The organism is Rhodoferax sp. EU05-FHT12H12, from assembly GCF_058791215.1.
This window is the reverse complement of sequence record NZ_JBYTDI010000007.1, coordinates 1-92156: the sequence shown is the minus strand read 5'-3', so window position 1 is coordinate 92156 and position 92156 is coordinate 1. Positions and strand designations below refer to the sequence as shown.

102 protein-coding genes and 1 tRNA gene are annotated in these 92156 nt (G+C 62.6%); 36 read left to right on the top strand and 67 right to left on the bottom strand.

Annotation, left to right across the window (positions count from 1 at the left end; genetic code table 11):
* The 7 genes from AC3WS7_RS17330 to AC3WS7_RS17300 form a co-directional block, all read right to left on the bottom strand.
* A partial coding sequence (locus tag AC3WS7_RS17330; protein WP_492657219.1) for a HAMP domain-containing protein occupies window positions 1-878 on the bottom strand: 878 nt, incomplete at its 3' end.
* 239 nt (window positions 879-1117) lie between these two features.
* On the bottom strand, window positions 1118-2932 hold the full coding sequence (locus tag AC3WS7_RS17325) for a methyl-accepting chemotaxis protein (protein ID WP_492657218.1): 1815 nt from the start codon (window positions 2930-2932) through the stop codon (window positions 1118-1120).
* A 52-nt stretch (window positions 2933-2984) separates the two neighbouring features.
* Entirely contained in the window at window positions 2985-4259 is a 1275-nt protein-coding gene (locus AC3WS7_RS17320; protein WP_296468308.1) for an FIST signal transduction protein, read from the bottom strand.
* 30 nt (window positions 4260-4289) lie between these two features.
* On the bottom strand, window positions 4290-4967 hold the full coding sequence (locus AC3WS7_RS17315; protein WP_296468306.1) for a PhaM family polyhydroxyalkanoate granule multifunctional regulatory protein: 678 nt from the start codon (window positions 4965-4967) through the stop codon (window positions 4290-4292).
* A 159-nt stretch (window positions 4968-5126) separates the two neighbouring features.
* Complete coding sequence (locus AC3WS7_RS17310) at window positions 5127-5612, bottom strand: copper chaperone PCu(A)C (RefSeq protein WP_296468304.1); 486 nt, start codon at window positions 5610-5612, stop codon at window positions 5127-5129.
* A gap of 19 nt (window positions 5613-5631) precedes the next feature.
* Window positions 5632-6177, bottom strand: a complete 546-nt coding sequence (locus AC3WS7_RS17305) for a YcnI family copper-binding membrane protein (RefSeq protein WP_492657217.1) — start codon at window positions 6175-6177, stop codon at window positions 5632-5634.
* A 143-nt stretch (window positions 6178-6320) separates the two neighbouring features.
* Window positions 6321-6689, bottom strand: coding sequence for a DUF2946 domain-containing protein (locus AC3WS7_RS17300; protein WP_492657216.1), 369 nt, complete (start codon window positions 6687-6689; stop codon window positions 6321-6323).
* Window positions 6690-6818: 129 nt separating this feature from the next.
* Between AC3WS7_RS17300 and AC3WS7_RS17295 the strand changes: the two genes are divergently transcribed.
* Together AC3WS7_RS17295 and AC3WS7_RS17290 are read left to right on the top strand one after the other, a co-directional pair.
* Window positions 6819-7178 (top strand): TraR/DksA family transcriptional regulator, encoded by a 360-nt coding sequence (locus AC3WS7_RS17295; RefSeq protein WP_296468298.1) that lies wholly within the window; start codon window positions 6819-6821, stop codon window positions 7176-7178.
* 59 nt (window positions 7179-7237) lie between these two features.
* Window positions 7238-7843 carry a MarC family protein gene (locus AC3WS7_RS17290; RefSeq protein WP_296468323.1) on the top strand — a complete coding sequence of 202 codons (606 nt, stop codon included), beginning with the start codon at window positions 7238-7240 and terminating at the stop codon, window positions 7841-7843.
* On the opposite strand, the gene fghA is transcribed toward AC3WS7_RS17290, so the two are convergent.
* From fghA to AC3WS7_RS17275, 3 genes are all read right to left on the bottom strand, one after another.
* Window positions 7840-8706: an S-formylglutathione hydrolase gene (gene fghA, locus AC3WS7_RS17285; RefSeq protein ID WP_296468296.1), complete on the bottom strand. Its 867-nt coding sequence runs from the start codon at window positions 8704-8706 to the stop codon at window positions 7840-7842. The two genes, AC3WS7_RS17290 and fghA, sit on opposite strands and share 4 nt — an antisense overlap.
* A gap of 62 nt (window positions 8707-8768) precedes the next feature.
* Complete coding sequence (locus AC3WS7_RS17280) at window positions 8769-9887, bottom strand: S-(hydroxymethyl)glutathione dehydrogenase/class III alcohol dehydrogenase (protein ID WP_310342238.1); 1119 nt, start codon at window positions 9885-9887, stop codon at window positions 8769-8771.
* On the bottom strand, window positions 9884-11023 hold the full coding sequence (locus tag AC3WS7_RS17275; protein WP_492657215.1) for a fumarylacetoacetate hydrolase family protein: 1140 nt from the start codon (window positions 11021-11023) through the stop codon (window positions 9884-9886). Before AC3WS7_RS17275 ends, AC3WS7_RS17280 begins: the two co-directional genes overlap by 4 nt.
* Before the next feature lie 76 nt (window positions 11024-11099).
* On the opposite strand from AC3WS7_RS17275, the gene AC3WS7_RS17270 reads away from it, so the two are divergent.
* The 4 genes from AC3WS7_RS17270 to purU all read left to right on the top strand — a co-directional run bounded on the left by AC3WS7_RS17270 (window position 11100) and on the right by purU (window position 14269).
* Complete coding sequence (locus tag AC3WS7_RS17270; RefSeq protein ID WP_492657214.1) at window positions 11100-12206, top strand: DUF3108 domain-containing protein; 1107 nt, start codon at window positions 11100-11102, stop codon at window positions 12204-12206.
* Between the two features lie 9 nt (window positions 12207-12215).
* Window positions 12216-12947: a DUF3108 domain-containing protein gene (locus AC3WS7_RS17265; protein ID WP_492657213.1), complete on the top strand. Its 732-nt coding sequence runs from the start codon at window positions 12216-12218 to the stop codon at window positions 12945-12947.
* Between the two features lie 87 nt (window positions 12948-13034).
* Window positions 13035-13337 (top strand): BTH_I0359 family protein, encoded by a 303-nt coding sequence (locus tag AC3WS7_RS17260; RefSeq protein WP_492657212.1) that lies wholly within the window; start codon window positions 13035-13037, stop codon window positions 13335-13337.
* 83 nt (window positions 13338-13420) lie between these two features.
* Window positions 13421-14269, top strand: coding sequence for a formyltetrahydrofolate deformylase (gene purU, locus AC3WS7_RS17255; protein WP_296468285.1), 849 nt, complete (start codon window positions 13421-13423; stop codon window positions 14267-14269).
* A gap of 71 nt (window positions 14270-14340) precedes the next feature.
* Here purU and AC3WS7_RS17250 read toward each other — a convergent pair whose 3' ends face one another.
* From AC3WS7_RS17250 to AC3WS7_RS17240, 3 genes are all read right to left on the bottom strand, one after another.
* The gene (locus AC3WS7_RS17250) at window positions 14341-16038 is read right to left on the bottom strand and encodes a methyl-accepting chemotaxis protein (protein WP_296468283.1); all 1698 of its coding nucleotides are present in this window, start codon (window positions 16036-16038) and stop codon (window positions 14341-14343) included.
* A 52-nt stretch (window positions 16039-16090) separates the two neighbouring features.
* A complete protein-coding gene (asd, locus tag AC3WS7_RS17245) occupies window positions 16091-16936 on the bottom strand; it encodes an archaetidylserine decarboxylase (RefSeq protein ID WP_492657211.1) in 846 nt (281 codons plus the stop codon).
* Window positions 16937-17104: 168 nt separating this feature from the next.
* Window positions 17105-17680: a bactofilin family protein gene (locus AC3WS7_RS17240; protein ID WP_492657210.1), complete on the bottom strand. Its 576-nt coding sequence runs from the start codon at window positions 17678-17680 to the stop codon at window positions 17105-17107.
* Between the two features lie 139 nt (window positions 17681-17819).
* On the opposite strand from AC3WS7_RS17240, the gene AC3WS7_RS17235 reads away from it, so the two are divergent.
* The 3 genes from AC3WS7_RS17235 (at window position 17820) to AC3WS7_RS17225 (ending at window position 20728) form a co-directional block, all read left to right on the top strand.
* Window positions 17820-18692, top strand: a complete 873-nt coding sequence (locus AC3WS7_RS17235) for a LysR substrate-binding domain-containing protein (protein ID WP_296468254.1) — start codon at window positions 17820-17822, stop codon at window positions 18690-18692.
* 71 nt (window positions 18693-18763) lie between these two features.
* The gene (locus tag AC3WS7_RS17230) at window positions 18764-20266 is read left to right on the top strand and encodes an FAD-linked oxidase C-terminal domain-containing protein (RefSeq protein ID WP_492657209.1); all 1503 of its coding nucleotides are present in this window, start codon (window positions 18764-18766) and stop codon (window positions 20264-20266) included.
* Between the two features lie 165 nt (window positions 20267-20431).
* A complete protein-coding gene (locus AC3WS7_RS17225; protein ID WP_296468251.1) occupies window positions 20432-20728 on the top strand; it encodes a Bor family protein in 297 nt (98 codons plus the stop codon).
* Between the two features lie 143 nt (window positions 20729-20871).
* On the opposite strand, the gene AC3WS7_RS17220 is transcribed toward AC3WS7_RS17225, so the two are convergent.
* Together AC3WS7_RS17220 and AC3WS7_RS17215 are read right to left on the bottom strand one after the other, a co-directional pair.
* Window positions 20872-21531 (bottom strand): ProQ/FINO family protein, encoded by a 660-nt coding sequence (locus AC3WS7_RS17220; protein WP_492657208.1) that lies wholly within the window; start codon window positions 21529-21531, stop codon window positions 20872-20874.
* A gap of 81 nt (window positions 21532-21612) precedes the next feature.
* Window positions 21613-22470: a phytanoyl-CoA dioxygenase family protein gene (locus AC3WS7_RS17215; RefSeq protein WP_492657207.1), complete on the bottom strand. Its 858-nt coding sequence runs from the start codon at window positions 22468-22470 to the stop codon at window positions 21613-21615.
* A gap of 103 nt (window positions 22471-22573) precedes the next feature.
* On the opposite strand from AC3WS7_RS17215, the gene AC3WS7_RS17210 reads away from it, so the two are divergent.
* The gene (locus tag AC3WS7_RS17210) at window positions 22574-23581 is read left to right on the top strand and encodes an asparaginase (protein WP_492657206.1); all 1008 of its coding nucleotides are present in this window, start codon (window positions 22574-22576) and stop codon (window positions 23579-23581) included.
* Window positions 23578-24492 carry an arginase gene (gene rocF / locus AC3WS7_RS17205; RefSeq protein WP_492657205.1) on the top strand — a complete coding sequence of 305 codons (915 nt, stop codon included), beginning with the start codon at window positions 23578-23580 and terminating at the stop codon, window positions 24490-24492. The genes AC3WS7_RS17210 and rocF overlap by 4 nt, the downstream gene beginning before the upstream one ends.
* 12 nt (window positions 24493-24504) lie before the next feature.
* Here the strand turns inward: rocF and AC3WS7_RS17200 are convergent, their stop codons facing one another.
* Window positions 24505-26361, bottom strand: a complete 1857-nt coding sequence (locus AC3WS7_RS17200) for a methyl-accepting chemotaxis protein (protein ID WP_492657204.1) — start codon at window positions 26359-26361, stop codon at window positions 24505-24507.
* A 236-nt stretch (window positions 26362-26597) separates the two neighbouring features.
* Here AC3WS7_RS17200 and AC3WS7_RS17195 point away from each other — a divergent pair, with 236 nt between their 5' ends.
* On the top strand, window positions 26598-28790 hold the full coding sequence (locus AC3WS7_RS17195) for a putative bifunctional diguanylate cyclase/phosphodiesterase (protein ID WP_296468240.1): 2193 nt from the start codon (window positions 26598-26600) through the stop codon (window positions 28788-28790).
* Window positions 28791-28848: 58 nt separating this feature from the next.
* On the opposite strand, the gene AC3WS7_RS17190 is transcribed toward AC3WS7_RS17195, so the two are convergent.
* The gene (locus AC3WS7_RS17190) at window positions 28849-31884 is read right to left on the bottom strand and encodes an L-glutamate gamma-semialdehyde dehydrogenase (RefSeq protein WP_492657203.1); all 3036 of its coding nucleotides are present in this window, start codon (window positions 31882-31884) and stop codon (window positions 28849-28851) included.
* Window positions 31885-32080: 196 nt separating this feature from the next.
* On the opposite strand from AC3WS7_RS17190, the gene AC3WS7_RS17185 reads away from it, so the two are divergent.
* From AC3WS7_RS17185 to AC3WS7_RS17175, 3 genes are all read left to right on the top strand, one after another.
* Window positions 32081-34645, top strand: a complete 2565-nt coding sequence (locus AC3WS7_RS17185) for an EAL domain-containing protein (RefSeq protein ID WP_492657202.1) — start codon at window positions 32081-32083, stop codon at window positions 34643-34645.
* A 134-nt stretch (window positions 34646-34779) separates the two neighbouring features.
* Window positions 34780-36747, top strand: a complete 1968-nt coding sequence (locus AC3WS7_RS17180) for a methyl-accepting chemotaxis protein (protein WP_492657201.1) — start codon at window positions 34780-34782, stop codon at window positions 36745-36747.
* Window positions 36748-36758: 11 nt separating this feature from the next.
* Window positions 36759-37232, top strand: coding sequence for an Lrp/AsnC ligand binding domain-containing protein (locus tag AC3WS7_RS17175; RefSeq protein WP_296468232.1), 474 nt, complete (start codon window positions 36759-36761; stop codon window positions 37230-37232).
* A 60-nt stretch (window positions 37233-37292) separates the two neighbouring features.
* Here AC3WS7_RS17175 and AC3WS7_RS17170 read toward each other — a convergent pair whose 3' ends face one another.
* Window positions 37293-37991: a YggS family pyridoxal phosphate-dependent enzyme gene (locus tag AC3WS7_RS17170; protein WP_492657200.1), complete on the bottom strand. Its 699-nt coding sequence runs from the start codon at window positions 37989-37991 to the stop codon at window positions 37293-37295.
* A gap of 54 nt (window positions 37992-38045) precedes the next feature.
* Here AC3WS7_RS17170 and AC3WS7_RS17165 point away from each other — a divergent pair, with 54 nt between their 5' ends.
* The 3 genes from AC3WS7_RS17165 to AC3WS7_RS17155 all read left to right on the top strand — a co-directional run bounded on the left by AC3WS7_RS17165 (window position 38046) and on the right by AC3WS7_RS17155 (window position 41423).
* Window positions 38046-39089 (top strand): type IV pilus twitching motility protein PilT, encoded by a 1044-nt coding sequence (locus tag AC3WS7_RS17165; protein ID WP_296468228.1) that lies wholly within the window; start codon window positions 38046-38048, stop codon window positions 39087-39089.
* 155 nt (window positions 39090-39244) lie between these two features.
* The gene (locus AC3WS7_RS17160) at window positions 39245-40381 is read left to right on the top strand and encodes a PilT/PilU family type 4a pilus ATPase (protein WP_296468227.1); all 1137 of its coding nucleotides are present in this window, start codon (window positions 39245-39247) and stop codon (window positions 40379-40381) included.
* A gap of 115 nt (window positions 40382-40496) precedes the next feature.
* Window positions 40497-41423 carry an NAD(P)-dependent oxidoreductase gene (locus AC3WS7_RS17155; protein WP_296468225.1) on the top strand — a complete coding sequence of 309 codons (927 nt, stop codon included), beginning with the start codon at window positions 40497-40499 and terminating at the stop codon, window positions 41421-41423.
* Between the two features lie 51 nt (window positions 41424-41474).
* Here AC3WS7_RS17155 and AC3WS7_RS17150 read toward each other — a convergent pair whose 3' ends face one another.
* Genes AC3WS7_RS17150 through AC3WS7_RS17140 form a run of 3 tightly spaced genes read right to left on the bottom strand, consistent with a single transcriptional unit; the run spans window position 41475 to window position 43156 of the window.
* A complete protein-coding gene (locus AC3WS7_RS17150) occupies window positions 41475-42113 on the bottom strand; it encodes a BON domain-containing protein (protein WP_492657199.1) in 639 nt (212 codons plus the stop codon).
* Window positions 42110-42709, bottom strand: a complete 600-nt coding sequence (locus AC3WS7_RS17145; RefSeq protein WP_322580323.1) for a phosphoheptose isomerase — start codon at window positions 42707-42709, stop codon at window positions 42110-42112. The genes AC3WS7_RS17150 and AC3WS7_RS17145 overlap by 4 nt, the downstream gene beginning before the upstream one ends.
* Before the next feature lie 57 nt (window positions 42710-42766).
* On the bottom strand, window positions 42767-43156 hold the full coding sequence (locus AC3WS7_RS17140) for a YraN family protein (RefSeq protein ID WP_492657198.1): 390 nt from the start codon (window positions 43154-43156) through the stop codon (window positions 42767-42769).
* Between the two features lie 2 nt (window positions 43157-43158).
* On the opposite strand from AC3WS7_RS17140, the gene rsmI reads away from it, so the two are divergent.
* Window positions 43159-44070 (top strand): 16S rRNA (cytidine(1402)-2'-O)-methyltransferase, encoded by a 912-nt coding sequence (gene rsmI, locus AC3WS7_RS17135; RefSeq protein ID WP_492657197.1) that lies wholly within the window; start codon window positions 43159-43161, stop codon window positions 44068-44070.
* Window positions 44071-44081: 11 nt separating this feature from the next.
* On the opposite strand, the gene AC3WS7_RS17130 is transcribed toward rsmI, so the two are convergent.
* Both AC3WS7_RS17130 and AC3WS7_RS17125 read right to left on the bottom strand, forming a co-directional pair.
* Entirely contained in the window at window positions 44082-44714 is a 633-nt protein-coding gene (locus tag AC3WS7_RS17130) for a 2-dehydro-3-deoxy-6-phosphogalactonate aldolase (protein ID WP_492657196.1), read from the bottom strand.
* Window positions 44711-45652, bottom strand: a complete 942-nt coding sequence (locus tag AC3WS7_RS17125) for a 2-dehydro-3-deoxygalactonokinase (RefSeq protein ID WP_296468212.1) — start codon at window positions 45650-45652, stop codon at window positions 44711-44713. Before AC3WS7_RS17125 ends, AC3WS7_RS17130 begins: the two co-directional genes overlap by 4 nt.
* Before the next feature lie 74 nt (window positions 45653-45726).
* Here AC3WS7_RS17125 and AC3WS7_RS17120 point away from each other — a divergent pair, with 74 nt between their 5' ends.
* From AC3WS7_RS17120 to AC3WS7_RS17110, 3 genes are all read left to right on the top strand, one after another.
* The gene (locus tag AC3WS7_RS17120; RefSeq protein ID WP_296468211.1) at window positions 45727-46461 is read left to right on the top strand and encodes a FadR/GntR family transcriptional regulator; all 735 of its coding nucleotides are present in this window, start codon (window positions 45727-45729) and stop codon (window positions 46459-46461) included.
* Window positions 46462-46532: 71 nt separating this feature from the next.
* Complete coding sequence (locus AC3WS7_RS17115; protein ID WP_296468210.1) at window positions 46533-47312, top strand: SDR family NAD(P)-dependent oxidoreductase; 780 nt, start codon at window positions 46533-46535, stop codon at window positions 47310-47312.
* Between the two features lie 2 nt (window positions 47313-47314).
* Window positions 47315-48190 (top strand): SMP-30/gluconolactonase/LRE family protein, encoded by an 876-nt coding sequence (locus AC3WS7_RS17110; RefSeq protein ID WP_492657195.1) that lies wholly within the window; start codon window positions 47315-47317, stop codon window positions 48188-48190.
* A gap of 6 nt (window positions 48191-48196) precedes the next feature.
* Here the strand turns inward: AC3WS7_RS17110 and AC3WS7_RS17105 are convergent, their stop codons facing one another.
* From AC3WS7_RS17105 to AC3WS7_RS17065, 9 genes are all read right to left on the bottom strand, one after another.
* Window positions 48197-49549 (bottom strand): MATE family efflux transporter, encoded by a 1353-nt coding sequence (locus AC3WS7_RS17105; RefSeq protein ID WP_296468208.1) that lies wholly within the window; start codon window positions 49547-49549, stop codon window positions 48197-48199.
* Window positions 49550-49609: 60 nt separating this feature from the next.
* The gene (locus tag AC3WS7_RS17100) at window positions 49610-51262 is read right to left on the bottom strand and encodes an alpha-glucosidase (protein WP_492657194.1); all 1653 of its coding nucleotides are present in this window, start codon (window positions 51260-51262) and stop codon (window positions 49610-49612) included.
* A gap of 28 nt (window positions 51263-51290) precedes the next feature.
* Window positions 51291-52463, bottom strand: a complete 1173-nt coding sequence (locus AC3WS7_RS17095) for a carbohydrate ABC transporter permease (RefSeq protein WP_296468205.1) — start codon at window positions 52461-52463, stop codon at window positions 51291-51293.
* Window positions 52460-53464 carry a carbohydrate ABC transporter permease gene (locus AC3WS7_RS17090; protein ID WP_492657193.1) on the bottom strand — a complete coding sequence of 335 codons (1005 nt, stop codon included), beginning with the start codon at window positions 53462-53464 and terminating at the stop codon, window positions 52460-52462. Before AC3WS7_RS17090 ends, AC3WS7_RS17095 begins: the two co-directional genes overlap by 4 nt.
* A 114-nt stretch (window positions 53465-53578) precedes the next feature.
* Window positions 53579-54880, bottom strand: coding sequence for an ABC transporter substrate-binding protein (locus tag AC3WS7_RS17085; protein ID WP_492657192.1), 1302 nt, complete (start codon window positions 54878-54880; stop codon window positions 53579-53581).
* A gap of 65 nt (window positions 54881-54945) precedes the next feature.
* Window positions 54946-55950, bottom strand: coding sequence for an ABC transporter ATP-binding protein (locus AC3WS7_RS17080; protein ID WP_492657191.1), 1005 nt, complete (start codon window positions 55948-55950; stop codon window positions 54946-54948).
* Window positions 55951-56135: 185 nt separating this feature from the next.
* Entirely contained in the window at window positions 56136-56453 is a 318-nt protein-coding gene (locus AC3WS7_RS17075; protein WP_296468197.1) for an ATPase with chaperone activity, read from the bottom strand.
* A 123-nt stretch (window positions 56454-56576) separates the two neighbouring features.
* Window positions 56577-57815, bottom strand: coding sequence for a DEAD/DEAH box helicase (locus AC3WS7_RS17070; protein ID WP_492657190.1), 1239 nt, complete (start codon window positions 57813-57815; stop codon window positions 56577-56579).
* Between the two features lie 140 nt (window positions 57816-57955).
* On the bottom strand, window positions 57956-58762 hold the full coding sequence (locus AC3WS7_RS17065) for an IclR family transcriptional regulator domain-containing protein (RefSeq protein ID WP_296468193.1): 807 nt from the start codon (window positions 58760-58762) through the stop codon (window positions 57956-57958).
* A gap of 134 nt (window positions 58763-58896) precedes the next feature.
* On the opposite strand from AC3WS7_RS17065, the gene pobA reads away from it, so the two are divergent.
* Window positions 58897-60069, top strand: a complete 1173-nt coding sequence (pobA, locus tag AC3WS7_RS17060) for a 4-hydroxybenzoate 3-monooxygenase (RefSeq protein ID WP_492657189.1) — start codon at window positions 58897-58899, stop codon at window positions 60067-60069.
* Between the two features lie 6 nt (window positions 60070-60075).
* On the opposite strand, the gene AC3WS7_RS17055 is transcribed toward pobA, so the two are convergent.
* Window positions 60076-60151: transfer RNA gene (locus AC3WS7_RS17055), tRNA-Arg, on the bottom strand.
* A 93-nt stretch (window positions 60152-60244) separates the two neighbouring features.
* Here AC3WS7_RS17055 and AC3WS7_RS17050 point away from each other — a divergent pair.
* A complete protein-coding gene (locus AC3WS7_RS17050) occupies window positions 60245-60775 on the top strand; it encodes a c-type cytochrome (RefSeq protein ID WP_296468190.1) in 531 nt (176 codons plus the stop codon).
* 118 nt (window positions 60776-60893) lie between these two features.
* Here AC3WS7_RS17050 and AC3WS7_RS17045 read toward each other — a convergent pair whose 3' ends face one another.
* The 4 genes from AC3WS7_RS17045 to AC3WS7_RS17030 are packed head-to-tail and all read right to left on the bottom strand — an operon-like array spanning window position 60894 to window position 63809.
* Window positions 60894-61490 (bottom strand): DUF2946 family protein, encoded by a 597-nt coding sequence (locus AC3WS7_RS17045; RefSeq protein ID WP_492657188.1) that lies wholly within the window; start codon window positions 61488-61490, stop codon window positions 60894-60896.
* 9 nt (window positions 61491-61499) lie between these two features.
* Window positions 61500-62555, bottom strand: a complete 1056-nt coding sequence (locus tag AC3WS7_RS17040; RefSeq protein ID WP_492657221.1) for a YheT family hydrolase — start codon at window positions 62553-62555, stop codon at window positions 61500-61502.
* 38 nt (window positions 62556-62593) lie between these two features.
* Window positions 62594-63049, bottom strand: a complete 456-nt coding sequence (locus AC3WS7_RS17035) for a YybH family protein (protein ID WP_492657187.1) — start codon at window positions 63047-63049, stop codon at window positions 62594-62596.
* A 19-nt stretch (window positions 63050-63068) separates the two neighbouring features.
* The gene (locus AC3WS7_RS17030; protein WP_492657186.1) at window positions 63069-63809 is read right to left on the bottom strand and encodes a hypothetical protein; all 741 of its coding nucleotides are present in this window, start codon (window positions 63807-63809) and stop codon (window positions 63069-63071) included.
* A gap of 58 nt (window positions 63810-63867) precedes the next feature.
* On the opposite strand from AC3WS7_RS17030, the gene AC3WS7_RS17025 reads away from it, so the two are divergent.
* From AC3WS7_RS17025 to AC3WS7_RS17015, 3 genes are read left to right on the top strand one after another with little or no spacing between them, the layout of a single operon-like run.
* Window positions 63868-64476, top strand: a complete 609-nt coding sequence (locus tag AC3WS7_RS17025; RefSeq protein WP_296468181.1) for a LemA family protein — start codon at window positions 63868-63870, stop codon at window positions 64474-64476.
* Window positions 64477-64482: 6 nt separating this feature from the next.
* Window positions 64483-65385, top strand: a complete 903-nt coding sequence (locus AC3WS7_RS17020; RefSeq protein ID WP_492657185.1) for a TPM domain-containing protein — start codon at window positions 64483-64485, stop codon at window positions 65383-65385.
* A 38-nt stretch (window positions 65386-65423) separates the two neighbouring features.
* Window positions 65424-65900 carry a TPM domain-containing protein gene (locus AC3WS7_RS17015; protein WP_492657184.1) on the top strand — a complete coding sequence of 159 codons (477 nt, stop codon included), beginning with the start codon at window positions 65424-65426 and terminating at the stop codon, window positions 65898-65900.
* 55 nt (window positions 65901-65955) lie between these two features.
* Here the strand turns inward: AC3WS7_RS17015 and AC3WS7_RS17010 are convergent, their stop codons facing one another.
* Genes AC3WS7_RS17010 through AC3WS7_RS16970 form a run of 9 tightly spaced genes read right to left on the bottom strand, consistent with a single transcriptional unit; the run spans window position 65956 to window position 73070 of the window.
* On the bottom strand, window positions 65956-66372 hold the full coding sequence (locus AC3WS7_RS17010; RefSeq protein WP_296468176.1) for a F0F1 ATP synthase subunit epsilon: 417 nt from the start codon (window positions 66370-66372) through the stop codon (window positions 65956-65958).
* Between the two features lie 3 nt (window positions 66373-66375).
* A complete protein-coding gene (atpD, locus tag AC3WS7_RS17005) occupies window positions 66376-67776 on the bottom strand; it encodes a F0F1 ATP synthase subunit beta (protein ID WP_296468174.1) in 1401 nt (466 codons plus the stop codon).
* 29 nt (window positions 67777-67805) lie between these two features.
* A complete protein-coding gene (gene atpG / locus AC3WS7_RS17000; protein WP_296468172.1) occupies window positions 67806-68690 on the bottom strand; it encodes a F0F1 ATP synthase subunit gamma in 885 nt (294 codons plus the stop codon).
* Between the two features lie 27 nt (window positions 68691-68717).
* Window positions 68718-70271 (bottom strand): F0F1 ATP synthase subunit alpha, encoded by a 1554-nt coding sequence (gene atpA / locus AC3WS7_RS16995; RefSeq protein WP_296468170.1) that lies wholly within the window; start codon window positions 70269-70271, stop codon window positions 68718-68720.
* Between the two features lie 50 nt (window positions 70272-70321).
* Complete coding sequence (locus AC3WS7_RS16990) at window positions 70322-70852, bottom strand: F0F1 ATP synthase subunit delta (RefSeq protein ID WP_492657183.1); 531 nt, start codon at window positions 70850-70852, stop codon at window positions 70322-70324.
* A gap of 9 nt (window positions 70853-70861) precedes the next feature.
* A complete protein-coding gene (locus AC3WS7_RS16985; RefSeq protein WP_296468166.1) occupies window positions 70862-71332 on the bottom strand; it encodes a F0F1 ATP synthase subunit B in 471 nt (156 codons plus the stop codon).
* Window positions 71333-71367: 35 nt separating this feature from the next.
* Window positions 71368-71616 carry a F0F1 ATP synthase subunit C gene (atpE, locus tag AC3WS7_RS16980; protein WP_105261674.1) on the bottom strand — a complete coding sequence of 83 codons (249 nt, stop codon included), beginning with the start codon at window positions 71614-71616 and terminating at the stop codon, window positions 71368-71370.
* A 60-nt stretch (window positions 71617-71676) separates the two neighbouring features.
* Window positions 71677-72555: a F0F1 ATP synthase subunit A gene (gene atpB / locus AC3WS7_RS16975; protein WP_492657182.1), complete on the bottom strand. Its 879-nt coding sequence runs from the start codon at window positions 72553-72555 to the stop codon at window positions 71677-71679.
* Between the two features lie 14 nt (window positions 72556-72569).
* Window positions 72570-73070 carry an ATP synthase subunit I gene (locus AC3WS7_RS16970; RefSeq protein ID WP_492657181.1) on the bottom strand — a complete coding sequence of 167 codons (501 nt, stop codon included), beginning with the start codon at window positions 73068-73070 and terminating at the stop codon, window positions 72570-72572.
* A gap of 160 nt (window positions 73071-73230) precedes the next feature.
* Between AC3WS7_RS16970 and AC3WS7_RS16965 the strand changes: the two genes are divergently transcribed.
* Genes AC3WS7_RS16965 through lipA form a run of 3 tightly spaced genes read left to right on the top strand, consistent with a single transcriptional unit; the run spans window position 73231 to window position 75212 of the window.
* Window positions 73231-73512 (top strand): YbeD family protein, encoded by a 282-nt coding sequence (locus tag AC3WS7_RS16965; RefSeq protein WP_296468159.1) that lies wholly within the window; start codon window positions 73231-73233, stop codon window positions 73510-73512.
* A gap of 3 nt (window positions 73513-73515) precedes the next feature.
* Window positions 73516-74220: a lipoyl(octanoyl) transferase LipB gene (gene lipB / locus AC3WS7_RS16960; RefSeq protein WP_296468156.1), complete on the top strand. Its 705-nt coding sequence runs from the start codon at window positions 73516-73518 to the stop codon at window positions 74218-74220.
* The gene (gene lipA / locus AC3WS7_RS16955) at window positions 74217-75212 is read left to right on the top strand and encodes a lipoyl synthase (RefSeq protein ID WP_492657180.1); all 996 of its coding nucleotides are present in this window, start codon (window positions 74217-74219) and stop codon (window positions 75210-75212) included. Before lipB ends, lipA begins: the two co-directional genes overlap by 4 nt.
* Window positions 75213-75284: 72 nt before the next feature.
* Here lipA and AC3WS7_RS16950 read toward each other — a convergent pair whose 3' ends face one another.
* Complete coding sequence (locus tag AC3WS7_RS16950; RefSeq protein ID WP_492657179.1) at window positions 75285-75758, bottom strand: hypothetical protein; 474 nt, start codon at window positions 75756-75758, stop codon at window positions 75285-75287.
* A 71-nt stretch (window positions 75759-75829) separates the two neighbouring features.
* On the opposite strand from AC3WS7_RS16950, the gene mgrA reads away from it, so the two are divergent.
* The 3 genes from mgrA to AC3WS7_RS16935 all read left to right on the top strand — a co-directional run bounded on the left by mgrA (window position 75830) and on the right by AC3WS7_RS16935 (window position 78495).
* Entirely contained in the window at window positions 75830-76879 is a 1050-nt protein-coding gene (mgrA, locus tag AC3WS7_RS16945; protein WP_492657178.1) for an L-glyceraldehyde 3-phosphate reductase, read from the top strand.
* 16 nt (window positions 76880-76895) lie between these two features.
* Complete coding sequence (locus tag AC3WS7_RS16940) at window positions 76896-77585, top strand: helix-turn-helix domain-containing protein (protein ID WP_492657177.1); 690 nt, start codon at window positions 76896-76898, stop codon at window positions 77583-77585.
* Window positions 77586-77658: 73 nt separating this feature from the next.
* Window positions 77659-78495, top strand: a complete 837-nt coding sequence (locus AC3WS7_RS16935; RefSeq protein WP_492657176.1) for a DMT family transporter — start codon at window positions 77659-77661, stop codon at window positions 78493-78495.
* A 68-nt stretch (window positions 78496-78563) separates the two neighbouring features.
* Here AC3WS7_RS16935 and ptsP read toward each other — a convergent pair whose 3' ends face one another.
* The 6 genes from ptsP to AC3WS7_RS16905 form a co-directional block, all read right to left on the bottom strand.
* On the bottom strand, window positions 78564-80351 hold the full coding sequence (gene ptsP / locus AC3WS7_RS16930; protein WP_296468117.1) for a phosphoenolpyruvate--protein phosphotransferase: 1788 nt from the start codon (window positions 80349-80351) through the stop codon (window positions 78564-78566).
* 129 nt (window positions 80352-80480) lie between these two features.
* A complete protein-coding gene (locus AC3WS7_RS16925; protein WP_296468115.1) occupies window positions 80481-80750 on the bottom strand; it encodes an HPr family phosphocarrier protein in 270 nt (89 codons plus the stop codon).
* The gene (locus AC3WS7_RS16920) at window positions 80719-81165 is read right to left on the bottom strand and encodes a PTS sugar transporter subunit IIA (RefSeq protein ID WP_296468113.1); all 447 of its coding nucleotides are present in this window, start codon (window positions 81163-81165) and stop codon (window positions 80719-80721) included. The genes AC3WS7_RS16925 and AC3WS7_RS16920 overlap by 32 nt, the downstream gene beginning before the upstream one ends.
* A 26-nt stretch (window positions 81166-81191) precedes the next feature.
* Window positions 81192-82415, bottom strand: a complete 1224-nt coding sequence (locus AC3WS7_RS16915; protein ID WP_492657175.1) for an MFS transporter — start codon at window positions 82413-82415, stop codon at window positions 81192-81194.
* A complete protein-coding gene (locus AC3WS7_RS16910; RefSeq protein ID WP_492657174.1) occupies window positions 82412-82942 on the bottom strand; it encodes a hypothetical protein in 531 nt (176 codons plus the stop codon). Before AC3WS7_RS16910 ends, AC3WS7_RS16915 begins: the two co-directional genes overlap by 4 nt.
* Window positions 82939-83643, bottom strand: coding sequence for a DUF4197 domain-containing protein (locus tag AC3WS7_RS16905; protein WP_296468107.1), 705 nt, complete (start codon window positions 83641-83643; stop codon window positions 82939-82941). Before AC3WS7_RS16905 ends, AC3WS7_RS16910 begins: the two co-directional genes overlap by 4 nt.
* 15 nt (window positions 83644-83658) lie before the next feature.
* On the opposite strand from AC3WS7_RS16905, the gene AC3WS7_RS16900 reads away from it, so the two are divergent.
* Window positions 83659-84156: a TlpA disulfide reductase family protein gene (locus tag AC3WS7_RS16900; RefSeq protein ID WP_492657173.1), complete on the top strand. Its 498-nt coding sequence runs from the start codon at window positions 83659-83661 to the stop codon at window positions 84154-84156.
* Window positions 84157-84174: 18 nt separating this feature from the next.
* Here the strand turns inward: AC3WS7_RS16900 and AC3WS7_RS16895 are convergent, their stop codons facing one another.
* Window positions 84175-84627 (bottom strand): c-type cytochrome, encoded by a 453-nt coding sequence (locus AC3WS7_RS16895; RefSeq protein WP_492657172.1) that lies wholly within the window; start codon window positions 84625-84627, stop codon window positions 84175-84177.
* A gap of 183 nt (window positions 84628-84810) precedes the next feature.
* On the opposite strand from AC3WS7_RS16895, the gene AC3WS7_RS16890 reads away from it, so the two are divergent.
* A complete protein-coding gene (locus tag AC3WS7_RS16890) occupies window positions 84811-85473 on the top strand; it encodes a cytochrome b/b6 domain-containing protein (RefSeq protein ID WP_492657171.1) in 663 nt (220 codons plus the stop codon).
* A gap of 78 nt (window positions 85474-85551) precedes the next feature.
* Window positions 85552-85977 carry a GNAT family N-acetyltransferase gene (locus AC3WS7_RS16885; protein ID WP_492657220.1) on the top strand — a complete coding sequence of 142 codons (426 nt, stop codon included), beginning with the start codon at window positions 85552-85554 and terminating at the stop codon, window positions 85975-85977.
* 21 nt (window positions 85978-85998) lie between these two features.
* Here the strand turns inward: AC3WS7_RS16885 and AC3WS7_RS16880 are convergent, their stop codons facing one another.
* From AC3WS7_RS16880 to AC3WS7_RS16820, 13 genes are all read right to left on the bottom strand, one after another.
* Complete coding sequence (locus AC3WS7_RS16880; protein WP_492657170.1) at window positions 85999-86505, bottom strand: peroxiredoxin; 507 nt, start codon at window positions 86503-86505, stop codon at window positions 85999-86001.
* Window positions 86506-86617: 112 nt separating this feature from the next.
* Entirely contained in the window at window positions 86618-86887 is a 270-nt protein-coding gene (gene rpsQ / locus AC3WS7_RS16875) for a 30S ribosomal protein S17 (RefSeq protein ID WP_087495485.1), read from the bottom strand.
* A 10-nt stretch (window positions 86888-86897) separates the two neighbouring features.
* Window positions 86898-87107 (bottom strand): 50S ribosomal protein L29, encoded by a 210-nt coding sequence (gene rpmC, locus AC3WS7_RS16870; protein ID WP_296468094.1) that lies wholly within the window; start codon window positions 87105-87107, stop codon window positions 86898-86900.
* A gap of 16 nt (window positions 87108-87123) precedes the next feature.
* On the bottom strand, window positions 87124-87540 hold the full coding sequence (gene rplP / locus AC3WS7_RS16865) for a 50S ribosomal protein L16 (protein WP_029708121.1): 417 nt from the start codon (window positions 87538-87540) through the stop codon (window positions 87124-87126).
* A 2-nt stretch (window positions 87541-87542) separates the two neighbouring features.
* On the bottom strand, window positions 87543-88439 hold the full coding sequence (gene rpsC, locus AC3WS7_RS16860; RefSeq protein ID WP_296468088.1) for a 30S ribosomal protein S3: 897 nt from the start codon (window positions 88437-88439) through the stop codon (window positions 87543-87545).
* A 16-nt stretch (window positions 88440-88455) separates the two neighbouring features.
* Complete coding sequence (gene rplV, locus AC3WS7_RS16855) at window positions 88456-88785, bottom strand: 50S ribosomal protein L22 (protein ID WP_075585605.1); 330 nt, start codon at window positions 88783-88785, stop codon at window positions 88456-88458.
* A 10-nt stretch (window positions 88786-88795) separates the two neighbouring features.
* Window positions 88796-89074 carry a 30S ribosomal protein S19 gene (gene rpsS, locus AC3WS7_RS16850; protein ID WP_094476242.1) on the bottom strand — a complete coding sequence of 93 codons (279 nt, stop codon included), beginning with the start codon at window positions 89072-89074 and terminating at the stop codon, window positions 88796-88798.
* Window positions 89075-89085: 11 nt separating this feature from the next.
* Window positions 89086-89910, bottom strand: coding sequence for a 50S ribosomal protein L2 (gene rplB / locus AC3WS7_RS16845; RefSeq protein WP_087495490.1), 825 nt, complete (start codon window positions 89908-89910; stop codon window positions 89086-89088).
* A gap of 2 nt (window positions 89911-89912) precedes the next feature.
* Window positions 89913-90236: a 50S ribosomal protein L23 gene (rplW, locus tag AC3WS7_RS16840; protein WP_094476423.1), complete on the bottom strand. Its 324-nt coding sequence runs from the start codon at window positions 90234-90236 to the stop codon at window positions 89913-89915.
* An 8-nt stretch (window positions 90237-90244) separates the two neighbouring features.
* Entirely contained in the window at window positions 90245-90865 is a 621-nt protein-coding gene (rplD, locus tag AC3WS7_RS16835; protein WP_296468085.1) for a 50S ribosomal protein L4, read from the bottom strand.
* Window positions 90865-91539 (bottom strand): 50S ribosomal protein L3, encoded by a 675-nt coding sequence (gene rplC / locus AC3WS7_RS16830; protein ID WP_492657169.1) that lies wholly within the window; start codon window positions 91537-91539, stop codon window positions 90865-90867. The genes rplD and rplC overlap by 1 nt, the downstream gene beginning before the upstream one ends.
* Window positions 91540-91741: 202 nt before the next feature.
* Window positions 91742-92056 carry a 30S ribosomal protein S10 gene (rpsJ, locus tag AC3WS7_RS16825; RefSeq protein ID WP_068674876.1) on the bottom strand — a complete coding sequence of 105 codons (315 nt, stop codon included), beginning with the start codon at window positions 92054-92056 and terminating at the stop codon, window positions 91742-91744.
* A 23-nt stretch (window positions 92057-92079) separates the two neighbouring features.
* Window positions 92080-92156: EF-Tu C-terminal domain-related protein (locus tag AC3WS7_RS16820; protein WP_198556962.1), on the bottom strand; the 77-nt coding region annotated here is incomplete at its 5' end.

Below are 92156 nucleotides of genomic sequence, written 5' to 3'. Positions count from 1 at the left end.
TCGGCGCTGGCGGTGGCGACGGATTCGCTGCCGCTGCGTACGTTGGCGACGACTTGTACCAGCTGGGTTTGCATGCGGTCCAGGCTGCCCAGGAGCTCGCCCATTTCGTCTTTGCCCTGCACCTGCACACGACGGGTGAGGTCCCCTTCGGCAATACTTTGGGCCAAGGCCACGGCCTGTTTCACCGGTTCAATCACACTGCGGGGAATCAACCAAATCAAGGCGCCCCCCACCACCAGGCTCACCACCAATGCCACCAGCATGGTGTTTTCTGCAGCGTTCACCTTGTCGGCCACCGCAGTGGCGGCTTCGGCGGTGCCCTTCAGGTTGAACTGGAGAATGGCTTCCATGGCCGCGTGGGCTTGCCGAAAGGTATTGGGCCCCTTGTTGGCATACTCCTGCCGCACCGACAGCAACACATTGTCATCCCCCATGGCGTCTTCCACCGCCTGGGTACTGGCCTTGGCCACGGCAAAGTAAGCGTCGCGCTTGGCCTGGTAATCGGCGTACAACGCCTTCTCGGCATTGCCCTGCGCGGAGCTTGCGTCCGAATAGGTCAGCAGCGTGGCCGCGTAGATCTCGGTGGCCTTGGCCAAGCTGGACTCCAACTCCTCGGTTTTCTTTTGAAAACTCACGGCATCCAGACTGCCCTGCACCGCCAAGCGGTCATTGGTCACCAGCGAATGCTCGGACAAGAAACTCTTCATGTGGCCCAGGTTCTCGATGGCGGGAATCCAGGAGGTCGCCACCTCGCCAGCTTCGTATTTGACCGAGATGTTTTGGTACAGGGAATTGGCCGCGCTCAGCACGGCAAGCAAAAGAATGGCCGCGAGTCCAACAGTGATGCGCGCGCGGATGCCGAATTGATGAAGGCTCATAGCGTCTTTGGGGTAGTGGGGGTGGAGGGAAGCGAATTACCGGGTGACGGGAGAACGGATGGCGTGGTGCTTGTATCGGCATCCGGCACCGTTTCTGGAATGCCCCACGTCCCGCAACATACGTGCCAAACGAAGAAACGCCCTGGTCCGCCAAGGACGAGAGCGTTTTTGGGAATGGAAATGCTATGAATTCAGTAGCTGCTTGCGCAATATCCACGGGCGCAAAAGCACTATTTGGCTTAAAAAGTTTCCCAATCGTCGTCTCCACCGGCGGGGGTCACCTTGGTACTGGTCTTGGGGGCCATGGCGGTCAACACCGGTGCAGTCTTGGCGGCACTGGGCGTCGGCTTGGGTGCCACGGGTTTGGACATAGCCGCCCTGGCCGGACTCGCTGCGGGCTTGCCATCGGTACGGCGCTCTGGACCTTTGAAGCCCAAGGCCGGTGTGCCACTGCGCACAGCGGCTTTGGCGGGCACTGGCGCCGGGGTGGCTCGCGTGGCATGGCCTTGGTCTGCCGCCGACAACTTGAACACCGCCACCGTCTGCACCAGGTCGCTGGCCTGGCTCTTGAGGCTGCTGGCCGCCGCTGCCATCTCTTCCACCAACGCGGCGTTCTGCTGCGTGACCTGGTCCATCTGGGTGATGGCTTCACCCACCTGGCCCACGCCCGCGCTTTGTTCGCTGCTGGCCGCGCTGATCTCGCCCATGATGTCGGTCACGCGGCGGATGCTGCTCACCACTTCGGTCATGGTGCTGCCGGCCTTGTCCACCAGCGCCGTGCCTTGTTCGACCCGCTCCACACTGGAGTTGATGAGGGTTTTGATTTCTTTGGCGGCTTCGGCGCTGCGGCCTGCGAGGGATCGCACTTCACTGGCCACCACCGCAAACCCCCGGCCCTGTTCTCCGGCCCGGGCGGCTTCCACGGCAGCATTGAGGGCCAGGATGTTGGTCTGGAAGGCGATGCCGTCGATGACGCTGATGATGTCGCTGATCTTGCGGCTGGCCTCGTTGATGCCCTTCATGGTTTCCACCACTTCGTGGACCACCTCACCACCCTGCACCGCTACCGTGGAGGCGCTCATGGCCAGTTGATTGGCTTGCCGGGCGTTGTCGGCGTTTTGTTTGACGGCTGAGTTGAGCTCTTCCATGCTGGCGGCGGTTTCTTCCAGCGCGCTGGCTTGTTGTTCGGTGCGCGCACTCAGGTCGTGGTTGCCCTGCGCAATCTCGGCGCTGGCGGTGGACACCGACTCGGAGCCGCTGCGCACCCTGGACACCACGGACACCAGACTGTCCTGCATGGCCTTCATGGCCTGCAAGAGTTGACCAATTTCGTCGCGGCTGCTGCTCTGTACTTGTACGGTCAGATTGCCTTCGGCCACATGGCCGGCCACGTGCAAGGCCTCAGCCAATGGTTTGGTGATGGACCGCGTGATGTAAGCCGCGGCGCCAATGGCCAGGAGCACCGCCACCACCATCGCCACCAGCATCACGTTGCGGCCCGTCAGATACGCCTCGGCCGACGTTTTCGCTGCGGCCACGGAACCTTCATGGTTCAACAGCACCAGTTTGTTCAAAATTTCAGAGGAACGCTCAAAGTTCTTTTTGGACTCACCTTCGAGCAACTGGCGGGCGCCTTCCGCGTCGTTGCGGCGGGAATACTCTTTGACCTCTTGGTGAATCTTCAAATAGGCTTCGCGTGACGCTAAAAACGCGTCGTAAAGCGCGCGTTCTTCTTTGCTGCTGATCAGTGTTTCGTACTTGGTGCGGCTGGTCTTGATACGCGCCTGGATGCTCTCCAGGTCCTTCTCGATGTTGGTTTTGGCCGCGTCATCCGTGTTCAGGATGTGCTGCATTTCCGTCGCCCGGTAGTCGGAGATGGCGGTGTTGAGCAGGTTGACTTCTTCGACGCTGGGCAGCCACATGCTGTCCACTTCCGAGGCACTGGCCCGCATGGTGGCCATTTGCACCAGCGCGGCAGACACCACCAGCACCAGGATGGCCACCAACAGCCCAAATCCGGCATACAGCCGGGTCGCGATCTTCAAATTACCCATACGAAGCTCCTCATCTATTGCCGCACCCGACGATATCCGAAACCCGCGGGACTTAAGGGCTGGTAAACACGGTCAGTACCCCGGTATATCCAAATAGTTGGTTGCGTGCAATCTCGCCCCCGGCAAAAAAGCCCACCAGTGGCACGTCGCCCAGCGCCCGGCGCACGATGTGCAGCTCGGCACTGGGCCCGCCAAAATGCGGCCCACCGCGGCCCGAGCAGCTCACGTACACCGCGCCCGCAATACGGCGCGCTGGGTGCGGCGCGGCTTCGGCCTCGCTTTGTTGCAGGGCGAAGGCGGTTTCCATCGGCAGCTCCTGCGGCTCCAGCTCCTCGCGCACTTCGGCGCAGATGCGCACCAGATCGGCCTGGGCGGCCTCGCGGTTGCGCTGGCAAAAGGCCAGGTGCGCGCCGGTCTGCACTTGGGCCGCGAGGGCAATGCCATGGCGCCCCGGGTCCAGGCCAATGATGTGGCGCACCGTCACGTCACTGCCCAGGTTGCCGGTCTGGCGCACCAGCGCGCTGTCGCCCGCCACGCCCGATGCCGGGGTTTGCACCAGGCCCACCAGCGTGGCGCGCACCACCTCCAGCGCCTCCTGCGGGCGCTCCAGACTGATCCCCAGGTCACGCAGCATCACGTCCAGCGCCGGCTCGCCGTCCAGGGTGATGACCACGTTGTGGCTCGCCTCGGTGACCACGCGTGCCTTGGACACCGGCTTGCAACCCTGGGTGACGCGCGACACCAGGCCCACGCCCGCACCAAAGGCCACGCCGCTCAGGCCACCGTGCAGCACCCCACTGGCCGCACCAAACCCGCTCAGGTTGCCATCGGCCGCCACCGCAAACTGCACACTCTGGGTCCGACTGCTGGAGAGGCCGCCAAACAGGTACCCGGTGTCGGTGCGGGCCGCCATCTCGTCTATCAGCTCCACCAGGTCGGGGGTCTCGCCATCGGCGTGTACCAGCGCAGTGTGGGCCTCAAAGCCCAGGCCCAGCGGTGCAATGCCCGAGAACACACGGTACTCGTCGCTGGGCAGCTCCAGCAGCATCACCGCCAGGGCCGGCTCGTCAAAGTACTCCACGTTGTTGGCCGCAATGCCCACGCCCACGGTCCCCGACCAATCGGTCACCAGCGGCAGCTCGCCGCTGAGCATCTCCAGAATGTCTTTGGCGTAGGGTGCGTAGTGGTCGGTGATGTAGAGCAGCGCCAGCGTGGGTGCAGACGCATAACCGTGCAAGGCCATCTGGGCGCGCAGCTGCGCCAGCACCAGACCCGCCGCCATGGGCCACTGCGGGTGTGTGGCGTGCGCGTACGGAAACAGCTTCATGCGCCCATCCCTGGTGAATGTGCCGGGCGCCTAGCGGCCGGTGGATTTTTTGGCGGGCGTCTTGCGCACAGCGGGCCGTTTGGCCACGGCCTTCTTGCCTGCGGCCGTGGCCGACTTGAGGGCTTCTTTGGCCAAACCGGTGGCCATGTTTTTGGTCATGTCCACCGCAGTTTTGGTGGTGGCCTCTTTCATGGCGCTGGCGGCAATGTTCTGGAACTGCTGGGTGAGCGAACCCCACAGCTGCAGCGGATCCACCAGCCCCGGCACACCGGCGGCCTTGGCCGCGCCTTTGGCATCGCCCTTGCTGGCGCTGCTGGCCACATCCGACAGGGTTTTGGCCGTGCTGGCGGCTTTTTCGGTCACGCTGTGCACACCGGATGCAATCGAATCCGCCGCCTTGAGCTTGAGCGCATTGGTCACATCGCCCAGGTTGAAGTTCATGCCCTTGAGGGTCGCCAGGGTCATCTTCTGCACCTCCAGTGCCTGGATGGTGGCGCCCAAAGCACGCGAGTTTTGCTCCAGCCAGAAGTGCACGTTCTTGAGCTCCTCGATGCGCTTGTCCAGCTCTTCCACATTGAGGGTGGGGGCCACCCAGTTGGCCAGGTTGGGCATCTGCGGGATGTTCTGGCTGGCACCTTTGGCCAGGTTTTGCAGGAAATCAAAACCCGGCACGAACTTGCCAAAACCCGAGGTGTCTGAATCGCTCATGTGTGCTCCAAAGCCTGGTGGTCAGGCGCTGGCGCACAGCTTACTCCAACGCACGCGGGCTGACGAGGGGAGGCTTCGGACCATGCAGTCTTCAGCACCGGTCATCGACAAGCGCCGCATTGGGGGGCAGCGCACATGGTGCAGCGCGGATACCGGGCCTTATTTGTGCGCGCCGTGTCCGTCTTTGGGCGCCATGGCCGCACCGGCAGGCGCGGTTTGCAACACCGGGACCCGGATCTCCGATTTGCGCTCCACCCCCTTGGCGTCCTTGAACACCAGGGTCAGGGGGATGGTGGTGTCTTTCTGCAGGGGCAGCTTCAGGTCCAGCAGCATCACGTGGTAACCGCCGGGTTTGAGCTCCACGGCTTGGCCCGCAGGCAAGTCCAAAGCGGGCACCGCGCGCATTTTCATGATGTCACCGTCCATCTTCATCTCATGCACTTCGGCCACTCCGGCCACCGGGGACGAGGCCGACACCAGTTTGGCGTCGTCTTTGGCCGTCAATGTCATGAAGGCGCCGCTGGCCTTTTGGCCTTGCACGGTGGCGCGGGCCCAGGCGTTTTTGACCTCGACGGTTTGGGCCCACAGGCTGGTGGACAGGCAGGCAGCCACGAGGGCAGCGGTACTCAGGCGAACACGGTTCATACAAAGCTCCTTGGAAAAATCAGTGGGCGTGGCCGCCAGCGGCTTGCACGTCCAGTACATCGAGACGGGCCGCAGGCGACTTCATGCTGTGGGCGTCCTGGCCCGCGGCGGGGACTTCCACCCAGGCGTTGACACCCTTGGTGCAGCGCTGTACCACCTTGAACCACAGGGTTCCCGGCTTTTGGGGGGTGGTGCCACGCAACACAAATTCGTCGTAGTGCGCGTCCGGCAAGGCGTCAGCCACCTGGTTGACGGTCCAGATGATTTCCTGCACGCCCTCCGTGAACTTTTTGCCGTGGGCCTCGTACGGTGTGGCCAGCTTGCCGACCTGGGTGCTCACGGTCCAGCCGGGCTTGACCATGGGCTGGGCGCCGTTAAAACCGTCGGGCAGGCTGACCTGGATAGCCGTCGTGGCCGCGCCATCACAGCCGTGCCCCACCCGCAGTACGGCCTTGTAGCCAGCGCCGGCCGCAGCCGCCGGGTCTTCCAGGGTTACATGGCCAAATGCAGCTGCAGCGCCCATGAATACTGCGCAGACAGCTATAGATTGAATAGCACTTTTCATTCTCAACTCCGAAACTGGCACGCCACAGCAGCGCTGAAGCAGCCTGGGAACACACCAAAAATTTACGAGAAAAAACAAGACAGGCCCACAAGGGGCCAGGAGACGCCGCATACGCGTCGGCCTGGAGAGGCCGACCGTGCGACTTAGACGCGCGCGGGAGGGGCGCGGGCGGAAGCCGGGTCCGCCGTGCGCCAAGTGATGTGGCGAGGGGGGCCGGTGCGCAACACATCGGTCACAGCCACCGACAGCACCAAGGCGTCAGCGCTGGCAGGTGGTACACCGACCGGCAAACACATCACACAGTCCAGGGTGTGCGCCATGGCAGCGGGCGCGCCGCTGTCCGCAGCATCGGCCGCCACCAGCTTGACGCTGCCACCGGCACTGCACACCAGCGAAAGCGCCTGGGGATTGACCACCGGCGCCGCCACCGCGACCCCGACGGCCAAGACAAAACACGCCAACATCCAACGGATGAGGGCGCGTGATTGGCGCAGGGATTGCAGGCTGAACATGGCGGGAATTATGGCCCAAGACACACCGCGCGACGAACAGCAGGCTTGATTCGCATCAAAGACGCACGCCGCCGGCAGGCGGACCATGGAGGCTGAAAACACCCCTTCGGGCGTTTCACGAAAGATGCCATGACCACCCTCGACACCCAGTCTCTTGAAGCCACACTGACCCACAAACGCAGCGGTTTGCTGGCCCAACTCGCGGCCCTGCGCGGCGGCGCCCCCAGCCGCGCCGAAGCGTCCGAGGCCCACTTTGCGCACCGCGAGGACTCCCAGGCCCAGACGGCCACCGAGCGGGACCTGGAATTTGCACTGGACGACCACGAAAGCACCGAACTGCGCCGCGTGAACGCAGCCCTGCAGCGCCTGGCCAATGGCAGCTACGGCCTGTGCGCCGACTGCGGCGTGGCCATTGCCCCGGCACGCCTGCAAGCGGCACCGGAAGCCGAGCGCTGCGTCCCCTGCCAGGAGGCGCTGGAACGCACCTGAACTGCTATTCTCCGGGGCACTGAGAACCTTGCTGCCCACAAGGCAGCCCTGCCCCCATGATGAACTACACCTTTGTCTCCGCCACCATCCTGCTGATCCTGATCACCGATCCGATTGGCAACATCCCGATCTTTGCGAATGCGCTCAAACACGTGGCGCCCGAGCGGCGGGCCAAGGTCATCCTGCGCGAGATCCTGATTGCGTTTGCGCTGCTCTTGACCTTCATGTTTGTGGGCGAGAGCTTCTTGCGTGTGATGAACCTCAGCGAGCTGTCGCTGCAAATCGGCGGCGGCGTGATCCTGTTTTTGATCGCCCTGCGCATGGTGTTTCCGCCGGCGGCCGCCACCGAGGGCGAAATCATGACCGAACCGCTGATCGTGCCGCTGGCGATTCCGGCCGTGGCCGGCCCGTCGGCACTGGCCACGGTGCTGCTGCTGGTGTCGCAGCAGCCGGACCGGCGCATGGAATGGATTGGTGCGCTGTGTGTGACCATGCTGGTCAGCGCCGTGGTGCTGGTATCGGCCGAGCGCATCCAGCGCATCATCGGCGACCGCCTGGTGGTGGCCGCCGAGCGCCTGATGGGCCTGGTGCTGGTGTCGGTGGCGATCGAGATGATGCTGCGCGGGGTGAAGACCTTTGCCGTGCAGCTCTCAGCCGCCACTTAAGGTAACAGGCCCAGCCCCTGCGCATGGTGGCGCAGGTGGTCTTCCATGAAGGTGCTGATGAAGTAGTAGCCGTGGTCGTAACCCGCGTGGCGGCGCAGCGTGAGCGGCTGGCCGGCGGTGGCGCAGGCGGCTTCAAACAGATGCGGGTGCAACTGCACTTCGAGAAACTTGTCCGCCAAGCCCTGGTCCACCAAGATGCCCTGCACCAACAGCGGCGTGCTGCGCCGGCCCATCAGGGCCGAGGCATCGTGCGCAACCCAGGCCTCACGGTCCTCGCCCAGGTAGCCCGCAAACGCCTTGTGCCCCCAGGGGCACTGGCTGGGGGCACAGATAGGCGCAAAGGCGGAGAGGCTCTTGAAACGCAAGGGGTGGCGCAGCGCCAGCGTGAGCGCGCCGTGGCCGCCCATGGAGTGGCCAAACAGGCCCAGGCGGTGCACGTCGACCGGCAGGTGCTCGCCCACCAGTGGCAGCAATTCCTCCAGCAGATAACTTTCCATGCGGAAGTGCGGCGCCCAGGCGGTCTGGGTCGCGTCCAGGTAAAAGCCTGCCCCCACGCCAAAGTCCCACGACTCCGTTTCGCCCGGCACACCGGCGCCGCGCGGGCTGGTGTCGGGGGCTATCAGCGCCAGCCCCAAGGCCGCGGCCACACGCTGTGCGCCGCCCTTGGCCATGAAGGTTTCCTCAGTGCAGGTCAGGCCGGCCAGGTACATGACGGCGGGCACCGCGCCCTGTTGGGCCTGTGGCGGCAGGAACACCGAGAAGCGCATGGGCAGGCCAATGACGCGGGAGGCATGCTGGTAATAACGCTGCACGCCGCCAAAGCAGGCGTGTTCGCTGACGAGTTCAAGGGCAGAGGATGGCATCAATTGCTATCAAAAAAGAAGCTGCTTGCGCAATAACCACGCGGGCTAGAGGCCTGTTTCAATCAATAAATGACAACACCGCGAATCGACTCACCGCGCTTCATCAGGTCAAAGCCCTTGTTGATGTCTTCCAGCGGCATGGTGTGGGTGATCAGGCTGTCGATGTTGATCTTGCCTTCCATGTACCAGTCCACGATCTTGGGCACATCGGTGCGGCCACGTGCGCCGCCAAAGGCTGAGCCTTCCCACTTGCGGCCAGTGACCAACTGGAAGGGGCGCGTGGAGATTTCGGCACCGGCCTCTGCCACGCCAATGATGATGCTGCGGCCCCAACCCTTGTGCGTGCACTCCAGCGCCTGGCGCATGACCTTGGTGTTGCCGATGCACTCGAAGCTGTAGTCGGCACCGCCGTCGGTGAGTTGAACAATCGCGTCCACGATGTTGCCGCCCGCGGCCTCGATGTCCTTGGGGTTCAAAAAGTGCGTCATGCCGAACTGGCGGGCCATGGCTTCGCGCGCGGGGTTCAGGTCCACGCCGATGATCTTGTCGGCGCCCACCATCTTCAGGCCCTGGATCACGTTGAGGCCAATGCCGCCCAAACCAAACACCACGGCGTTGGCACCGGCCTCCACCTTGGCGGTGAAGATCACCGCACCGATGCCGGTAGTCACACCGCAGCCGATGTAGCAGACCTTGTCAAACGGTGCGTCTTCGCGGATCTTGGCCAGCGAGATTTCGGGCGCCACGGTGTAGTTGCTGAAAGTGGAGGTGCCCATGTAGTGGAAGATGGGATCGCCATTCAGGCTGAAGCGGCTGGTCGCGTCGGGCATCAGGCCCTTGCCCTGCGTGCCACGGATCAGCTGGCACAGGTTGGTCTTGCGCGAAAGGCAAAACTTGCAGGTGCGGCACTCGGGTGTGTAGAGCGGAATGACGTGGTCGCCCTTTTTGAGCGTGGTCACGCCGGGGCCTACGTCCACCACAATGCCCGCGCCTTCGTGGCCCAGGATGGCGGGGAAGATGCCTTCGGGGTCCGCACCGCTGAGCGTGTAGTAATCGGTGTGGCAAATGCCGGTGGCTTTGATTTCCACCAACACTTCACCGAATTTGGGGCCTTGCAGGTCCACGGTTTCGATGGTCAGGGGTTGGCCTGCTTTCCAGGCAACGGCGGCGCGTGTTTTCATTCGGAGGTCTCGGTAGAAGAATCGGGGGCGCTCTCGGTGGAGGGCGCGGGCGTGGGGTCGGCAGACACCGGCGCGGCAGTATCGCCAGAAACGGATGCCGCAGCAGCGCCTGGGGCTGTTCGGCCCCGGCTCTCGGGTGGCACCACTTCCTGCAAGATGGCGCCAAACACGCTCTGCCCGTCGCGGCCTTTCACCTCGATGCGGATGGTGTCGCCGTACTGCATGTACTCGGTGCTGGGCTGGCCGTCCTGGAGGGTTTCCATCGCACGCTTCTCGGCAATGCAGCTGTAGCCGTTGGGCCAGTCGGTGCGGTTTTTGCGCGCCACGCCCTTGTTGCTGATGGTGCCCGAGCCAATGATGGAGCCGGCGCGCACGCGGCGGGTCTTGGCCAGGTGGGCAATCAGCTGGCCGAAGTGGAATGTCATGTCGGTACCGGCCTCGCACATGCCAACCTTGCGTCCGTTCCAGGTGCATTGCACAGGCAAGTGCACGCGACCACGCGCCCAGGCATCGCCCAGTTCGTCGGGCGTGATGGCCACCGGGCCAAAAGCGGTGGCGGGTTTGCTCTGCACAAAACCAAAGCCCTTGGCCAGTTCGTCGGGCACCAGGTTGCGCAGTGTCACATCGTTGGCCAGCACCACGAGGCGCACCGCGTCGATGGCGCGGTCGCTGGGGCAACCCAGGGGCACATCACCGGTGATCACCGCCAGCTCCGCCTCAAAGTCCACGCCCCAGGCCAGGTTGGCGCAGACGATGTCGGCCTGCGGGCCGGCCAAGTCGTCGCTGCCGCCCTGGTACATCAGCGGGTCGGTGGCAAAACTCTCGGGCACCTCGGCGCCACGCGCCTGGCGCACCAGCTCCACATGGTTCAGGTAGGCCGAGCCATCGGCCCACTGGTAGGCGCGCGGCAGCGGTGCCAAACACTGGGCCGGGTCAAACGGGAAGGCATGGCGCGCGCGGCCCTGGTTCAACAGGACATAGAGGTCTTCGAGCTGGGGAGCGAGGTAATTCCAGTCGTCCAGCACCTGCTGCAGGCGGTTGGCGATGTGGGTCGCGTAGTGCGCCTGGCTCAGGTCGCGGGATACGACCACCAGCTGCCCGTCGCGGGAGCCGTCTTGGTAGGTAGCGAGTTTCATGCGGGCATTTTCGCCGGGTTTGGCGTAGGGCCTGCCAGCTGTCTACCGTACACTGGACTTTTGCGTTGTACCCAGCATGTCTTTGGCGTTACGTCCGATCGCGCACTCCGCCACCCCGCGCCCCACCTGGCCCCTCAAAGGACTGGCGCTGGTGCTGGCTGCGGTGCTGGGCTTGCACGCGTGGTTGCTGGTTGGCATGCCGCTGCCCGCGCCCTGGACCACGTACGAGGCACCACAAGAAACAGGCGCCATCGCCATGCAAACCCGGGTGCTGCCGCCTGCAGCAGCCACACCCGTAGTAGTGCCCCCCACGCCCCCGGCCCCACAGCCCCCAGCGCCCGCGCCGGTACGTCCTGCGGCAGCGCAGACCAGTCCCACGACCACTGCCGCGACCGAAAATTTACAGCCTTTTATGGCTACAGCCTCCGCAGAATCTGCGCCAACAGCTCCTGAATTCATAGCAAAGTCGCCGCGCACCCGGATGGCAGAGCCCTCTGCCATGGCCACCCCGGAACCAGAGGAAGAGGAACGCCCGCAGCGCTACGCCTTTCCGCCCCCGGTGCGCCTGAACTATGACGTCTGGGCGCTCACCAGCGGCAACCGCAACACCGGGGGCGCCCAGCTCAGCTGGCAGCACGACGGCAGCAGCTACCAGGCCAGTCTGCTTGCCACCAAGTTCCGGTTCCAGCTGCGGCAGTGGGCCAGCAAGGGCGCACTGACCGAGGCCGGCCTGGCCCCCCTGCGTTTTGGCGACAAGGGCCGCAGCAGTGAGGTTGCTGCGCACTTTGTGCGCGAGGAAGGCAAAGTCATCTTCAGCGCCAACACGCCCGAGGTGCCCTTGCTGCCCGGTGCGCAAGACCACCTCAGCGTGTTCGTCCAACTGGCCAGCCTGTGGGCCGGTGAGCCGCAGCGCTATGCGGCGGGTGACAGCATCAGCTTCCAGTCCATCGGCCCGCGGCACAGCGAAACATGGACCTTTGTGGTCTCGTCAGAAGAACCCATCACCGTGCCAGGGGGCACCTTTCCCGCCGTCAAGCTCACGCGCGAGCCCAGCGGCGACTACAGCACCAAAGCCGAACTCTGGCTGGCCCCCAAGCTGGACTACCTGCCCGCCCACATCCGCCTGTCCGAGAGCAACGGCAACGTGCTGGACATGCTGTGGACCGACAGCCAATCCCCCTGAACACTGCCCATGCCCCCTACCGCACTCCGCCACCGTCTGATCGCGCCCCTGCTGGCGTGTGCCCTGGCCGTGCTGCCAGCCTTCTCTGGCGCACAAAGCGTGGCCGTGCCCGCCCCGGTGCGCCTGAGTTATGACTTTGAGGGCGTGATCTCCTCGCCCTATACCGGCAGCGCCGAGCTGCTCTGGCAGCACGAGGGTGGCAACTACACCTCGCAACTCGTGGTGCGCAAATTTGGCCTGAGCCTGCAAACCTGGACCAGCAAAGGCGCACTCACTGCCCAAGGGCTGGAGCCGCTGCGCTTTGTCAGCAAGCGCCTGGGCAAGGAAGAAGTCAGTGCGCATTTCCTGCGGCCTCTGGGCAAAATCGCCTTCAGCGCCAACACGCCCGAGGCCCCGCTGGAGGACGGCGCGCAGGACCAGCTCAGTGTCTTTATGCAGTTGGCCAGCCTGCTGGCCGGCAAGCCCCCACAGTGGACACCGGGCAAAACTGTGACCTTCCAGGCCGTGGGCGACCGCTATGCCGAGAGCTGGACGTTCAAGACCGATGCGCTGGAACCCATCCGGGTACCGGGCGGCACCTTCCCCGCCATCAAGCTGACCCACAAACCCACGGCCGAGCGCAGCCAGAAGCTGGAGCTCTGGTACGTGCCCAGCGTGGGGTATTTGCCACTGCGCATCCGCATTACGGAATCCAACGGCGACTTTCTCGATTTGTTGTGGGCCAGCAGCCAAAAACCCTGAGTTTTTCGCTGCGGTGCGGTTTTCCTGCTACTCTTGAAACCGCAAAGATGACACCCATTTGGCATGTATCTCTCGCTGGAAAATACTATGCACACCCTGTACGACTCTGAATCCTTCTCCGTCACCCACATGCTGGCCAACGGCGAGCAAGAAGGTGTGCACGCCGAAAAAACCGAGCGCCACCCCCAGGGAGTGCCCATGCTGGCGCGCCATGGTTTTGAGATTGTGGACAAGCGCTCCAACAAAGAGGTCTACCTCGATGGCTCCTGGGCGGAGTTGTTCCAGCAACACATCCAGGCTTGGCAGGTGAACACGCCCACCCAGGAAGAGGTGGAAGACACGCTGGACCAGTACGCCGTGCTGGCGCAAAACCCGGTGGTGGTGCACTAACCCTGTCCCGCGCTTCCCGACCAGGGGCTCTTCGGAGCCCCTTTTGCATAAGGGTGGGCGGGGAACTGCGACAATCTCGCCCCATGAGCCAGACTTACATCCTCACGTTTTCCTGCCCCGACCGCCTCGGTCTGGTGCACGCCGTTTCGGGCTTTTTGCTGGAGCGCGGCGGCAATATCGAAGAAGCCGCCCAGTACAACGACCCCGATACCGGACTGTTTTTCATGCGGGTGCAGTTCAGCTGCAGCCAGCTCAGCCACGCCGAGCTGCGCGCCCAACTGGGCAGCTTTGCCGAGCCGCTGCAGCTGCAGTGGAGCCTGCACGCCACAGCCCAGGCCATGCGCACCGTCCTCATGGTCAGCAAGGAAGGCCATTGCCTGAACGACCTGCTGTTCCGCTGGAAGAGTGGCCTGCTGCCGTTGGACATCCGCGCCATCGTCTCCAACCACCGCGAGTTCTACCAATTGGCGGCCAGCTACAACGTGCCGTTTCACCACATTCCGGTGACGGCCGCTACCAAGGCCCAGGCAGAAGCCAAGGCCTACGAGGTGATCGAGTCCGAAGGGGCCGAGCTGGTGGTGCTGGCGCGTTACATGCAGATCCTGAGCGACGACCTGTGCCGCAAGTTGTCCGGCCGCGCCATCAACATCCACCACAGCTTTTTGCCCAGTTTCAAGGGCGCCAAGCCCTACTACCAGGCGCATGACCGCGGCGTGAAGTTGATTGGTGCGACCGCCCATTACGTGACGGCGGACCTGGACGAGGGCCCCATCATCGAGCAGGACGTGGCCCGCGCCGACCACAGCAAGACAGTGGAAGACCTGACCGCCATGGGCCGTGATACCGAGAGCCAGGTACTGGCGCGCGCAGTCAAGTGGCACAGCGAGCACCGCGTGCTGCTGAACGGCCACAAGACCGTGATCTTCAAGTAGCCCGGATTCGCCACCGGGGAAATGCTGCCACTTGCCCGGTGGGCATCGCCCCGCGCGGCGGGGCGCTGGGGCTACAAGTGGAAGCGGCCGACCAACTGATCCAGCGACTGGGCCTGCTCGTCCAGTGACTGGGCGGCAGCGGCGGCCTCTTCCACCAAGGCCGCGTTTTGTTGGGTACTGTCGTCCAGTTGGGCCACGGCACGGTTAATCTCTTCAATGCCGGAGCTCTGCTGTACCGAGGCGCCAGACAACTCCTCCATCACCGTGCTGACCTGCTGCACACTCTGCGACATCTCGGCGATGGTTTGACCCGCCTTGTGCGCCAGCTGCGCGCCGTCCTTGACTTGGGTGGTCGAGGCTTCAATCAGTGCGTTGATTTCCCGTGCCGCCTTGGCGCTGCGCTCTGCCAGCGAACGCACCTCGGATGCCACCACCGCAAAACCCCGCCCCTGCTCGCCCGCGTGTGCGGCTTCTACGGCAGCATTCAGCGCCAGGATGTTGGTCTGGAAGGCGATGCCTTCAATCACCCCAATATTGGCGTGGATGGCCTCGGTGCTCTTGCTGATCTTGTCCATGGTGGAAACCACACTGGCCACCACTTCGCCACCTTGCTGGGCCGAGCGTGTGGCCAAACCGGACAACTGGGCGGCCTGCGCGGCGCTGTCGGCATACCGTTTGGCAATTGCGGCCATTTGCTCCACGTTCGTGGTGGTTTTCTCCAGTGATGCCGATTGCAGCTCGGTGCGCTGTGACAAGTCCAGGTTGCCCATGGAGATTTCGCGTGACGCATTGGCCACCTGCTTGGAGCTGCTGGCAATTTCGCGCATGGTGTCAGCCAGCTTGCCCTGCATGTCCCGCAGCGAATACAGCAGGCTCTCCGTGTCTTTGGGATCCAGGCGAATTTGCATGGACAGGTCGCCCTGGGCAATACGGCTGGCAATGGACTTGGCATAGGCCGGCTCGCCGCCCAGTTGGCGAACCAAACGCCGGGTCACCCAGCCACTGATGACCAGCGACAAAACCAGCAGCAAGCCCATGATGCCCACCACCCACATTTGGGACGACTGGTAAATCTGGCCTGCCTGCACGATGGTGGCTTCAGCGGACTTGGAGCGCTGCTCCACCAGCAAATCCACAATTTTTTCCAATTTGCGCGTGTCATTGAGCAAGCGCGCATCTTCGGTCGGCACGTCGGTACTCATTTGCATCAGATCCAACGGCTGCTCTTTGACAAGCGCGATGTAGGCGCGCTGGCGCTTGGTCCAGTTGGCCATTGCATCGATCAATTGCTGGCTGGAGGCCGTGCTTTCTTCGGAATTCGACAGCCCTTTGATGACCTCCAGACGCTGGCCAATTTGGGTGAGGCTGGCCTCAATATCGCCCCCCAGTGTGTTGCGCTCCGCCGCGGTGGTGGCCGTCAACAACTGGGTCTGGGCCCGACTGGCCCGCAGAATCAGTCCCCGCGCCTGCTCAGCCGCTTGGCCGGCCGCAAATTCCTGCTCGTAAATGGCCTTGGTGGACGCATTGAGGCGCCCCATCTGGAACAGCGAAAACACACCAATCACCACCGCACCGGCCAGCACGCAGGCAAAAGCCAGCCACAGACTGGCCCGCACCGACAGGGACTCAAGCGCTGCGACACGCGGCAAAACCGCTCTGCGGTAATCACGCTCCGTATCGTCGGCCTGGTTGGCGTTGCCCACAAGGGCAGGTGCCGACACCAGGCCAGCGGCCAAGGTCAGCGCGGTCTCAGAGGACGAAACTTGCATACCTAACACTCCAACAGTTGTGCAGTATCCCTGCGAGTCAGGATACTGGTTTTTACAGGGCTTCGCCCATTTTTTCGCCCAGGCACACCGGCTTGCCTGCGGCCCAGGGGCCATCAAATGCAAGGCGGTCGCGCCCAAAAAGCATCACGACGGTGGAACCTAGCAAGAAACGGCCCATCTCTTCGCCTTGCTTCAGAACCACCGCATTGGCGTCATAGTGCCACTCGGTAATCTGGGGCAAGCGCGGCGGATTGACCACACCATGCCACACCGTAGCCATGCTGCCCACCACCGTGGCACCCACCAGCGTCAGCACAAATGGGCCATGCGCAGAGTCGAATACGCAGACCACGCGCTCGTTGCGTGCGAACAGACCGGGCACGCCGCGCGCGGTGGTCGGGTTCACCGAGAACAGGTCGCCCGGCACATAGATCATGCGGCGCAACACGCCGTCGCAAGGCATATGGATGCGGTGGTAGTCGCGCGGACTGAGGTAAATCGTGGCAAAGGTGCCGTTGTCGAACTGCGCCGCCAGCTTGGCATCCCCTCCTACCAGCGCCGTGGTGCTGTAGTGGTGGCCCTTGGCCTGGAAGATCTGGTCCTTGTGGATGGCGCCAAACTGGCTGATGGCCCCATCGACCGGACACACAAAGGGCGCAGCAGCAAGTGGGCGCACACCGTCTTTCAGGGCCCGGGTGAAGAACTCGTTGAAGGTGGGGTAGACCGCAGGGTCGGGATTGGCCGCCTCAGCCATGTTGACGTTGTAACGCTTGATGAACCAGCGGATCAGCGCCGTAGTGGCTTTGCCGCCACGGGCCCCGGCGATCACACCGGCAAACGCAGTCAGGGCTTTTTTGGGGAGCAGGTACTGCGGCAGTACGGCAAGGGTGTCGGACACAGGGCAACTCCCGAGAGGAAAAAGAGGGCCATTCTACTGACGGGCCTCAGGCGCAAATAGGCTTTGCTCTCGGGGAAAACACGGGACATCGACCGCCTGACGCGCCAAAGCGCGCAGTTCAGCGGGGGCATTAGTTTTGCTGATGCCAGGCGAACGCCCCCCTCCGCCTCAAGCGGCGTTGAGCAGCCCCATTTTTGCCGGGGGCAGGACCTCGCCGCGGTGGGCCGCGCCAAACTGGATATCGCCCATCAGCTGACCGCCTTCCTGGATCACAACCTTGCCGTAGCGGATCTTGCCGCTAACCCGCCCGGTGGAGTAGATCACCAACTTCTCGCGCACCGTCAAATTGCCGTTGAACTCGCCGTGGATCTCGGCATAGTCAATCTCGGCCGAGCCCTTGAACGCACCGATCTCGGTAATCTGCATCACGCGGGAGTCCATCGTCGCCTCCACCATGCCCTCGACCACCAGGGTGTCGCAGTCGGTGATCTCCACCCCCTTGAGTTTGATATTGGGACCCACGGTCAGCTTGCTGCCACCCTCCTGAACAGGCGCCCCCGAAACCGGGACCACTACCGCGCTGTCAGCGGGCTTTGCAGATGCAGGCGCTGGGGCCGGGGCTGCCGATGTATGCCCCCCACCGCTGGTGCCAGAGCCCGACAATCCGCTGGACTGGGTGGGCCCAGGACGGGTATGGACGGGATCGGCAGGACGTTTGCCAAAAAAAGGGGCTTGCATAGTCATCAGAATGCTTTCGAGTTGAAGAGAATTCATACTAGACCGGGCACCGTGTAGCAATCTTTGGTCAATTGCAACATCCCTGGTGCAAATGCCCCGAAATGTTGCAAGTGTCAAAACGCCCAATGGTGGCATCATCCCCACCATGAGCGCCTCCCGCATCCCCCCCATCCAGTGCCTGCTGACCTTTGAGGCCCTGGCACGGCTGCGATCGGTCACGCTGGCGGCAGAAGAGCTCTTTGTCACACCCAGCGCAGTGAGCCACCGGGTGCGGCAGTTGGAGCAGATCATTGGCACCAAGCTGTTTGGCCGCGCCGACTTTTCACTGACCACCGAGGGCAGCGAGTACCTGGCCCATGTGCGTGAGGGCCTGGCGATCCTGCAGAAATTTCCCAGCGCATCCGCCGCGCCGGGCAAGCGCAAGCTGCGCCTGGCGGTCACGCCCACGTTTTCGCGCTCCATCCTCATCCCGCGGCTGCGCCAGTTCACCGACGCTTACCCCGAGATCGACCTGACCTTGCAGGTGTCCATCCCCCTGCTGGACGTGGTGGCCGAGGACGCTGACCTGATGGTGCGCTTTGGCCCCGGCCGTTACGCCGACATGGAGCATGTGTGCCTGATGAAGGACGAGGTGACGCCGCTGGCCTCGCCCGCCTTTGTGCGCGAGCATGGCCCGTTTGAGACACCGCAAGACTTGGCCAACCTGCCCTTCCTGCGCAGCCCGCTGGAACCCTGGCGCACCTGGTTCGCCGCCAACGGGCTGGACTGGCCCGAGCCGGTGGACGGCTCCCAGTTCAACGACATTGGCCTGATGTGCGACGCCGCGGCCGCGGGGATGGGGGTGGGCCTGGTGCGTCTGAAGCTGGGCGCCCCCTGGCTGGAAAACGGCTCGCTGGTGCGGCTCTACGACAACAACGTACCCAGCCCCCACGCCCACTACCTGTGCTGGCGCACCGGCGCCATGGACCGCTGGGAAGTGGCGGCTTTTGCCGACTGGTTGAAAAAAGCGGTGGGCTAGGCGCCAGTTTCTTCACGCCACAGCGCCCGGCTTTCCACTAGAGTGCAGACCACGCTACCTGAAAGCCTGCCATGAACGCTCCCGCTCCCGCCAACCTTCAGAATTCGCTATCAAAAACAGAGCTGCTCGCGCAAATTTTGCGAGGGCTGGAGCCCTATTTACCCAAGCACGCGCTGCTCTACCAGACCGAAGACACCACGCCCTACGAATGCGACGGGCTGACCGCCTACCGCCAGCGCCCGCTGCTGGTGGCGCTGCCCGAGACCGAGGAGCAGGTGGCGGCCGCGCTCAAGGTCTGCCACAGCCTGAACGTGCCGGTGGTGGCGCGCGGCGCGGGCACCGGCCTGTCCGGCGGGGCCATGCCGCATGCACTGGGCGTGACGCTGTCACTGGCCAAGTTCAACAAAATCCTCAAACTGGACAAGCGCAGCCGCACGGCAGTCGTGCAGTGTGGTGTGCGCAACCTGGCCATCAGCGAGGCGGCCTCACCGCTGGGCCTGTACTACGCACCCGACCCATCCAGCCAGATCGCCTGCACCATAGGCGGCAACGTGGCCGAGAACTCGGGCGGCGTGCACTGCCTGAAATACGGCTTGACGCTGCACAACGTGCTGAAGGTGCGCGGCTTCACCATGGAGGGCGAACCGATTGAATTTGGCGGCGACGCACTGGACGCCCCCGGCTACGACCTGATGAGTGTGGTGGTAGGCAGCGAGGGCATGCTGGCCGTCATCACCGAAGTGACCGTGAAGCTGGTGCCCAAGCCGCAACTGGCACGCTGCATCATGGCCAGCTTTGACGACCTGCGCAAAGCCGGTGACGCGGTGGCCGCCGTCATTGCGGCCGGCATCATCCCCGCCGGGCTGGAGATGATGGACAAGCCCATGACCGCGGCCGTAGAAGATTTTGTGCACGCGGGTTACGACCTGAGTGCCGAGGCGATTTTGCTGTGCGAAAGCGACGGCACACCCGAAGAGGTGGAAGAAGAGATTGGCCGCATGACCGAGGTGCTGCGCAGTGCGGGTGCCACCGGCATTGCGGTCAGCAACAGCGAGGCCGAACGCCTGCGCTTCTGGAGCGGACGCAAAAACGCCTTCCCTGCCAGCGGCCGCATCAGCCCCGACTACATGTGCATGGACAGCACCATCCCCCGTGCACGGCTGGCCGACATCCTGCTGGCGATTGCCGAGATGGAGAAGAAGTACCAGCTGCGCTGCGCCAATGTGTTCCACGCGGGCGACGGCAATCTGCACCCGCTGATCCTGTTCGATGCCAACGACGCCGACCAGTTGCGCCGCTGCGAACTGTTTGGCGCCGAGATTCTGGAAACCAGTGTGGCCATGGGCGGCACGGTGACCGGCGAGCACGGCGTGGGCGTGGAAAAACTCAACAGCATGTGTGTGCAATTCAGCGCCGAAGAAAACGCGCAGATGTTCGCCCTCAAGGCCGCGTTTGACCCCAAGGGCCTGCTCAATCCCGGCAAGGTGATTCCGACGCTGCAGCGCTGCGCCGAATACGGCCGCGAGCTGGTGCGCGGCGGCAAGATCAAGCACCCGGACTTGCCCCGGTTCTAGGCCCGACAAGAGCCCCCCAGGGTTTGCTGAAACACCGTGCAGAGATGCACACCCCGCCAGCCTCGTATTTCTCATCTTGACGCCTGGGCCCAAGCGGGTTTCAATGGCCTGCAGCCTGTGAGACACAGGCTGTCTGTCTGCAAACTCACTTAGGGAGATTCTTGAATGATGAAATCAGCTTTCACCGTCATCACCGCCGTCGCGCTGCTGAGCGGTTGCGCCAACCAACGCTTCAACGTCGCGGGTGAACTCTCGGCCACGCCGACCGCCAAAGCCGAAGACAGCCAGACCTTCTTTGTCAGCGGCATTGGGCAAATGAAGTCGGTGGACGCTGGCAAGGTGTGTGGCGGTGCCGACAAAGTCACCGGCGTTGCCGTAGAGCAGTCGGCCACCGATGTGCTGCTTGGCATGGTCACCCTGGGCATCTACACACCCCGCACCGCCCGCGTGTACTGCAAATAAACCAGCCCCCGACGCAAATCCAAGCCCCTCGCCGAGGGGCTTTTTTACGGGCCTTTACGCATCGTTTTTAAGTCAAATAGACCTATAGCCCGCATGGAATATGCGCGACCAGCTCCTTATTTAGGAGCGCCGCATCCGCAACATCAGGCGACCGTGGCCCGCGCCAACATGCGGCTCACCGCGCGCGGGTCCAGCCCGTACATGTCGGCAAAGGCATCCAGCGATTTGCCACTGGCTTTGAAAGCCTGCAGCAGCGCCTCGGTCTTGGCAGCGCGGGCATTGGCTTGCGCCATGGCCTCGTCGAGCACGGCATTGGCGGCTTCGTCGCGGCTGCGCACCAGTTCGCTGTAGGCTTGGGGTGTCAGGCCCGAGGCCTCACAAGCCACCACGATGCGCTGCACGAGCTTGGGGCGCAGGTCTTCCTTGCTGCGGGTCTGGCGGCGGCGAAACACTTCCAGCAGCGCGTGGTGCACATGCTCGGGGGCCATTGCCTCCACCGCCTGGCCTTGCAGGTCGTAGCGGTCAACCCCCGAGGCCACCGCCGTCAGGTAGCGGGTCGACCGGGTGTGGTGGGCCAACGCTGCCTTGAGGCTGTCGCGCTCGAAGGCGTCGGGATGGGCCTCCAGCAGGTCCTGAAAGATGCCGCGCTTCATGGGCTGGAACGTGGCGCCAAACATCTGGGGGTACAAGGCCGCCATGTGCTCCAACACCGGCAAAACATCGGGCCTGGAAGCCCGCTTGGACGGGGCCACAGGGGCATCGGCAGCCAGTGTTTCGGGTGGGATTGGCAAGGTGTCTGTCATGTCAAAAATTCAGAATGGCTGGAGAAAAGCCCTCAATCATGCCAGCGACGGACACCGCCCTCCCGCCGTCCATCCAGTTGACTAGGAAAGTACAAAGCCCCGCACCGGGTCCGCCGCACTGCGCTGCAGCCAATTGGTCGCCGCATAGTCCGTGCTGGCGTCCGTCGCATGCAAGGTATAGGCATGCCGCGACACGGCCGAACGGTTGGGCGCGCTGTAGTGTGGCAGCAGGCCATGGAAGACCACCAGCGCGCCCGCCTTCACCTCCAGCGGAACCGCATTCACATTGCTGGCCGGCCAGGGCGTGGCGTCCAGCTTCTTCATCGTGATCGTGTCGCCATGGCGCTCAAAGCGCTCGCGCAGCACGCCGCGCGGGCCACGGTGGCCGCCGGGTTCGGTCCACAGGCAGCCGTTGTCCAGCGTGGCGTCTTCCAGCGCAAACCAGAAGGTGGTGACGCTGATGGGCGTGGTGTCAAAAAACGTGGCGTCCTGGTGCCAGCCGACCTCGCCGCCAATACCGGGCTGCTTGAAGATGTACATGGACTGCCAGACCTGTGGCCGGGTCAGCCCCACATCGGCCGCTACCTCTGCCAGCGCCGCGCCGTGGCTGAAGGCTTCGAACACTGGGTCGTTGTCGTGCAAGGCGTGGCCAATCTTGTTGATGGACAAGGCCTTGGCCTGGCGCAACTCGCCGTCCGGGCCAAACGCCTCTTCTTCAAAAAAGCAGCTGATGCGGTCGGCCGAATCGAGGAAGTAGCGATCCACCTGGCGCACCTGGTCGTTGGTGGTGAAGATGGTCTTGCTCTCGTTGGGATCAAAGGCCTCGACGATGGCCTCGGCCCGTGCGCGCACGGCGGCAATGTCGGCGGCGGATTTGAAATTCGGCAGGATGAGGAAGCCGTCTTCCTGGTAGCGGGTTTTCTGTTCGGGTGTCAGCATGGGGCTATGCAAAGTTGGGCTGTGGCCATAGCGTTTCAGTATAGACAGGCCGGGCACGGCCCCGGCCAAATCGGATACGCTTGTTGGCAGGAGAACCCGACCCGTGAACCTTGCCCCCCTGATCCAGCTCGCCCGTGGCGGTACGCCCGAATGCCTGCACTTTGGTGCCATTGCCGTGGTCAACCGCACCGGCCAGCTCAAGGCCTTTGCGGGTGATCCGCACCTGGTCACCTTCACCCGCTCCACGCTGAAGGCGCTGCAGGCCCTGCCCTTTGTGGAGGCCGGTGGCCCTGCGCAGTTTGGTTTTACGCAAGCCGAGAACGCGCTCTTGTGCGCCAGCCACAACGGCGAAGCCATGCACGTGGATGGCGCCAACAGCATGCTGGCCAAGGCCGGCCACACCTACAAAACCTTGCGCTGCGGCTGCCATGTGCCGCTGCTGTTCAGCTACTTTGACAAGGGTGCCCCCGAAGGCGCCACCTACACCGAGGCCCACAATAACTGCAGCGGCAAACACGCGGGCTTTGTGGCCTATTGCGTGCAGCACGGCCTGCCGCTGGACGACTACACCGCCCCCGACCACCCGCTGCAACAAGCCATTGCCCGCGATGTGGCGCGCGCCGTGGGCATGGAGGTGCAGGACATGCCCATGGGCATTGACGGCTGCTCGGCCCCCAACTTCGCCATGCCGATTTCCAACCTGGCCCGCGGCTACGCGCGCCTAGCCAGCGGCGCGCAGGACGCTGAGTTCGGTGCCAGCTTTGCATTGCTGAGCGAAGCCATGACCGCCCACCCCGAGATGGTCAGCGGCACCGGCCGCAACGACCTGGACTTCATGCGCGTGGGCCGGGGCGACTGGGTCAGCAAGGTGGGCGCGGATGGCGTGCAGGTGGTGGGTAGCAAAAGCCGGGGCGAGGCTTTTGCCCTCAAGATCATTGACGGCAACAAGCCTGCGCTGTTTGCGGCCAGCGTGGAAGTGCTGGACCAGCTGGGCTGGCTGGACGACGCCCAGCGCGCCGCGCTGCAGCCCTGGCGCGCGGCCGAGATTCGCAATGCACGCGGCCTGCTGGTGGGCGAGCGCCTCCCTGTCTTCCAACTGGAAACCCCATGAACCACAAGATCAGCTTGATTGGCGCACCCACCGACATTGGCGCTGGCAGCCGCGGCGCCAGCATGGGGCCCGAAGCCCTGCGCGTGGCCAACATCACCAGCGTGCTGCAAAGCCACGGGCTGGAGGTGCTGGACAAGGGCAACCTCAGTGGCCCCAGCAACCCCTGGCTGCCGCCGGTCAACGGCTACCGCCACCTGGCCGAGGTGACGGCCTGGAACCGCAGCCTGCACGACGCGGTGTACGCCGAGCTGCAGGACGGCCGCCTGCCCATCGTGCTGGGCGGGGACCACTGCTTGGGCATAGGCTCCATCAGCGCCGTGGCGCGCCACTGCCGCGAGGCGGGCAAGAAGCTGCGCGTGCTGTGGCTGGACGCGCATGCCGACTTCAACACCAACACGCTCACACCCAGCGGCAACATCCACGGCATGCCGGTGGCCTGCCTGTGCGGCTTTGGGCCGCAAGAGCTGATCGAGATTGGCGGCCACGTGCCCGCCATTTCACCCAAGTGGGTGCGGCAAATCGGCATCCGCAGTGTGGACGAGGGCGAGAAACGTTTTGTGCACGAGCAGGACCTGGAGGTCTTTGACATGCGCTACATCGACGAGATGGGCATGCGCGCGGCCATGGAACTGGCGTTGGCCCTGACCGACGCCAACACCCACTTGCATGTGAGTTTTGACGTGGACTTTCTGGACCCCGACATCGCGCCCGGCGTGGGCACCACGGTGCGCGGTGGCCCCACCTACCGCGAGGCGCAGCTCTGCATGGAAATGATTGCCGACACCGGCCGTATGGCCAGCCTGGATGTGTTCGAGCTCAACCCCGCGCTGGACGAGCGCAACCGCACGGCCGAGGTGGCGGTAGACCTGATCGCATCGCTGTTTGGCAAAAGCACCTTGATGCGAAAGTAAGCCCGGCGCCGCTCAGCCGAGCTTGCACTCTTTCTTCAGCTGCACGATCAATCGGGTGACGGTGGACGAGGCCTCCGAGAACGGCGTACCGTTGCCCAGCATGTCTTGCGCGCGCGCGGCCTGGCCTTGGTTGATCGTCTGCGCCACTTGACCGGCAGCCACATGGAATTTCTGGTGCGCCTGAATCAGCGCACTGAAACTGGGCACGCCGGCGCATTTGCCGTTGGCACCCGCCCCGTGCAACCACTTGCCCAATTCACAGCAGTCATCGCGGCTGACCGTCTCCGCATCCAGGGTTTCATGGCGCTGCGCCGCCAGGCGCAGTTTGGAACGCCAATCCGCGTGGGCCTTGATGGCGTTGTCCAGGTTGATGCCCGCCCCGCCAGCCGGCAGGCGCGGCGCAGCTGAATGGGCAGCCACCAGTGCAGGCACCACGCCAGTTGCACTGGCGGTGTTGCCGCGAAACACCGCCACGGTGTGCACCAGGTCCTGCGCCTGGCTGCGCAAGCTGCCCGCTGCGGCGGCCATTTCCTCCACCAGCGCGGCGTTTTGCTGGGTGGCCTGGTCCATTTGGGCCACGGCGTCGCGCACCTCTGCCACTCCGGTGGCCTGGGCGGCACTGGCCGCGCTGATTTCACCCACGATCTCGGTCACCCGGCGGATGCTCCCCACCACCTCGGTCATGGTCTCGCCTGCGTGATTGACCAAGGCGCTGCCCTGCTCCACACGCTCCACGCTGTCGCTGATGAGCGTTTTGATCTCTTTGGCGGCTTCGGCGCTGCGGCCAGCCAGGCTACGCACCTCACTGGCCACCACCGCAAAGCCGCGGCCTTGCTCTCCGGCACGGGCAGCTTCTACCGCTGCGTTCAGCGCCAGGATATTGGTCTGGAAGGCAATGCCGTCGATGACGCTGATGATGTCGCTGATCTTGCGCGAGCTGTCATTGATGCCCTGCATGGTCTGCACCACCTGGGCCACCACCTCACCGCCTTTGGCGGCGGTTTGGCTGGCGGCCAGGGCCAGGGTGTTGGCCTCGCGGGCGTTGTCGGCCGACAGGCTGACGGCACCGGTGAGCTGCTCCATGCTGCTGGCAGTGCGCTGCAGATTCGCGGCGGTCTGCTCGGTGCGGTTGCTCAGGTCCTGGTTGCCGCTGGCAATTTCGGAGCAGGCCACCTCAATGCTGGCCGAGCTGCTGCGCACGGCGGCCACGGCGACCTCCATACGGCCCAGGGTGGCCTTGAGCGAGTCGCCGCCGCGGGTGCTGGTGAGCGTGCCCCGCACATCGAGGGAGATGCTGTCCTCCCGGTTCACATGGGCCACCAGAATACGCAGCTCGTCGCCTTCGCGGGCGGCCCGGGCCATGTTGATGGCCATGACCGCTTCCACGCCCGACTGGATCACCACATACAGCGCGTGGATGACGATGCGGCCAAAGTCCGCTTCGGTGGTGCAATACAGGCCAAAACCCGCCGCCTGCAAGCGGTCAAATGCCACATGGTGCACCGCAAACAGGGCGGCACCAAAGACGATGACACGCCAGTCACGGTAGACCAGGAACAAGGCCAGCGCCACAAACACGCCGAAGTGCATCTCCGACATGCCGCGGGCCAACTGGATATGCAGGGCCACAAAAGACACCAGGACAAAGGTCAGCACAAAACGGCTGGCCACGGTGTAGCGGGCCAGCCCAAACACACCAAAGGCCAGGGCCAGCAAGACCAGTGTGGCGGTGAGGGCCAGGCCCGAGTCGACAAAGTTCACGCCCAGGGCGATGCTGACCACCGCGGCCAGGCAGATATAGCTGAGCAGGACGCGGTCGCCCAGCATGGCCAGGGCCTCCATGCTGGAGATGGTTTTTTTGGATGTCATAGGTGTTCCAACAGAGTGCAAAGAGGTGCCGAAAGGGATCTCCCCCACCACGGATTCAGTTTATGGGGGTGGGGCGTAGGAAAGCAGCGCAAAAACAGCATTTCACACGTCCATTTCAGTGCGCTCCCACGCCATTGCACAGAGGACAAGCCACCATGGCGGTGGCCCGCAGTTTGCGTTAGAGTCTCAAAGATTGATGGGCGCACGCCTATTGCGACTGTGTACAGGCCGGTGCCGTGATTCCAGACCCTGACCCTCTCCCCCCCACCGCTGCGCCGATCTCTTCCGCACTGGACGAGTTGCACCTGCCCCACCGCTTTCGGGCCTGGAGCGGCTCCCAGTTCGAAGACGACAGTGACAACCTCTGGAAATTGGCCCTGGAGGGCTCTGGCGCTGGGGCCTGGGACTGGAACCTGATCACCGGCGAGCAAATCCACTCCCAACGCTGGCAGCAAATGCTGGGCTACGAGGTCGGCGAAATTGCCGACGCCAACCACGAGTTTGTGAGCCGCGTCCACCCGGACGACCTGCCCCACGTGAGCGCGGCATTCACCGACTACCTGCAGGGCCGCATCCCCAGCTACGCCGCGGATTTGCGCCTGCGCTGCAAGGACGGCCACTGGAAGTGGATCCACACGCGTGGCACGGTGGTGAGCCGCAACGCCCAGGGCCAACCACTGCGCATGATTGGCACCCACACCGACATCACCGATCGCAAGGCCGCCGAGATCGCCCTGCGCGACAGCGAAGAACGCTGGAAACTGGCACTGGAGAGCACCGGCGACGGCGTGTGGGACTGGCACATTGCCAGCGGGCGCGAATACTTCAGCAAACGCCTGGTGGAGATGTACGGCTTTACCGAAGACGAACTGGCCGACCGGCCCGAAGAGCTCGACCAACGCACCCACCCGGACGATGTAGAGGCCATGCAGCGAGACCGCCAGGCCCACTTCGACGGCATGACCCCCACCTACTCCAACGAACACCGCGTGCGGTGCAAAGACGGCAGCTGGAAATGGGTGCACACCCGCGGCATGGTGATCAGCCGCGACGCCAACGGCACGCCTGCCCGCATGATTGGCACGCACACCGACATCACCGACCGCAAGAACGCCGAAGCCCAGGTGCGCCAGCATGCCTATTTCGACCCCCTGACCGGCCTGCCCAACCGGCGCATGCTGCGCGACCGGCTGGAGCAGGAAATCAAACGCAGCCGCCGCGACGGCCTGCAACTGGCCATCCTGTTCATCGACCTGGACCACTTCAAGGAAGTTAACGACACCCTGGGCCATGACAACGGCGACCTGCTGCTGGTAGAGGCGGCGCGCCGCCTGCGCCAGTGCGTGCGCGAATGCGACACCGTAGCCCGCATGGGCGGCGACGAGTTCACCGTGCTGCTCACCGAGCTGGCGCCCGACACCCACCTGGAGCAGCTGCTGCACAAGCTGCTACAGACCATGGCCCAGGTATTCCAGCTCGGGCAGGAGCAGGTGTTTGTGTCGGCCAGCGTGGGCGTCACGCTCTACCCGGCCGACGGCACCGAGCTGGAGGCGCTGTACAAAAACGCCGACCAGGCGCTGTATGTGGCCAAGGGCGCAGGGCGCAACCGCTTCAGCTTCTTCACCCCGGCGCTCCAGGAAGCTGCGCTCACGCGTGCCCGGCTGACCAACGACTTGCGCCACGCAGTGGGCCAGCAGCAGTTGCAGCTGCTCTACCAGCCCATCGTGGCGCTGGCCAGTGGCGCCGTGCACAAGGCCGAGGCCCTGCTGCGCTGGCGCCACCCCGAGCGCGGGCTGATCAGCCCGGCCGCATTCATCCCCATGGCCGAGACCAGTGGCCTGATCGTGCCCATGGGTGACTGGGTGTTTGAGCAGGCTGCGCTGCAGGTGCAGGCCTGGCGCCGCAGCCTGGCACCGACCTTTCAAATAAGCATCAATACCTCGCCCGTGCAGTTCCAGCACACCCAGCTGCCCGACGCCAACTGGGTGCGGCGCCTGGCGGCCATGGGTCTGCCCGGCGACAGCCTGTCCATCGAAATCACCGAAGGCGTGTTGCTGGACAGCAATGACGGTGTGACCGCCAAGCTGCTGGAGTGGCGCGACGCGGGACTGCAGGTGGCGCTGGACGACTTCGGCACCGGCTATTCCTCCCTGTCCTACCTGTTGAAGTTCGACATCGACTTCATCAAGATCGACCAGTCCTTTGTGCGCGACCTGCAGCCGGGGTCCACCAACTTCACGCTGTGCAAAGCGATGGTGGCCATGGCCCATGCGCTAGGCCTGCAGGTGGTGGCCGAGGGGGTGGAAACCGCCCAGCAGCGCGACCTGTTGATCGACGCGGGGTGCGACTACGCGCAGGGCTACTTCTTTGCCCGGCCCATGACCGCCCCGGCCCTGGCGGAGTGGGTGACGCAGCAAGCCCCGGCATGAGGCAGCCTGGGGCGCACCGCTCCGTCCGGGCTGTGCCTGGCAACGCCCGTCTTTTGCGTCAATGCAGGCTGGCCAGCAGCGCAGCGTTGCCACCCGCGGCGGTCGTATTCACGGTCACCGTCTGCTCCGCGCAGAAGCGGAACAGGTAGTGCGGGCCGCCGGCTTTGGGGCCGGTGCCTGACAGGCCTTCGCCACCGAAAGGCTGCACCCCCACCACGGCGCCAATCATGTTGCGGTTGATGTAGATGTTGCCCACATGCGCCGCATTGGCCAGCGCCTGGGCGCGGCTGTCGATGCGGGTCTGGATGCCCAGCGTGAGGCCGTAGCCCAGCGCGTTGATATGTGCGATCACGTCCTCGGGGTTGCTGGTATCCCCCGTGCCCCAGCGCACCACCTGCAGCACCGGGCCGAAGATTTCGGCCTTCACCTGGGCAATGCTGGCCACCTCGAAAGCATGTGGTGCAATCAGATTCGCTATTAAATCAGTAGCTGCTTGCGCATTATTTGCGGGCGCCACAAGCACTTTTGACTCATTTTTCAGACGGTCGATGTGGCGCTGGATGTTGTCATAGGCCTCCCGGTCGATCACCGGCCCCAGGTCCGTGGCCAAGTCGGCCGGCGTGCCCACCTGCAATTCCTGGGCCGCCCCTTGCAGCATCTCGATCACACCGTCGGCAATGGCATGGTGCACCACCAACAGGCGCAGTGCGGAGCAGCGCTGGCCGGCCGAGCGGAAGGCGCTTTGCACCACCGCGTCCACCACCTGTTCGGGCAGCGCGCTGCTGTCCACCAGCATGGCGTTGATGCCACCGGTCTCGGCAATCAGCGGCACGATGGGGCCGTCTTTGGCGGCCAGCGCGCGCTGGATGATCTTGGCCACCTGGGTGGAGCCTGTGAACACCACACCGGCCACGCCGGGCTGGGCCACCAGGGCGGCGCCTACGGTTTCGCCCGCACCATGCAGCAGTTGCAAGGCATCGGCGGGTACGCCAGCGGCCACCATCAGGTCCACTGCGGCTTTGGCCACGCCTGGGGTTTGCTCGGCCGGCTTGGCCAGCACCGTGTTGCCCGTGGCCAGGGCGGCGGCCACCTGGCCCATGAAGATGGCCAGCGGGAAGTTCCAGGGGCTGATGCAGACCCAGACGCCACGCGCGGTGAGGCGCAGGGTGTTGGTCTCGCCGGTCACGCCGTACTGGTAGCCGGCTTGTGCGTTGGCGACCACGGGACACTGAATGGGCTGCATGATGCGCTGCGCCTCGTCGGCGTAGTAGCGCAGGAAGTCCACGGCCTCGCGCACCTCGCTCACCGCGTCACCCCAGGTCTTGAAGGCTTCTTTGACCAGCAGTGCGCAGAACTGCGGCATGGCGGCCTGCAGCGCATCGGCAGCGCGACGCAGCACCACGGCGCGCTCTTCGACGGGCACTTTGCTCCATTTTTGATAGCTGCTTGCGCAGGCGGCATAAGCATCAGGCACCCGTTTGATATCAAACTCGGGCACCACCGGCACCGGGGTGGCCGGCAGGGCAGCCAACAGCGGATCGCGCATGGTGGCCACGGTCAGGTCCAGGCCGGTGCTGTTGGCGCGGCTGCCCGGGTGCGTGCCAAACAGGTCGGCCGGCAATGGCAGGCTGGGGTGGGGCTCCAGTCGCAGGGGCGAGATCAGCAGCTCCTCCATGCCCACCGACTCGTCGGCCAACTGGTGCACAAAGCTGGAGTTGGCGCCGTTTTCCAGCAGGCGGCGCACCAGGTAGGCCAACAAATCTTTGTGCGCGCCCACAGGGGCGTAGACGCGGCAGGCGACCAGGGGGTTCTTCAACACCTCGCGGTACACCCCTTCACCCATGCCGTGCAGGCGCTGCAGCTCAAACGGTGCGCCACTTTTGGCGCCCATTTGCAAAATGGCAGCGATGGTCGCCGCGTTGTGGGTGGCGAACTGGGGGTAGATGGCATCCGGCGCCGCCAGCAGGGCACGGGCGCAGGCCAGGTAGGACACATCGGTGTGGTGCTTGTGGGTGAACACCGGGTAGTGCGGCAGGCCCAACTCCTGGGCGCGCTTGATTTCGGCGTCCCAGTAGGCGCCTTTGACCAGGCGACACATCAGCTTGATCTGGTACTTGCGGGCCAGCACGGTGACGTGCTCGATGAGCTCCAGCGCACGGGTCTGGTAGGCCTGCATGGCCAGGCCCAGGCCGGTCCACTGCGGGCAGTGGCGGGCCACCAGTACCAACAGAGCTTCCAGCACTTCGAGCGACAGCTCCAGGCGGTCCACCTCTTCCGCGTCAATGGTCAGGTTGATATGGGCCGCCGCAGCCGCTTCGCACAGCGTCCAGACGCGGGGCACCAGCGCGTCCAGCACCGCCTGGCGGTGCGCGTCTTCGTAGCGCGGGTAGAGCGCGCTCAGTTTGATGGAAATACCATCGTTTTCGGCCAGTGCGCCCGTCTTGCTTGTGCGAGCAGCTATGAAATCAATAGCGTCACCATAACTCTTCAAATAGCGCAACGCGTCCTTGTCGGTGCGGGCGCCCTCGCCCAGCATGTCGTAGCTGAAGCGCACATTGGCTTTTTTGCGTGCGGCATCGGCCTCCTTCATCGCCTCGGGCATGGTCTGGCCCAGCACGAACTGGCGGCCCAAGAGCTGCACGGCACGCAGGGTGGCCGCCACCACCGTGCGCGCACCCAACTTGGCCATGAGACCGGGCTCGTTCTGCGCATCGGGCAAAAAGTGTTTGGACAGCGCAATGGCCGTACTGGACAGGCGCGCGAGCACCTTGTCGCCGCTGGCCTCGAAGTCAGCGCGGCCCAGTTGGTCGGTGGTCAGCGCGATGGCGGTCTCGGCATCCGGCACCCGCAGCAGGGCTTCGGCCAGGCGCATCAGGGCCAGACCTTCGGCGCTGGAGATGGGGTATTCCTTGAGCAGGCTTTCCATGGCCCAGAAGGGCGGCGGGTTCTCGCGCACGGCCTGCACCCAAGGTTCGGCGGTGCGGGCGGCATGGGCCCAGTACAAGGTGCCGTCCAATTGCTGCAGACGCTGCGCAACGATTTCGCTCTCCGGGCGGTAGGGGGTGGGCAAACGGGGGGGGACGGCTTGGAACATACGCACTCCATGAAATGTGAAACTTGTGCGTATTTTTAAAAGTTTTTACACGAATAAATATCTATATTTATCGAGATATTTAGTTTTAAATGCGGTATCGCCACCTGCAACATCCTGGTACGCACGGCGCCATCTATTGATGGAGGTCAAGTTTGCGCCAAGAATGCACCGCAGAATGCGCTACAGGAGTTCGTGCATGCCCCAAACCCGTTTGTCAACTGTGGGAAGGCGCCCTTGGGTGCTGGTACTGGCCCTGCTGGCCGTCCTGCAGGGCCTGGCCGGCGCCGCCCGAGCCGACCACCCGCGCGAGGTGCGCATGGGGGTCTACCAAAACGAGCCCAAGATCTTCCTGAACGGGCAGCAGCAGCCCTCTGGCATTTTTGGCGAGTTGGCGCTGCAGATCGCCCGGCACCACAACTGGACCCTGGTGCCCGTGCCCTGCGAGTGGAAAGCCTGCCTGGAGGGCCTGCAGAACGGCAGCATCGACCTGATGCCGGACGTGGCCTTCACGCCCGAGCGGGCTGCGCTGTTTGACTTCCACACCACCCCGGCGCTGTTGAGCTGGTCGCAGATCTACGCCCGTCCGGAGGTGCCGATCCGCTCGGCCCTGGACCTCAAGGACCGGCGCGTTGCGGTACTGCAGGGTTCGGTGCAGCAGGAGTACCTGCGCAACCTGATGGCGGGTTTTGGGGTGCACGCCGAGCTGGTGCCGGTCGAAACCCTGGAGGAGGCGTTTCAACTGGCGGCCCGCGGCGGGGCGGATGCCGCCGTTGCCAACCGCTTCTATGGCGACTTGCAGGCGCCGCGCTTCAAGATGCAATCCACGCCCGTGCTGTTCCAACCCTCGCAGCTGTTTTTTGCCACCGGCAAAAACAAGAACCCAGACCTGCTTACCGCTGTCGAGACGGAGCTGCGGGCATGGCAGGCCGAGCCCACTTCGCACTACTTTGAGGTACTCAAGCGCTGGATGGAAACGCCGCCCCCAGCGCGGGTGCCCACCGTGGTGTGGTGGGCGCTGGGCGGCTTGGGCGGAGTCTTGGCACTGGCGGTGGGCGCCTGGGGCTTGTTGCGGCGCGAGGTGGCCGACAAAACCCGCAGCCTGCGCGCCAGCGAGGACCGGCTCAACACCATTCTGGACAGCGTGGATGCATTCATCTACATCAAAGACACCGAGCTGCGCTACCAGTATGCCAACCGCAAGGTGTGCGAGCTGTTTGGCGCCCGCCCCGACGAGGTGGTGGGGCAAACCGACGACCACTACTTCGATGCCCCCACGGCGGCCAAGCTGCGGATCAACGACCTGCGGGTGGTGCAACACGGGGAGCGTGTGGAAGAGATGGAGACCAACCGCCGACAGGACGGGCACAAAGAGCACACCTACCTGTCCATCAAGCTCCCCCTGCACCGACCCGACGGCTCCATCTACGCGCTGTGCGGCATTTCTACCGACATTTCCAAACAAAAGCAGGCCGAGCACGCCATCCACCAACTCGCGTTCTACGACCCGCTGACCCACCTGCCCAACCGGCGCCTGCTGATGGAACGCCTGCAGCAGGCCCTCGCCGTCCAGCAACGCAGCCACACATGTAGCGCCCTGCTGTTCATTGATGTGGACAACTTCAAAGACCTCAACGACACCCTGGGCCACAGCATCGGGGATTTGCTGCTGTGCGAAATTGCGTCCCGCTTGTCGGCTTGCACCCGGGCCCAGGACACGCTGGCACGTCAAGGCGGCGACGAGTTTGTGGCCATGGTGCAAGACCTGGGCCAATCGATAAGCGAGGCCGTGCTGCACGCCCAGCACCTGGCTGAAAAAATTCTGCACCGGCTGAGTGAACCCTACTTGCTGGACGGCCACTACTACCAAACCTCGGTCAGCATTGGCGTGACCATGTTTGGCGGCCCCGACTCCGACCAGGAGGAACTGCTCAAGCAAGCCGATCTGGCCATGTACCAGGCCAAAGCCGATGGGCGCAATATGGTGCGCTTTTTCAACCCCCAAATGCAGGCGCAGGTCAGCGCCCGCACCGCCCTGGAGACGGACCTGCACCGCGCCCTGGAGGCCCGGCAGTTCTTGCTGTACTACCAGCCCCAGGTGGACACACAGGGGCAAGTGGTGGGCGTGGAGGCTTTGGTGCGCTGGCAGCACCCGGTGCGCGGCCTGGTGTCCCCGGCGGAATTTATCCCGGTGGCCGAAAGCTCCGGGCTGATTCTTCCCCTGGGCGAGTGGATACTGGAAACCGCCTGCAGGCAACTGGTGCAATGGGCCGCGCAAGCGCACACCGCGGCACTGTCGATTGCTGTCAACCTCAGCGCACGCCAGTTTCGCCAGGCAGACTTTGTGGACCAGGTCCGGTCCGTTCTGCAAGCCACCGGCGCCAATCCGCAACGCCTGGAGTTGGAGTTGACCGAAAGCCAGCTGATTGACGACTTGGGCGGGGTGATCCAAAAAATGGATGCACTCAAGGCATTGGGCGTGCGCATCTCGCTGGACGACTTTGGCACAGGCTATTCCTCGCTCAACGTGCTCAAGCGCCTGCCACTGGACCAGCTCAAGATCGACCAGTCGTTTGTGCACGACCTGCTGCTGGACCACTCCAGCGCCAGCATCGTGCGTGCCATCGTCACGCTGGGCGATAGCCTGCACCTGCAGGTGATCGCCGAGGGCGTGGAAACCACGGAACAGCGCGACGCCCTGGTGGCCTTGGGCTGCACCCACTTTCAGGGCTACCTCTTTGGCAGACCAACACCCACACCATGACACGACACAGCGCGACTGGCCCGCAGTGGCGACAAGGCCAAGGCCCCGATTTGCGGACGACCCGGCGTGTCGTTGACACACGCCCCCCATCCGACCATGATGGACTAAATTAGATTTATTTACTAAGGAACGACATGAGCAACGTGATCGCCGGCGATGCCGGATTTGGGTCTTTTTTCCGGTATCACGGTTGGCTGTCGCCGGGAGTCCGCCTGTTTCGACGGCTGAACTTCCCTGCCAAGGCGGGCTGGATTGCGGTGATGTTTCTGATACCGCTGACCATCATGCTGGGGGACCTGTGGAAAGCCAGCAACGACCAGGTGGAGTTCGCCCGCTCGGAATTGCTGGGTGTGGCCTATGTCCAACCCTTGCATGACCTGATCCAGGTCGCGCAGGGACGGCGTCTAGCGGCCATGGATGGGGCCTCAGACCTCGACACCTGGAAGACCAAGGTAAGCGATGCTTTTGCCAAACTGGCAGAACAAAACAAGGCCAACGGCCAAACACTGGGAACGGGTCGCGCGTACGCTGCCGTCGAGACAGCCCATCAGGCCCTGCTGAACGCGCCTGTTGGCGCTGACCCCACGGCAACCTTCAATGCCCATAGCGCCTACATCGCGCTCTTGCTGGAACTGGGGCGAGAGGTGGCAGATACCTCACAACTGGCGCTGGATCCGGAGCTGGACACTTTTCATTTGATGAACTACGCCGTGCTGTTTGGCCCGCAACAAACAGACAATGTGTCCAAACTTACCGCCTTGGGCAAACTGGTGCTGAAAACCGGAAGCAAAACAGCCGACCAAAACGAAGACCTGGTCATGTTTGCAGGTGTTTTGGCCTTTGTCGACGGGATTGTTGAAAACAGTTATCTCAAGGCGGTGGCAGCAGAGGGCCTCAAAGACCCGGATGCCAAATACGGCATGGCCCAGAACGACCAGCTGTATGACGACTTCGGCAAGGCCCTGAAAACCATGGTGCTTGGCGAAAAGGTAGAAGGTAACCCGAACCAACTGGAGCAGATGGGCACGGCCTCCGCGCGCGCAGAGCACGCCCTGAACACCAAACTGATGGAGCGTCTGCGGTCCCGCCTGGAAGAACGCGTGGGGCAGATGCAAGCCCAGTTCCTGCAGCAACTGGGGATTGCGGTGTTGTTTGTGGCCTTGGCGTTTTACATGCTGCTGGCGTTTTACAAAGTGATGATGGGGGGCCTGCGCGAGGTAACCGGGCACCTGGAGCAAATCAGCCAGGGCAACCTGATTACGGCCCCCACCCCGTGGGGCAAGGACGAGGCGGCCCACCTGATGATTACCCTGCGGGACATGGAGGCCAGCTTGCGCGTGATCGTGCGTGACACCTTGGACGGTGCGGCCAATGTCAATACGGCCAGCGAAGAGATTGCCTCCGCGTCACAAGACCTGTCGCGCCGCACCGAGGCCAGCGCGGCCGCTCTGGAGGAAACCGCGGCCACCATGACGCAGATTGCAGAAACCGTGCAGCGCACCTCCGACACGGTATCGGGTGCCGCCGACATTGTTCGCGCCAACGCCCGTTCGGCCCAACACGGCGGGGAGGTGATCTCACAGGTCGAGCAGACCATGCAAGGCATCAATGCCTCGTCCAGCAAGATTTCCGAAATCATCAGCGTCATCGACGGCATCGCCTTCCAAACCAACATCCTGGCCCTGAATGCGGCGGTAGAAGCAGCGCGTGCCGGTGAGCAGGGTCGCGGTTTTGCGGTCGTGGCCAGCGAGGTGCGCTCACTCGCCGGGCGCAGTGCCGAGGCAGCCAAGGAAATCAAGACCCTCATCAACGCCAGCATTGAGCAAGTTGAAAAAGGCACCCAGGTGGTGGGCGAGGCGGGCACCGCCATTGCGGACATTGTGGGGAACGCCGGGCGCATTGACAGCTTGATGACCGAAATCGCCAACGCCACCAAGGAGCAATCGGCAGGTGTCGGTCAGGTGGGCGCCGCGGTGCACGACCTGGACCAAAACACCCAACAAAATGCCGCCTTGGTGGAAGAAACCGCCGCTGCGGCCACCGCGCTGTCGGACCAGGCCGAGCGCCTGGCGCAGGTGGTGTCATTTTTCAAACTCAAATAAGAAGGCCCCGCGTGAGCGACTTGGCTGAACTGGACCGGATTGACCTGCGCATCCTGACCTGCCTGCAAGAGGATGGACGACTGTCCAATCTGAAACTGGCCGAGACCGTGGGGCTATCCCCCACGGCGGTACTGGCCCGCGTACAGCGGCTCACCAAAGACGCGTACATCCTGGGCTATGAAGCCCGTTTGAACCCGCTCAAGTTGGGCGCGGGCATGATGGTCTTTATTGAGGTACTGCTGGACAAGACCACGCCCAATGTGTTTGACGCCTTCAAGGCTGCGGTGCAGGTGCGCCCCGAAATCATGGAGTGCCACATGGTGGCCGGCGGCTTTGACTACCTGCTCAAAACCCGCATGGCGGACATGGTGGCCTACCGGCAGTTTGCAGGAACCGTGCTGTGGCAGCTGCCCGGCGTACGCGAGACGCGCACCTATGCGGTGATGGAAGAAATCAAGAACACCACCCATCTGAAGCTGCAATAACAAGCTGGCGCCCAAGCTTGTGGAGTGACCCATGCCCACCGCCGACGGGCGCGGGCACACTCAAGTCGCGGCAGGGTAGCTGCGGGCGCCAAAGATCGCACTGCCCACCCGCACCTGGGTGCTACCGCTGGCCACGGCAGCATCCAGGTCAGCACTCATGCCCATGGAGAGGGTGTCCAGCCCCAGCCCCTCTGCATTTAATGCATCAAATACGCCTCTAGCCCGCTTGAATACTGCGCAAGCAGCTACAAAATCAGTAGCAGGCTCGGGAATACACATCAGACCTCGCAACTGCAGGCGCGGCAACTGCGCTACGGCGCGAGCCAGCGCCAGCGCCTCGTCGGGCAACACGCCCGACTTGGTGGGACCGCCATCCACATTCACCTGCACACACACCTGCAAGGGCGGCAAATGCGCCGGACGCTGCTCGCTCAGGCGCTGGGCGATCTTCAACCGGTCCACCGTGTGTGCCCATTGGAAGTGCTCCGCCACCAGCCGCGTCTTGTTGCTCTGGATCGGGCCGATGCAGTGCCATTCAATCGGCAGCGCGGTCAGTGCGGCGATTTTTTCCACCGCTTCCTGGATGTAGTTTTCGCCAAACGCACGCTGGCCCGCGTCAAAGGCCTGCTGCACCGCATCGGGGCCAAAAGTCTTGGAAACTGCCAGCAGTTGCACCGCGTCCACCGGCCGTCCGGCCTGTGTGCACGCCTGGGTGATGCGGGCGCGTACCGCGTGGAGATTGTCTGCAATCATCGTCATAATCTGCCAAGCGTACCAAACCCTTCCCAGCCCATCTCAGCGAAAGAGGATTCCGTGGACATTACCCAGCTGTTGGCGTTCAGCGTCAAAAACAAGGCTTCCGACTTGCACCTCTCTGCCGGTCTCCCTCCCATGATCCGGGTGCATGGCGATGTGCGACGCATCAACGTGGAGCCGCTGGACCACAAGCAGGTGCACGCCATGGTGTACGACATCATGAACGACACGCAGCGCAAGATGTACGAGGAGTTCCTGGAAATCGACTTCTCTTTCGAGATTGACGGCCTGGCGCGCTTCCGGGTCAACGCCTTCAACCACAACCGCGGCGCGGGTGCGGTGTTCCGGACGATTCCGAGCAAAATCCTCTCGCTGGAGCAGCTCAACGCACCCAAGATTTTTGCCGACCTGGCCTTGAAGCCACGCGGCCTGGTACTGGTCACCGGCCCCACGGGATCGGGCAAGTCCACTACGCTGGCGGCCATGGTCAACTTCTTGAACGAAACCGAGTTCGGCCACATCCTGACGGTGGAAGACCCGATCGAGTTTGTGCATGAGTCCAAGAAATGTCTGGTCAACCAGCGTGAAGTGGGGCCGCACACGCTGAGTTTTGCCGCCGCGCTGAAGTCCGCGCTGCGCGAAGATCCGGACGCGATTCTGGTGGGCGAAATGCGCGACCTGGAAACCATCCGCCTGGCCATGACGGCCGCAGAAACAGGCCACTTGGTGTTTGGTACCCTGCACACATCGAGTGCGGCCAAGACCATCGACCGGATCATTGACGTGTTCCCGTCCGAAGAAAAGGAAATGGTGCGGGCCATGTTGTCCGAGTCGCTGCAGGCCGTGATCTCGCAAACCCTGTGCAAAACCAAAGACGGCCAGGGCCGTGTGGCAGCGCACGAAATCATGTTGGGCACCAGCGCCATCCGCAACCTGATCCGCGAGGCCAAGGTGGCACAGATGTACTCCTCCATCCAGACCGGCAACAGCGTGGGCATGCAGACGCTGGACCAGAACCTGACCGACCTGGTGAAGCGCAACATCATCAGCCCCTCAGAAGCCCGTGGCAAAGCCAAAATCCCTGAGAACTTCCCGGGGTAGCTGTGGAACACCCCCCGGCTTGCCCACTGCGTGTGGCCGCTTCCCCCCTTGCAGGGGGCAACACCAGCGGTCCGGCAAAGCCGGTCCCGCGGTGTTCCTGGGTTTTGGGGGCACTTCGCTCCACCGTGTCGATTTAGCGAAAAGGAGGTGTTCTTATGGAACGCGATCAGGCAACCAAATTTATCAACGACCTGCTCAAGCTGATGGTCAGCCGCAATGGCAGCGACTTGTTCATCACCGCCGAGTTTCCGCCCGCCATCAAGGTGGACGGCAAGATCACCAAGGTCTCGCCCCAGCCGCTCAACGCGGCGCACACCATGGCACTGGCGCGTTCCATCATGAACGACAAGCAGGTGGCGGAGTTCGAGCGCACCAAGGAGAGCAACTTCGCCATCGCGCCGGCCGGCATAGGCCGCTTCCGCGCCAACGCTTTCATCCAGCAGGGCAAGGTCGGCCTGGTATTGCGGGTGATTCCGCAGGTGCTGCCCACCATCGACGGGCTGGGCGTGCCCCAGGTGCTCAAGGAGGTGGTGATGGCCAAGCGCGGCCTGTGCATCATGGTGGGCGCCACGGGTTCAGGCAAATCCACCACGCTGGCGGCCATGGTGGATTGGCGCAATGACAAGTCCTTTGGCCACATCATCACCATCGAAGACCCGGTGGAGTTTGTGCATGCGCACAAGAACTGTGTGGTCACGCAGCGCGAAGTGGGCCTGGACACCGACAGCTGGGAAGCGGCGCTGAAGAACACGCTGCGCCAGGCGCCAGATGTGATTCTGATGGGCGAGATCCGTGACCGCGAAACCATGGAACACGCGGTGGCCTTTGCCGAAACCGGCCACCTGTGCCTGGCCACCCTGCACGCCAACAGCGCCAACCAGGCGCTGGACCGCATCATCAACTTCTTCCCCGAAGAGCGCCGCAGCCAGCTGCTGATGGACCTGTCACTGAACCTGAAAGCCCTGGTCTCGCAGCGCCTGATCCCCAAGCAGGATGGCAAGGGCCGTGTCGCTGCGGTAGAGATCATGATCAACTCGCCGCTGATTTCCGACCTGATCTTCAAGGGCGAAGTGTCCGAGGTGAAGGAAATCATGAAGAAGAGCCGCCAGGCCGGCATGCAAACCTTCGACCAAGCGCTGTTCGACCTCTACGAAGGCAATGCGATCACCTACGAAGACGCGCTGCGCAACGCCGATTCGCTCAACGACCTGCGCCTGCAGATCAAACTCAACAGCCAGCGCGGCAAGTCCAACGACCTGTCCGCCGGTACCGAAAATTTCGCAATTATGTAAAACGTGGCCCCCACGCTCCGCCGCTGCGCGGGTCGCTGCCCCCCAAGGGGGCTAATTTTCCTTGGGGCGGCCCGGCGGAAAATTGCCTTTCCACCCGATTGAATCCTTTATTGTCATGCCCAACATCAACGACAAAACCTACGAACCCTCCCCCGCTTACTCCGTCGCCTTTCTGGGCCTGGGCGTCATGGGCTACCCCATGGCCGGGCACCTGGCCCGCGCTGGCCACCAGGTCACGGTGTACAACCGGACCGCTACAAAATCGATAGCTTGGTGCGCAGAATTCGCGGGGGCTAGCAGCCAATTGGGCGCCCACTCCCACGCCCCCACACCGCGCCAGGCGGTACAGCAGGCGGACATCGTGTTTTGCTGCGTGGGCAATGACGACGACCTGCGCAGCGTGACCCTGGGGGCCGATGGTGCCTTTGCGGGCATGAAGCCCGGCGCCATTTTTGTGGACCACACCACCGCGTCTGCCGATATCGCACGCGAGCTCAGTGTCGCAGCACACGCCCGGAGCCTGCAGTTCATCGATGCCCCCGTGTCCGGCGGCCAAGCCGGTGCGCAAAACGGTCTGCTGACCGTGATGTGTGGGGGTGATGCGAACGCGTTTGAAACGGTCAAACCCGTCGCCATGGCCTTCTCCCGTGCCTTCACGCTGCTCGGTGAGAGCGGTGCCGGTCAACTCGCCAAGATGGTGAACCAGATTTGTATTGCCGGGCTGGTGCAGGGCCTCTCGGAGGCGATTGCTTTTGGCCAGAAAGCCGGGCTGGACATGAACCAGGTGCTGGACGTGATCGGCAAGGGCGCAGCCCAAAGCTGGCAGCTGGACAACCGTGGCAAGACCATGGTGGCCGACAAGTTTGATTTCGGGTTTGCGGTGGACTGGATGCGCAAGGACCTGGGTCTGGTGCTGGATGAAGCCAAACGCAACGGTGCACGCCTGCCAGTGACCGCCTTGGTAGACCAGTTCTACGCCGATGTGCAGCAGATGGGCGGCAAGCGCTGGGACACCAGCAGCCTGATCAAGCGGTTGAAGTGAATGTAGTCCCCGTGCCCCACCATGAAAAACGGCCCTGACGGGCCGTTTTTTTTATTGCTTGGGGGTTTCTGCGGGAGGGGGCGCTGGCTGCAGGCGGGCCAACTCGTCTTCCGAAATGACTTCCAAAATACGCACCACGCGCTGCACCCCAGAGGTGCTGCTGATCACTTCCGTGGCGCGTTTGGCTTCCCGCTCGGTCACACGGCCCATCACATAGGTGGTGCCCCGTTCCGTCACGATTTTGAAGGCATTGGCAAACAGGTCTTTGGCGTCCACCAGCGCCGCCTTGACGCGACCAGTCACCAGGGAGTCGGACGAGCGCTGGGTCAGGCTGGCATTGCCCATGACGCCCAACTCGTTGACGATGTTGCGCACGTTGTCCACCCGCGACACGATCTGCTCCACCAACTGCTTGTCTTGGGCCGTGGGCACCTCGCCTGTCAACAACACCTGGCGGTTGTAGCTGGTGACGTTGACATGCACACGGTCACCCAGGTTTTCACGGATGCGGCTGGCGGAGCGCTGCTCGATGCCTTCATCCTCCACCACCGAACCGGAGGTGCGACGGTCGGTAGCAACCAACATACCTCCCACGGCACCGCCGACAAGCAATGGGAAACACGCGCTAAGACTTACCAGAGATCCGGCCAGAGCCGCAACCAGGGTTAAACGTTTCAATCGGGAGTTCATGGGTTGGTTTCCTGTTCGCCCAGCAGTTGGGCATCGACGGCATCACAAATGCAATGCAGCGCCAAAATATGGACCTCTTGAATGCGGGCCGTACGTTCGTGTGGCACACAGATATGCACATCGGTGTCGCGCAAGACCTGCGCCATTTTGCCGCCGCCGCGCCCTGTTAATCCCACCACCACCATTTCGCGGGCATGGGCCGCCTCGATGGCAGCCAGCACATTGGCGGAGTTGCCGCTGGTGGAAATTGCCAACAGCACGTCCCCTGGCGCACCGAGGGCGCGCACCTGGCGCGAGAAGATCACGTTGTAGTCGTAATCGTTGGCAATGGCGGTGATGATGGAGGTATCGGTGGTCAGCGCAATGGCGCCCAGTTCGGGGCGTTCACGCTCAAAGCGTCCCACAAACTCGGCGGCGAAATGTTGTGCGTCGGCGGCGGAGCCACCGTTGCCACAGGCCAGCACTTTGCCACCACTGGTGACACAGGCCAACATGGCTTGCACCGCGTCTGCAATCGGCTTGCTCAAGCCTTGTGCGGACTGGTACTTCAGGTCTGCACTGTCAATAAAGTGTTGTTGAATACGTTGCTCAAGCATGGGCCGGATGATACCGCGGCACCCAAATCCCCAAGGGATCAGGCGTCTTGAGATGTATCAGGATGCATCAAATGCGGCCTGCAGCCATTCGATCTGGTCGCCGTCCAGGACCACCACATCGAAACGGCAGGGAGGCAAGCGCGACAGGCGCAGCAGGTAATGCTGTGCAGCAAACACAATGCGGCGCTGTTTGACCGCCCCCACACTGGCGGCACCCCCGCCGTGGCTGTTGGAGGCCCGTTTGCGCACCTCCACAAACACCAGGGTGCCATCGGGCGAGCGCATGATCAGATCGATTTCTCCGCCGCCCCGTCCGGGGGTTCGATAATTGCGGGTGACCAGCATCAGCCCCTGCCCTTGCAAATAGCGCAGAGCGGCGTCTTCTCCCGCGTCCCCCAGCTGTTTGGTGGTTGCGCTTCGTGCAGGTCGTTTCGGAAAGAATTCCATCTATGAGTGCGTCGTTTATCTCTGCCCTGTCCGCTGCCAAAGAGGCTGCCGGTGCGCAGCATTATCCGCAGGGCGCGCTGTACCTGATAGCCACCCCGATTGGCAACCTCGCCGACATCAGCTTGCGCGCACTGCACGTGCTGGCGCTGGCCGACACGATTGCCTGCGAGGACACCCGCCATACCCAGCAATTGCTGCGCGCCTACGGCATCGACAAATCGTCCGCACAGCTGCTGGCAGTGCACCAGCACAATGAGACCCAGGCGGCGGAAGGTGTTGTAAACCGCCTGCGCCAGGACCAGCGTGTGGCCTATGTGAGCGATGCGGGGACACCCGGCATCAGTGACCCTGGTGCGCGGCTGGTGACCCAGGTACGGGCTGCGGGCCTGCGCAGCATCCCCCTGCCCGGGGCCAGCAGCGTGACCACGGCCCTGTGTGCGGCCGGCTTGGCAGAAGGTGGTGATGGCCACAGTGGTTTTGTGTTCCGGGGATTTTTACCCTCCAAGGCGACCGAACGCGGCCATGAGGTGCAGCTGCTGGCCGAAGAACGCCGCGCCGTGGTGCTGCTGGAAGCCCCCCACCGCATTGAAGCGCTGGCGCTGGCGCTGGCACCGCTGGGCGAACGCCTGGTCACCGTGGGACGTGAACTGACCAAGCAGTTTGAAGAGATAGCCACCGTGGCAGCGGCGGAGTTGGCGGCCTGGCTGGCCGCCGATGCAAACCGCTTGCGCGGCGAGTTTGCGTTGGTGATTCACCCCGCCGCAGGCAACGCCACGCAAGCGCCGGACGACCGGGTGCTCAAGCTGTTGCTGGCAGAGCTACCACTTAAAACCGCGGTGAAGCTGGCGGCCGACATCACCGGTGAGGCCCGCAACGCGCTGTACGACCGCGCCCTGGCCCTGAAGCAGGGCTAAGGGCCAAGGCGTCAGGCCTGTTGCCAGGCCTGCACGTAAGCGCGCCCGCGCTGCAACACATCGGCCGCAGAAGTACCCGGCGCAAACAGCTGGCTGCCAATGCCGAAACCGGTCGCGCCAGCCTTCTTCCAGGGGCCCATGCTCTCAGGGGTGATGCCCCCCACAGGCCACAGGTCGGTCCCGGCGGGCAGCACTGACTTCAGCGCCTTGATACCACCATGGCCCACCATCTCTGCGGGGAACAGCTTGAGCGCGTGGGCACCCGCCTGCAAAGCGGCAAAGGCTTCGGTGGGCGTAGCCACACCAGGCGCGCACAGCATGCCCAGTTCCACCGCACGGCGGATCACCGCCACATCGCAATTGGGCGAGACCATGAGGCGGCCGCCGGCAGCGTGTACAGCCTCCACATCGGCCACGGTCAGCATGGTGCCGCCGCCCACAATGGCGTCAGCAGGCAGGGTGCGCGCCAGCGTGGCAATACATTCCAGCGCACCTGGGCGGTTCAGTGGCACTTCCAGCGTGCGAAAGCCGCTCTCGACCAGTGCCTCCCCCACAGCTTGCGCCTCGGCAGGCAGCAGCCCGCGCAAGATGGCCACCAAGGGGGTGCGGCGCGCACGCGCCAACAGTTCCAGGGAATCGCTCATAGGGGTTTCCAGTTCAGGTGAATGTGGTGGACGGCCGCCACAAAGGCAGCCTTGGCGTCGAGGATGTCGAACGACAGGCCCAGGTGCTGGGCCGCAGTCTGGTAGTGGGCCGCCAGTTGCGGCGAGCCCAGCAGTTTGAACGTGCCCTGCGGGCCTGTGCCTGCGCTGCCCTGCAACACGTCTTTGAGTTCGGTGCCAATCAACAAACCGCTCAAATAGGCGGTAGTGCTGGAGGCCGCCATGTCTTTGCAGACCACGCGCGCCCGGACACTGAAAATCTGGTGACTCAGCGCATGGTGGCCTGCGGCCTTCACGCCTTCTGCAAAGGCCGTCTCGTCCCACACCGGAGCCACACCACCGGCTGCCGCGGCCACCGTGCCATGTTTGCTGAGCAGGTCGAACAATTCACCGGTCATGTAGGTGCGTAGCTGGACTACGCGGCCTTCGTGCAACTCCACCCACTTGCTGTGCGTGCCGGGCAGCACAAACCAGCCACTGCGGTGGCCCAGAGCCCAGGCGCCCAACAGCTGGGTTTCTTCGCCGCGCATCACATCGGGCACCCCCTGCGCATTGCGTACGCGGTAGCCCGGAATAATGATGGCCGACACGCCCGGCGCCGCATCGGGCACCCGCATGGCATGGGCGGCCAGGTCTTGCACGGGCACGCTGCTATCGACATACGGCACCTCGTGCCAGCCCAGTGCGCTGCCCACCATGCCTGCCAGCACCACGCCCGTGCCGTGCACATCCAACGCTTGCAGCGCGACGTCCAGGGCGGCGGGAAAGCGGCCTTTGCAGGCCAGCGCGCCGTCCGAATCAGAGATTTCACGTGCACACGCGCCGTCGCCCGTGATCGCATACGCCCGACGGTGGGTGGTACCCCAGTCCACACCGACAATCGAAACAAGAGGGTTGGCAGCCATATTTTGGGAGTTCACAGTGGATGTTCAGGCGAATTTAAACATATGATGATTAGACCCGATTTTTCCGCAAAACACCCCCGCCTTGCCCCATGAAGTCTTCCGTACCCCCTCCCCACGCCACCTATGCCGGGCGCAACCTGCATGGCCAGGTGGTGAACGAGTTGGGCCGCCGGGTGGTTGGCGGCGTCTATGCCGCGGGGGCCTTGCTGCCCAATGAAGACCAGCTCTGCGCCGAGCTGGCAGTCAGCCGCACCGCGCTGCGTGAAGCCATCAAGGTGCTGGCGGCCAAAGGCCTGCTGGAGCCGCGGCCGCGCATCGGCACACGCGTGCGCCCCACCGAACAGTGGAACCTGCTGGACCCCGACATCCTGGCTTGGCGCTGCGCCACGGGCGCCGATGCCGAGTTTTTGCAGCACCTGACCGAGTTGCGCGAAATCATCGAACCCTCCGCCGCTGCGCTGGCCGCTACCAGCCACAAACCCGAGCAACTGGCCGATATTGCCCGCGCGCTGGATGCCATGCAAAAGGCCAGCCATATCAGTGAATGGGTGCAAGCCGACCTGGCCTTCCATACCGCCGTGCTCAAAGCCACCAACAACCCGCTGCTGATGCCGTTAGCCGCCATCATTGGCAGTGCGCTGGAGTCTCTCTTGGCGGTAAGCGCACGCACGTCCGAAAACTTCAAGCAAGCCCTGCCCGACCACCAGAAGGTGTTTGAAGCCATTGAGGCACGCGATGCCCAGAGTGCCTTGCATCGCATGGCGGGCCTGCTGTCAGACACCCGCTCACTGATGAAGCGGGCGGTCATTCCCCCCGTGTTGTGAATGCCCATTTATTTGTATGATGATTTAGACACTTTCGCTACAATTCCCGCATCCTTTTTTGAGTCCTTTCCATGTCCTCCCCCTCTCTTTCTGAATTTGCCAGGTACCCCAGCCTGGCTGGGCGCACGGTTTTTGTGACCGGTGGCAGCTCCGGCATTGGTGCCGACATCGTGATCGCCTATGCGCGCCAGGGCGCCAAAGTGGGCTTTACCGGCCGCAATGCCGAAGCGGCCGCCAAGGTGGTTGAAGCGGCCTCGGCTTTGGGCCCCACCCCCCTGTTTTTGCAGAGTGACGCCGCCGATGTGAACGCCTTGCGTGAAGCCATTGCGACCACAGCCCAGCGCTTTGGTGACATCAGCGTCCTGGTCAACAACGTGGCCAACGACCAGCGCCACAACCTGGCCGATGTGACCCCGGACGACTTTGACTGGCGTGTGGCCATCAACCTGCGTCCGGCCTTCTTTGCGGCGCAGGCCGTGGTGGACGGCATGACACGGCTGGGCGGCGGTGCCATCGTCAACCTGGGCTCCATCAGCTGGATGATCAAAGGCGCGGGCTACCCGGTGTATGCCACCTGCAAATCGGCCACCGTGGGTCTGTCGCGCAGCCTGGCGCGTGACTTGGGCAAACTCAATATCCGCGTGAACACCCTGTCACCCGGCTGGATCATGACCGAGAAACAACTCACCATGTGGGTGGATGAAGCCGGTGAAAAAGCCATGGACGAAAACCAGTGCCTCCCCGGTCGCATTGTGGGCAGCGACGTGGCCAATATGGCCCTGTTCCTCTCCGCTGACGACAGCCGCATGGTGACGGCACAAGACTTTGTGGTGGACGCAGGATGGACCTGAACATGCCCCCCACTCGTACCGTCTGGCCCGCCGACCTGCAACTGGGTGAAGGCCCGCTGTGGCACGCTGCCAGCGAACGCTTCTTCTTTGTAGACATTCATGGCCGTGCCTTGCATGCCTGGGCCCCCGCGACGGACGCGCGGCAAACCTGGGCCATGCCTGAGCGCATAGGCTGGTTGATTCCCCGCACCGACGGGGATGGCTTCATCGCCGGCCTGCAATCGGGCTTTGTGCGCCTGTGGCTGGAGCCCGTCCTGCGCATTGAGCCCATCGGCACGCCGCACCCCGGTGAACCGCTGGTACGCCTGAACGATGCCAAGGCGGATTGCCATGGCCGCATCTGGGCAGGATCCATGCGCAACGACGAACCTGGTTTGCGCCAGGGCCGCCTGGCCCAGCTTGCGCCCTCGGGTGAGATCAGTGTGGTCGAAAGTGGCATCTACATCGCCAACGGCCCTGCCATCGCACACGACGGCAGCTGGATGTTGCACACCGATTCGTTTCTGGACACGGTCTACCGCTACAACCTCTCGCCCCAAGGCGTGCTCTCGGGCAAGACGGAGTGGAACAAGTTTGGTGGTGATGACGGCACGCCGGACGGCATGACGCTGGACCGCGATGGCAACGTATGGGTGGCGTTTTGGGGTGGCAGTTGCATTCGGCAGTTCACCCCCCAAGGTGCCTTGCTACGCACCATCGCCCTGCCCGCACCGCAGATCACCAGCATGGCCTTTGGTGGCGCCAACTTGGATCTGCTGCTGGTGACAAGCGCCCGTGCAGGGCTGGACGAGGCCACGCTGGAACGTTACCCGCTGGCCGGCAGCATTTTTGTCGTGGAGCCAGGCGTACAGGGCGTCTTGCCCTGCACTTTTGGCTAGAGACGGCTACTCGCCGGCACGCAGGCGCCTGCGGCTGTCGCGCGCGTTGGGCAACCAACCGCGCCACAACCAGCGGGCCAGGAGCAACAGGCCACGGATCCATTCGTCAATGGCGTAAGCCATCCAGATGCCGGGCAGACCGAACAAGCGCCCCAGCCAGAACGACCCCACGCCCAGCACCAACACCAGCGAAGCCACGCTGGAAGCCGCGGGGTAAATCGCGTCGCCGGTTGCCCGCAAGGCTCCGTTCAGGATCAGGTTGAACACGCGCCCGGTTTCCAGAACCAGCGAAATCCACAACAGCGTCTGGGCGGCCTGAATCACTGCCGGGTCTTTGGTGAACATGCGCATCAGCCAAGGCGCGCCCAGCGCAGCCAGCAGTGCCAGCGACCCCGAGGCCAGCAGCCCATTGCGCACCGCCTTGCGCACCAGGCCATTGGCCACGCGCAAATCCCCGGCACCGACCAGACGCCCCACCATGATTTCGCAGGCCCACCCAATGGCCATGCTGGTCAGCAGCACGTACTTGAGCAACTGCAGGGTGTAAGAGTGAGTGGCCAGTGCCGTCACGCCCAGCCGGGCCGTGGCCGCCACCGACACCATGAAGGCGCCACGGTACGCCACCTCGACCCCAGCGCCGGGCAAGCCCACGCGCAGCACCGGCCCCAGATCTTTCCAGCTCGCAGCCCACCAGTCGCGCGCTTGCGGCACCAGATGCATGCGGATGCGCCAGAACCACAGGTGCATCACCAACCCCAGCGCGCGGCTGACCAGCATGGCAATCGCGTAGCCCTCCAGCCCCATGCCGTCCCACTCGCCCCAGCCGCGCATCAACACGGCGGCCAACAGCAAGTGGCTGCTGTGCATGACGATCATGACCTTGAGGGAGTCGCGTGAGAACAGATGGGCACGCAGCACAGAAGCCATGCTGAGGTTGTACGCCTCCAGCATCAAGGCAGGCGCGAACCACTGCAAAAACGGTGCGGCCAGTGCCACGATCGCGTCGGGCGCATTGAGCCAGTCCAGTACCAGATCGTTACCGGCCACCACCGTACAGACCACCAGAACACCCGCCCAGGTGCTGGCCCCCAGGGCCAGCAAGGCAGCACGTCGCGAGGCGGCATGCTGCCCGCCGCCCAGGTACTGGGTCACCACCACGCCCAGGCCAATCGCCAGCACACGGAACACCACAAACAGGGTTTCCAGAATCTGGTTCACCAGTCCGAACGCACCGGCGGCCGCATCCGAAGTATGTGAAGCCAGCCACAGACCGCCCATGGCCACACTCATGCCCAGCAAAAACTCACCCAGCAAGGGGCCAGCAATGGTATTGAGACGCGGGCGGGAGATGGGTGGCATCAAACAACTCTCTGACCTGGCAACACCACCGCGGCGCTGCCAAACCCTGAAGCGTACAAGCTAAACCAGCCGGAGATACGCGCCCCCCCACGCAGGCATCTGCAATACATGGCTGGCGCGTGGCACCTCGGCCAAGCCACTGCCCGGCAGGACCATGGCTGCGGCGTAGGCAGCGGGAATCTCCCAAGCGGCAACGGCATCACTGAAATTGAACACACACAGAATCTGTACACCGTCCAGAGCCCGGACAAAGGCCAGCACCTGCGGATGCGCCGGCAGCACGTGCAGCGTGCCGCTCACCAACGCTGGCTGCGTCTTGCGCCAGCGCAGCAAGCCGCGGTAGAAGTTGAGCAAGGAACCCGCATCTCGCTCCTGCACATCCACCGCCAGTGCACGGTGCGGTTCGATGACCGGCAACCAGGGGGCAACCGGCTGGGCTGCGCTGGAGAAGCCCAGATCGTCCGAGTCTCTGGCCCAAGGGTGGGCGGTACGGCAACCGTCACGGCCCTTGAACTCGGGCCACATGGTGATGCCGTAGGGGTCCTGCAGGTCTTCAAAGGCAATGTCGGCTTCGGGCAGGCCCAGCTCGTCGCCCTGGTAAATGCAAGGCGAGCCGCGCAGGCTCATCTGCAACGCAGCGCCCAGACGCAAGAGGTCGGGGTGGGCGGGCTTGTCAGCGCTGCCCCAGCGGCTGGCGACGCGCACCACGTCGTGGTTGGAGAGAGCCCAGCACGGCCAGCCCCCAGGCGCCACGTCTTCAAAGCGCTGCACAAAGCCGCGGAAGTGGGCGGCACTGTGGGCCGTGCCCAGCAGGTCAAAGCAGTAGGCCATGTGCAGTTTGTCGCCGCCACTGGTGTACTCGGCCACGCGGGCCAAGCCATCGTCGTCACCAATTTCGCCCACCATGGTGGTGTTCGGGTACTGGTCCAGCAACGCGCGCAGGCGGCGCAGAAAAGCCAGGTTCTCGGGTTGGCTCTTGTCGTGCTTGTGCCATTGCCAACCGTAGGGGTTCACGGCGTTCACGGCAGGGTCCTCGCCGTCAGGGCGGCCACGGGGCGGGTTGCTGCGCAACTGCGCATCGTGGAAGTAGAAGTTGGCGGTGTCCAGGCGGTAGCCGTCCACGCCCAGGTCCAGCCAAAACTTCACCGTGTCCAGCAAGGCGTTCTGCACCTCGGCGTTGTGGAAGTTCAGATCGGGCTGGCTGGTCAGGAAGTTGTGCATGTAGTACTGGCAACGGCGGGTGTCCCACTGCCAGGCACTACCACCAAAAATCGACAACCAGTTGTTTGGCGGCGTGCCATCACTCTGGGCGTCCGCCCACACGTACCAGTCGGCCTTGGGGTTCGTGAGGTTGGAGCGGCTCTCGACAAACCAGGGGTGCTGGTCCGAGCTGTGCGACAACACCTGGTCAATCATGACCTTGAGACCCAGCGCATGGGCGCGGTCCACCAGTTTGCGGAAGTCGGCCACGGTGCCGAACATGGGATCTACATCGCAGTAGTCGCTGACGTCGTAGCCGAAGTCTTTCATCGGGCTCTTGAAAAACGGTGAGAGCCAGATGCCATCGGCCCCCAAGGCCGCCACATAGTCCAGTTTGGCGGTGATGCCGTTCAGGTCACCAATGCCGTCACCATTGCTGTCGGCGAAGCTGCGGGGGTAGATTTGGTAGATGACGCCACCGCGCCACCAGTTGTCATTCGATGCTTTGGTCATACAGAAACGAAGGAAAGGGAAGAAAAAGTTACTTGACGGAACCCGACAGCAGGCCGCGCACAAAGAAGCGCTGCAACGAGAAGAACACCGCGACCGGCACCGCGATCGACACAAAGGCGCTGGCGGTCAGGATTTCCCAGCTCTCGCCGCGCGAACCCAGCAAATCATTGAGCTTGATGGTCAGCACGATCTGGTCCGGGGCCTTGCCCAGGAACACCAGCGCGATGAGGAAGTCGTTCCAGACCCAGAGGAACTGGAAGATGGCAAAGCTGGCCAACGCGGGAATCGACAGCGGCAGCACAATGCCCGTGAAAATCTGGAAGTGCGAGGCGCCATCCATGCGCGCACTCTCGATGATGTCGCGCGGCAGCGAAGCGATGTAGTTGCGCAACAGGTAAATGGCCAATGGCAGGCCAAAGGCCGAGTGGGCCAGCCACACCCCCAGGTAAGACTTGGACTCCATGCCCAAGGTCTCGCCCAACTGGTTGTACAGGCGCAGCAACGGAATCAGGGACATCTGCAGCGGCACCACCAACAGGCCGACCACCACCACAAACAACCACTTGCGCCCCGGGAACTCCATCCAGCTGAAGGCATAGGCCGCAAAGGCGGCAATCAGGATGGGGATAAAGGTGGCCGGAATAGTGACCTTGAAGGTGTTGAGAAAGGCCTGGCCGACACCTTCGGAAGCCACCACCTTCTCGTAGTTCTGTGTCAGGAACACGGGCGGCGACTCGGCCACATAAAACACCCGAATGCCGCGGTCCTTGTCGTAAGGTGCATTGAGCTCCAGCCGATAGGCCCCGTCGGCTGCCACTGTCAGGGTGCCATCGGGTTTGCCGTCCTCCTCGTCAAACACCTGGCCATCTGCCACCTCGGCCACGGTGCCTACCGCAAACTCCTTGGGGTTGGCCGACTTGAGCGAAAACTGCTTGATGCGCACGGCCGACTGCTCGCCAAACAGCAAGCCCTTGATGACCGTCTTGTCACCCTCCTGCACCGCACTCTGGCCCCCCCCGGTGCGGCGCATGTCAGCACGCGTTTGGGTCGACAGGGCCGTCCACCAGCCACTGGAGACCAGTTGCTGCTTGTCGCGGAAGCTGGACACAAACAGACCGAAGGTAGGTAGCACCCAAACCAACACAATGGCCAGCAGCAAAGCCTGGGCGGCCAGCGATGGCAGGCTGAAATATTTTTTCATCGTTGCGCCTCCTCGGTGCGGAACCGGCGGATATTGAAGGCCATGACGGGAATCACCGCGAACATGAGCACCATGGCCAGCGTGGAGCTGCGCCCGTAGTCACCGCCACCGCGGAACATCCAGTCATACATCAGGTTGGCCAGCACGCTGGTGTCCCACTGGCCACCGGTCATGGCCATCACGATGTCGAACACCTTGAGCACGGTGATGGTGATGGTGGTCCAGACCACCAGTACCGTGGACATGACCTGCGGCACCATGATCTCGAAAAAGATTTGAAGCTCACTGGCACCATCGATGCGCGCCGCCTCGATGGTTTCGTGCGGCACGCCACGCAGCGCGGCGGACAGGATCACCATGGCAAAACCCGTCTGGATCCAGATCAGGATGGCCATGAGGAAAAAGTTGTTCCAGAACGGCACGGTGACCCAGGCCTGGGGCTCAAACCCCATGCCCATGACGATGGCGTTCAGGATGCCAATTTGCTCGGCATCGGGGCCGCGGAAGTCGTAGACAAACTTCCAGATCACGCTGGCTCCCACAAAGCTGATGGCCATGGGCATGAACACCATGGACTTGGCAAAACCGCCCCACCACACGCGATCGGCCAGCACGGCCACCACCAGCCCCAGGGCCGTCGCGGCTGCCGGCACCACCAGCAACCATATGAAGTTGTTGCGGATGGTGATCAGAAAGTTCTGGTCGACCAACACCCACTGGTAATTGGCAAGCCCGACAAATTGCTCGCCCGTCGCGTCAAAAAAACTGAGGCGGAAGGTTTCGAACAGGGGATACAGCAAATAGGTGCCCAGCAACAGGAGGGCGGGCGCCAGGAACAACCAGGGCCGCACGCTCGCGCGCAACACCTCTCGACCACTCTTGCTGCCCAGGGGCAGGTGAACAATCTTGTCGAGCAGGAAATTGGAGCCGGCAAAGTACAGCAGGCAAAACGCAATGCTGACCACCACCGCAGTCAGGGTCTGGAGGATTTGATCGGTCATGGGACCCACTCTGGTACGTTGCGTGAGGAAGAGTTCGACAGGGATTCAAAAAGGCCGGCAGCCCGCAAGCCGCCGGCCGGAAGACGCGCCCCACGGCGCTGTCAGAGGAGAGGCTTACTTGATGGCGTCCCAGCTCTTCTGGATTTCGTCAGCCACCGCTTGGGCGGACTGGCCACCGGAGTAGTTGACCATGCCCTTCCAGAAGCTGCCTGCACCCACGGCGCCAGGCATCAGGTCCGAACCGTCAAAGCGGAAGGTGGTGGCGTTCTGCAAGATCTCGCCCTGCTTTTTCAGCGAGGCCGTCTTGTACTTGGCCAGGTCCACACCCTTGTGCGGTGTCAGGAAACCACCTTCGGCCATCCAGATTTCATGCGACTGGGGATGCTGCAGGTACTCCATGAAGGCACGGGCGCCCTTGCTGTCCTTGGTGATGGTGAGGATGGTGCCACCGCCCAGGACCGGGTTGCCCAGCTTCTTGCTGGCGTAGGACGGGAAGTAGAAGAAGTCGGCTTCATCGGCCTTGCCTTCGGGGAAGAAGGCGGGAATGAAGGACGCTTGGCGGTGCATATAGCACTTGGGTGGCGAGCCGAACAGGCCTTTGGGGCTGTCCTTGAAGCTCACCGTGGCCACGGCTTTGGCGCCGCCGTCCACATAGGCGTCGTTCTTGGCAAACCAGCCATAGGCCTCGATGGCGTCAACTACGCGCTTGTCGTTGAACTTGACCTTGTTGCTGACCCAGCCGTCGTACACCTCGGGGGACTGGGTGCGCAGCATCATGTCTTCCACCCAGTCGGTCGCGGGCCAGCCGGTGGCGGCGTCCGAACCCAGGCCGATACACCAGGGCTTGCCACCGTCGGCGGCAATTTTCTTGGTCAGGGCTTGCAGGTCTTCCATGGACTTGGGCACTTTGTAGCCCTTTTCCTTGAAGTTCTCAGGCAGGTACCAGACCAGGCTCTTCACGTTCACGTTGTAGAACATGCCGTAGAACTCTTTCTTGCCGGCCTTGTTGGCGTAGGTGCCCAGGTCGGCCCAGGAGCTGCCCGCGGCGTAGTTCTTCTTCACCCACTCTTGTGCCTTGGAGCCCAGGGGCTTCAGGCCATCGATGGCGGCCATGTTGGCGGCCAGGCCGGGCTGGGGAAACACCGAGATGTTGGACGGCGAACCGGCCTTGATGTCGATCACGATCTGCTGCTCGGAGCTCTGCGAGCAGGAATGCTTCACGGTCGCGCCAGTGGCTTTCTCAAAGTTGGCAACCACCTTCTTGAACATGCCTTCTTCGGCACCGGTCCAGGGGCAGGTAATGGTGATGACTTCACCCTTCAGGTCCGGGCCTTTGTAGTCCGCCGCCATTGCGGGGCTGACCAGGGACCCCAATGCCAAAGCCGAAGCCCCGGCGATCATGGATTTCTTGAACATCGTCTCTCTCCTCTTGTTGTGCCGCGGCCCATCCGCAGCACGTTAAAAATGGATGCCTCGGTGCGTCAGTCGACGCGCTTGCCTTCGGCGTTGAAGCGGTACAGGTGCTCGGGCGCAAAACCCAGCGCAATGGTGCTGCCGGGCTCCAGGGCCAGCGTACCGTCCATGCGGGCGGTCACCTCACCGTGCGCGTGGCTGCTCACATAGGCAAAGGTCTCGTTGCCCAGCTGCTCGGAATGTTTGAGCGTGCCCTGGATGGGGCCATCGGCCAATACCTTGAGATGCTCGGGGCGCAGGCCCACGTGGGCCACGTTGTGGCGGGCCGCCAATTCGCCGCCCAGAATGTTCATCTGCGGCGAACCAATGAAACCGGCCACAAACAGGCTGGCGGGCTTGTTGTAGAGCTCCAGCGGGCGGCCGACCTGCTCCACCCGGCCCTTGTTCAACACCACAATTTTGTCGGCCAGTGTCATGGCCTCCACCTGGTCGTGCGTCACATACACCATGGTGGCGCCCAGGCGGCGGTGCAGGGTGGCCAGCTCCACCCGCATCTTGGTGCGCAGGGCAGCATCCAGGTTGGAGAGCGGCTCGTCAAACAAAAACACCTTGGGGTCACGCACGATGGCGCGACCAATGGCCACGCGCTGGCGCTGGCCGCCCGACAGGGCTTTGGGCAGGCGGTCCAGGTACTCGGTGAGTTGCAGGATGTCGGAGGCTTCACGCACGCGGCGCTCGATTTCGGCCTTGGGCGTCTTGGCAATCTTCAGCGCGAAGGCCATGTTGTCGTACACGGTCTTGTGCGGGTAGAGCGCGTAACTCTGGAACACCATGGCCACACCCCGCTCGGACGGGCCCAGCTCATTCACCCGCACACCACCAATGTTGAGGTCACCGCCCGAGATGTCCTCCAGGCCCGCAATCATGCGCAGCAGGGTGGTTTTGCCGCAGCCAGACGGCCCCACAAACACAGTGAACTCACCCGGCTCGATATCCAGGTCGATGCCATGGATGACATCGGCCTTGCCGTAGTTTTTGACGATTCCGCGCAAGCGGACATCCGACTGACTCATATGCATGCTCCTGACGGTGGGACAGCGGCGTGCCGCTACGCCTCAAAATGTAATCAGATTACATTCACACACGATGAGGGAAAACCCTTGAAAATCGGTACGAAAGTCAATTTTCAAAACCGATTTTGTCCAATGAAGATGCAGAACACGAAAAAGAACGGTTTTGCGTTCAAAAAGTAATACGGTTACACATCAGTTACCGACGGCAAGGCCCAGCCCAGCAGCTCGGCCAGGCGGCACACCACCCACTGCGCCTCGGGCGGCGTGACCACCGCCGCCTCGCCATGCAGCCCCTGGCGAACGCGCGACAACACATCCGACTCGGCCAAGCCCAGGCTGAACTCCATGTCTTTGGCCGTGGTGGTGAGCAGATTGGCCAGGTCTTCACACAGCTCGTAGCGCTGCGCCACCTCCGGCCAGGGCGTACTCAGGCGCTGGCGCCGGGTGTCGGTGTACAGCAGCAAAAAGCTCTGGGGAATCTCGATCTGGTAGTCGTCAGACATGGGGCCGTCCCTGCAGGTCGGTGCGGGCCTGCGCCGCAAGACAGGCCATGCACCTCATTTATAAGCAAAATAGGGCTCTAGCCCTCGTGGAATATGTGCGGATAGCTACTAATTTAATAGCAATCACGCAAGTGGCGGCAACAAACCAGCCGCGCGCAGCTTGTCTTTTTTGCTGGGGCGGTGGCCCTTGATGCCGCCACCCAACGTAGCCACCGGCACGGTGGCCGTGGGCGCAAAGCCGGCCACCTGCTCGCGCGCAATGGTGGTGCGATGGCGTTTCTCGATCAGGCGGAAATGCGACTCCATGTCCGCCGTGACAAAACTCACCGCCAGGCCACTGGCACCGGCGCGCGCGGTGCGGCCAATGCGGTGGGTGTAGTCGGTGGCCGAGCGCGGCAGGTCAAAGTTGACCACCACCGGCAGGTCGCTGATGTCGATGCCGCGGGCCGCAACATCGGTGGCCACCACCACCTGGATGGCGGAAGCCTTGAAATCCATCAGCACCTGGGTGCGTTTGCCCTGGCTCAGCTGGGCATGGAAAGGCTCGGCCAACAGGCCGGCCCGGCGCAACTTGTCGGCCACCATCTCGGCCGCGTATTTGGTCGCCACAAACACCAGCACCCGGCTCCAGCCGTGTTCGGCAATCAGGTGGCGCAGCAGCTGGGTGCGCTGGCTGGCGTCCACCTGGATGGCGCGCTGGGCGATGTCGGGCTGCTCGCCCTCCTCGGCCACCACATTCACTTCCACCGGGTTGTGCAGGCTGGCCTGCGCCATGGTGCGCACGCCAGCAGAAAAGGTTGCCGAATACAGCAGGCTCTGGTGGCGTGCCGGCAGCAGGCCGCGGATGCGGTCAAGCTCCTGTGCAAAGCCCAGGTCCAGCAAGCGGTCGGCCTCGTCCAGCACCAGGGTCTGCACGCCGCCCAGGCTCAGCGCACGGTGGTCCACCACATCGAGCAAACGGCCCGGCGTGGCCACCACGATGTCGGTGCCGCCACGCAGGCCCATGAGCTGCGGATTGATGGAGACCCCACCAAACAACACGGTTACCCGGGCCGCCTGGCCTGCGTGCTGGGCCAGGGTGCGCAGCGTGTCGCCGACCTGGGTGGCCAGCTCGCGCGTGGGCACGACCACCAGTGCGGCAGCGTGGCGAGATTTGGGCCCCGTGCGGCTGGCCAGTTGCGCCAGCAACACCATGGCATAGGCCGCGGTTTTGCCCGAGCCCGTTTGCGCACAGGCCAGCACATCCTGCCCACCCAGGGCCACGGGCACGGTCTGGGCTTGCACGGGCGTGGGCAACACAAAGCCCTGCAGCACCATGGCGTGGGCCAGTGCGGGGGAAATACCGAGGTCGGAAAAGGGCATGGAGTGGGGAAGGTAAAGAGGAAAACCGGCAAGGCGGGCCCTGCAGCGAACCGGGCTGGCGACCCGGATCGGTCCGCTGCGTGCGGGTGTGTGGTGCATTTTAGGTCGCCGGCCTCCTGCGCGCGCAAAAACACCGTGCCTTAGAGCAGGGGCCGCAGTTCCCGCGCAGCATCTTGCAACACCGGCAGCAGCTCCCGCTGCAGGGCCTGCACCGTCCAGCGATGCGGTGCAGCCACCACATTGAGCGCAGCCACGGTGTCGCCCTGCACATTGCGCAAGGGCACCGCCAAGGCTTGCACACCCAGCTCATGCTCTTCGCTCGCCAGATAGAAGTCTTGCCGCCGCGCCGCGTCAATGCTCTGGCGCAGGGCCTGGGGGTCGGTAACGGTGTGTGCAGTCAGGCGCCGCAGGGGTTGCGCCTTGATCCAGGCTGCCACCTGCGGCTTGGGCAGTGCGGCCAGCAGCAGGCGGCCGGTTGACGTGGCGTGGGCAGGCAAGCGCGCGCCCAGGTGCAGACCGTAGGCCAGCACCTGGGCCTTGCCCGAGGGCGAGCTGCGCCAGTCATTGCCGCTGCGGGCCACGATGACCACCTCGTGCCCGTCCAACACCACCGCCGAGAACGACTCCTGCGTCTGCGCCGCCAGCCGGTTCAGCGTGGGCTGCAGCACCCGCGGCATACGCGCCGACGCCAGGTAGCTGCCTGAAAAACGCAGCACCTTGCTGGAGAGCCAGTAGTAACTGCCATCGGTCTCCAGATACCCCAGGTAGGCCAGTGTGAGCAGGTGGCGGCGCGCCGCGGCCCGCGTAATGCCGGCGCGCTGGGCCGCCAGCGTGGCATTGAGCCGCTGGCGCTCGGTGTCAAAACTCTCCAGCACCGCCATGCCCTTGGCCATGCCGGCAATCAGGTCAGCCTTGGCAATGCCGGGAGGGGAATCGGTCGAAGTCATCGTGTGCATTCAGGTGATGTTGCGCGATTATCGCGCAATCACTCCAATCATCGCGCAAATGGCGCACACGTGCATGGCGCACAACGGGAGCCAGACCTAAGCTTGTCCATCTCTTTTTTAACTGCGAACACCCCATGCGTACCCAAGTAGCCATCATTGGTGCCGGCCCCTCAGGATTGCTGCTGGGCCAGCTCTTGCACAAGGCCGGCATCGACGCCGTCATCCTGGAGCGCCAAAGCGGCGACTACGTGCTCTCGCGCATCCGCGCCGGGGTGCTGGAACAGGTCACCACCGACCTGCTGGATGAAGCCGGTGTCGGCGCTCGCATGCACGCCGAAGGGCTGGTACATGCCGGCTTTGACATGTTGTTCCAGGAGACTCGCCACCGCATCGACCTGCAGGCGCTCACCGGCGGCAAGCAGGTCATGGTGTACGGCCAGACCGAAGTCACCCGCGACCTGATGGCCGCACGCCAAGCGGCCGGTCTGCCCACCCTCTACGAGGCCAGCAATGTCACGGTACACGATTTTGACGGCGCGCAGCCCTATGTCTTGTACGAGAAAGATGGCGCACAGCACCGCCTGGACTGCGACTTCATCGCCGGCTGCGACGGCTTCCACGGCGTGTGCCGCGCCAGCGTGCCTGCCGGCGCCATCACCGAGTTTGAAAAGGTCTACCCCTTTGGCTGGCTGGGCCTGCTGGCCGACACGCCACCGGTGCACCACGAACTGGTCTACGCCAACAGCAGTCGCGGTTTCGCGCTGTGCTCACAGCGCAGCGCCACCCGCAGCCGCTACTACCTGCAGGTGCCGCTGACCGACAAGGCGGAGGCCTGGTCCGATGAGGCTTTCTGGCAGGAGCTGCGCCTGCGCCTGGACCCCGAGGCGCGCGAGACGCTGGTGACCGGCCCCTCACTGGAGAAAAGTATTGCCCCGCTGCGCAGTTTTGTGACCGAACCCATGCGCTTTGGCCGCATGTTCCTGGCCGGCGACGCCGCCCACATCGTGCCCCCCACCGGGGCCAAGGGCCTGAACCTGGCCGCCACCGACGTGAAATACCTGTCCATGGCGTTTATCGAGTACTACCTGGAGCGCTCCAGCGCCGGGGTGGACCACTACTCGCAGCGTTGCCTGCAGCGCATCTGGAAGGGGGAGCGGTTTTCGTGGTGGTTCACCAGCCTGATGCACCGCTTTCCCAACGAAGGTGCGATTGGGCAAAAACTGCAGGAAGCGGAGCTGGCCTACCTGGTGCAATCGCAGGCGGCATCGACCGTGCTGGCCGAAAACTATGTGGGCTTGCCACTGTGAGGGATTTGGTGCGGCTGGCGGGGATCGAACCCACGACCCTTGGCTTCGGAGGCCAATACTCTATCCACTGAGCTACAGCCGCGTCCAGAAGAGTGGGCATTGTAGGTGTTTTCGCAGAGGGCCCCCGTTATAATCCGCAGCTGTTTCGAAGCCCCCGACTTTTTTGAGGACACCCATGAGCGACTCCAGCCACGCGACCGCGCACGATGAGGCCCACACCGGCCCCATCAAGACTCCCAAGCAATTGTTGCTGGCGGCTTTTTTCTCATTCGTGATCCCCATCTTCGTGATCATCGGCTTGGTGTACTACGTCACCGCCGACAACAAGCCCGCCGCGGGCACAGTGAATGCAGAAAAAGCCCTGGCCGAGCGCATCCAAAAGGTGGGCATGGTCGAGATCCGCGATGCCAACCGCGAAATGAAAACCGGCGAGCAGGTGTTCACCGCCCAGTGCTCGGCCTGCCACGCGGCTGGTTTGGCCGGCTCGCCCAAGTTTGGCGATGCGGGTGCGTGGGGTCCCCGCATCAAGACTGGCTTTGACGCCTTGTTGAACTCCGCCCTCAAGGGCAAGGGCGCCATGGGTGCCCAGGGCGGTGGTGATCTGGACGATTTCGAGATTGCCCGCGCGGTGGTCTACATGGTGAACGGCAGCGGTGGCAAGTTTGACGAGCCCAAGAAGGCCGCAGCCCCCGAAGCCGCGAAGTAAGCCGCCTGCAGCGGCAGACGCTGCGCCCCCGAGAAAGCCGACAACCCTGTCGGCTTTTTTGTGGCCATTTTCAAGCCAAATTGGCCTCTAGCCCCCGCAGATATTGCGCGAACAGCTACTATATTGATAGCAAACTGGCCTGGAGCGCCTGGAGCGCCTGGAGCGCCTGGAGCGCCTGGAGCGCCTGGAGCGCCTGGGGGCTTGGGGCGTAGGCGAAGCGCTGCGGCAGGTCTGCCCGGCGCACCTCATGCAAAGCCCACAGCCCTTGCTCCAGCGCCTGCGCGGCGCGGCCCGTGTCTTGGGTGTGGACCAGGCCAAAGCCCAGATCGGTATGGAGGTAGAGCCAACCTTCTTCGTCCAGCAGGGCTTGTTGCACCTGTGCGGGAGCGCCTGTGTGGGCCACCACCGCACCATCGTCGGCTACACGCCAGACCCAAGGCGTGGCCTCCAGCTCCACAAACACACGCTGCGGACCGTTCTGGAAGAACCAGCGCCCGCTGGCATCGGCCGCATAGTTGCGCTGGATAAAGTCAATCAGCTTTTCGTGTTGCAGGCGGCTCCCCTTGGCGCCGGCTTGGCCGCTGGCAAACGCGCCCTGCGCCTGGGCCGCGTCGTCGCGCATAAACCATTGGCCACGTGCGTCCAGACCCAGCCAGCCGTAGCAGTCCGGCACATTGGGCCACTTGGCCATGGCTTGTTTGACGATGTCGTCCATGGACCGCCTTCAGGTCAGGTGGCGGTTTAGCCAGCCGCCCACGGCGTCGGGCATGGTGCGCACATGGCCGGGCACCGGCCCTTGCGGAAAACCCACATGGCCACCGTGCGCAGGCTGCCACAGCGTGACGTGTGTGCCCACCTCGCCCTGCGAGGGCAGGCACCAGGCCGGGACAAAGGGGTCGTTGCGCGCATTGACCACCAGCGCCGGCACGCGAATGGCGGCCAGATGGGGCTTGGCCGAGGCGCGGGCCCAGTAGTCCTCGGTGCTTTGGAAGCCGTGCAGGGGCGCGGTAAAGATGTTGTCGAACTCGTAGAGGTCGCGTGCGGCCTTGAGCGCGGCACCATCGAACAGGCCCGGGTGCTGCTGCAGCTTGCGCAGGGCCTTGGGCACCATGGTATTGAGGAACATGCGGGTGTAGACCAGTCGGTTGAAGCCACGCCCAATGGCATAGCCGCCCGCAGCGAGATCGATGGGCGAGCACACGGCTGCCACGCCCCGCACCACCCGGGCAGCGCTGGCGCCCATCTCTTCGGCCCAGCGCAGCAGCGCGTTGCCGCCCAAAGAGACACCCACCGCGAGGATGGGGCCGCGATGCTTGGCACGGAATTGCTCCAGCATCCATCCGACCTCGGCAAAGTCACCCGAGTGGTAGGCGCGGGGTGCGTGGTTCAGCTCGCCACCACAGCCCCGGAAATGTGGCACGGCGTAGGCCATGCCGTGGGTGCGGGCGAAGTCGGCAAAAGCCTCGGCGTAGTGGCTGCGCGAGCTGCCCTCCAGGCCGTGGAACAGCACCAGCAAGGGGCGCTCCTCCTCGCGCGACGTCGATGGCTGCAGCGCAGGGCCGCCCCAAGCAAGGCCAGCCCCCTCGGGGGGCAGCGACCCGTGCAGCGGCGGAGCGTGGGGGCTAGTCAGCCAGTCCACGTCCACAAAGTCAGCGTCCGGCGTAGCCCAGCGTTCACGCCGGTACTGCGGGTGCGGGCCGAACACGCGGCGCGAGTACAGCGCGGGCCAGATGGTCTGCAGGTTGCCGCCGGGCAACCAGCGGGGCGCTACATAATTCATAGCTGCTTGCGCATATTCCACGTGCTCTGGAGGCATATTTAATGCAAAACCTGGGCACCGACGGGCACATGGGCCGCGTCTTCCGGCGTGCCCGGGCTGGCGTGGTGAACCACCAGACGCCAGCCTTGCGGGGTCTTGTGGTAGACGTTGGTGGCCAGCACATGGGCCTTGGCCGGGCCTTCGGGGGTCATCACCTCCACGCGCTCCAGCACATGGTGCACCGCGCTGGCCAGCGAGTCGACGCGGCGAATCTGCTCGGCCTGCACGTGCACCGCGCCGCCGTGTGCAAACAGGGCGTCAAATGCCGCACGGATGGCGCCCACACCCACCACGCGCGGGCCACCAGGATGGATGCAGGCGATCTCGTCCTCGTCGGCCCAGCAGGCCATGAGCTTTTCGATGTCGCCGGTCTGCAGCGCCTCGTAAAACGCGGCTTCGACTTCGTCGGGGGTTCCGCCCAAGGCGGCGTGCAAGGTGGCTTTGTGTCGGGGCATGGGGCAATTCTCGCGCAACTCAGGAGGCCAACCAGGCACGTACGGTCTCTTGCACCGTGGCCTCTGTGGTGCGGCGTGCCAGTTCGGGCGGCGCAATGTGCACGCCGGGCGGCATCTCGCGCAGGGCCACGTCCACCAGCGCGGCGACGTCAGCCGCACGCGGCGGCATTTCGTTGCTGGGCACCATGTAGGCAAAGATGGACAGCATGCGGTGCGCCAGCCATTCCAAGACGTTGGCATGCGGTGGCGCCTGGGGCGCGGCGGCGGGCCGCACCAGCAGCAGGCGCGTAAAACCCATGCTGGCCACGGCCTGCTCGTCCAGGTTGGCCAGGCCGGCTTTCAGCGCTTGCGGCAGGCGGCCTTGGTCATGCGGCACGACCACGGCCAGGGTGTGCACGCCGCAGCGCAGCATCCAGGCAGCCAGTGCGGGCAGTTGCGTGGGTTGTGGTGTCCACAACGCACGTTCGCGGTCGTTGTAGAGGTTGGGCGCGTCAAACACGATGACGCCCACCGTGGCAGGCTGCAACGGCCAGTTGGCGGGATTGTCCGAAGGCACACCCACGATCTGTACCCGGTCCAATGCCGGGGTCATGTCCTCCTGCACCAGCACCCGCAACGTGCGGTAGTGGTGGCCGCCGGCCAGGCGCTGCAGCACCTCGGCCCCCAGCGTACCTGCGGCACCTGCAATCAAGGCCTCGGGGAGCAGCGCCGGGGGCGCAGGGCCACGTTGGGCGGCTTGTAGGGCGTGGAGTAGGGTCATGGCGGGGCGATCGGGTAGCGCTCTATAGTACGGGCTGTTGCATTAGCAGGAGCTTCCCATGCGTTTGTCTACTTTTCGGGCCCGGGTTTGGCTGGCTGCGGTGGCGATGGCCACCCTGCTGAGTGGGTGTGGCTACAACGACTTCCAGCGTCTGGACGAACAGACCAAGGCCGCGTGGAGCGAGGTGCTGAACCAGTACCAGCGCCGCGCAGACTTGGTCCCCAATATCGTGGCCACCGTCAAAGGCGAAGCGGCTTTTGAACAAGAGACACTGACCAAAGTGGTGGAGGCGCGTGCCAAGGCCACATCGATCCAGGTGACGCCCGAGACGCTGAATAACCCCGAGGCCTTCTCCAAATTCCAGGCCGCACAGGGCGAACTGGGGGGCGCATTGAGCCGCCTGATGGTGGTGAGCGAGCAGTACCCCAACCTGAAGGCGAACCAGGGCTTTAGCGACCTGCGGGTACAACTCGAAGGCACCGAGAACCGCATCACCGTGGCGCGCAACCGCTACATCCAGGCGGTGCAGGCGTACAACGTGCTGGCGCGCAGCTTCCCCAGCAACCTGACGGCCATGGTGTTCAGCTACGCCCCCAAGCCCGTCTTTGCGGTGCAAAACGAAGCGGCCATCAGCGCCCCGCCGGTGGTCGACTTCAACAAGAAGTAAGCCCGCATGCACGTGTTGCTTCGTTGGCACCGAGCTCTGGTGCTGGGCTTTGCCGGGTTGGCCTTGGCGGTCTGCGTGCCTCTGCTGCACGCGCAAGACCTTCAGCCCGTACCCGCGCTGAGTAGCCATGTCATCGACACCACGGCGACGTTGAGCACAGCACAGCAGCAGGCACTGGACGCCAAGCTGGTGGCATTTGAAGCCGCTAGTGGCGCCCAGGTGGTGGTGTTGATGGTGCCAACTACAGCGCCTGAGGACATTGCCAGCTACGCCAACCGGGTGGGCAACACCTGGAAGATTGGGCGCAAAGACATTGGCGATGGCCTGATCCTTTTGGTGGCCAAGAATGACCGCAAGCTGCGCATTGAAGTAGCCAAGACACTGGAAGGTGCGATTCCCGATCTGATGGCCAAACGCGTGATTGACCAGGCCATTGCGCCCCGCCTGAAAGAGGGCGACTTTGCCGGCGGCATGGATGCGGGGCTGGAACAGATCATGGGGCTGATTCGCGGCGAGGCCTTGCCAGCACCCGCGCCAATGCGCAGCAACACAAACGCAGGGTTTCAGTGGATGGACCTGGCGGTGTTTCTCTTCTTTGCCGTGGCGGTCGGGGGCAGCATGGCGCGGCGCGTGCTGGGCAACAAGCTGGGCTCATTGCTCATCGGTGGTGTGGCGGGAGGCTTGGTGTGGTTTGTGAGCAGCAGCATCCTGCTGGCGGGCCTGGCAGCAGTCGTCGCGCTGATTTTTACCTTGTTGAGCAGCCTCAACAAAACCGGCTCAAGCCGACACAGCACCGCTTGGGGTGGCTCGGGTTCCGGTAGTGGCTGGAGCTCCGGCTCCGGCGGCGGCGGGTTCAGTTCAGGCGGTGGTGGCAATTTTGGAGGCGGTGGCGCCTCGGGGGGATGGTGATGTTGTCGCGTTTGCAGCGCCTTTTTAAACACCGCTGGATGGAGAACGCCGATCGTGTGCTCACTGCCGAGGCCCTTCTGCGCCTGCAAACCCGGGTCACCGCCAGCGAGGCCCAGCACAGTGGAGAGATCCGCATTTGCGTGGAAGCCGGTTTGCCCAATAGCTATCTGCTGCGGCCCGACACCACAGCAGCCCTGTTGCGCCAACGCGCACTTGCGCAATTCGGCCGCTTGCGGGTGTGGGACACCGAGCGGAACAACGGCGTGCTGATTTACCTGTGCCTGGCCGAGCGCGCCATCGAACTGGTGGCAGACCGCGGCGTGGACCGTGTGGTGCCTGCGGACCAGTGGCACGGTGTCGTGCAGCAGTTGGCCATGGCGCTGCGGGCAGGCCAGTACGAACAGGGCCTGACCCAGTCCATCGACGCCGTGTGTGCCGTGCTGACGCGACATTTTCCGTTGCAGCCCGGACAGCACAACCCCAATGAATTGCCGGACGCACCGGCCCTGTCTTAGCCCCTGAAACGACAAAACCGCCCGAAGGCGGTTTTGTAAGGGCAAGCGCGCACGCTTATTTTTTGCGCAAGAACTTGCGTGCAGCGGTAATCTCCGCCGCCATGATGGCGATCTCCGACTGGATCTTCGCAATATCGATCTCGCTCTTGGCGTTCTTCAACGCTTCTTCAGCAGCAGCCTTGGCGGCGTTGGCCTTCTCTTCGTCCAGGTCCTTGCCGCGAATGGCTGTGTCAGACAACACAGTCACGCAGTGGGGCTGCACTTCGAGAATGCCACCGGCCACGAACACAAACTCTTCGCTGCCGTCCGCCTTTTCGATGCGCACCGAGCCAGGCTTGATGCGCGTGATCAGGGGCGTGTGGCGGGGCTTGATGCCCAGCTCGCCAGCCTCACCGGGAAGCGCCACGAAGACGGCTTCACCGGAGAAGATGGACTCTTCTGCACTGACCACATCAACGTGGATGGTGTTCATGTCTTAGACCTTCTTGGCTTTTTCGAAGGCTTCGTCGATGGTGCCGACCATGTAGAACGCTTGCTCTGGCAGGTGATCGCACTCACCGCCCACAATCATCTTGAAACCACGAATGGTTTCAGACAAGGGGACGTACTTGCCAGGGGAACCGGTGAACACTTCAGCCACGTGGAATGGCTGACTCAGGAAACGCTGGATCTTGCGGGCACGTGCCACAGCCAGTTTGTCTTCTGGGGCCAAGTCGTCCATACCCATGATCGCAATGATGTCGCGCAGTTCGCGGTAGCGCTGCAGCGTGCCTTGCACCGCACGGGCGGTGTTGTAGTGGTCATCACCCACCACCAGCGGATCCAGCTGGCGGCTGGTGGAGTCCAGTGGATCCACCGCAGGGTAGATACCCAGCGAAGCGATGTCACGGGACAGCACCACGGTGGAATCCAAGTGGGCAAAGGTCGTGGCAGGCGAAGGATCGGTCAAGTCATCGGCAGGCACGTACACGGCCTGGATGGACGTGATGGAACCGACTTTGGTCGACGTAATACGCTCTTGCAAGCGGCCCATTTCTTCAGCCAGGGTAGGCTGGTAGCCCACGGCGGAAGGCATACGGCCCAAGAGCGCGGACACTTCGGTACCGGCCAAGGTGTAGCGGTAGATGTTGTCCACGAAGAACAGCACGTCCTTGCCTTCGTCGCGGAAGGACTCGGCAATGGTCAGACCGGTCAGGGCCACGCGCAGACGGTTGCCTGGGGGTTCGTTCATCTGACCGTACACCATCGCCACTTTGGACTCGGGCAGGTCTTCGAGGTTCACCACGCCGGAATCGGCCATCTCGTGGTAGAAGTCGTTTCCTTCACGGGTACGCTCACCCACACCAGCGAACACGGACAAGCCGCTGTGCGCCTTGGCGATGTTGTTGATGAGTTCCATCATGTTCACGGTCTTGCCCACACCGGCACCACCGAACAGGCCCACCTTGCCGCCCTTGGCGAACGGGCAGACCAAGTCAATCACCTTGATACCGGTTTCCAGCAGCTCTTGAGAAGGGCTCAGTTCGTCGTACGAAGGGGCCTTGCGGTGGATGGAAGCGGTGTGCTCTTGGCTCACGGGACCGCGCTCGTCGATAGGCGAACCCAGTACGTCCATGATGCGGCCCAGGGTGGCCTTGCCCACGGGCACAGTGATTTGTGCGCCCGTGTTGTACACCACCAGACCGCGACGCAGGCCGTCAGACGAACCCAGCGCAATGGTACGCACCACGCCATCGCCAAGCTGCTGCTGCACTTCGAGAGTCAGCGGAGAGCCTTCCATCTTGAGCGCGTCATACACACGGGGCATGCGGTCACGGGGAAACTCCACGTCCACCACGGCGCCGATACATTGAACAATTTTTCCTTGGGCTTGCATTTTTTCGCTCCAATAATTTCTGAATTCGCTTAGCCGCTGATGGCAGCTGCACCGGACACGATTTCAGACAGCTCTTTGGTAATCGCGGCCTGACGGGTCTTGTTGTAAACGAGCTTGAGCTCGGCAATGACGTTACCGGCATTGTCTGTGGCGGCCTTCATGGCCACCATGCGTGCAGCATGCTCAGACGCCATGTTTTCGGCCAGCGCCTGGAACACCAGAGCCTCTACGTAACGCACGAGCAACTCGTCGATAACGGTTTGCGCGTCCGGCTCGTAGATGTAATCCCAAGCGTGGTGGCTGCCTTCGGCCTTGCTGTCCGCTGCCATTTTTTCAGCAGACAGTGGCAGCAACTGCTCAACCACGGGGTCCTGCTTCATGGTGCTGACAAACTTGTTGTAGCAAACGTGCACCGCGCTGATCTCACCCGCCACATACGCATCGATCAGCACCTTGACAGGCCCAATGAGCTTGTCCAGGTGAGGGCGATCGCCCAAGTGGGTGACGTGAGACACAACCTGCGCGCCCACACGGTTCAAGAAGCCAAGACCTTTGCTGCCGATGGCAACCGCCTGCGCCGTCTTGCCGGCAGCCTGCGTATCACGCAGTTTGCCGGTGACCTGGCGCAGCAGGTTGGTATTGAGACCACCGCACAAACCTTTGTCCGTGGTCACCACAATCAGACCCACCGCTTTCGCGTCGTTGGTCTTCATGAAACTGTGCACGTACTCGGGGTTGGCTTGCCCCAGATTCGTCGCAATGTCCCGGATCTTCGTGCTGTAAGGGCGGGCAGCGCGCATACGCTCCTGCGCCTTGCGCATTTTGGAGACCGAGATCATTTCCATGGCCTTGGTGATCTTCTTGGTGTTTTCCACCGATTTGATCTTGGTGCGTAGTTCCTTGCCTGCTGCCATCAATGGCTCCTTGTGATCAGGTGGAAATCAAGCAAAAGTTTTCTTGAACGCGGCCACAGCAGCAGTCAATTCAGCCTCGGCATCCTTGTCCAGTGCCTTGGTGTCTTCCACCTTGGCCAACAGGGCTGCGTGCTTGTCCTTGAGGTAGGCATGAAGGCCGTGCTCGAAAGCCAGGATCTTCTTGACTTCCACGTCATCCATGAAGCCCTTGTTCACTGCGAACAGCGAAGCGCTCATGATGCTGATGGACTGAGGGCTGTATTGCTTTTGCTTCAGCAGTTCGGTCACGCGGGCACCGCGGTCCAGCTGCTTGCGGGTGGCTTCGTCCAGATCGGAAGCGAACTGCGCGAACGCAGCCAGTTCACGGTACTGGGCCAAGTCGTTACGGATACCGCCGGACTGGCCCTTGACCACTTTGGTCTGCGCAGCAGAACCCACGCGGGACACCGAAATACCGGCGTTGATCGCGGGACGCACACCGGCGTTGAACAACGAGGTTTCCAGGAAGATCTGGCCGTCGGTGATCGAGATCACGTTGGTAGGCACGAAAGCAGACACGTCACCGGCTTGGGTTTCGATGATAGGCAGAGCGGTCAAAGAACCGGTCTTGCCTTTCACAGCGCCCTTGGTGAAGGCTTCCACGTACTCTGCGTTCACGCGGGCTGCGCGCTCCAGCAAACGGCTGTGGAGATAGAACACGTCGCCAGGGTAGGCTTCGCGGCCCGGTGGACGGCGCAACAGCAAGGAAACCTGGCGGTAGGCCACGGCTTGCTTGGACAAATCGTCATACACGATCAGTGCGTCTTCGCCGCGGTCGCGGAAGTACTCACCCATGGTGCAGCCGGAGTACGCAGACACGTACTGCATGGCGGCAGATTCAGAGGCGGAAGCTGCCACCACGATGGTGTATTCCATGGCGCCAGCTTGTTCCAGAGCGCGCACCACGTTCTTGATCGAGGAAGCCTTTTGGCCGATCGCAACGTAGACGCAGGTCATGTTCTGACCCTTCTGGTTGATGATGGCGTCGATGGCCACGGCAGTCTTGCCGGTCTGGCGGTCGCCAATGATCAATTCGCGCTGGCCGCGGCCGACGGGAACCATGGAGTCGATGGACTTCAGGCCGGTCTGCATGGGCTGATCCACGGATTTACGGGCGATCACACCAGGTGCCACCTTTTCGATCACGTCGGTCATCTTGGCGTTGATGGGGCCTTTGCCGTCAATGGGCTGACCCAGGGCGTTAACCACGCGGCCTTTGAGCTCGGGGCCCACGGGCACTTCCAGAATGCGGCCGGTGCACTTGACCGTGTCGCCTTCGGAGATGTGCTCGTACTCACCCAAGATCACGGAACCCACCGAGTCACGCTCAAGGTTCAGTGCCAGACCATAGGTGGGCAGGCCGTCGGAGCCAGCGGGGAATTCCAGCATTTCGCCTTGCATCACGTCAGACAGACCGTGGATGCGGCAGATACCGTCCGTCACCGACACCACAGTGCCTTGGTTGCGGATGTCAGCGCTGACGGACAGGCCGTCGATACGGCTCTTGATCAATTCAGAAATTTCTGCGGGATTGAGTTGCATGACTCTTTCCTTCTTTCTTTAGTTGGGCTTCACGGCAAGAGGCTTGCGCCTCAGGCAGTGAGAGCCACTTTCATTTGTTCCAGACGGGCCTTGACGGAAGTGTCGAGCACTTCATCACCCACCACCACACGGATACCGCCAATCAGCTCGGCGTCGAGCTCAACGGAGACATTGAGCTTGCGGTTGAAACGCTTTTCGAGCGCAGCCGCAACGTCCGCCAACGCAGCTGCGTCGATCGGGAAAGCGCTGTAAACAACGGCATCAGACAGTCCGCTTTTCGCGTTCTTGAGTCCGCGAAACAGGGCTGCAATCTCGGGCAGCGCTTCCAGGCGTCCGTTGTCGATGACCGTGCGCAGGAAGTTTTTGCCTTGCTCCGGCAGCGCTGCCTTCATCACACCGGCAATCAGGTCAAAGACCTGTGCGCTGGTGACTTTGGGGTTGCTGGCGAACTGCTGCAATTGGCCATTTTGGGCAATTTCAGCAAGTTCATCCAACCACACGGCAGCGGCGCTCAAGTCGGCTTGCGCCGCCTTGAACAAGGCTTCGGCATAAGGCCTGGCAATGGTGGCAAGTTCAGCCATGGTCTTCCCTTACAGCTCAGTCTTCAGACGAGACAGCAAGTCGGCATGCACACCGGCATTGACTTCCTTGCGCAGGATCTGCTCGGCGCCTTTGACGGCGAGAGCGGCGACTTGCTCGCGCAATGCTTCACGGGCCTTGACCGACTGTTGCTCGGCTTCCGCCTTGGCAGCCGCAATGATGCGGTTGCCCTCTTCAGTGGCACGCGCCTTGGCCTCTTCCACAATGGCCTGGCCACGACGCTCGGCATCAGCCAGGCGACCTGCGGTTTCATTTTTGGAAGTAGCCAGTTCGGCTTCCACACGTTGGTTGGCAGACGCCAGTTCGGCCTTGGCCTTGTCGGCGGCGGCAAGGCCGTCGGCGATTTTCTGTGCCCGCTCGTCCAGCGCTTTCGTGATCGGGGGCCACACGAATTTCATCGTGAACCACACCAGGATCGCAAAAACGATAGCCTGCAGGAACAGGGTTGCGTTGATGTTCACGGTTTGATTCCTTCTCTAACGTGAAGGGCCGTTGATTACTTCAGAACGAAGGGGTTGGCGAATGCGAACAGCAGAGCGATAGCAACACCGATCAGGAACGCAGCGTCAATCAGACCAGCCAAGATGAACATCTTGGTTTGCAGTTCGTTCATCAGCTCGGGCTGACGTGCAGAAGACTCGAGGAACTTGCCACCCATCAGCGCGATGCCGATGGAAGCGCCGATAGCGCCCAGACCAACGATGATGCCGCAAGCCAAAGCCACGAGGCCGAGAATGTTTTCCATGAGAAGCTCCTAAAAGTTAGTGGAAAAGAAAAAGAAACGAAATAAAACGAGAGGTTTACATCAATGTGCGTCGTGCGCTTGACCGGTGTAGATCAGCGTCAACATCATAAAGATGAAGGCTTGCAAAGTGATCACCAGAATGTGGAACAAGGTCCACACGGTTCCGGCGATGACATGGCCGATGGCCAAGCCAACACCGGTTGCCGACAACGCCCAGCCACCACCCATCAGGGCAATCAACATGAACACCAGCTCACCCGCAAACATGTTGCCAAACAACCGCATGCCGTGGGACACGGTCTTGGCAAGGTACTCAATCATCTGCATCAGGAAGTTCACGGGGTACAGGGCCCAGTGATCACCAAACGGTGCAGCAATCAACTCGTGCGCCCAGCCGCCCAGCCCCTTGATCTTGATGTTGTAGAACACACAGATCAGCAGAACAGAACAAGACAGACCCAGTGTCGTGGAAAGGTCCGCGGTAGGAACCACACGCATGTAATCTTTGAAACCCATGGCAGGACCGGCGGAGTGCCAGATCTGGGGGATCAGATCCACGGGCAGCATGTCCATGGCGTTCATCAGGAAAATCCAGACAAACACGGTCAAGGCGAGGGGGGAAATCAGTTTGCGGCTCTTGGCGTTGTGAATCACACCCTTGGCCTGGTTTTCCACCATTTCGGAGAGGATTTCAACGGCTGCCTGGAAACGGCCGGGCACGCCGGACGTGGCCTTGCGCGCAGCGCTCCACAACACGAAACAACCGATCACACCCAGGATGACCGAAAACAGCACCGAGTCAAAATTAAACAGGCTGAAGTCGACAATGCTGGTTTGCTTCACGCTCTGGAAGGAAAAGTCCTTCTGCAGGTGTTGCAAGTGGTGCTGGATATATTCACCAGCGGAGGGGGCATGTGTTCCAGTGTTTTCTGCAGACATAGGTCACCAAAATATCAATTCGAACCGTTGAGACTTCGGCGTCGCGAGTGCAACCACGCGGCCACCCAATACACCTTCATCGTCACCACAAAGCCAACCACCAGGGCTAGCCAGTTGAGCGGGGAAACCACCTTGGGCGCCAATAACAACATGGCAACCGTCAAGGCAACTTTCACCGACTCCCAAATCACAAATCCCATCATCGCCGCGCCGGGCTGGGTCACTGCGCGCTGGCGCTGCAAACCCCGAACCATCAACGCCGCGGGAAAAACCACCGCCAATGCACCGTAGGCAGCAGAAATACCCGCCACCTCGCCGCCCCACCAGCCAGCCAGCAAAGCCAGCACCACACCTGCCACCAATTGCCACACAACCACCCACCAAGGAGAGATCGCGGGATGGGCACTGCGCCATTGCTGGACTTCTTCTGCCGTCAAGGGCTTGAACTCTGCGTCAAAGAGCCCATCTGGGTTCTCTGCGTCAGTAGACACATAAGGCTGAGGCGCGATTGTCATGAATCAAAATTACGCTCAGGTTACTGCCGCTGTTCAATGCACAGCCTACGATTATACGTAGAAACCCGCCTGCGCCTAGCACTTCGCGCTCGGGCGCCCACACCAAACACCCCGCAGCGATAATTCAGCCCTGCATTTGCCCTTGAGAAAGCCCCCCTGCATGAGCACCCCTCCCCTCCCACCGGCCGAATCGCTGATCGAATATCCCTCGCGCTTCCCCATCAAGGTCATGGGCCACAAAGTGGACGGACTGGTGCATGCCATCACGGTGATTGCCAAGCAGTTTGACCCCGACTTCGACGCTGCGACCATCGAGCTGCGCGAGAGCAAGGGCGGCAACTACCTCGGCGTCACGATCACCGTCACCGCCACCAGCCGCGAGCAGTTGGACGAGTTGTACCGCACCCTGAGCACCCACCCCATGGTCAAAGTGGTGCTGTAACCAATGGCCATAGAGCGCTCGACCCTGGGCCGCGTGGACTACCTGCCCACCTATGCGGCGATGCAGGCGTTTACCAACGAAAGAGCCGTCGGCCCCGCATCCACCCAGCGTGACCAGCTATGGATTTGTGAGCATCCGCCAGTATTCACCCAAGGGCTCGCGGGCAAACCGGAGCACATTTTCCTGCCCGGCGACATTCCCATCGTGCAAACCAACCGGGGCGGCCAGGTGACTTACCACGGCCCCGGCCAGGTGGTGGGGTACCCGCTGATCGACCTCAAACGCGCAGGCTACTTCGTCAAGGAATATGTCTACCGCATCGAAGAAGCGGTGATCAAGACGCTGGCGCACTTGGGTGTGACCGGCCACCGCGTGGCCGGTGCGCCCGGCATTTATGTGCGGCTAGACGACCCCACGGGCCATGCCCCACTGGCGCAGCGCCCCCAAAACGGTGCGGCCAGCGCCGCCGAGCCGGACTTCACCGGTCTGGGCAAGATCGCCGCCTTGGGCATCAAGGTCAGCCGCAACTGCACCTACCACGGCGTAGCGCTCAACGTGGCCATGGACCTGGAACCCTTCTCACGCATCAACCCTTGCGGCTACACAAAGCTGCAAACCGTGGACCTTTCTACAATCGGGGTCTCTGTTGGCTGGGCTGATGCCGCCGACGTTCTGGGCCACAAGCTCGCCACTTACCTCACACCATGAGCCAAGACACACCCAACGCCACCGTCCGCGAGGTGCAATCCACCGAAACCTACAAGGCCACCGACAAACAAAAGGCCGCGGCCAAGCTGTCGCGCATTCCGGTGAAAGTGGTACAGGGCGAAGTGCTCAAGAAACCCGACTGGATCCGTGTCAAGGCCGGCAGCCCCAGCACCCGTTTTTACGAAATCAAGGACACATTGCGCGCCAACAAGCTGGTCACCGTGTGCGAAGAAGCCAGTTGTCCCAATATCGGCGAATGCTTCGGCAAGGGCACGGCCACCTTCATGATCATGGGTGACAAATGCACGCGCCGCTGCCCCTTCTGCGACGTGGGCCACGGCCGCCCCGACCCGCTGGACGCGAACGAGCCTGACAACTTGGCCAAGACCATTGCCCAGCTCAAACTGAATTACGTGGTGATTACCAGCGTGGACCGGGATGATTTGCGCGACGGCGGCGCCGGCCACTTTGTGGAATGCATCCGCAAGACCCGCGAGTTGTCGCCCAAAACGCAAATCGAGGTGCTGGTGCCCGATTTCCGCGGCCGCGACGACCGCGCTTTGGAAATTTTGAAGGCCGCGCCACCCGATGTGATGAACCACAACCTGGAAACCATTCCGCGCCTCTACAAGGAAGCCCGCCCCGGCTCGGACTACCAGTTCAGCCTGAACCTGCTCAAGAAGTTCAAGGCCCTGTTCCCCGACGTGCCGACCAAGAGCGGCCTGATGGTCGGCCTGGGTGAGACTGATGAAGAAATTCTGGAAGTGATGCGCGACATGCGCGCGCACAACATCGAGATGCTGACCATCGGCCAGTACCTCGCACCCAGCACATCACACCTACCCGTGCGCCGCTACGTGCACCCCGACACCTTCAAGATGTTCGAGGAAGAGGCCTACAAAATGGGCTTCAAGCATGCGGCCGTCGGCGCGATGGTTCGCAGCTCGTACCATGCCGATGTGCAGGCCGGGCACGCGCTGGGCACTGTGTGAGCCGACTCGGATTGCTACTAATTTAGTAGCGATCCACGCACAATACACGGGGGCTAGTGCCCTGTTTGGCCCTTATTTCGGCTTGGCGTACCCACTCTCCGCCCAGGCCACCGCACTGCTGCGGGTGAGCTTGAAACCGGGCGACACACGTACCGTGGCCAACAGGTCATCCCCCTCGTCTTTCGCACTCAGTGTGGCACTGGGGTTGTCGTCATCGGGCTCGATGTCCAGGTAAACCGTGATGCGGGCCGCGCCCACCGCGACGGCAATGCTCTGGTGCAGCGTGGCATGCAGCTGCTGCTCACTGCGGCGCACAAACTCACGGGCGGTTTTCACCAGGGTCAAAAAGGCGCTCTGGTCCAGCGGTTTGGGGTTCTTTTTGTCACGCCCCATGGTCCACGGGCCCACCAAGGCAGGCTCGGCGGCCCCCTCAGCGGTCATGGCCACGGCCCAACCGTCGTCATCGTCATTTTTGATGACCTGGGCGGTCCAGCCATCGCCGCTCCAGCGGCGGGGTTCTTGAATTTTTTCGGGAGTATCAGGCACGGAGGAAAATGTTGTGGTGGTGTAACTTAGGACGCCATAGGGCTATGGCTGGGCAGATAGTATCTACCCCCATGAACTACCACGCCCACGCTCACCGTTACAACGGCCAAGTCCCCTACCGCACCTGCGGCAAAAGCGGCCTCAAATTGCCCGCCGTCTCGCTCGGCCTCTGGCACAACTTCGGCGACGCCACGTCCTTCCAGACCCAGCGCGACATGCTGCGCACCGCCTTTGATCTGGGCATCACCCACTTCGACCTGGCCAACAACTACGGCCCCCCCTACGGCAGTGCCGAGACCAATTTCGGCGAGCACCTGCGCCGCGACTTCAAGCCCTACCGCGATGAGCTGATCATCTCCAGCAAGGCCGGCTACGACATGTGGCCCGGCCCCTACGGCCAGGGCGGTGGCTCGCGCAAATACGTGCTGGCCAGCCTGGACCAGAGCTTGAAGCGCATGGGACTGGAGTACGTGGACATCTTCTACAGCCACCGCTTTGACCCCGACACCCCACTGGAAGAAACCATGGGCGCACTGGCCACGGCCGTGCAGCAGGGCAAGGCCTTGTATGCCGGCATCAGCAGCTACTCGGGCACCAAGACGCGCGAGGCAGCCGCCATCCTCAAAAGCATGGGCGTGCCCATGCTGATCCACCAGCCCTCCTACAGCCTGATGAACCGCTGGATCGAGGAAGACCTGCTGGACGCGCTGGATGAAACCGGCATGGGCTGCATCGCCTTCAGCGCGCTGGCCCAGGGCCTGCTGACCAACAAGTACCTGAACGGCGTGCCGGCCGACGCCCGCATCAACCGCCCCGGCGGCGGCTCCTTCAAGCAGGACCACCTGAGCGAGCAGAACCTCAAGCACGTGCGCGCGCTCAACGAAATTGCACACGCCCGCGGCCAGAGCCTGGCCCAGATGGCCACGGCCTGGGTCTTGCGCGATGCACGCGTCACCTCCGCCCTGATTGGCGCGAGCAAGCCCGAGCAGATCGTGGACCTGGTGGGCGCCATGGGCAATTTGGGCTTCAGTGCCGAAGAACTGGCTGCGATTGACGGCCACGCGGTGGACGGTGGCATCAACCTCTGGAAGCGCCCCTCCACCGACCAGCGCCTGGCCTGAGGAAGCCACCAACCCCATGCACGCCGCCCATGGCTCTTTGTCGCTACGCCGGTACGGCCCCTCACCGGGCAGCCATGCGCACGACCATTACCAGGTGCTGCTGGGGCTGGAGGGCACGCTGGAGCTGGAAGTCGACGGTCGCGGTCAGCGCATTGCGGCGGGCGGCGGCTGCGTGATTGCCCCCGGCGCATTGCACGACTTCGAAGCGCCGGCCAGCGCGCGCTGCCTGGTGCTGGACACCGCCCACAGTGGCTGGGCCCACATCGCGGGTGCGCCTGCACTGCCCGCCGCAGCGCAGGCCCTGGCGCACTACCTGCAACTGGCCCTCACGCGGCAGGACAGCCTGGCCCAGCACTACGGCCCGCTGCTGTTGCTGGACTGCTGGCGCTCGTCGCAGACACGGCCCAACCGCAGCCAGCGCCGCATTGACTGGACAAGCCTGACCCAGTGGTGCGAACGCCAGCTGCACACGCCGCTGACCGTCGCCGACCTGGCGCAGCAGGTGTTTTTAAGTCCCACACAATTTGCCGTGCGCTGCCAACAGGAAACCGGCATGCGCCCCATGCAGTGGCTGCGCGACCTGCGGCTACAGCGCGCCCGCCAGCTGCGCGCCCAGGGCCTGGCCATGGCAGACATCGCCGGGCGCTGTGGTTACCAATCGGCTTCCGCATTGACTGCCGCGCTGCGCCATCACACGCGGCACTGATGGCCTCCAATACCGTGGTTCTGCGATCGCAGACCGTGGTTTGACCGTAGCGCCTGCGGCTAAGCTCACTGCCATGCAAGCCTCTCTTCTCGCCCTCGCTGCCATTGCCCTCTGGGGCTCACTTGCTCCGCTTGGGGTCTCGTTGGGCCATGTGCCACCGTTCCTGCTGACCGGTTGTGCCTTGCTCTTTGGCAGCCTCATCGGGCTGGTGCTTTCCAAAGGCCGGGTACAGCAGTGGCGGGTGCCCTCCTCCACGCTGGCGCTGGGTGTGTACGGGCTCTTTGGTTTTCACTTTTTGCTCTTCATTGCACTGCGCCATGCGCCCCCCGTGCAGGCGAATCTGGTGAACTACCTGTGGCCACTGGGCATTGTGCTCATGGCGCCGTTGTTCTTGCCGGGCGTGCGGCTGCACCGCCTGCACGTGGTGGCCGCGCTGCTGGGCTTCGCGGGTGCGGCACTCGCCATTGTGGGCGGGCGTGACTTGCAGGGTGGCTTTGCATGGGGCTACCTCCCGGCACTGGGCTCGGCATTTATCTGGGCCAGCTATTCGCTGCTCACCCAGCGCGTGCCAGCCTTCCCGAGCGCGGCCATTGGTCTGTTCGGTGTGGTCTCTGGCCTGCTGTCCTTGCTGTGCCATGCGCTGCTGGAAAGTCCCGTGGACCTGAGTCCCCGCGACTGGGCCCTGCTGGCCGCCATGGGCCTGGGCCCGCTGGGCGGCGCGTTTTACCTGTGGGATGCAGCGCTCAAACGGGGCGATGCGCGACAGATTGGTGTGTTGTCTTTTCTTACCCCCCTGCTGTCCACGCTGGCGCTGCTGTGGCTGCGCGGGGAGTGGCCCAGCGCCTCGGTGGTGCTGGCCGCGGCCTTGATCATTGGTGCGGCCGTGCTGGGGGCGCGGGCGGGGAAGTAAAAGCCGCCCCATTTACAAGTCAAAACAACCTCTAGCCCCTGCAGTTATTGCGCCAATAGCTCCTGTTTTTATAGCGGCATAGGGCGGCTGTTGAGCTCTTCACCGGGCTCCTCCGCGTCGCACACGCTGTGCGCCCAGGCCTCCAGCTTGCCCGCGTCGGCGCGCAAGATCTCCTGCTTGACCGCCAGAATCTGCGCCGGGTGCATGGAGAAGCTGCGCAGGCCCAGGCCCAGCAACAGGCGCGTCATGCTCACATCTCCGGCCATCTCGCCGCAGACACTCACGTCCTTGCCCTGGGCCCGGCCCTCGGCAATGGTGTTGGCCACCAGACGCAGCACCGCCGGGTGCAAAGGGTCGTACAGATGCGCCACGGACTCGTCAGCCCGGTCGATCGCCAGCGTGTACTGGATCAGGTCGTTGGTGCCGATGGAGAGGAAGTCGAAGTACTTGAGAAACAGGCGCAAGCTCAAGGCGGCGGCCGGAATCTCGATCATCGCGCCGAGCTGGATGGGCCCGTAGGCGACACCCCGCCGGTCCAGCTGGGCACGCGCCTTCTCGATATGGGCGATGGTCTGCTTGATTTCGCTGGCGTGGGCCAGCATGGGAATCAACATGCGCACCTTGCCATGCGCAGCGGCACGCAGAATGGCGCGCAGCTGGGTCAGGAACATGCCCGGATCGGCCAGGCTCCAGCGAATGGCGCGCAGACCCAGCGCAGGGTTCAAATGGGCATCGTCGCGCACGGAGGCGTCCAGCGGCTTGTCGGCCCCCACATCCACGGTGCGGATGGTGACTGGCAGGCCCTGCATGCCCTCCACGGCTTTTTTGTAGGCCTGGTACTGCTCCTCCTCGTCCGGCAGGCGGCCCTGGCGGCCCATGAACAAAAACTCGCTGCGGAACAGGCCCACGCCCAGTGCGCCAGCTTTCAGCGCCACCTGGGCATCCTCGGGCATTTCGATGTTGGCCAGCAGCTGCACCTTTTGCTCGTCCATGGTGACGGCGGGCGTGTGCAGCAGGCGCTGCAGGCGACCACGCTCCAGCTCCCCCTGGCGCTGCTTGAAGCCGTACTCGGCCAGGATGATGGGCGAGGGGTCGATGATGACGACGCCGACATCGCCGTCGATGATGACCCAGTCGTCCTGGCGCACCAGCTGGCTGCACGTGCGTGCGCCCACCACCGCCGGAATGTCCATGCTGCGCGCAACGATGGCGGTGTGCGAAGTCTTGCCACCCACGTCGGTGATGAAGCCGGCAAACACGCTTTGCTTGAACTGCAGCATGTCGGCCGGCGACAGGTCGTGCGCGATCAGCACCAGCGGCACGTCCACCGTGTCGTCCAGCAGCAGGTCCTGTTGCGAGGGCTTGCGGGTCCCGCGCTGCACCGGCTGCACGATGGGAGACTGCGTTCCCTTCATGGCACGCAGCACGCGTTCGCAGATCTGCTCCATGTCGGCCTTGCGCTCGCGCAAGTAGGCGTCTTCCATTTCGTCGAAATGGCGGGCAATGATTTCCAACTGCGTGGTCAGCGCCCACTCGGCGTTGTAGAGCCGGTCGGTGATCCAGTGCTTGACGCCAGCCACCAGTTCCTCGTCCTGCAGCAGCATCAGGTGCACGTCCAGCAGGGCTGACAGCTCCTGTGGTGCCTCCCTGGGCCCCATGCGGGTGATGCTCTCCTGCAGGCGGTGAATCTCGTCCACCACCGCGGTGCGCCCGGCGCGCACACGTTCAATCTCGGCCTGCACCTGGTCGGGCTTGATAAAGTAATGCGCCACATCCACCCGGCTGGATGCCACCAGCACCGCACGCCCAATGGCAATGCCGCGCGAAACGGCCAGACCGTGGATGGAAAAAGTCATGCCTGGACCGCCTGCAACACATCAGATCCTTTGCAAAACGCGGCCATTTCCCGCCGGGCTGCCCCAAGGGAAATTGGCCCCCATGAGGGACAGCGGCCCGCGCAGCGGTGGAGCGTGGGGGCCAACAACTTACTCGCCTTCGCCGAATTTGTCCGCAATCAACGCGAGTAGCGCATCCATCGCGTCTTGCTCGCGTTCTCCGCTGGTTTCCAGCGTGACTTCGGTGCCAATGCCCGCGGCCAGCATCATGACGCCCATGATGCTTTTCGCGTTCACGCGGCGGTCGCCACGGGCCATCCACACTTCGCACGGAAAGCTGCCCGCCAGCTTGGTGAGCTTGGCGGAGGCGCGGGCGTGCAGGCCCAGTTTATTGACTATGGTCGTGTTGGTGCTGATCATGGGGTTTGCGATGTTGGTTTTGGGGAGCGGTCACGGCCACTTGCATGATGCACTGGGCGCCACCCGCCAGCGCCCGCGTGACCAAGACGTCCAGCGCTTCATGGCGGTAGTTCACCGTGCGCAGCAGCATGGGCAGGTTCACGCCCGCCACCAGTTTGCTGTTGAGGCCATCCACCACTTTTTGCGCCACATTGCAGGGCGTGGCACCGAACACATCGGTCAACACCAGCGCCTGCGGCGTGCCCAATTGGGCCAGCAGCGCCTGGGCCGCGGCCCGACTGAGTTCGGGACTGTCTTGCGCTGCCACATCCAGGGCCAGCACGCCGGCCGCCGCCTCGGGGTACACATGCAAGGCGGCCGTGCGCAGCGCACTGGCCAGCGGTGCATGGGCGACGATCAGAATGCCGGTGTTCATGGAGTGTGCTGCGGAGTGGACTTTGATTATGGCGCCTTTGCCCGCAAGAAATACACATAGGCCCCCACGCACGCCAGTCCGTACACGCCAAAGGCCGCCTGGTAGGCGGCCACTTCGGCGAAGCCGAAGGCCTTGAAGCCATCCAGCAAGAGGCCGATGCCCCATTGCACGGCAAACACCCCGCTGAAGATCACCAGGTTGTACGCCGACAGCGCCCGCCCCGCCAGCGCCGCGGGAAACGCCATGCCGACCGCAGGCTGCGCCAACGCGGCCACGGTGCAACTCACACAAATCAATGAAAAAAGCACTGCAGCCCAGGTAGATATTGCGCCACCAGCTATCAAAAGAATAGTGAACAAAACAAAGTTCAGTGGCATGCCCCAGGTGATCAGTTTGTCAGCGCTGTGCCCTTGGCGCGCCAGCCAGGGGTTGGCCCATCCCCACAGCCAGTACGCCACCAGCATGGACACATTGAGCCAGAACAGGCCGGTGGCGGCCTGCAGGGCGCTGTAGCCAGCCACCTTGACCAACCACGGCCCGGCCCACAGGGTCTGCATGGCCACCATGCCGCCGTAGTTGAAGAACCCCAGCGGCGCCAGCTTGCGGAAATAGGGGTGGCGCCAGACCTCGCGGTAGCTGGCCAATACGCCCTCCTGGGCAGCCACGGCAGTTGTCGGGGTCTGCCAAGGGGGCGACTGCCAGGCGATGGCCAACATGGACACCACCACCAACACGCCCAGCAGCACGAAGATGCCGCGCCAGCCCATCAGTGGCATGAGCCACTGCACCGGCAGCGTGGAGGCCACCATGCCCAAGGCCCCCACCATCAACATCCAGGAGTTGGCGCGCATTTGCTGCTCGGGCGCATACCAGCGGCGGTAGCCCGTCAGCGGGGCCATCAGGCAGGCGCTCACCCCAGCACCACACAGCACGCGCGCCGCCAGCAGGCCCCAAAAGCTCTGCGCTAGGGCGAATGCCAGACAGCCCAGCACCGCCACCGACAAAAAGCCGATCTCCACCCGCTTGGGCCCCAAGCGGTCCAGCCAGCGCCCCAGCGGCAGCTGCGTGGCAGCAAAGCCCAAAAAGTAGCCCCCAGCCAGCAAGCCCAGATCGCGCGACTGCAGGTTGAACTCCTGCACCAGCGTGGGCGCCAGTGTGGCCGTGATGGCGCGGATCAACGCCGACAAGAAATAGGCCAGCGCGAATGCGCTGAAGACCAGCACCGCTTTGCGGCTGTTCAGTGTGCTCATGGCAGGGTGATGTCGGTAAAGAAGGGCTCGGTCATGTCGGGCCCCAGGGGGTCGGCATAGACCGCCAGGTGGTAAACGTCGCCGCCCAGCACCAGCCACGCCAATTGGGCTTGCACCACGCCGCCTTGGGGGCGCTGGCCTGCGACGCGCAGCCATACTGCGCTGGCCAGGCCGGGCACCCTGCCGTAGCGGGGTGCTGCTAGTACCGTGGCCACGCCCTCGTCCGTGCGCAAGGCCGCCAGTGCCGACGCGCGCCAGGCTTGGACCACCGCAGGGATGGCGGTGGCATCACCCACCTGGGCACGGCTGATGGCGAACAAGGCGCCTCGGGCCTCGCACCCCTGCATCTCCAGCGTTACATTCCGCCCCGCCAAGGGCACCGCGCGCTGGGCTTTGTCTGGTTTGCAAGGCAGGGAGAAACTCAGCGCGCCCAGTGGGGCCTGGCGCCAATTGAGTGCTGGGCTGCAGGCCCCCAAGACCAAGGCCGCGGGCAGCAGCCAGCGGAGCACAGGAGCCAGGGCACTCACTTCAGCGCGCCAAAAACTTTGGTCAGGATGGAGCTGCCATACGCCACGGGGTTCTGGCGAATTTTCTTTTCTTCTTCCGAGATCATGAAGAACAGGCCGTCCAGGGCCTTGCCCGTCACGTACTGCTGGATATTTGCATCCTCTTTTTTCATCAACCCGATTTCGGACGCCTTGCCCGCCAGCTGGTTGTACTTGTCGGCCAAGCCCACCTTTTCCGTCGCCTTGGTCACAATGGGCAAGAACTTCACGCCCAGCGGGCTGCGGGTTTTGTCGGCAAAAAACTGGGTCACCGCAGTGTCTCCGCCTCCCAAGATCCCCTTCGCGTCGTTGACCGACATGCCCTGCACCGCTTTAAGCAACAAGTCCTTGGCCATGGGAACGGCCGCTTCAGCGCCCCGGTTCATGGAGGTGACCAGTTCATCCACCCGGGCGCCCTGGCCAAAGGTACGCAGGAGCTTGGCTGCATCTTCAAGGTAGCCTGGCAAAGGAATGCGAACTTTTTCGTTGCCCAGGAATCCATCCTGCACGCCCAGAATGCCCACAGCCGCCAGCGCCCCTTTTTCGAGCGCCGTTTTCAGGCCTTTGGTCGCGTCGGCCTTGGTCAAATCGTCCAGGGTCAGCGCGTAGGCGGGGTGCAGGCTTGCGGCAGTCCACAAGGCTGCGGTGGTCAGGGAGAAGGAATTAAACTGTCGACGGTCCATGGGAAGTACCTATTCATGAAAAAACAAATTGTCGCTGCCAGCATCGTAGCCGCTGTGGCCTTGGTCGCGGGGAGCCTCTGGCTCACCTCCAGCAAGGCCGCCCCGGCATCGACCTTTGTGCTGCTGGATGGCTCCCAGAAATCCTCGACCGCCTTGCAGGGCCAAGTCACCTTGGTAAATTTCTGGGCTACCAGCTGCGTCACCTGCGTGGCCGAGATGCCCGAACTGGTATCCACCTTCGAAAAATACAAATCCCAGGGCTACGGCACGGTCGCCGTGGCCATGGCGTACGACCCCCCCAGTTATGTCGTGAATTTTGTTCAGACACGCAAGCTGCCGTTTGATGTGGCCATTGACAACACCGGCGCCGTGGCCAAGGCCTGGGGTGAAGTGGGCATCACCCCTACCAGCTACCTGGTGAACAAGCGCGGAGAGATTGTGAAGCGGTATGTGGGCGCCCCCAATATGCCCGAACTACACCAGTTGATCGAATCCCTGCTCAAAGAGTCCTGAGCAGGGATTTGGCGTCTTTTACGAACGGAAGGCGTCGTGGCAGGTTTTGCAGCTGCCGCTGGTGGCATTCACCGCAGCCTTGATGCTGTCTAGGTTGCCGGTCTTGGCAGCCGCGTTCAGCTTGTTCATTTCAGCCTGCATTTTCTCGGCATAGTCATTGAACTTGGCCTTGTCACTCCAGATTTCGGCCTTCGCCTTGGTGGCAACGCCCTTGTCCGTACCCTCCCCAAAGGCGGCCCAGGGCAACTTGCTAACAAATGCAGCCACTTCCGCACTTTCTGCTGCCACTTTGGCATCCAATGGCGCCCGGCCAGCCGCCATGGCGGCAACCCGTGCAAAATTTTGCTGCATGACAAACAAGGCGTTTTGGCGGTACTTGATGGCATCTTCCGCTTTGGCAAACTGCGCCATGGCAGGCACGGACAAAGTGGCAGCCGCGCTGGCCAGAATCAGGGTAGCTAGCTTTTTCATCGAACATCCTTCGGTGGTTGAGGGTACTGACTGTAGGTAGACCGCAGGCCCACAACAATAGTTCTGCCCGAATCGCCATGCGAGGGTAAACACCATACAGCCATTTGCCGCTATGGCAGTGATACATTGCGCGTTCGGCCCTATGCGGGCACCCTGCCTGATGAAGGCAATGAAGGAGTGACAATGCAAACAACCCGTGTGTGGGATTTGCCCACCCGCCTGTTCCATTGGCTGCTGGCCGCCGCCGTGATCGGCTTGGTAGTGACGGGGCAGGTGAGCGGTAGCTGGATGGACTGGCACTTCCGCCTGGGCTACTGCGTGATGACCCTGCTGCTGTTCCGGCTGGTCTGGGGCTTCGTCGGGGGCCACTGGTCCCGCTTTGCCAATTTCTTCTACAGCCCCCGCACGATCGTGCGGTACCTGAGAGGACAAGGCGCTCCCGAACACGGTGTGGGGCACAACCCGTTGGGTTTTCTGTCGGTCTTGGGGCTGCTGGGCGTCGCCCTGTTGCAGGTAGCCAGTGGACTGTTCAGTGACGATGAAATTGCCACCGCGGGCCCCTTGTCCAAGTTTGCGAATGGCGAGTGGGTCAGCCGTGCCAGCGATTACCACACGGAAGTTGGCAAGATCGTGTTGTTGGTACTGCTGGTTCTGCATATTGTGGCCATCGTGTTCTACCGCGTCAAGAAGGGGCAGAACCTGGTGGCCCCCATGGTGCTGGGAGACAAGCAAACCCCGACAGGCGTGCCCAATGCACGTGACGATGGAGTCACCCGCGGACTGGCGCTGTTGGTTTTGGTGTTGTGCGCGGCAGCAGTCGCCGGCATGCTGGCTTGGGCGGCCTGAATGGAATCGACCATCCCCCCCACTGTGCAGATCTCGCTGCACACCCCAGCGACATCCGACGCGCTGGAGGCCGCCAGAATGCTGTTTCAAGAGTACGCCGAACAACTGGGCGTAGATTTGTGTTTTCAGAACTTCGCGCAGGAATTGCGTGAACTACCTGGCGAGTACGCAGCCCCACGTGGTGCTTTGCTGCTTGCCTGTGTAGATGGCGTATTTGCAGGCTGTTGTGCCCTGCGGCCGCTGGACGCTGCCGACTACCCCAACGCCGCTGAAATGAAACGTCTTTACGTGCGCCCGACGCACCGCGGACTGGGTTTGGGCCGCATGTTGGCAGAGGGCATTCTGGATGCCGGCCGCCAAAGCGGGTATGACTGCGTGCTGTTGGATACCCTGGACGACATGGAAGCCGCCCGGGCACTCTACGAAGAACTGGGGTTTGAAGAGGTTCCCCCGTATTACTACAACCCCATCGCCGGTGCGCACTACCTCAAAGCAGAACTTTGAGGCAGGCGCCCAAGATCTTATTTAGATCTTGGCCTGGGCCAACAAGGTGTTGGCATCACTCACTTCAAACTTGCCGGGACCTTCTACGTTCAAGGCCACCACCTTGCCGTCCTTCACCAGCATGGAGTAGCGGTTGCTGCGCAGCCCCATTCCTTTGCTGCTCAAGTCCAGCGTCAGCCCCGTAGCCTGGGCAAATGCAGCACTGCCGTCGGCCAGCATGCGCACCTTGCCAGCTGTCTTTTGGTCGCGTGCCCACGCCCCCATCACAAACGCGTCGTTCACGCTGACGCACCAGATTTCATCCACACCGGCGGCCTGAAAAGCGGCGGCCTGCTCGATATAACCAGGCACGTGCTTGGCAGAGCATGTGGGCGTGAAAGCACCGGGCAATGCGAACAAGGCAATCGTCTTGCCCGCGGTAGCTTTGGCCACATCCACCGGGTTCGGGCCGATGCTGCAGCCTTCGCCCTCCACATCCGAATACTCCATCAGGGTGGTCGAGGGAAGGGTGTCGCCGACTTGAATCATGTGTGCTCCTAGGGTTGGAAAGTGCGGCACAACACAATGTGCACGCACCAATGAAAACGGCCCACATTGTGGGCCGTTTTGAAGTCACTTGCAGCGGACAAAGCCGATAGGCTTAGACTGCAGCAGCCTTTTCCACCAAGCGGGTCGCAACCCAGTTCTTGGTTTTGGAGATAGGCTTGCTTTCGGTGATTTCGATGACATCACCCAACTTGTACTCACCCTTTTCGTCATGGGCGTGGTACTTGCTGGTTTTTGCCACGATTTTTCCGTAGAGCTCGTGCTTCACGCGACGTTCGATCAGCACAGTGACTGTCTTGGCGCGCTTGTCGCTGACCACCTTGCCAATCAAGGTGCGCTTGAGGGATTTTTTAGCTTCCGTCATTTATCGCTCCTTATTTGGCGGATTTGTCAGCCATTTGCTTCTCGACAAGAATGGTCTTGGCGCGAGCAATGTCACGACGCGCAGTGCGAATCGTGGCTGTGTTGTTGAGTTGTTGCGTGGCTTTTTGCATACGCAGGCCAAAGTGGGCTTTTTGCAGCGCTTTGACTTCCGTAGTCAGTCCGGCAACGTCTTTGGTGCGCAGTTCAGCAGCTTTCGTCATTTCGAGTTCTCCTGAATTACTGACCAATCATGCGGGCCACAAAAGTGGTACGCAAAGGCAGTTTGGCCGCAGCCAAACGGAATGCCTCGCGTGCCAGCTCTTCAGGCACACCGACGATTTCAAACACGATCTTGCCGGGCTGGATTTCAGCCACGTAGTACTCGGGGTTACCTTTACCGTTACCCATACGCACTTCAGCAGGCTTTTGGGAAATTGGCTTGTCAGGGAACACGCGAATCCAGATACGGCCGCCACGCTTCACGTGACGGGAAATTGCACGACGTGCAGCTTCAATCTGGCGAGCCGTCAGACGGCCGCGGTCAGTACATTTCAGACCGAAGTCACCGAACGCAACCGAGCTTCCGCGGGTTGCGATGCCGGTGTTACGGCCCTTTTGCTCTTTGCGGTATTTCCGGCGAGCGGGTTGCAACATGATTATTCTCCTTTACCGTCAGCTGCTGCAGCTGGCGCGGCGACTTTGCGAACGCGCTTAACGGCTGGTTTGTTTGCATCGGCACCCAGTGCTTCTGCGGGCTTGTCGCTGCCGTCGGCAGGGGCTGCATTGCCACCCACGGGACGACGAGCGCCACGGGGAGCGGCGCGATCAGCACCAGGACGGGCACCACCGCGGTCATCGCGGCGGGGTCCACGGGGGCGACGCTCTTCTTCAGCGCGAGGCTCCACAGCAGCAGGCAGATCGTTACGGCCCAAGGTGTCACCCTTGTAAACCCAGACCTTCACACCGATGATGCCGTACGTGGTCTTGGCTTCGGAAGTTCCGTAGTCAATGTCAGCGCGCAGGGTGTGCAAGGGCACACGACCTTCACGGTACCACTCGGTACGGGCAATTTCGATGCCGTTCAGACGACCGGACGACATGATCTTGATGCCCAAGGCGCCCAAACGCATGGCGTTTTGCATGGCGCGCTTCATGGCACGGCGGAACATGATGCGTTTTTCGAGCTGCTGGGTGATGCTGTCAGCGATCAATTTCGCATCGATTTCGGGCTTGCGCACTTCTTCGATGTTCACTGCCACTGGCACGCCCAATTGCTTGCCCAGGTCACGCTTGAGGTTTTCGATGTCTTCGCCCTTCTTGCCGATCACCACGCCCGGACGTGCCGAGAAAATGGTGATGCGTGCATTTTTGGCGGGACGCTCGATCAGGATGCGCGACACCGAAGCGTTCTTCAACTTGGCCTTCAGGTACTCACGCACCTTGATGTCTTCGGCCAGCATGCCCGCGAAATCGCGGTTGCTAGCGTACCAACGAGAAGACCAATTACGGCTGATCGCCAAGCGAAAGCCGGTTGGGTGGATTTTTTGTCCCATATCTTCCTGGCCTCTTTCAGTTACCAACCGTCACGTACACATGGCACGTGGGCTTGCGGATTTGATTGCCACGGCCTTTGGCACGTGCCGTGAAGCGACGCAGAGAAGCACCTTGCTCGACGTAAATGGTTTTCACCTTCAGTTCGTCAATATCGGCGCCGTCATTGTGCTCAGCGTTGGCAATGGCGGACTCCAAAACCTTCTTGATGATCACGGCAGCTTTTTTCTGCGTGAATTGCAAGATGTTCAGAGCTTGGTCAACTTTTTTGCCACGGATCAGGTCCGCGACCAGACGGCCTTTGTCTACCGACAAACGGACGCCACGAAGGGTTGCACGAGTTTCCATGGTCACCTCCTTATTTCTTCTGGACTTTTTTGTCCGCAGGGTGACCCTTGAAAGTACGGGTCAGAGCGAACTCACCCAACTTGTGGCCAACCATTTGGTCAGTGATATAGACGGGCACGTGCTGCTTGCCGTTGTGCACAGCAATGGTCAAGCCGATGAAATCGGGCAAGATCATGGAGCGACGCGACCAAGTCTTGATCGGCTTTTTGTCCTTGGTAGCAACGGCCTTTTCGGTCTTGGCTACCAGGTGATGGTCCACAAATGGACCTTTTTTCAGTGAACGAGTCATTTACCTACCCCTTACTTCTTGCGACGCGACACGATCATGACCTGCGTGCGCTTGTTGTTACGGGTACGGTAACCCTTGGTCAGATTACCCCAAGGATCGACTGCATGACGGCCTTCACCGGTCTTGCCTTCGCCACCACCGTGCGGGTGGTCAACCGGGTTCATCACCACACCGCGAACGGTGGGACGAATACCCATCCAGCGCTTCACACCGGCCTTGCCCAATTGGCGCAGGCTGTGCTCTTCGTTGGCGACCTGGCCAATTGTGGCGCGGCAGTCAATGTGGATTTTGCGAACTTCGCCGGAACGCACACGCACTTGGGCGTAGGTGCCTTCGCGGGCCAGCAGCGTAGCAGAGGTACCAGCAGAACGGATGATCTGCGCGCCCTTGCCCACTTGCAATTCAACACAGTGGATGATGGAACCCACGGGGATGTTGCGGATAGGCAGGGTGTTACCCACACGGATGGGAGCTTCGGAACCATTTTGGATGGTTGCGCCGACTTCCAGACCACGGGGCGCAATGATGTACTTGCGCTCACCGTCGGCATAACACACCAAAGCGATGTGCGCAGAACGGTTCGGGTCGTACTCAATACGCTCAACCTTGGCGGGAATGCCATCCTTGTTGCGAACGAAGTCCACAACGCGGTAATGGTGCTTGTGACCACCGCCCTTGTGGCGAGTGGTGATGTGGCCGTTGTTGTTACGACCGGCTTGCTGGAATTGTGGCTCCAGCAACGCAGCGTGAGGGGCACCCTTGTACAGGTGATCACGCGAAATCTTCACCACGCCACGACGGCCTGGAGAAGTAGGTTTCATTTTAATGACTGCCATGATTAAGCGGCCTCCCCACCAAGGTTCAGCTCTTGACCGGGCTTGAGCATCACATAAGCCTTGCGAACGTTGTCGCGGCGGCCCACAGATTTGCCAAAGCGCTTGGTCTTGCCTTTTGTGTTCACCACAGAAACACCTTGCACCTCAACCTTGAACATCAATTCCACAGCGGCCTTGATTTCGGGTTTGGTAGCGTCCTGCAATACCTTGAACGTCACAGCGTTGGATTTTTCAGCCACCATGGTTGCCTTTTCAGACACGATGGGAGCAACCAGAACCTGCATCAAGCGACCTTCGTCGTACTTGACCTTGGACGTGTTGTTCATACGGGCGCTCATGCGAACATCTCCTTGAGTTTGTCCATGGCGGCCTTGGTCACCAGCACCTTGCGGTAGTGCACCAACGACAGAGGATCTGCATAACGGGGCTCAACAACCAGGATGTTCACCAAGTTGCGCGAGGCCAAGTACAGGTTTTCATCCACTTCGTCGGCGATCACCAACACGGACTCAAGGTTCATGGCCTTGAATTTGGCTGCCAAAGGCTTGGTCTTGGGAGAGTCAACCTTGATGGAGTCCACCACTGCCAGGCGACCTTCGCGGGCCAACTGGGACAGGATGGAAGCCATACCAGCGCGGTACATCTTCTTGTTGATCTTTTGACCGAAATTTTCGTCGGGCATGTTCGGGAAAATACGACCGCCGCCGCGCCACAGAGGCGAGGACGTCATACCGGCGCGAGCGCGACCAGTTCCCTTTTGCTTGAACGGCTTCTTGGTAGAGTGCTTGACCTGTTCACGGTCTTTTTGCGCACGGGTACCTTGGCGGGCGTTAGCCTGGAAGGCCACAACCACCTGGTGCACCAAGTCTTCGTTGTATTCGCGACCGAACACGGTTTCGGGCGCATCGTATTTGGCGGTGGCCTGACCTTGGTCATTCAGGAGTTCGAGCTGCATCAGTTCGCTCCTTTCGCTGTTTTTGCCTTGATGGCGGGACGGACAGTCACAAAACCACCGGCTGCACCGGGAATCGCGCCCTTGATGAGCAACAACTGGCGTGCTTCGTCGATACGAATCACGTCGAGGTTTTGTGTTGTTTTGGTGACGTCACCCAAGTGACCCGTCATGCGCTTACCGGGGAACACGCGACCTGGATCTTGTGCCATACCGATGGAGCCGGGAACGTTGTGCGAACGGCTGTTACCGTGCGACGCGCGTTGCGAGCTCATGTTGTGGCGCTTGATGGTACCGGCGTAGCCTTTACCAATGGAGGTACCTTGCACATCCACTTTCTGACCGACAACAAACACATCAGCCACTGGCACAGTGGCGCCAGCGACGTACTTGGCTGCAGCATCTGCGGTAACGCGGAATTCCTGGATGATCTCACCAGCTTCCACGCCAGCTTTGGCGAGGTGGCCAGCGATTGGCTTGGTGACGCGCGAAGCTTTGCGTGCACCGAACGTTACCTGCAAGGCAACGTAGCCATCGTTCTCCTGGGTTTTGACCTGTGTCACGCGGTTGTTCGACACGTCCACCACCGTAACAGGAACTGCATCCCCGTCGTCGGTGAATAGGCGCATCATGCCAACCTTGCGACCCAGCAACCCTAAGTGATTGCTAAGACTCATTGTTTTCTCCGTAACTCCCACCGCTGCAACTTCAATTGGCTACAGCGTTTTTGCGTGAGAGACTGTTAATAAAACCCTGCCCGCGCACCAAAGCACGTCAAGCAGAGCCAGCGAGTATAGCCTGTACCTGCATTTGACACAAGTACCTACTTTTCCCGCTAGTCAGAGGCCCCAGGTTTGCACCCAGGGCCGCTATTTCTTCTTACTGCAGCTTGATTTCAACGTCCACGCCAGCAGGCAGGTCGAGCTTCATCAGCGCGTCTACGGTTTTGTCTGTGGGATCCACGATATCCATCAGACGCTGGTGCGTACGAATTTCAAACTGATCGCGACTGGCCTTGTTCACGTGAGGTGAACGCAGAATGTCAAAACGCTTCATGCGGGTTGGCAAAGGCACGGGGCCTTTGACAATCGCGCCAGTGCGCTTGGCGGTATCGACGATTTCAGCAGCCGATTGGTCAATCAGCTTGTAGTCAAACGCCTTCAGGCGAATGCGGATTTTTTGCTTGGCGGCCATCGTAATTCCTTAAGTTTTGCGAATTACGCGATGATTTTTGCAACCACGCCAGCGCCCACGGTACGGCCGCCTTCGCGGATCGCGAAACGCAGGCCTTCTT

Bases quoted from the DNA above. Each gene is read 5' to 3' on its own strand.
- AC3WS7_RS17325 (WP_492657218.1), bottom strand. From the start codon at position 2,932: ATGGGTAATTTGAAGATCGCGACCCGGCTGTATGCCGGATTTGGGCTG.
- AC3WS7_RS17320 (WP_296468308.1), bottom strand. From the start codon at position 4,259: ATGAAGCTGTTTCCGTACGCGCACGCCACACACCCGCAGTGGCCCATG.
- AC3WS7_RS17315 (WP_296468306.1), bottom strand. From the start codon at position 4,967: ATGAGCGATTCAGACACCTCGGGTTTTGGCAAGTTCGTGCCGGGTTTT.
- AC3WS7_RS17310 (WP_296468304.1), bottom strand. From the start codon at position 5,612: ATGAACCGTGTTCGCCTGAGTACCGCTGCCCTCGTGGCTGCCTGCCTG.
- AC3WS7_RS17305 (WP_492657217.1), bottom strand. From the start codon at position 6,177: ATGAAAAGTGCTATTCAATCTATAGCTGTCTGCGCAGTATTCATGGGC.
- AC3WS7_RS17300 (WP_492657216.1), bottom strand. From the start codon at position 6,689: ATGTTCAGCCTGCAATCCCTGCGCCAATCACGCGCCCTCATCCGTTGG.
- AC3WS7_RS17295 (WP_296468298.1), top strand. From the start codon at position 6,819: ATGACCACCCTCGACACCCAGTCTCTTGAAGCCACACTGACCCACAAA.
- AC3WS7_RS17290 (WP_296468323.1), top strand. From the start codon at position 7,238: ATGAACTACACCTTTGTCTCCGCCACCATCCTGCTGATCCTGATCACC.
- fghA (WP_296468296.1), bottom strand. From the start codon at position 8,706: ATGCCATCCTCTGCCCTTGAACTCGTCAGCGAACACGCCTGCTTTGGC.
- AC3WS7_RS17280 (WP_310342238.1), bottom strand. From the start codon at position 9,887: ATGAAAACACGCGCCGCCGTTGCCTGGAAAGCAGGCCAACCCCTGACC.
- AC3WS7_RS17275 (WP_492657215.1), bottom strand. From the start codon at position 11,023: ATGAAACTCGCTACCTACCAAGACGGCTCCCGCGACGGGCAGCTGGTG.
- AC3WS7_RS17270 (WP_492657214.1), top strand. From the start codon at position 11,100: ATGTCTTTGGCGTTACGTCCGATCGCGCACTCCGCCACCCCGCGCCCC.
- AC3WS7_RS17265 (WP_492657213.1), top strand. From the start codon at position 12,216: ATGCCCCCTACCGCACTCCGCCACCGTCTGATCGCGCCCCTGCTGGCG.
- AC3WS7_RS17260 (WP_492657212.1), top strand. From the start codon at position 13,035: ATGCACACCCTGTACGACTCTGAATCCTTCTCCGTCACCCACATGCTG.
- purU (WP_296468285.1), top strand. From the start codon at position 13,421: ATGAGCCAGACTTACATCCTCACGTTTTCCTGCCCCGACCGCCTCGGT.
- AC3WS7_RS17250 (WP_296468283.1), bottom strand. From the start codon at position 16,038: ATGCAAGTTTCGTCCTCTGAGACCGCGCTGACCTTGGCCGCTGGCCTG.
- AC3WS7_RS17240 (WP_492657210.1), bottom strand. From the start codon at position 17,680: ATGACTATGCAAGCCCCTTTTTTTGGCAAACGTCCTGCCGATCCCGTC.
- AC3WS7_RS17235 (WP_296468254.1), top strand. From the start codon at position 17,820: ATGAGCGCCTCCCGCATCCCCCCCATCCAGTGCCTGCTGACCTTTGAG.
- AC3WS7_RS17230 (WP_492657209.1), top strand. From the start codon at position 18,764: ATGAACGCTCCCGCTCCCGCCAACCTTCAGAATTCGCTATCAAAAACA.
- AC3WS7_RS17225 (WP_296468251.1), top strand. From the start codon at position 20,432: ATGATGAAATCAGCTTTCACCGTCATCACCGCCGTCGCGCTGCTGAGC.
- AC3WS7_RS17220 (WP_492657208.1), bottom strand. From the start codon at position 21,531: ATGACAGACACCTTGCCAATCCCACCCGAAACACTGGCTGCCGATGCC.
- AC3WS7_RS17215 (WP_492657207.1), bottom strand. From the start codon at position 22,470: ATGCTGACACCCGAACAGAAAACCCGCTACCAGGAAGACGGCTTCCTC.
- rocF (WP_492657205.1), top strand. From the start codon at position 23,578: ATGAACCACAAGATCAGCTTGATTGGCGCACCCACCGACATTGGCGCT.
- AC3WS7_RS17200 (WP_492657204.1), bottom strand. From the start codon at position 26,361: ATGACATCCAAAAAAACCATCTCCAGCATGGAGGCCCTGGCCATGCTG.
- AC3WS7_RS17190 (WP_492657203.1), bottom strand. From the start codon at position 31,884: ATGTTCCAAGCCGTCCCCCCCCGTTTGCCCACCCCCTACCGCCCGGAG.
- AC3WS7_RS17185 (WP_492657202.1), top strand. From the start codon at position 32,081: ATGCCCCAAACCCGTTTGTCAACTGTGGGAAGGCGCCCTTGGGTGCTG.
- AC3WS7_RS17180 (WP_492657201.1), top strand. From the start codon at position 34,780: ATGAGCAACGTGATCGCCGGCGATGCCGGATTTGGGTCTTTTTTCCGG.
- AC3WS7_RS17170 (WP_492657200.1), bottom strand. From the start codon at position 37,991: ATGACGATGATTGCAGACAATCTCCACGCGGTACGCGCCCGCATCACC.
- AC3WS7_RS17160 (WP_296468227.1), top strand. From the start codon at position 39,245: ATGGAACGCGATCAGGCAACCAAATTTATCAACGACCTGCTCAAGCTG.
- AC3WS7_RS17155 (WP_296468225.1), top strand. From the start codon at position 40,497: ATGCCCAACATCAACGACAAAACCTACGAACCCTCCCCCGCTTACTCC.
- AC3WS7_RS17150 (WP_492657199.1), bottom strand. From the start codon at position 42,113: ATGAACTCCCGATTGAAACGTTTAACCCTGGTTGCGGCTCTGGCCGGA.
- AC3WS7_RS17145 (WP_322580323.1), bottom strand. From the start codon at position 42,709: ATGCTTGAGCAACGTATTCAACAACACTTTATTGACAGTGCAGACCTG.
- AC3WS7_RS17140 (WP_492657198.1), bottom strand. From the start codon at position 43,156: ATGGAATTCTTTCCGAAACGACCTGCACGAAGCGCAACCACCAAACAG.
- rsmI (WP_492657197.1), top strand. From the start codon at position 43,159: ATGAGTGCGTCGTTTATCTCTGCCCTGTCCGCTGCCAAAGAGGCTGCC.
- AC3WS7_RS17130 (WP_492657196.1), bottom strand. From the start codon at position 44,714: ATGAGCGATTCCCTGGAACTGTTGGCGCGTGCGCGCCGCACCCCCTTG.
- AC3WS7_RS17120 (WP_296468211.1), top strand. From the start codon at position 45,727: ATGAAGTCTTCCGTACCCCCTCCCCACGCCACCTATGCCGGGCGCAAC.
- AC3WS7_RS17115 (WP_296468210.1), top strand. From the start codon at position 46,533: ATGTCCTCCCCCTCTCTTTCTGAATTTGCCAGGTACCCCAGCCTGGCT.
- AC3WS7_RS17110 (WP_492657195.1), top strand. From the start codon at position 47,315: ATGCCCCCCACTCGTACCGTCTGGCCCGCCGACCTGCAACTGGGTGAA.
- AC3WS7_RS17105 (WP_296468208.1), bottom strand. From the start codon at position 49,549: ATGCCACCCATCTCCCGCCCGCGTCTCAATACCATTGCTGGCCCCTTG.
- AC3WS7_RS17100 (WP_492657194.1), bottom strand. From the start codon at position 51,262: ATGACCAAAGCATCGAATGACAACTGGTGGCGCGGTGGCGTCATCTAC.
- AC3WS7_RS17095 (WP_296468205.1), bottom strand. From the start codon at position 52,463: ATGAAAAAATATTTCAGCCTGCCATCGCTGGCCGCCCAGGCTTTGCTG.
- AC3WS7_RS17090 (WP_492657193.1), bottom strand. From the start codon at position 53,464: ATGACCGATCAAATCCTCCAGACCCTGACTGCGGTGGTGGTCAGCATT.
- AC3WS7_RS17085 (WP_492657192.1), bottom strand. From the start codon at position 54,880: ATGTTCAAGAAATCCATGATCGCCGGGGCTTCGGCTTTGGCATTGGGG.
- AC3WS7_RS17080 (WP_492657191.1), bottom strand. From the start codon at position 55,950: ATGAGTCAGTCGGATGTCCGCTTGCGCGGAATCGTCAAAAACTACGGC.
- AC3WS7_RS17075 (WP_296468197.1), bottom strand. From the start codon at position 56,453: ATGTCTGACGACTACCAGATCGAGATTCCCCAGAGCTTTTTGCTGCTG.
- AC3WS7_RS17070 (WP_492657190.1), bottom strand. From the start codon at position 57,815: ATGCCCTTTTCCGACCTCGGTATTTCCCCCGCACTGGCCCACGCCATG.
- AC3WS7_RS17065 (WP_296468193.1), bottom strand. From the start codon at position 58,762: ATGACTTCGACCGATTCCCCTCCCGGCATTGCCAAGGCTGACCTGATT.
- pobA (WP_492657189.1), top strand. From the start codon at position 58,897: ATGCGTACCCAAGTAGCCATCATTGGTGCCGGCCCCTCAGGATTGCTG.
- AC3WS7_RS17050 (WP_296468190.1), top strand. From the start codon at position 60,245: ATGAGCGACTCCAGCCACGCGACCGCGCACGATGAGGCCCACACCGGC.
- AC3WS7_RS17045 (WP_492657188.1), bottom strand. From the start codon at position 61,490: ATGGACGACATCGTCAAACAAGCCATGGCCAAGTGGCCCAATGTGCCG.
- AC3WS7_RS17040 (WP_492657221.1), bottom strand. From the start codon at position 62,555: ATGAATTATGTAGCGCCCCGCTGGTTGCCCGGCGGCAACCTGCAGACC.
- AC3WS7_RS17035 (WP_492657187.1), bottom strand. From the start codon at position 63,049: ATGCCCCGACACAAAGCCACCTTGCACGCCGCCTTGGGCGGAACCCCC.
- AC3WS7_RS17030 (WP_492657186.1), bottom strand. From the start codon at position 63,809: ATGACCCTACTCCACGCCCTACAAGCCGCCCAACGTGGCCCTGCGCCC.
- AC3WS7_RS17025 (WP_296468181.1), top strand. From the start codon at position 63,868: ATGCGTTTGTCTACTTTTCGGGCCCGGGTTTGGCTGGCTGCGGTGGCG.
- AC3WS7_RS17020 (WP_492657185.1), top strand. From the start codon at position 64,483: ATGCACGTGTTGCTTCGTTGGCACCGAGCTCTGGTGCTGGGCTTTGCC.
- AC3WS7_RS17015 (WP_492657184.1), top strand. From the start codon at position 65,424: ATGGAGAACGCCGATCGTGTGCTCACTGCCGAGGCCCTTCTGCGCCTG.
- AC3WS7_RS17010 (WP_296468176.1), bottom strand. From the start codon at position 66,372: ATGAACACCATCCACGTTGATGTGGTCAGTGCAGAAGAGTCCATCTTC.
- atpD (WP_296468174.1), bottom strand. From the start codon at position 67,776: ATGCAAGCCCAAGGAAAAATTGTTCAATGTATCGGCGCCGTGGTGGAC.
- atpG (WP_296468172.1), bottom strand. From the start codon at position 68,690: ATGGCAGCAGGCAAGGAACTACGCACCAAGATCAAATCGGTGGAAAAC.
- atpA (WP_296468170.1), bottom strand. From the start codon at position 70,271: ATGCAACTCAATCCCGCAGAAATTTCTGAATTGATCAAGAGCCGTATC.
- AC3WS7_RS16990 (WP_492657183.1), bottom strand. From the start codon at position 70,852: ATGGCTGAACTTGCCACCATTGCCAGGCCTTATGCCGAAGCCTTGTTC.
- atpE (WP_105261674.1), bottom strand. From the start codon at position 71,616: ATGGAAAACATTCTCGGCCTCGTGGCTTTGGCTTGCGGCATCATCGTT.
- atpB (WP_492657182.1), bottom strand. From the start codon at position 72,555: ATGTCTGCAGAAAACACTGGAACACATGCCCCCTCCGCTGGTGAATAT.
- AC3WS7_RS16970 (WP_492657181.1), bottom strand. From the start codon at position 73,070: ATGACAATCGCGCCTCAGCCTTATGTGTCTACTGACGCAGAGAACCCA.
- AC3WS7_RS16965 (WP_296468159.1), top strand. From the start codon at position 73,231: ATGAGCACCCCTCCCCTCCCACCGGCCGAATCGCTGATCGAATATCCC.
- lipB (WP_296468156.1), top strand. From the start codon at position 73,516: ATGGCCATAGAGCGCTCGACCCTGGGCCGCGTGGACTACCTGCCCACC.
- lipA (WP_492657180.1), top strand. From the start codon at position 74,217: ATGAGCCAAGACACACCCAACGCCACCGTCCGCGAGGTGCAATCCACC.
- mgrA (WP_492657178.1), top strand. From the start codon at position 75,830: ATGAACTACCACGCCCACGCTCACCGTTACAACGGCCAAGTCCCCTAC.
- AC3WS7_RS16940 (WP_492657177.1), top strand. From the start codon at position 76,896: ATGCACGCCGCCCATGGCTCTTTGTCGCTACGCCGGTACGGCCCCTCA.
- AC3WS7_RS16935 (WP_492657176.1), top strand. From the start codon at position 77,659: ATGCAAGCCTCTCTTCTCGCCCTCGCTGCCATTGCCCTCTGGGGCTCA.
- ptsP (WP_296468117.1), bottom strand. From the start codon at position 80,351: ATGACTTTTTCCATCCACGGTCTGGCCGTTTCGCGCGGCATTGCCATT.
- AC3WS7_RS16925 (WP_296468115.1), bottom strand. From the start codon at position 80,750: ATGATCAGCACCAACACGACCATAGTCAATAAACTGGGCCTGCACGCC.
- AC3WS7_RS16920 (WP_296468113.1), bottom strand. From the start codon at position 81,165: ATGAACACCGGCATTCTGATCGTCGCCCATGCACCGCTGGCCAGTGCG.
- AC3WS7_RS16915 (WP_492657175.1), bottom strand. From the start codon at position 82,415: ATGAGCACACTGAACAGCCGCAAAGCGGTGCTGGTCTTCAGCGCATTC.
- AC3WS7_RS16905 (WP_296468107.1), bottom strand. From the start codon at position 83,643: ATGGACCGTCGACAGTTTAATTCCTTCTCCCTGACCACCGCAGCCTTG.
- AC3WS7_RS16900 (WP_492657173.1), top strand. From the start codon at position 83,659: ATGAAAAAACAAATTGTCGCTGCCAGCATCGTAGCCGCTGTGGCCTTG.
- AC3WS7_RS16895 (WP_492657172.1), bottom strand. From the start codon at position 84,627: ATGAAAAAGCTAGCTACCCTGATTCTGGCCAGCGCGGCTGCCACTTTG.
- AC3WS7_RS16890 (WP_492657171.1), top strand. From the start codon at position 84,811: ATGCAAACAACCCGTGTGTGGGATTTGCCCACCCGCCTGTTCCATTGG.
- AC3WS7_RS16885 (WP_492657220.1), top strand. From the start codon at position 85,552: ATGCTGTTTCAAGAGTACGCCGAACAACTGGGCGTAGATTTGTGTTTT.
- AC3WS7_RS16880 (WP_492657170.1), bottom strand. From the start codon at position 86,505: ATGATTCAAGTCGGCGACACCCTTCCCTCGACCACCCTGATGGAGTAT.
- rpsQ (WP_087495485.1), bottom strand. From the start codon at position 86,887: ATGACGGAAGCTAAAAAATCCCTCAAGCGCACCTTGATTGGCAAGGTG.
- rpmC (WP_296468094.1), bottom strand. From the start codon at position 87,107: ATGACGAAAGCTGCTGAACTGCGCACCAAAGACGTTGCCGGACTGACT.
- rplP (WP_029708121.1), bottom strand. From the start codon at position 87,540: ATGTTGCAACCCGCTCGCCGGAAATACCGCAAAGAGCAAAAGGGCCGT.
- rpsC (WP_296468088.1), bottom strand. From the start codon at position 88,439: ATGGGACAAAAAATCCACCCAACCGGCTTTCGCTTGGCGATCAGCCGT.
- rplV (WP_075585605.1), bottom strand. From the start codon at position 88,785: ATGGAAACTCGTGCAACCCTTCGTGGCGTCCGTTTGTCGGTAGACAAA.
- rpsS (WP_094476242.1), bottom strand. From the start codon at position 89,074: ATGACTCGTTCACTGAAAAAAGGTCCATTTGTGGACCATCACCTGGTA.
- rplB (WP_087495490.1), bottom strand. From the start codon at position 89,910: ATGGCAGTCATTAAAATGAAACCTACTTCTCCAGGCCGTCGTGGCGTG.
- rplW (WP_094476423.1), bottom strand. From the start codon at position 90,236: ATGAACAACACGTCCAAGGTCAAGTACGACGAAGGTCGCTTGATGCAG.
- rplD (WP_296468085.1), bottom strand. From the start codon at position 90,865: ATGCAGCTCGAACTCCTGAATGACCAAGGTCAGGCCACCGCCAAATAC.
- rplC (WP_492657169.1), bottom strand. From the start codon at position 91,539: ATGAGTCTTAGCAATCACTTAGGGTTGCTGGGTCGCAAGGTTGGCATG.
- rpsJ (WP_068674876.1), bottom strand. From the start codon at position 92,056: ATGGCCGCCAAGCAAAAAATCCGCATTCGCCTGAAGGCGTTTGACTAC.